Annotated in this window: 101 protein-coding genes, 1 other RNA gene and 1 pseudogene; 31 read left to right on the top strand and 72 right to left on the bottom strand. The window is 56.2% G+C overall.

Features of this window, described 5'->3' with window-relative positions:
* Window positions 1–35: 35 nt before the first annotated feature.
* The 5 genes from FHW04_RS15320 to dapA all read right to left on the bottom strand — a co-directional run bounded on the left by FHW04_RS15320 (window position 36) and on the right by dapA (window position 5,779).
* Window positions 36–2,003 carry a tRNA(Met) cytidine acetyltransferase TmcA gene (locus tag FHW04_RS15320; protein WP_089561685.1) on the bottom strand — a complete coding sequence of 656 codons (1,968 nt, stop codon included), beginning with the start codon at window positions 2,001–2,003 and terminating at the stop codon, window positions 36–38.
* A complete protein-coding gene (gene ypfJ, locus FHW04_RS15315; protein ID WP_031375391.1) occupies window positions 2,000–2,869 on the bottom strand; it encodes a KPN_02809 family neutral zinc metallopeptidase in 870 nt (289 codons plus the stop codon). Before ypfJ ends, FHW04_RS15320 begins: the two co-directional genes overlap by 4 nt.
* 126 nt (window positions 2,870–2,995) lie before the next feature.
* Complete coding sequence (gene purC / locus FHW04_RS15310) at window positions 2,996–3,709, bottom strand: phosphoribosylaminoimidazolesuccinocarboxamide synthase (RefSeq protein WP_069728720.1); 714 nt, start codon at window positions 3,707–3,709, stop codon at window positions 2,996–2,998.
* A gap of 145 nt (window positions 3,710–3,854) precedes the next feature.
* Window positions 3,855–4,886: an outer membrane protein assembly factor BamC gene (gene bamC, locus FHW04_RS15305; RefSeq protein WP_031375389.1), complete on the bottom strand. Its 1,032-nt coding sequence runs from the start codon at window positions 4,884–4,886 to the stop codon at window positions 3,855–3,857.
* A 14-nt stretch (window positions 4,887–4,900) separates the two neighbouring features.
* The gene (dapA, locus tag FHW04_RS15300; protein WP_031375388.1) at window positions 4,901–5,779 is read right to left on the bottom strand and encodes a 4-hydroxy-tetrahydrodipicolinate synthase; all 879 of its coding nucleotides are present in this window, start codon (window positions 5,777–5,779) and stop codon (window positions 4,901–4,903) included.
* 143 nt (window positions 5,780–5,922) lie between these two features.
* On the opposite strand from dapA, the gene FHW04_RS15295 reads away from it, so the two are divergent.
* On the top strand, window positions 5,923–6,504 hold the full coding sequence (locus tag FHW04_RS15295) for a glycine cleavage system transcriptional repressor (protein ID WP_089561684.1): 582 nt from the start codon (window positions 5,923–5,925) through the stop codon (window positions 6,502–6,504).
* 159 nt (window positions 6,505–6,663) lie between these two features.
* Window positions 6,664–7,131, top strand: coding sequence for a thioredoxin-dependent thiol peroxidase (gene bcp, locus FHW04_RS15290; protein WP_089561683.1), 468 nt, complete (start codon window positions 6,664–6,666; stop codon window positions 7,129–7,131).
* Between the two features lie 41 nt (window positions 7,132–7,172).
* On the opposite strand, the gene FHW04_RS15285 is transcribed toward bcp, so the two are convergent.
* From FHW04_RS15285 to FHW04_RS15260, 6 genes are all read right to left on the bottom strand, one after another.
* A complete protein-coding gene (locus FHW04_RS15285) occupies window positions 7,173–8,231 on the bottom strand; it encodes an AI-2E family transporter (RefSeq protein WP_069728719.1) in 1,059 nt (352 codons plus the stop codon).
* An 85-nt stretch (window positions 8,232–8,316) separates the two neighbouring features.
* Entirely contained in the window at window positions 8,317–9,885 is a 1,569-nt protein-coding gene (locus tag FHW04_RS15280; protein WP_031375384.1) for a sensor domain-containing diguanylate cyclase, read from the bottom strand.
* A 164-nt stretch (window positions 9,886–10,049) separates the two neighbouring features.
* Entirely contained in the window at window positions 10,050–10,301 is a 252-nt protein-coding gene (locus FHW04_RS15275) for a hypothetical protein (protein WP_371600941.1), read from the bottom strand.
* Between the two features lie 58 nt (window positions 10,302–10,359).
* Complete coding sequence (locus FHW04_RS15270; RefSeq protein WP_371600939.1) at window positions 10,360–10,485, bottom strand: hypothetical protein; 126 nt, start codon at window positions 10,483–10,485, stop codon at window positions 10,360–10,362.
* Between the two features lie 123 nt (window positions 10,486–10,608).
* A complete protein-coding gene (locus FHW04_RS15265) occupies window positions 10,609–11,217 on the bottom strand; it encodes a DsrE family protein (RefSeq protein ID WP_046288176.1) in 609 nt (202 codons plus the stop codon).
* A gap of 35 nt (window positions 11,218–11,252) precedes the next feature.
* On the bottom strand, window positions 11,253–11,858 hold the full coding sequence (locus FHW04_RS15260; protein WP_089561682.1) for a DsrE family protein: 606 nt from the start codon (window positions 11,856–11,858) through the stop codon (window positions 11,253–11,255).
* 755 nt (window positions 11,859–12,613) lie between these two features.
* Between FHW04_RS15260 and FHW04_RS15255 the strand changes: the two genes are divergently transcribed.
* Complete coding sequence (locus FHW04_RS15255; RefSeq protein WP_046288175.1) at window positions 12,614–14,077, top strand: beta-barrel assembly-enhancing protease; 1,464 nt, start codon at window positions 12,614–12,616, stop codon at window positions 14,075–14,077.
* A 30-nt stretch (window positions 14,078–14,107) separates the two neighbouring features.
* The gene (gene arsC / locus FHW04_RS15250) at window positions 14,108–14,455 is read left to right on the top strand and encodes an arsenate reductase (glutaredoxin) (RefSeq protein ID WP_031375382.1); all 348 of its coding nucleotides are present in this window, start codon (window positions 14,108–14,110) and stop codon (window positions 14,453–14,455) included.
* Here arsC and hda read toward each other — a convergent pair.
* From hda to upp, 3 genes are all read right to left on the bottom strand, one after another.
* Window positions 14,452–15,153: a DnaA inactivator Hda gene (gene hda / locus FHW04_RS15245; protein WP_180217190.1), complete on the bottom strand. Its 702-nt coding sequence runs from the start codon at window positions 15,151–15,153 to the stop codon at window positions 14,452–14,454. The genes arsC and hda overlap by 4 nt on opposite strands.
* A 106-nt stretch (window positions 15,154–15,259) precedes the next feature.
* Window positions 15,260–16,543, bottom strand: a complete 1,284-nt coding sequence (gene uraA, locus FHW04_RS15240) for a uracil permease (RefSeq protein WP_031375380.1) — start codon at window positions 16,541–16,543, stop codon at window positions 15,260–15,262.
* Window positions 16,544–16,702: 159 nt separating this feature from the next.
* On the bottom strand, window positions 16,703–17,329 hold the full coding sequence (gene upp / locus FHW04_RS15235) for a uracil phosphoribosyltransferase (RefSeq protein WP_031375379.1): 627 nt from the start codon (window positions 17,327–17,329) through the stop codon (window positions 16,703–16,705).
* A 229-nt stretch (window positions 17,330–17,558) separates the two neighbouring features.
* Between upp and purM the strand changes: the two genes are divergently transcribed.
* Together purM and purN are read left to right on the top strand one after the other, a co-directional pair.
* Complete coding sequence (gene purM, locus FHW04_RS15230; RefSeq protein ID WP_089561681.1) at window positions 17,559–18,599, top strand: phosphoribosylformylglycinamidine cyclo-ligase; 1,041 nt, start codon at window positions 17,559–17,561, stop codon at window positions 18,597–18,599.
* Window positions 18,596–19,234: a phosphoribosylglycinamide formyltransferase gene (purN, locus tag FHW04_RS15225; protein ID WP_089561680.1), complete on the top strand. Its 639-nt coding sequence runs from the start codon at window positions 18,596–18,598 to the stop codon at window positions 19,232–19,234. Before purM ends, purN begins: the two co-directional genes overlap by 4 nt.
* A gap of 284 nt (window positions 19,235–19,518) precedes the next feature.
* On the opposite strand, the gene pstB is transcribed toward purN, so the two are convergent.
* The 3 genes from pstB to FHW04_RS15210 are packed head-to-tail and all read right to left on the bottom strand — an operon-like array spanning window position 19,519 to window position 24,017.
* Window positions 19,519–20,286, bottom strand: coding sequence for a phosphate ABC transporter ATP-binding protein PstB (gene pstB, locus FHW04_RS15220; RefSeq protein WP_089561679.1), 768 nt, complete (start codon window positions 20,284–20,286; stop codon window positions 19,519–19,521).
* Window positions 20,287–20,298: 12 nt separating this feature from the next.
* Entirely contained in the window at window positions 20,299–21,933 is a 1,635-nt protein-coding gene (gene pstA, locus FHW04_RS15215; protein WP_089561678.1) for a phosphate ABC transporter permease PstA, read from the bottom strand.
* On the bottom strand, window positions 21,930–24,017 hold the full coding sequence (locus tag FHW04_RS15210; protein WP_089561677.1) for an ABC transporter permease subunit: 2,088 nt from the start codon (window positions 24,015–24,017) through the stop codon (window positions 21,930–21,932). The genes pstA and FHW04_RS15210 overlap by 4 nt, the downstream gene beginning before the upstream one ends.
* 150 nt (window positions 24,018–24,167) lie before the next feature.
* Here FHW04_RS15210 and ppk1 point away from each other — a divergent pair, with 150 nt between their 5' ends.
* The 5 genes from ppk1 (at window position 24,168) to mgtE (ending at window position 30,258) form a co-directional block, all read left to right on the top strand.
* Window positions 24,168–26,228, top strand: a complete 2,061-nt coding sequence (gene ppk1, locus FHW04_RS15205) for a polyphosphate kinase 1 (protein ID WP_031375373.1) — start codon at window positions 24,168–24,170, stop codon at window positions 26,226–26,228.
* A 5-nt stretch (window positions 26,229–26,233) separates the two neighbouring features.
* A complete protein-coding gene (gene ppx, locus FHW04_RS15200; RefSeq protein WP_031375372.1) occupies window positions 26,234–27,757 on the top strand; it encodes an exopolyphosphatase in 1,524 nt (507 codons plus the stop codon).
* A 35-nt stretch (window positions 27,758–27,792) separates the two neighbouring features.
* A complete protein-coding gene (gene tehB / locus FHW04_RS15195; protein ID WP_089561711.1) occupies window positions 27,793–28,413 on the top strand; it encodes a tellurite resistance methyltransferase TehB in 621 nt (206 codons plus the stop codon).
* Between the two features lie 101 nt (window positions 28,414–28,514).
* On the top strand, window positions 28,515–28,700 hold the full coding sequence (locus FHW04_RS15190) for a YfgG family protein (protein ID WP_031375371.1): 186 nt from the start codon (window positions 28,515–28,517) through the stop codon (window positions 28,698–28,700).
* Window positions 28,701–28,824: 124 nt separating this feature from the next.
* A complete protein-coding gene (gene mgtE, locus FHW04_RS15185; protein ID WP_031375370.1) occupies window positions 28,825–30,258 on the top strand; it encodes a magnesium transporter in 1,434 nt (477 codons plus the stop codon).
* A 3-nt stretch (window positions 30,259–30,261) separates the two neighbouring features.
* Here mgtE and FHW04_RS15180 read toward each other — a convergent pair whose 3' ends face one another.
* A complete protein-coding gene (locus FHW04_RS15180) occupies window positions 30,262–30,759 on the bottom strand; it encodes a helix-turn-helix transcriptional regulator (protein WP_069728712.1) in 498 nt (165 codons plus the stop codon).
* Between the two features lie 20 nt (window positions 30,760–30,779).
* On the bottom strand, window positions 30,780–31,025 hold the full coding sequence (locus FHW04_RS15175; protein WP_072051000.1) for a hypothetical protein: 246 nt from the start codon (window positions 31,023–31,025) through the stop codon (window positions 30,780–30,782).
* Window positions 31,026–31,218: 193 nt separating this feature from the next.
* Here FHW04_RS15175 and FHW04_RS15170 point away from each other — a divergent pair, with 193 nt between their 5' ends.
* On the top strand, window positions 31,219–31,398 hold the full coding sequence (locus FHW04_RS15170; protein ID WP_031375368.1) for a hypothetical protein: 180 nt from the start codon (window positions 31,219–31,221) through the stop codon (window positions 31,396–31,398).
* 33 nt (window positions 31,399–31,431) lie between these two features.
* On the opposite strand, the gene FHW04_RS15165 is transcribed toward FHW04_RS15170, so the two are convergent.
* The 7 genes and pseudogenes from FHW04_RS15165 to guaB all read right to left on the bottom strand — a co-directional run bounded on the left by FHW04_RS15165 (window position 31,432) and on the right by guaB (window position 41,855).
* Window positions 31,432–32,205 carry a DUF3750 domain-containing protein gene (locus tag FHW04_RS15165; protein ID WP_031375367.1) on the bottom strand — a complete coding sequence of 258 codons (774 nt, stop codon included), beginning with the start codon at window positions 32,203–32,205 and terminating at the stop codon, window positions 31,432–31,434.
* 678 nt (window positions 32,206–32,883) lie between these two features.
* Entirely contained in the window at window positions 32,884–34,263 is a 1,380-nt protein-coding gene (locus FHW04_RS15160; protein ID WP_031376470.1) for a carbohydrate porin, read from the bottom strand.
* Window positions 34,264–34,603: 340 nt separating this feature from the next.
* On the bottom strand, window positions 34,604–36,283 hold the full coding sequence (locus FHW04_RS15155; protein WP_089561675.1) for a glycoside hydrolase family 43 protein: 1,680 nt from the start codon (window positions 36,281–36,283) through the stop codon (window positions 34,604–34,606).
* 61 nt (window positions 36,284–36,344) lie between these two features.
* A complete protein-coding gene (locus FHW04_RS15150; protein WP_162287700.1) occupies window positions 36,345–37,784 on the bottom strand; it encodes an MFS transporter in 1,440 nt (479 codons plus the stop codon).
* A 445-nt stretch (window positions 37,785–38,229) separates the two neighbouring features.
* Window positions 38,230–38,453 (bottom strand): annotated as a pseudogene (locus FHW04_RS15145) (tyrosine-type recombinase/integrase); the annotation flags it as partial.
* A gap of 282 nt (window positions 38,454–38,735) precedes the next feature.
* Window positions 38,736–40,316: a glutamine-hydrolyzing GMP synthase gene (guaA, locus tag FHW04_RS15140; protein ID WP_069728709.1), complete on the bottom strand. Its 1,581-nt coding sequence runs from the start codon at window positions 40,314–40,316 to the stop codon at window positions 38,736–38,738.
* Window positions 40,317–40,388: 72 nt separating this feature from the next.
* Window positions 40,389–41,855 (bottom strand): IMP dehydrogenase, encoded by a 1,467-nt coding sequence (guaB, locus tag FHW04_RS15135; protein WP_031376474.1) that lies wholly within the window; start codon window positions 41,853–41,855, stop codon window positions 40,389–40,391.
* Window positions 41,856–42,023: 168 nt separating this feature from the next.
* Between guaB and xseA the strand changes: the two genes are divergently transcribed.
* The 3 genes from xseA to FHW04_RS15120 all read left to right on the top strand — a co-directional run bounded on the left by xseA (window position 42,024) and on the right by FHW04_RS15120 (window position 44,865).
* Window positions 42,024–43,397 (top strand): exodeoxyribonuclease VII large subunit, encoded by a 1,374-nt coding sequence (gene xseA, locus FHW04_RS15130; RefSeq protein WP_031376475.1) that lies wholly within the window; start codon window positions 42,024–42,026, stop codon window positions 43,395–43,397.
* Window positions 43,398–43,522: 125 nt separating this feature from the next.
* The gene (locus tag FHW04_RS15125) at window positions 43,523–44,536 is read left to right on the top strand and encodes a M4 family metallopeptidase (RefSeq protein ID WP_031376476.1); all 1,014 of its coding nucleotides are present in this window, start codon (window positions 43,523–43,525) and stop codon (window positions 44,534–44,536) included.
* Window positions 44,533–44,865: a protealysin inhibitor emfourin gene (locus FHW04_RS15120; protein ID WP_031376477.1), complete on the top strand. Its 333-nt coding sequence runs from the start codon at window positions 44,533–44,535 to the stop codon at window positions 44,863–44,865. Before FHW04_RS15125 ends, FHW04_RS15120 begins: the two co-directional genes overlap by 4 nt.
* Window positions 44,866–45,131: 266 nt before the next feature.
* Here the strand turns inward: FHW04_RS15120 and FHW04_RS15115 are convergent, their stop codons facing one another.
* The 13 genes from FHW04_RS15115 to FHW04_RS15055 form a co-directional block, all read right to left on the bottom strand.
* The gene (locus FHW04_RS15115; protein ID WP_089561673.1) at window positions 45,132–47,573 is read right to left on the bottom strand and encodes a glucose/quinate/shikimate family membrane-bound PQQ-dependent dehydrogenase; all 2,442 of its coding nucleotides are present in this window, start codon (window positions 47,571–47,573) and stop codon (window positions 45,132–45,134) included.
* A gap of 305 nt (window positions 47,574–47,878) precedes the next feature.
* Window positions 47,879–48,097 carry a zinc ribbon domain-containing protein gene (locus FHW04_RS15110; RefSeq protein ID WP_089561672.1) on the bottom strand — a complete coding sequence of 73 codons (219 nt, stop codon included), beginning with the start codon at window positions 48,095–48,097 and terminating at the stop codon, window positions 47,879–47,881.
* Window positions 48,098–48,155: 58 nt separating this feature from the next.
* The gene (der, locus tag FHW04_RS15105; protein ID WP_031376480.1) at window positions 48,156–49,646 is read right to left on the bottom strand and encodes a ribosome biogenesis GTPase Der; all 1,491 of its coding nucleotides are present in this window, start codon (window positions 49,644–49,646) and stop codon (window positions 48,156–48,158) included.
* A 172-nt stretch (window positions 49,647–49,818) separates the two neighbouring features.
* Window positions 49,819–51,000, bottom strand: a complete 1,182-nt coding sequence (gene bamB / locus FHW04_RS15100) for an outer membrane protein assembly factor BamB (RefSeq protein ID WP_031376481.1) — start codon at window positions 50,998–51,000, stop codon at window positions 49,819–49,821.
* A 19-nt stretch (window positions 51,001–51,019) separates the two neighbouring features.
* The gene (locus tag FHW04_RS15095) at window positions 51,020–51,637 is read right to left on the bottom strand and encodes a YfgM family protein (protein ID WP_031376482.1); all 618 of its coding nucleotides are present in this window, start codon (window positions 51,635–51,637) and stop codon (window positions 51,020–51,022) included.
* Between the two features lie 39 nt (window positions 51,638–51,676).
* Window positions 51,677–52,951, bottom strand: a complete 1,275-nt coding sequence (hisS, locus tag FHW04_RS15090; RefSeq protein WP_089561671.1) for a histidine--tRNA ligase — start codon at window positions 52,949–52,951, stop codon at window positions 51,677–51,679.
* Between the two features lie 105 nt (window positions 52,952–53,056).
* Window positions 53,057–54,178 (bottom strand): flavodoxin-dependent (E)-4-hydroxy-3-methylbut-2-enyl-diphosphate synthase, encoded by a 1,122-nt coding sequence (gene ispG, locus FHW04_RS15085; RefSeq protein WP_046288173.1) that lies wholly within the window; start codon window positions 54,176–54,178, stop codon window positions 53,057–53,059.
* A 37-nt stretch (window positions 54,179–54,215) separates the two neighbouring features.
* Window positions 54,216–55,223, bottom strand: coding sequence for a cytoskeleton protein RodZ (gene rodZ, locus FHW04_RS15080; protein ID WP_046288172.1), 1,008 nt, complete (start codon window positions 55,221–55,223; stop codon window positions 54,216–54,218).
* Complete coding sequence (gene pilW / locus FHW04_RS15075) at window positions 55,213–55,947, bottom strand: type IV pilus biogenesis/stability protein PilW (protein ID WP_031377787.1); 735 nt, start codon at window positions 55,945–55,947, stop codon at window positions 55,213–55,215. The genes rodZ and pilW overlap by 11 nt, the downstream gene beginning before the upstream one ends.
* Window positions 55,948–56,027: 80 nt before the next feature.
* Window positions 56,028–57,197, bottom strand: coding sequence for a bifunctional tRNA (adenosine(37)-C2)-methyltransferase TrmG/ribosomal RNA large subunit methyltransferase RlmN (locus FHW04_RS15070; protein WP_031377788.1), 1,170 nt, complete (start codon window positions 57,195–57,197; stop codon window positions 56,028–56,030).
* A 185-nt stretch (window positions 57,198–57,382) separates the two neighbouring features.
* The gene (gene ndk, locus FHW04_RS15065) at window positions 57,383–57,814 is read right to left on the bottom strand and encodes a nucleoside-diphosphate kinase (RefSeq protein ID WP_003848684.1); all 432 of its coding nucleotides are present in this window, start codon (window positions 57,812–57,814) and stop codon (window positions 57,383–57,385) included.
* A gap of 175 nt (window positions 57,815–57,989) precedes the next feature.
* Window positions 57,990–60,311 (bottom strand): peptidoglycan glycosyltransferase PbpC, encoded by a 2,322-nt coding sequence (gene pbpC, locus FHW04_RS15060; RefSeq protein ID WP_089561670.1) that lies wholly within the window; start codon window positions 60,309–60,311, stop codon window positions 57,990–57,992.
* A 12-nt stretch (window positions 60,312–60,323) separates the two neighbouring features.
* Window positions 60,324–65,216 carry an alpha-2-macroglobulin family protein gene (locus FHW04_RS15055; protein WP_179420092.1) on the bottom strand — a complete coding sequence of 1,631 codons (4,893 nt, stop codon included), beginning with the start codon at window positions 65,214–65,216 and terminating at the stop codon, window positions 60,324–60,326.
* A gap of 145 nt (window positions 65,217–65,361) precedes the next feature.
* Here FHW04_RS15055 and sseA point away from each other — a divergent pair, with 145 nt between their 5' ends.
* Window positions 65,362–66,204 carry a 3-mercaptopyruvate sulfurtransferase gene (gene sseA / locus FHW04_RS15050; protein WP_046288169.1) on the top strand — a complete coding sequence of 281 codons (843 nt, stop codon included), beginning with the start codon at window positions 65,362–65,364 and terminating at the stop codon, window positions 66,202–66,204.
* A 34-nt stretch (window positions 66,205–66,238) separates the two neighbouring features.
* Here the strand turns inward: sseA and sseB are convergent, their stop codons facing one another.
* From sseB to trmJ, 5 genes are all read right to left on the bottom strand, one after another.
* Entirely contained in the window at window positions 66,239–67,003 is a 765-nt protein-coding gene (gene sseB / locus FHW04_RS15045) for an enhanced serine sensitivity protein SseB (protein ID WP_089561669.1), read from the bottom strand.
* 47 nt (window positions 67,004–67,050) lie between these two features.
* On the bottom strand, window positions 67,051–68,337 hold the full coding sequence (gene pepB, locus FHW04_RS15040; RefSeq protein WP_069728703.1) for an aminopeptidase PepB: 1,287 nt from the start codon (window positions 68,335–68,337) through the stop codon (window positions 67,051–67,053).
* Between the two features lie 170 nt (window positions 68,338–68,507).
* Complete coding sequence (locus FHW04_RS15035) at window positions 68,508–69,662, bottom strand: IscS subfamily cysteine desulfurase (protein ID WP_031376255.1); 1,155 nt, start codon at window positions 69,660–69,662, stop codon at window positions 68,508–68,510.
* A gap of 88 nt (window positions 69,663–69,750) precedes the next feature.
* On the bottom strand, window positions 69,751–70,248 hold the full coding sequence (iscR, locus tag FHW04_RS15030; protein WP_031376256.1) for a Fe-S cluster assembly transcriptional regulator IscR: 498 nt from the start codon (window positions 70,246–70,248) through the stop codon (window positions 69,751–69,753).
* A gap of 130 nt (window positions 70,249–70,378) precedes the next feature.
* Window positions 70,379–71,131, bottom strand: coding sequence for a tRNA (cytosine(32)/uridine(32)-2'-O)-methyltransferase TrmJ (gene trmJ, locus FHW04_RS15025; protein ID WP_031376257.1), 753 nt, complete (start codon window positions 71,129–71,131; stop codon window positions 70,379–70,381).
* Between the two features lie 132 nt (window positions 71,132–71,263).
* On the opposite strand from trmJ, the gene suhB reads away from it, so the two are divergent.
* A complete protein-coding gene (gene suhB / locus FHW04_RS15020) occupies window positions 71,264–72,067 on the top strand; it encodes an inositol-1-monophosphatase (protein ID WP_031376258.1) in 804 nt (267 codons plus the stop codon).
* 62 nt (window positions 72,068–72,129) lie between these two features.
* Here suhB and FHW04_RS15015 read toward each other — a convergent pair whose 3' ends face one another.
* The 3 genes from FHW04_RS15015 to FHW04_RS15005 all read right to left on the bottom strand — a co-directional run bounded on the left by FHW04_RS15015 (window position 72,130) and on the right by FHW04_RS15005 (window position 74,943).
* On the bottom strand, window positions 72,130–73,143 hold the full coding sequence (locus tag FHW04_RS15015; RefSeq protein WP_031376259.1) for a TIGR04086 family membrane protein: 1,014 nt from the start codon (window positions 73,141–73,143) through the stop codon (window positions 72,130–72,132).
* A gap of 205 nt (window positions 73,144–73,348) precedes the next feature.
* Window positions 73,349–74,326 carry a nickel/cobalt transporter gene (locus FHW04_RS15010; protein WP_089561668.1) on the bottom strand — a complete coding sequence of 326 codons (978 nt, stop codon included), beginning with the start codon at window positions 74,324–74,326 and terminating at the stop codon, window positions 73,349–73,351.
* Window positions 74,317–74,943 carry a DUF1007 family protein gene (locus FHW04_RS15005; protein WP_089561667.1) on the bottom strand — a complete coding sequence of 209 codons (627 nt, stop codon included), beginning with the start codon at window positions 74,941–74,943 and terminating at the stop codon, window positions 74,317–74,319. The genes FHW04_RS15010 and FHW04_RS15005 overlap by 10 nt, the downstream gene beginning before the upstream one ends.
* Window positions 74,944–75,099: 156 nt before the next feature.
* On the opposite strand from FHW04_RS15005, the gene csiE reads away from it, so the two are divergent.
* Window positions 75,100–76,368, top strand: a complete 1,269-nt coding sequence (gene csiE / locus FHW04_RS15000) for a stationary phase inducible protein CsiE (protein ID WP_089561666.1) — start codon at window positions 75,100–75,102, stop codon at window positions 76,366–76,368.
* On the opposite strand, the gene FHW04_RS14995 is transcribed toward csiE, so the two are convergent.
* The gene (locus tag FHW04_RS14995) at window positions 76,350–77,498 is read right to left on the bottom strand and encodes a 3-phenylpropionate MFS transporter (protein WP_031376263.1); all 1,149 of its coding nucleotides are present in this window, start codon (window positions 77,496–77,498) and stop codon (window positions 76,350–76,352) included. The genes csiE and FHW04_RS14995 overlap by 19 nt on opposite strands.
* 128 nt (window positions 77,499–77,626) lie before the next feature.
* Complete coding sequence (gene glyA / locus FHW04_RS14990) at window positions 77,627–78,880, bottom strand: serine hydroxymethyltransferase (protein WP_031376264.1); 1,254 nt, start codon at window positions 78,878–78,880, stop codon at window positions 77,627–77,629.
* Window positions 78,881–79,209: 329 nt separating this feature from the next.
* On the opposite strand from glyA, the gene hmpA reads away from it, so the two are divergent.
* On the top strand, window positions 79,210–80,394 hold the full coding sequence (gene hmpA / locus FHW04_RS14985; RefSeq protein ID WP_031376265.1) for an NO-inducible flavohemoprotein: 1,185 nt from the start codon (window positions 79,210–79,212) through the stop codon (window positions 80,392–80,394).
* 52 nt (window positions 80,395–80,446) lie between these two features.
* Here the strand turns inward: hmpA and glnB are convergent, their stop codons facing one another.
* The 5 genes from glnB to purL all read right to left on the bottom strand — a co-directional run bounded on the left by glnB (window position 80,447) and on the right by purL (window position 88,808).
* Entirely contained in the window at window positions 80,447–80,785 is a 339-nt protein-coding gene (gene glnB / locus FHW04_RS14980; RefSeq protein WP_003848647.1) for a nitrogen regulatory protein P-II, read from the bottom strand.
* Between the two features lie 127 nt (window positions 80,786–80,912).
* Window positions 80,913–82,247: a two-component system response regulator GlrR gene (glrR, locus tag FHW04_RS14975; RefSeq protein ID WP_031376266.1), complete on the bottom strand. Its 1,335-nt coding sequence runs from the start codon at window positions 82,245–82,247 to the stop codon at window positions 80,913–80,915.
* Window positions 82,247–82,915, bottom strand: coding sequence for a two-component system QseEF-associated lipoprotein QseG (gene qseG / locus FHW04_RS14970; RefSeq protein ID WP_089561665.1), 669 nt, complete (start codon window positions 82,913–82,915; stop codon window positions 82,247–82,249). Before qseG ends, glrR begins: the two co-directional genes overlap by 1 nt.
* 3 nt (window positions 82,916–82,918) lie before the next feature.
* Entirely contained in the window at window positions 82,919–84,346 is a 1,428-nt protein-coding gene (locus tag FHW04_RS14965) for a sensor histidine kinase (RefSeq protein ID WP_031376268.1), read from the bottom strand.
* Window positions 84,347–84,917: 571 nt separating this feature from the next.
* Entirely contained in the window at window positions 84,918–88,808 is a 3,891-nt protein-coding gene (gene purL / locus FHW04_RS14960) for a phosphoribosylformylglycinamidine synthase (RefSeq protein WP_089561664.1), read from the bottom strand.
* A gap of 268 nt (window positions 88,809–89,076) precedes the next feature.
* Between purL and mltF the strand changes: the two genes are divergently transcribed.
* On the top strand, window positions 89,077–90,534 hold the full coding sequence (gene mltF, locus FHW04_RS14955) for a membrane-bound lytic murein transglycosylase MltF (RefSeq protein WP_031376270.1): 1,458 nt from the start codon (window positions 89,077–89,079) through the stop codon (window positions 90,532–90,534).
* Here mltF and tadA read toward each other — a convergent pair.
* The gene (tadA, locus tag FHW04_RS14950; RefSeq protein WP_031376271.1) at window positions 90,531–91,025 is read right to left on the bottom strand and encodes a tRNA adenosine(34) deaminase TadA; all 495 of its coding nucleotides are present in this window, start codon (window positions 91,023–91,025) and stop codon (window positions 90,531–90,533) included. The two genes, mltF and tadA, sit on opposite strands and share 4 nt — an antisense overlap.
* 63 nt (window positions 91,026–91,088) lie before the next feature.
* Window positions 91,089–91,727, bottom strand: a complete 639-nt coding sequence (yfhb, locus tag FHW04_RS14945) for a phosphatidylglycerophosphatase C (RefSeq protein ID WP_031376272.1) — start codon at window positions 91,725–91,727, stop codon at window positions 91,089–91,091.
* A gap of 154 nt (window positions 91,728–91,881) precedes the next feature.
* Here yfhb and FHW04_RS14940 point away from each other — a divergent pair, with 154 nt between their 5' ends.
* Together FHW04_RS14940 and FHW04_RS14935 are read left to right on the top strand one after the other, a co-directional pair.
* Window positions 91,882–92,721 (top strand): MurR/RpiR family transcriptional regulator, encoded by an 840-nt coding sequence (locus FHW04_RS14940; protein ID WP_031376273.1) that lies wholly within the window; start codon window positions 91,882–91,884, stop codon window positions 92,719–92,721.
* A 55-nt stretch (window positions 92,722–92,776) separates the two neighbouring features.
* The gene (locus tag FHW04_RS14935) at window positions 92,777–93,025 is read left to right on the top strand and encodes a YfhL family 4Fe-4S dicluster ferredoxin (RefSeq protein ID WP_031376274.1); all 249 of its coding nucleotides are present in this window, start codon (window positions 92,777–92,779) and stop codon (window positions 93,023–93,025) included.
* Here FHW04_RS14935 and acpS read toward each other — a convergent pair.
* The 11 genes from acpS to rpoE all read right to left on the bottom strand — a co-directional run bounded on the left by acpS (window position 93,022) and on the right by rpoE (window position 102,486).
* Window positions 93,022–93,402: a holo-ACP synthase gene (gene acpS, locus FHW04_RS14930; RefSeq protein ID WP_031376275.1), complete on the bottom strand. Its 381-nt coding sequence runs from the start codon at window positions 93,400–93,402 to the stop codon at window positions 93,022–93,024. The genes FHW04_RS14935 and acpS overlap by 4 nt on opposite strands.
* On the bottom strand, window positions 93,402–94,133 hold the full coding sequence (gene pdxJ, locus FHW04_RS14925; RefSeq protein WP_089561710.1) for a pyridoxine 5'-phosphate synthase: 732 nt from the start codon (window positions 94,131–94,133) through the stop codon (window positions 93,402–93,404). The genes acpS and pdxJ overlap by 1 nt, the downstream gene beginning before the upstream one ends.
* A 72-nt stretch (window positions 94,134–94,205) precedes the next feature.
* A complete protein-coding gene (gene recO / locus FHW04_RS14920; RefSeq protein WP_031376277.1) occupies window positions 94,206–94,934 on the bottom strand; it encodes a DNA repair protein RecO in 729 nt (242 codons plus the stop codon).
* Between the two features lie 4 nt (window positions 94,935–94,938).
* Window positions 94,939–95,844: a GTPase Era gene (gene era, locus FHW04_RS14915; protein ID WP_031376278.1), complete on the bottom strand. Its 906-nt coding sequence runs from the start codon at window positions 95,842–95,844 to the stop codon at window positions 94,939–94,941.
* A 150-nt stretch (window positions 95,845–95,994) separates the two neighbouring features.
* Window positions 95,995–96,675 carry a ribonuclease III gene (gene rnc / locus FHW04_RS14910; RefSeq protein ID WP_031376279.1) on the bottom strand — a complete coding sequence of 227 codons (681 nt, stop codon included), beginning with the start codon at window positions 96,673–96,675 and terminating at the stop codon, window positions 95,995–95,997.
* 131 nt (window positions 96,676–96,806) lie between these two features.
* Entirely contained in the window at window positions 96,807–97,781 is a 975-nt protein-coding gene (lepB, locus tag FHW04_RS14905; protein ID WP_031376280.1) for a signal peptidase I, read from the bottom strand.
* Window positions 97,782–97,790: 9 nt separating this feature from the next.
* A complete protein-coding gene (gene lepA, locus FHW04_RS14900) occupies window positions 97,791–99,590 on the bottom strand; it encodes a translation elongation factor 4 (RefSeq protein WP_031376281.1) in 1,800 nt (599 codons plus the stop codon).
* Between the two features lie 219 nt (window positions 99,591–99,809).
* Entirely contained in the window at window positions 99,810–100,274 is a 465-nt protein-coding gene (gene rseC / locus FHW04_RS14895; RefSeq protein WP_089561662.1) for a SoxR-reducing system protein RseC, read from the bottom strand.
* Entirely contained in the window at window positions 100,271–101,227 is a 957-nt protein-coding gene (gene rseB / locus FHW04_RS14890) for a sigma-E factor regulatory protein RseB (RefSeq protein ID WP_089561661.1), read from the bottom strand. The genes rseC and rseB overlap by 4 nt, the downstream gene beginning before the upstream one ends.
* Window positions 101,227–101,880 (bottom strand): anti-sigma-E factor RseA, encoded by a 654-nt coding sequence (gene rseA, locus FHW04_RS14885; RefSeq protein ID WP_031376284.1) that lies wholly within the window; start codon window positions 101,878–101,880, stop codon window positions 101,227–101,229. Before rseA ends, rseB begins: the two co-directional genes overlap by 1 nt.
* 27 nt (window positions 101,881–101,907) lie before the next feature.
* A complete protein-coding gene (rpoE, locus tag FHW04_RS14880; protein WP_031376285.1) occupies window positions 101,908–102,486 on the bottom strand; it encodes an RNA polymerase sigma factor RpoE in 579 nt (192 codons plus the stop codon).
* Window positions 102,487–102,898: 412 nt separating this feature from the next.
* On the opposite strand from rpoE, the gene nadB reads away from it, so the two are divergent.
* Window positions 102,899–104,521 (top strand): L-aspartate oxidase, encoded by a 1,623-nt coding sequence (gene nadB / locus FHW04_RS14875; protein ID WP_069728760.1) that lies wholly within the window; start codon window positions 102,899–102,901, stop codon window positions 104,519–104,521.
* Here nadB and trmN read toward each other — a convergent pair.
* Window positions 104,506–105,255, bottom strand: coding sequence for a tRNA(1)(Val) (adenine(37)-N(6))-methyltransferase TrmN (trmN, locus tag FHW04_RS14870; RefSeq protein ID WP_031376287.1), 750 nt, complete (start codon window positions 105,253–105,255; stop codon window positions 104,506–104,508). The genes nadB and trmN overlap by 16 nt on opposite strands.
* Before the next feature lie 155 nt (window positions 105,256–105,410).
* Between trmN and srmB the strand changes: the two genes are divergently transcribed.
* Window positions 105,411–106,739 (top strand): ATP-dependent RNA helicase SrmB, encoded by a 1,329-nt coding sequence (gene srmB, locus FHW04_RS14865; RefSeq protein WP_094106159.1) that lies wholly within the window; start codon window positions 105,411–105,413, stop codon window positions 106,737–106,739.
* A gap of 216 nt (window positions 106,740–106,955) precedes the next feature.
* Here the strand turns inward: srmB and grcA are convergent, their stop codons facing one another.
* A complete protein-coding gene (grcA, locus tag FHW04_RS14860; protein ID WP_031376289.1) occupies window positions 106,956–107,339 on the bottom strand; it encodes an autonomous glycyl radical cofactor GrcA in 384 nt (127 codons plus the stop codon).
* 243 nt (window positions 107,340–107,582) lie between these two features.
* Here grcA and ung point away from each other — a divergent pair, with 243 nt between their 5' ends.
* Window positions 107,583–108,263, top strand: a complete 681-nt coding sequence (gene ung / locus FHW04_RS14855) for a uracil-DNA glycosylase (RefSeq protein WP_089561660.1) — start codon at window positions 107,583–107,585, stop codon at window positions 108,261–108,263.
* A gap of 57 nt (window positions 108,264–108,320) precedes the next feature.
* On the opposite strand, the gene grpE is transcribed toward ung, so the two are convergent.
* Window positions 108,321–108,902, bottom strand: coding sequence for a nucleotide exchange factor GrpE (gene grpE / locus FHW04_RS14850; protein ID WP_031376291.1), 582 nt, complete (start codon window positions 108,900–108,902; stop codon window positions 108,321–108,323).
* 122 nt (window positions 108,903–109,024) lie between these two features.
* Between grpE and nadK the strand changes: the two genes are divergently transcribed.
* The 3 genes from nadK (at window position 109,025) to bamE (ending at window position 112,183) form a co-directional block, all read left to right on the top strand.
* Window positions 109,025–109,903, top strand: coding sequence for an NAD(+) kinase (gene nadK, locus FHW04_RS14845; RefSeq protein ID WP_031376292.1), 879 nt, complete (start codon window positions 109,025–109,027; stop codon window positions 109,901–109,903).
* Window positions 109,904–109,987: 84 nt separating this feature from the next.
* Complete coding sequence (recN, locus tag FHW04_RS14840) at window positions 109,988–111,649, top strand: DNA repair protein RecN (protein WP_089561659.1); 1,662 nt, start codon at window positions 109,988–109,990, stop codon at window positions 111,647–111,649.
* A gap of 186 nt (window positions 111,650–111,835) precedes the next feature.
* Window positions 111,836–112,183, top strand: a complete 348-nt coding sequence (gene bamE / locus FHW04_RS14835; protein ID WP_031376294.1) for an outer membrane protein assembly factor BamE — start codon at window positions 111,836–111,838, stop codon at window positions 112,181–112,183.
* An 87-nt stretch (window positions 112,184–112,270) separates the two neighbouring features.
* On the opposite strand, the gene FHW04_RS14830 is transcribed toward bamE, so the two are convergent.
* Both FHW04_RS14830 and FHW04_RS14825 read right to left on the bottom strand, forming a co-directional pair.
* Window positions 112,271–112,564, bottom strand: a complete 294-nt coding sequence (locus FHW04_RS14830) for an RnfH family protein (protein ID WP_031376295.1) — start codon at window positions 112,562–112,564, stop codon at window positions 112,271–112,273.
* Window positions 112,557–112,991 carry a type II toxin-antitoxin system RatA family toxin gene (locus tag FHW04_RS14825; protein WP_031376296.1) on the bottom strand — a complete coding sequence of 145 codons (435 nt, stop codon included), beginning with the start codon at window positions 112,989–112,991 and terminating at the stop codon, window positions 112,557–112,559. Before FHW04_RS14825 ends, FHW04_RS14830 begins: the two co-directional genes overlap by 8 nt.
* Window positions 112,992–113,149: 158 nt before the next feature.
* Between FHW04_RS14825 and smpB the strand changes: the two genes are divergently transcribed.
* The 3 genes from smpB (at window position 113,150) to FHW04_RS14810 (ending at window position 115,285) form a co-directional block, all read left to right on the top strand.
* Window positions 113,150–113,632 (top strand): SsrA-binding protein SmpB, encoded by a 483-nt coding sequence (smpB, locus tag FHW04_RS14820; protein WP_046288168.1) that lies wholly within the window; start codon window positions 113,150–113,152, stop codon window positions 113,630–113,632.
* A 43-nt stretch (window positions 113,633–113,675) separates the two neighbouring features.
* Window positions 113,676–114,037: a transfer-messenger RNA gene (gene ssrA, locus FHW04_RS14815) on the top strand.
* Between the two features lie 192 nt (window positions 114,038–114,229).
* Window positions 114,230–115,285 (top strand): integrase domain-containing protein, encoded by a 1,056-nt coding sequence (locus FHW04_RS14810; RefSeq protein WP_227021953.1) that lies wholly within the window; start codon window positions 114,230–114,232, stop codon window positions 115,283–115,285.
* The last annotated feature ends 58 nt before the right edge of the window (window positions 115,286–115,343 follow it).

Genomic DNA, 115,343 nt, shown 5'->3' with positions numbered 1-115,343 from the left:
AATGATATGAGGAATATTTGAAGCCGCCGGTCGAATTATTTCAACGACTGACGTAAGACGTCGGCATCAACGTCCTGCAGCGTTTCAAGTGCGATAGCGGCTTGCTGACGCAGTGCGGCAATTAACGCTTTACGGCCGCTCAGCCCCGCCTGCCGGGCCAGTGCAGTCAGCGCATCAGGAGCAGCGATGGCAGCCTCGATCAGCGGTAACGGCTGAGCAGAGACCCCAGCCAGCCGCTGCAACACCGGCAAACTGGCCTCCAGTGGCCGCTGCGCCCAGGCAAAACCGGCCGCCAGTCGGGCATCCTGCGGCGTGAAACCTGCCTCACGGCACGCAGTGATGTCCGGCTCCAGCGCGATATGCTGACGCAGCACCGGCCAGTCACGGGCCAGATGGTGTGCGGCCCGCCGCTGTAACGTCTCACCGGCATCAGAACAGGCCAGCATCGCCATTGCGGCGTAGCAGCCGCTGCTGGCTTCGCGCTGGCTGCCGATACGCACCAGGGTAAAACCACAGCTGCGCCAGAAAGCCCAAAGAGATTCAGTGTAGCCGAAGCTGACAGAAAGATAGTCGTAATCCGCGGCGGCATGACGGGCTGCCGCCACCAGCTGCTGACCGATGCCACGACGACGACTCTCCGCCGCCACGGCAATGCGGCTGATACGCAGTGAGCGTAACGTTGCCGCTTCAGCGAATCCGGCGTGCGCCGCCAGCGACTGAGCCACCAGATTGCCACGCGGCCGACGAGTACCGGCCCATACCGCCTCTGCCAGGGCAGGATCAAGCCCGCCCTCTTCCACCAGCCATAACGCGCCCTGCAACGCTAACGCGTTACCCGCCAGCCACAGCTGCATGCCGGGCGCATCCAGCAGACGGCGTAAATCAAGCGGAGAGGTGCGGTAATGGGCGCTGGTCAGCAGCCGATAGGCCGCCTGCAACGCCGTAAAATCGTTGCGCGACGCCCGATGCGGAATGGCTGAGGATGACGGTGCGACGGCAGCAGCATCGTCAAACAGCAGCGCCTGGTTGAGCCAGCGTTCCAGCGGATCGCTGCGCGACCAGCGGAGTGGTTCATCAAGGGTGAAATAGCGAACCTGCGGCAGTCCGGCGCAAAATTTCAGGATAAAACCGCGTCCGCTGCCTTCGTAACCCTGCACCGTGGTGGTGAGTAATACCCGGGGAAAACGACTGATCAGCGCCTGCAGCAACGGCGCGGGAATGGCGGCGGCTTCATCAATAATCAGCCAGGCAGCGGGCGGCGGCGGCATCAGCGCCAGTAGCGCATCCGGGGCCATAAAATGAAAATGATCGCCGGCAAACGCGGCCAGTACCCCGGTGGACGCCCTGGCCGGCGCAGTCACCAGACAGTTTCCCTGCTGGCCCGCCAGCATGCCCGCCAGTGCCGACTTTCCGCGTCCGCGGGCGGCAGTCAGCACCGCCACGCCTGACGGCAGCGCCAGCAACTGCGCCAGCATCGCCTGCTGCTGTTGCGGTGCCCGACACTGCCACTGTGGCCAGTCTGTATGCGGCGGAAGACGGCAAGGCTGATGCTGCTGCTCCAGCAGCACTTCTGCATCGTTCAGAATCTGCTGTTGCAGATGCTCAACGAAGCGTGGCGTGGCGATCGGCTCGGCGACGTCCGCCCAGCGCAGGCTATCAGCATCAGGTTGTTGCAGCCACCGGTCCCAGGGCGGGACCAGCAGCAGCAGCCAGCTACCGGCGGTTAAGGTGCCGGCCAGCGCGGCGAAGGCTTCAGCATGGAAGCCCTGCCGGGCATCGAAAATCGCATGATGAAATTCGCGTCCCAGCAGGGTGCGCACCGCCCCCGGCACGCAGTGCGGACCGGGAAACAGTGCGTTGTCGCTTAGCGTCAGCCAGTCACCCGCCAGCGCATCACGCCATGCCGTCGCCCGCATCAGGCACCACGCCGGATCGCCGCTGATCACCGCCAGCCGTCGAATCCCGGCCTGCTGCATCTGTGCGGTGAGGCGTTGCAGGGTCACTGGTTGCTGGCGAAGGTGTTGCACTGTCCCGGATTGCCACCATCAAAGCCGCGCTTGAACCAGCTGTATCGCTGCTGCGAGGTGCCGTGGGTAAAGCTGTCCGGCACTACCCGCCCCTGACTTTTTTGCTGCAGTCGATCGTCGCCAATCGCCTCAGCGGCATTCAGGGCTTCCTGCAGATCGCCAACCTCAAGGATATTTTCCTGCTGCATATAGTGTCCCCAGACGCCAGCGAAGCAGTCAGCCTGTAACTCCATTTTGACCGACAGCTGGTTTACCTGAGTCTGGCTGGCACCCTGCTGCATTTCGCGAACTTTCGGTTCGATACCCAACAGTTTCTGGACGTGATGGCCCACTTCATGCGCAATCACATAGCCCTGGGCAAAGTCACCACCGGCACCGAGTTTGGTTTTCATCTCATCATAAAACGAGAGATCGATATAAACCGTCTGATCGGCAGGACAGTAGAACGGCCCCATCACTGACTGGCCGGTACCGCAGCCGGTGCGGGTGGCACCGCGATACATCACCAGCTTCGGCGCGACATACTGTTTGTTCATCTGCTGGAACAGTTTCCCCCAGGTATCTTCGGTGGTCGCCAGCATCACTTTGGTAAATTTCGCCGCTTCATCCTCATTCGGACTGACGCTACGCTGCTGTTGCTGACTGGTCGGTGCCACTTCACCGCCGGTCAGTAAGGCGGTCAGGTCATAGCCATAATAGCCGGCCACCGCCACCACAATCAGCAGAACAATCCCGCCTTTGCCGCGCGGCAGACGAATCTGGCGGCCTCCTCCACCAAAACCGGATGATTGATCGCGACGGTCCTCTACATTGTCGCTTTCGCGACGCCCTTGCCAGCGCATGCTGTACTCCCTTAGCGGTTTACTCAGATGGCATGATTTTAGTTGTGTGCCGGGGCAATCACCAGCTTTATGCCAAAATGAAAAAAGGAGAGCCGGGGCTCTCCTTTTTCTGCGGTACGGCGCGACTTAGTCGAGCTTCACGCCCAGTCGCTGGGCAACCGCTTCATAGGCTTCAACCACGCCACCCAGGCTCTGGCGGAAACGGTCTTTGTCCATTTTATCCAGCGTCTGTTTGTCCCACAGGCGCGCGCCGTCTGGCGAGAACTCATCGCCCAGCGTCACTTCGCCGTTAAACAGACCAAACTCCAGCTTGAAATCGACCAGAATTAAGCCAGCGTCATCAAACAGCTTGCTCAGCACTTCATTGGCTTTGAAGGTCAGTTCCTGCATCCGCGCCAGGTTTTCTTTGCTGACCCAGCCAAAGGTTTCGCAGTAGGATTCGTTGACCATCGGGTCATGTTTCGCATCATCTTTCAGGAAAAGATCGAACAGCGGTGGATTCAGCACCATCCCCTCTTCCACGCCCAGACGCTTAACCAGTGAACCCGCGGCACGGTTGCGGACGACACACTCAACCGGCACCATCTCCAGCTTCTTCACCAGCGCTTCGTTATCAGACAGCAGCGCTTCCATCTGGGTCGGGATACCCGCTTCCTGCAATTTAGTCATGATGAAATGGTTAAACTTGTTGTTTACCATTCCTTTGCGATCAAACTGCTCGATTCGGGCGCCGTCACCGGCTGACGTATCGTTGCGGAATTCGAGTATCAGCAGATCCGGATTGTCGGTGCTGTATACGGTTTTCGCTTTACCGCGATACAACTCAGCTCGCTTTTGCATCTTGTTAACTCCAGACTTGAAATAACGGGTGTTCAACGGCCTGTGCCGCTGCGGCGATTGGCGGGACGCAATCGATTACTTCGCCGCGCGCTATTATGCCAAAAACAAAATAAAAATGCCGGAGAATCTCCGGCCGTTAATCACTTTATTTGTTCAGCGCGCCCTGGAACACCGCCACCAGCGCATCATTTTGCGACTGGGTCAGCACATGCCCTTTCGGATCGATGAACTGCAGGCTGGTACGGTTATCAAGATCGCCGACCTGCACTTTGTAATCACCGTTTGGCAATTCCGGATCTTTCGCGCCCACTTCATCCCAGCTGCTGCTGCCCGGTGATTTATAGGTCACCTTCATGCTGCCGGTTGAACGGGTGGTGTCCGTCACTTCCATGCCGACGCGTTTCATCGCCTCTGGCAGACGCTGCCACGCCACGTTGTAAGGCGTACGCAGGATCAGCAACGGCAAGCCGGTATCATCTGCGCCACTCTGCACATCAATCGCACCATTCACCCGACCTGAAGCGGCGTTTTCGCTGGCGGTTTCGATCTTATCCAGACCGGTGCTGATGTCGTTGAGCATCTGCGCGGTATAACGCTGGATTTGCGCCGGCGAAGTGATGGTTTTGCCATCCTGTTGCAGTTCCAGCAGACGAACCGTCAGCAGCTGCTGATAGCTCTGCGACTGTACGCTGATCTGGTAGCGGCCACGGTACTGCTGGTCTTCATCAGCCCGGTTCCACTGCACCCAGTCAGTGGTCAGCTGCTGTCCCGCGTCATTGCGTGAAGCAATCGGGAATTTGTAAGACTGCACCACATTAACCACCTGCGACCAGACGGAGCCACGGCTGTTCTCAATCATCAGCGCGCCGGTATTATTGCTGTATTGCGCGCGCGTACCGTTCAGCAGCGCCAGTGGCTGGGCCGGTGGACGGATATCGAGCTGCTTGCCGGTCGGCGCCTGACTGCTGGTGCGCGGCACGTCAAAATCACCACGCTGAACCGGCAGGATCATTCCGGCAGGGGCTTTCAGTTCATGTAATTCGCTGGCTTGCAGGTAAGATTCATCACCGCTGACCTGGCGCTTATAGCGCTGGTCGCTCGAACAGGCCGACAACAGCATCAGGGTGGAAAGCCCCACCACGGTAGCTACCGTTGACCGCTTTACTGAGTAATTCATTCAAACTCCCTAAATTATCGCAAACCCGCTTTCACCAGCGCCTGCTCCACTTTCGGCTGGCCGGCTGCAGTCAGTGGCGTCATTGGCAGACGCAGCGTGTCGTTAGCGATTAATCCTAGCTGTTTCGCAGCCCATTTTACCGGGATAGGATTGGGTTCACAGAAAAGCGTCTGGTGCAGATGCATCAGACGCTGATTCAGGCGGCGAGCCTCGACGAAATTGCCCTGCTGCGCCAGTGTGCACAGCTCGGCCATTTCGCGCGCGGCCACGTTCGCAGTCACCGAAATGACGCCTTTGCCGCCCAGTTGCATAAAGTCCAGTGCGGTAGCGTCGTCGCCACTCACCAGAATGAACTCTTCATTAACCAGCTCTTGGATCTGACTAACCCGCGATAAGTTCCCGGTTGCCTCTTTGATTCCGATAATATTTTTTATTTCAGCCAGACGGGCAACGGTTTCCGGCAGCATGTCACAACCGGTGCGCGAGGGTACGTTATACAGCATTTGCGGCAGGCTGGTGCTGTCGGCGATGGCTTTAAAGTGCTGGAACAATCCTTCCTGCGTCGGACGGTTATAATACGGCGTGACGGTCAGGCAGCCGACAACGCCGGAGTGTTCGAAACGTTTAGTCAGAGAGATGCCTTCTGCGGTGGCATTCGCCCCGGTTCCGGCGATCACCGGGATCCGGCCATCGGCCAGCTCCAGGGTCAGCATCACCACATCGCCGTGTTCTTCATGGCTCAGCGTGGCCGATTCGCCTGTGGTGCCGACGGAAACAATCGCCGCGGTGCCGCTGGCGACATGATAATCAATCAGTTTTTTCAGACTCGCACGGCAGACATTACCTTTGTCATCCATTGGCGTAACGAGTGCAACAATACTTCCCGTAAACATTGGCGATCCCCTCGACAAACAAGTGCTTCATGGTACGTTTTACACTTAGGGAAAAGCAAGCAAGCCACGCTATTCCCGCGCTTGTCAGCAGTTTTTTTTATGTTTACCTTATGGTTATTAGCGAATGCACAGGAAAAGCCATTTTGCCGCAATCTCAGCCCCATCATCTGGTGATCACCGCGCTCGGTGTTGACCGTCCGGGTATCGTCAATACTATCACCCGACACGTCAGCAGCTGCGGTTGCAATATCGAAGATAGCCGTCTCGCCATGCTTGGGGATGAGTTCACCTTTATCATGCTGCTATCCGGTAGCTGGAACGCCATTACGCTGATTGAATCCACTCTGCCGCTGAAAGGTGCCGAACTGGAACTGCTGATCGTCATGAAGCGCACCAATGCCCGTCAGCGTCCGCCGATGCCGGATACCGCGTTTATTCAGGTTGAGGTGGCGGATTCGCCGCACATCATTGAGCGCTTTACCGATCTGATCGATAAACATCAGATGAACGTTGCCGAACTGGTGTCACGAATTACGCCGGGGCAACACGATTTACCCCCAACGCTCTATATTCAAATGACGGCCCACAGTCCAACGCGTACCGAAGGCACGTCGTTTGAGCAGGCTTTTAATACGCTGTGTCAGGAGCTGAATGCCCAGGGTTCGCTGCGTCTTTACAGCGCGTCGGATGCCGACAGCAGTGAAGCCGTCAGCCCGGCACGCTAACGGCGCAGGTCACAATACCGGAGCTATTTCTCCACATTACTGTCACCGAAACGTGCCCGGCTATGTGGTGAAATACCCCCTGATGGTAATTTTCCGTTTGGCAGTTTCCGGCCGGATGGTGTATTACCGACAGCCTGAATAAAAAAATGGAGAGATGTGATGAATCCACTGAAAGCCGGTGATACCGCACCGAAATTTAGCTTGCCCGATCAGGACGGCGAACAGGTTAATTTGACCGACTTCCAGGGACAGCGCGTTCTGGTGTATTTCTATCCGAAGGCGATGACGCCTGGCTGCACCGTCCAGGCGTGTGGTCTGCGTGACAATATGGATGAGTTGAAAAAAGCGGGTGTCGAGGTGCTGGGCATCAGCACTGACAAACCGCAAAAACTGTCACGCTTTGTCGAAAAAGAGCTGCTGAATTTCACCCTGCTGTCGGATGAAGATCATGAGGTCTGTAAGGCATTTGGCGTCTGGGGTGAAAAGACCTTTATGGGTAAAACCTATGACGGCATCCATCGCATCAGCTTCCTGCTGGATGCGGATGGCAAGGTGGAAAAGGTATTCGATAACTTCAAAACCTCAAATCACCACGACATCGTGCTGGATTACGTTAAGTCCGCCTGATGTCTGTCGGGCGCGGCAGTTTACTCGCCGCGCCCGGCTTATTACGCCGTCCGGTGCTCGTCCGGCCAGGCATGCACCACCGCTTTGACCAGCGTCGCCAGTGGAATGGCAAAGAACACGCCCCAGAATCCCCATAGCCCGCCAAAAATCACCACCGATAAGATAATCACCAGTGGATGCAGATTAACCGCTTCTGAGAACAGAATCGGCACCAGAATGTTGCCATCCAGCGCCTGAATCACCAGATAGACGATAAACATGGTCCAGAATTCGCTGCCCATCCCCCACTGAAACAGTCCTACGCAGATTACCGGCACGGTAACCAGCATCGCGCCGATATAGGGAATTAACACCGAAATCCCCACCAGTACCGCCAGCAGGAGCGCATAGTTGAGGCCGAGAAACAGGAAGGCCAGCCAGCTGGCGATGCCGACCACCACCATCTCCAGCACCTTGCCGCGAATATAGTTGGTGATCTGCTGATTCATCTCCAGCCACACTACCCCAGCCAGACCGCGATTGCGTGGCAACACCCGGCGCACCGCGTTCAGCATCTGTTCTTTATCCTTTAACAGGAAGAACACCATCAGCGGCACCAGTACCAGATAGATCATCAGCGTCATCAGGCCGACCAGCGACGCCAGAGAGTAGCGGACCAGCGAATCGCCGACGCCGCTCAGCCGGCTACGCAGGTTCTCCGCAATCAGATCGATGATGCCGGCATCCATCAGCGCCGGAAAACGCTTCGGCAGCCCGGCGGAAAACAGGTAGAGCTTGTTGAGCATGTTGGGCAGGTCGCGGGTCAGATTGATGCCCTGTTGCCAGGCGACCGGCGCCACAATCAGCACCATCACCAGCAGAATACCGGCGAACAGCACCAGCACAATTGAGGTGGCCCAGCTTCGGCTGCAGCCAACGCGCTGCAGTCGCGCCGTTGGCCATTCCAGCAGATAGGCCAGCACCACGGCCAGCAGCAGCGGAGCCAGCAGATCGCTTAAGAAAAACAGGATGCAGAAGCCCGCCAGCAGGATCACCAGCAGGGCAATAGCCTGCGGATCGCTGAAGCGGCGTTTGTACCATTGAAATAATAAAGCCAGCATAACTTCCGATCCAATACAGCAAAAAAGGAGGACGATTGTACCTGATATAAGCAGCCTGAAAAGGGCGTTGCCTGCTGGCGCGCGGTTAGCTGACGGGTGCCGCAATCACACAGTTACGTCCGCTGTTTTTCGCCTGATACAGCGCGGCATCCGCCTGCTTTAAGCTGGCTTCCAGCGACACATCCTGCTGACCGTTCCATGCCGAGACGCCAATTGATAAGGTGATGCGGCCAACGTCGGTAAGCCAGGCTTCGGCAATCCCGAGCCGTACCCGCTCCGCAATGATCAACGCCTCTTCCAGCGGGGTGCCCGGCAGCAGCATCAGGAACTCCTCTCCGCCGTTGCGGCAAACCACGTCGGACTGGCGCGCGCTGGCCCGCAGGGTACTCGCCACCTGCTGGATCACCCGATCGCCGACGTCGTGTCCCCAGCTATCGTTGACGTTTTTAAAGTGATCGATATCCAGCGCCAGCACCGAAAACGGCTGGCGCAGCGTCTGGTAATAGTCCAGCACCGCGTTGAGGCCGCGACGGTTCAGCAACTGGGTCAGCGGATCGGTTTGCGCTTCCGAGTTGAGTCGGCCAATTTTGTCCTGCACCAGACCAATGCCGGTCAGTAGTGCGCGTTTGACCTGAGCGGCCTCAAAATACCAGGCGCTGATGCCGCCAATCTCCATTGACACACCCTGTGCATCCATCCGGCTGGCTTTACGGGCCAGTTGCCACAGCGGCAGCGCAATCAGCCGGGCCAGCACCACCGCCACCAGCAGCGTCAGCAGCGCAAACGGCACGGAATTTTTCAACACCTTGAGCAACAGGCCGGAGAGCGGTTTCAGCGTGACGTTAATCGGCTTGAGCGCCACCACCATCCAGCCGGTGGTCGGCACCACGGCATACCCCGCCAGCTGCTTAACCTCACCCGACTGCGAGAGCATTAGCGAGCCATTGCTTTGATCCTCACGCGGCCCGATGATGGCGGGCAGCATTTTGCCAATCAGCTGGCGATTCTGGTGATAGAGCACCTGATTATTGCTGTCGAGCACGTAGACGCTGGTGCCATCGCGATAAAACTGCTCGCCCAGCAGCGCATTCAGAATGCTCTTTTTCTTCAGATAGATGGTGCCGCCGACATAGCCCAGATAGTCGCCTTCGTGGCTCCAGATTGGCCAGGAGACAAATACCAGTAAGTTGTTCGCTGCAGAAAGAGTGGGTTTACTGATGATCGGCTGGCGCATCTCCAGCGCTTCGCGTGATGCTTCGCTGGTCAGATGCATCCCTTTCAGCGTCAGCGACTCCGGCGAGATGGCCTTTACTATCCCCTGCTCATCCACCACTGCTACCGAGTTAAAACTGGTGGTCTGCTCGCGCAGGCGGTTGACTTCGTTTTGCAGCAGCGTCTCGTTATTAAAATTATCACTGAGTTGGTTAGCGCTGTAATGCAACTGTGACTGCGCCAGCTGGAAGAAAATCTCGCTGGTGGAGGCCAGTTTAGCGGCATAAGCGCGATTAGCCTCAAGGGTACTTTCAATCAGTACCTGACGCTGTACCCGCCAGGTCGCGTAGAGCGTATTGGCAAGCGTAATAACGATGCTGACCATAACCAGCAGTGCGATTAGATTGCGTAGATCGGTTTTGGGCCGAAAACGCCTTAGCATGGCGTTGCCGCCGCAGGAGAAAAAATCATGTCTTACGTGCCCGATTATTGTTTTTAGCGTGTGCCGGTTACCCTGGTGATTCCGGGCGTAAGTCTACACCCTGGCGGAGGATTTGAGCAGGTTTAAGGCCGCCGACAGTGGACTAAATTCAAATTTACCTGGCCCTAATCGATTAATTCCTGCTGATTATAAAACGGCCACAACCCAGAAATGCGGTCAATGGCGTACTGATGCGGCACCATCCGCTGCCCCGGCTGCCAGCGCTGCAGCAGAAATCGGGGTGGTTCCAGCACGAAGTGGGCCGGGTCGTCAGGTTGCAGGTCCAGCACCACCTGATGTGATACGCCGGCCAGCTGCTCTATCGCCTGTAATTGCCGGGCAATACCGGATGAAGCAGCGAAGGCAGCAACCTCCACAACGTGGTGAGGTACTGAGTCGTAACTGACGGACAATATGATGCGGGCGTAATCCGGGTTACGCTGAGGCGGCCAGCCCCTTGTGCAGCGTGTCGGGGTTCAGCAGAGGAGGAGCAGAAAAGGCGCGTGCGGCGGTGTCGCGCGAAACGCCCGCCAGCGTGGCTACACGGCGTAAATCGGTCATCACGCCCTCGCTTACCGTCGATGAGATCGATCTCATTGAGGCGGAAGCTAACGGCATGATACGACAGAGGCAGGGTGGGAACCTGACGAAAAGAGAACAGCGGCGGTGTCGCCGCTGTCAGGATCACAGCATCAGGAAAGCGTACCCTTCATTTTGCAGCGTGGCGACGGTGGTGCCGCTGGAGATGGTGTGGGTGACCATCGGGTCAATCCATTCGCGCTCTAGCTGATGGAACGCCACCGACTGATCGCAAATCGACACTTCAACACCGGCTTTTTTCAGTTCACTGATCAATTTAAGGTTCGGATTGTCGACGCCATAGGCTTTATGAAACTGCGCATTGTTTAAGGCAGCCGGGACCGCATCGCTGTTAATCGATACCACGAATTTCAACTGGTCGAGCGGGACGCCCGCCGCATAATAGAGGTTAGTGACGCGAGCAACCCGCTCCAGACCCAGGTTCGGCTGGCGAATATCGCCTTCACTGCGGTTGATCTGGAAAACAATTTTATTACTCAGGCCTGGCGTTGTGCCCGGTTTAAAGGCTGGCGTATCGACATAATGTATTTTTCCGTAGCCTTCAATGGCTGGGGTACTCCAGAAATCAGCCGGCTGGGTTTTATTATCCGCCACTTTGCCACTGACCTTATCGAATAATTCCGGCAACTGTAAAACATTACCACCAATAAACCCCGCCACGGCGGCGACCACAATAAAGGCTGCTGGACGCATCACTTATTCTCCTGATGTTTTAGACAAGGTATTAATTACATTGCCAGCCACGCGTAACCCTGATTTTGCAGGGTCGATACCGTGGTCGGACTGGAAAGCGCATGCACGACCGATTTATCAATCCAGTTATTGGGATAGTGATGGAAGGCCACCGACTGATCGCAGACCGATACTTTTACGCCCGTTTTATTTAGCTCATCGATCAATTTCAGGTTCGGATTATCAATGCCATAGAACTGCCTGAAATGGGCGTTATCCAGCATCGCCGGGGTGGCGTCACCGGTCACTGAGACCACAAATTTCAGCTGGTCAGCCGGAACGCCTGAGGCAATATAGAGATTAACCACCCGCGCGACCCGCTCCAGCCCCAGATTGGGCGCAGTCATCGCTCCGTCGCTACGGGTAATCTGGAAAACGATTTTATTGCTCAACCCCGCCACCGGTTTAAAAGCGGCGTCGGCCTCATAATGAATTTTGCCATAACCTTCAATCGCTGGCGTACTCCAGAAACCTTCAGGCTCCTGCGGCTCAGACGAAAAATGCTGCGCGACTTTGTCATAAAGAGTGCCGCTTTGTGTGACAACCGCGCCGACCACACCACCCATAATGGCAATTAACACGTAAGAAACCGCTGAACGCATAACACTCCTCTCCGGCAAATAACGCGCTACAGATCCATATTCTGAATCGGGGCAATATCTATATCACAGCGCATCGATATTCAGCGCCTGCGTAAATGTGTGTCAGCTCAGATTTGGTTACGACAGAAATAATGATCGTGCTTTACCAATCGAAAATTTTCATCAACATCTGACTTAAAGCAAATAATCAATGGCCTTTAATATTTTTATTAATTGCCCGTATCAATGATCACTTCAGGTTAATTTAATGCCACTATTTTCTGGAGCTTGCAATGACTATCCGATGAGGAGGAATTATTTATTTAATCGTGACGACGGACATAAAACGCGCGAAATGGCCTTTTTTTCGGAGTAAACCTGGAAAAATTCATGCCATATTCAATTTTTTTGAGTGAATTTACATAACTTTAAACTAAGCGCGTAAAGCGTTTTATTTCAACCTCAGCATAATCTGCTTTATTTCCCGCGACCACACCGGGAAAACCTGAATAAGCCAGTTTCTCCTCGCCCATTACCCTCAGCTCAGGCGGCTGGCGTTTTTTCGTTTAACTCCGGTTTAGGTTTTTAACATATTCAATTTTTTTCGCCAGAAAAGGCGATCTTGCACAAAACAGACGCCATCCGGCGTAGATAACCCCATTCCTTTCTTATCATGCTGTGGTTAAGATAGTTGCGAACCGTTGTTAGCTGCGAAAAAACGGAAGCTTACCGCTGCGCACCTGGCCAGTTTCAGGGCCTCTCTACAGGATTAAGGCATGTTGAACCGGTTAAAAAAAACGCTGATCGCCGCACTGCTCCCAACGCTGATGTTCACCAGTCTGGCACCTGCCTGGGCCGACGTCAGTGATTCACTGCCCGATATGGGGACCACAGCGGGCTCAACGCTGTCGATTAATCAGGAATTACAGATGGGCGACTTCTACGTTCGCCAGTTGCGCGCCAGTGCTCCCCTGATCAATGACCCGTTGCTTAACCAGTACATCAATCAGCTCGGCCAGCGGCTGGTGTCACACGCCGATTCGGTTAAGACGCCGTTCCACTTCTTTCTGATTCAGAACGATGAACTCAACGCCTTTGCCTTCTTTGGCGGCAATGTGGTGCTGCACTCTGCGCTGTTCCGGTTCACCGAAAATGAAAGCCAGCTGGCCTCGGTAATGGCGCATGAAATTTCGCACGTGACGCAGCGCCATCTGGCACGCGCCATGGAAGATCAAAAGCGCAATGCCCCGCTCACCTGGGTCGGCGCGCTGGGCTCAATTCTGCTGGCGATGGCCAATCCGCAGGCCGGTATGGCGGCGCTGACCGGTACGCTGGCGGGAACCCAGCAAGGCATTATCAGCTTCACCCAGGGTAACGAGCAGGAGGCGGATCGCATCGGGATTCAGGTGCTGCAACGTGCCGGTTTCGATCCCCAGGCGATGCCAAATTTTTTACAGAAGCTGGCCGATCAGAGCCGCTTCTCGTCTAAGCCACCAGAAATTCTGCTGACGCACCCGCTGCCGGACAGCCGTCTGGCAGATGCGCGCAACCGCGCCAACCAGATGCGACCGGTGGTGGTGCAGTCCAGTCAGGATTTCTATCTGGCGAAGGTGCGTGCGCTGGGGATGTACGCCACCGGCCGCAATCAGCTGACCGATGAACTGTTGAACCAGTACGCCAGCGGTAACACCCGCGAACAGCTGGCGTCGCAGTACGGTAAGGCAGTGCAGTTTTTACAGGCGAAAAGCTATGCCGATGCGAAGCGGATCATCACTCCGCTGCTGGCGAAGCAGCCGGATAACGTCTGGTTCCTCGATATCATGTCGGATATCGACATCGGACTGAACCAGCCGCAACAGGCGATCGCCCTGCTTACCGGCGCGACCGGCGCGAAGAACAGCCCGGTAGTGCAGCTCAACCTGGCAAACGCCTACGTTGAAGCGAAACAGCCGGCCAACGCCAGCCGCATTCTGAATCGCTACACCTGGACCAACAAAGATGATCCTAACGGCTGGGACTTACTGGCACAGGCATCAGCACAGCAGGGACTGAACGATGAAGAGCTGTCGGCGCGCGCTGAAAGCCTGGCGCTCAACGGCCAGCTTGACCAGGCGATCACTACCCTTAGCAGCGCCAGCGCCCAGGTGCCGCTCGGCAGCCTGAAGCAGGCGCGTTACGATGCCCGTATCGATCAGCTGCGGCAGTTGCAGCAGCGTTTTAAACAATATCAGAAAGGCTAACCGGCCCGTTATCAGAGGAGATCGCCTGAAATGGTGACGATTTATCACAATCCGCGCTGTAGCAAGAGTCGCGAAACGCTGGCGCTGTTACAGGAACGCGGCATTGAACCCGAGGTGGTGCTCTATCTGCAAACCCCACCAACCCGCGACACGCTGCAAATCCTGCTGCAAAAGCTGGGGATGCAGAGTATACGCCAGCTGATGCGGACCAAAGAGCCGCTTTATCATGAGCTGGGGCTGGCGGAGGAAACGAAGAGTGAGGCTGAACTGATCGCCGCGTTGGTTGACCATCCCAGCCTGATTGAGCGACCGATTGTGATTAATGGCGACCAGGCGCGTATCGGCCGCCCACCGGAGGCGGTACTCGGGATTATTTAAAGGCCGAGCGTCTCTTTAACAAAGGGGATGGTCAGTTTGCGCTGGGCACTGATCGATGCACGATCGAGGCGATCCAGCGTATCAAACAGCGTGCGCATTTCGCGATCGAGTCGCTTCAGCAGGAAGCGGCCAACGTCTTCCGGCAGCTCAAAGCCGCGCAATCCGGCGCGCAGCTGCAACGCCTGTAGCTTATCTTCATCAGAGAGCGGCTGCAGACGGTAGATCTGGCCCCAGTCGAGACGCGAAGCCAGATCGGGCAACTGCAGATTAAGCTGACGTGGCGGACGATCGCCGGTGATAAACAGGCGGGTATTGCCGGTTTCCAGAATGCGGTTGTAGAGATCGAAGATCGCCATTTCCCACTCCGGCTCGCCGGCAATGCACTCGATATTATCGATGCATACCAGTGACAGTTGCTCCATCCCTTCCAGCACTTCCGGCACAAACCAGGTGCGCTTATCCAGCGGCACATAGCCGACCGCCGCACCGCGCGCTGACATTTCTGCGCAGGCTGCGTGCAGCAAATGGCTCCGGCCTCCGCCTTCGCGCGACCAGAAGTAGAGATAGCTGCCATGTTGTTGGTTGAGAGCACCTTTCAGCGCGGCAATCAGCGACGGGTTCTCCCCCGGCCAGAAGCTGGCGAAGGTTTCGTCGTCAGGCAAATAGAGTGGCAATGACAATTGTGCCGGCGTGTTCAGAAGCACCTCAGCAAGAGAACAAGCAAAAAACCGGGGAAGTCTACCACAGTTTTCAGAAAGAGATGAATGGAGCGTCCCTGCCCCGTTCTCAGGAAGCGGCTAACGATCAGCTATCCTGGCGTTCGTCAGCTTCCAGCACTACCTCTTCCGGGCGCAGCAGTGAAATCACGCGGAAGATCAGCGCTAATCCCACGCCAACGAGAGTGGCCAGCGCCATGCCTTTCAGTTCCGCCGCGCCGATATGCACCTTCGCGCCGCTGACGCCGATGATCAGGATTACCGAGGTCAGGATCAGATTCTGCGCTTTGTTGTAATCCACTTTGGATTCGATCAGCACCCGGATACCGGACGCGCCAATTACCCCGTACAGCAGCAGCGAGACGCCGCCCATCACCGGCACCGGGATCGCCTGAATCGCCGCCGCCAGTTTACCGACGCAGGACAGCAGAATGGCGAGGATCGCCGCGCCGCCAATTACCCAGGTGCTGTAGACGCGGGTAATCGCCATCACGCCGATATTCTCACCGTAGGTGGTGTTGGGGGTCGAGCCAAAGAAACCAGAAATCACCGTTGATAAGCCATTGGCGAACATCGAGCGGTGCAGGCCAGGGTCGCGGATCAGATCTTTCTTCACGATATTGGCCGTGACCACCAGATGGCCGATGTGTTCGGCAATCACCACCAGCGCCGCCGGCAGAATAGTCAGCATTGCCACCCACTCGAAGCGTGGCGTATAGAAGGTTGGCAGCGCGAACCACGGCGCGTTCTCTACCCCGCTCCAGTCGACGATGCCCATAAACCACGAGAGCGTATAGCCGACCAGCACCCCGATCAGAATCGGGATGATCGCCAGAAAGCCGCGAAACAGCACCGAACCAAACACCGTCACCGCCAGCGTCACCAGCGAGATAATCACCGTGGTGCTGTCGGGCGAACTGCCCTCAGCCGGCAGCAGACCGGCCATATTCGCCGCCACGCCAGCCAGTTCCAGGCCGATGACTGCGACAATCGCGCCCATCGCCGCCGGCGGGAACATCACATCCAGCCAGCCGGTACCGGCCCGTTTCACAATCAGCGCCACAATACAGAACAGCACGCCGCATAGAATAAATCCGCCGAGCGCCACCTCGTAGCCCAGTGGCAACAGCAGCAGCACCGGCGAGATAAAAGCAAAGCTTGAGCCAAGATAGGCAGGAATTTTACCCTTACAGATAAACAGATAAATCAGCGTGCCGACACCGTTGAATAACAGTACGGTAGCCGGGTTGATGTGGAACAGAATCGGCACCAGCACCGTGGCGCCAAACATGGCGAACAGATGTTGCAGGCTGAGTGGAATGGTTTGCAGTAACGGCGGTCGTTCACTGACGCCAATGGCGCGACGAGTCATCATTTATCCCCTTGCGTTAGTTTTCCCCGTTGGTGACACCCGCGCCGACGCAGCGTCACGCAGAGTGCGGGAAGCTGATGCCAGACGGCGGGTGTTATCCGATTGGGGATGATGCTTTTTTTGCCAAAAAAAAGCCGACTCTCCGGCCGGCTATGCGATTTATTTGGTTCCGAAAATCTTATCCCCGGCGTCACCGAGCCCAGGAATGATGTAACCTTTGTCGTTCAGTCCCTGATCGACCGACGCGGTATAGAGCTCTACGTCAGGATGCGCTTTTTCCAGAGCGGCAATCCCTTCTGGCGCGGCCACCAGCACCAGCACTTTAATGCTGCTGCAACCGGCTTTTTTCAGCAGGTCGATGGTGGCGATCATTGAACCACCGGTCGCCAGCATCGGGTCTACCACCAGCGCCAGGCGCTCTTCAATGTTCGAGACCAGCTTCTGGAAATAGGGAACAGGTTCCAGGGTTTCTTCATCACGGTAGACGCCCACCACGCTGATGCGTGCGCTGGGAACATGCTCCAGCACGCCTTCCATCATGCCGAGACCGGCACGCAGAATCGGGACCACCGTGATTTTTTTACCTTTGATTTGATCGATCTGCACCGGGCCGTTCCAGCCCTCAATAGTCACTTTTTCGGTTTCCAGATCGGCGGTGGCTTCGTAGGTCAGCAGGCTGCCCACTTCTGATGCCAGCTCGCGGAAACGCTTGGTACTGATATCATGCTCACGCATCAAGCCCAGTTTATGTTTGACCAGCGGGTGTCTGACTTCCACGATCTTCATTGGTGTTCTCCCGGAATGAGTTGAGCTAAAAAAAAATCGCGGGATTATACCGCCTTTTCGCCTTCGCGCCACTTATCCTTGCGCAAGGCGGCAGCATTTACCGGGACAAAATAAGGATTGATGAAAATCGCCTGGTGCGCAATCCCGGACTCGCAAACGTTTGCCTGCGCTGGTAGAATTGCCGCGCTTTATTTAAACCACCAACCGCAACTCGCGTGGGGACCTCGCAGTGACCGACAAGACCTCTCTCAGTTACAAAGACGCCGGTGTTGATATTGATGCTGGTAACGCCCTGGTTGACCGTATTAAAGGCGTAGTGAAAAAGACGCGTCGCCCGGAAGTAATGGGTGGACTGGGCGGCTTCGGTGCGCTTTGCGCGCTGCCGCAAAAATACCGTGAACCGGTGCTGGTCTCCGGCACCGATGGCGTCGGCACCAAGCTGCGTCTGGCGATGGACCTTAAGCGCCACGATGCGATTGGCATTGACCTGGTCGCGATGTGCGTCAACGACCTGGTGGTTCAGGGTGCAGAGCCGCTGTTCTTCCTCGACTATTACGCCACCGGCAAACTGGACGTTGATACCGCTTCTGCGGTGATCACCGGCATCGCCGAAGGCTGTCTGCAGTCAGGTTGTGCGCTGGTTGGCGGCGAAACCGCTGAAATGCCAGGCATGTACCACGGTGAAGATTACGACGTAGCCGGTTTCTGTGTCGGCGTGGTTGAAAAATCAGAAATCATCGACGGCAGTAAAGTGCAGGACGGCGACGTGCTGATCGCGCTCGGTTCAAGCGGTCCTCACTCTAACGGCTACTCGCTGGTGCGTAAGATTCTGGAAGTCAGCAATACCGATCCGCTGGTTGAACAGCTGGAAGGCAAACCGCTGGCTGACCACCTGCTGGAACCAACCCGCATCTACGTAAAAAATATCCTCAGCCTGATTGAGCAGGTCGATGTGCATGCGATTGCGCACCTGACCGGCGGCGGCTTCTGGGAAAACATTCCGCGCGTCCTGCCCGACAACACCCAGGCGGTGATTGACGAGAAGAGCTGGCAGTGGCCTGCGGTATTCAGCTGGATGCAGCAGGCGGGCAACGTCAGCCGCTTTGAGATGTACCGCACCTTTAACTGCGGCGTCGGGATGATCATTGCCCTGAGCCCGGATGAGGCGGATAAAGCCGTCGCGCTGATGCAGGCTGCCGGTGAAAAAGCGTGGAAGCTGGGCGTGATCAAGTCTTCCGATGCGGAAGAGCGTGTGGTCATCAACGGATGAAAAAGCTGGTTGTACTGATTTCCGGCAACGGAACCAACCTTCAGTCCATCCTTGACGCCTGCGCCAGCGGGCGGATTAACGGCAGCGTCGCTGCCGTTATCAGCAACCGTGCTGCGGCCTATGGCCTGACCCGGGCGCAGGAAGCGGGCGTTCCTGCCAAAGCGCTGGCCGCCAGCGACTTCGCTGACCGTGACGCCTTCGACCGTCAGCTGATCGCTGAAATCGAGGCCTGGTCACCGGATCTGGTGGTACTGGCAGGCTATATGCGGATTCTCAGCAGTGCGTTTGTCGCCCATTTCCATGACCGCCTGCTGAATATTCACCCTTCTCTGCTGCCGAAATACCCCGGCCTGCATACACACCGTCAGGCACTGGAGAACGGCGATAGCGAACACGGGACCTCAGTGCATTTTGTCACCGATGAACTGGATGGCGGCCCGGTGATCCTGCAGGCCAAAGTGCCGGTATTCCCGGATGACAGTGAGGCGGAGATTACTGAGCGGGTGCAGCATCAGGAACATGCGATCTATCCGCTGGTGATTAGCTGGTTTATCGACGGACGGCTCAGGATGCGTGACGGGAAAGCCTGGCTGGACGGTGAACCCTTGCCGCCGCAGGGCTATGCAAACGACTGACATGGAAGGTGAAGCCATCATTTCTTCTGAAGTGATGGCCGAGTAAAGGCTCAGAGAGCCTGTGCCCTCCGTAAAGACGCAAAAAACGCCATCCCTGGCCGCTCAGCGCGGGCGATTACGCACCTCATCCCTGAGGTGCGCCCGTAGCCGGGCCAACGCTTTGCGTTGTTCAAAAACGCTCCCGACGTTTTTGTCGATGGCCCGCGATGCTTTACTCCGGGCATCGGCTCCCATCGCTTTAAGTTTATCAGTCGTCTGACTAAACCCCGCTCTTATCCCTTTCCTTAACCGTAGCGGCCGGTAATGTAATCTTCGGTGCGTCGTTGTTTCGGCGCAGTAAAGATGCGATCGGTATCGTCAAACTCCACCAGCGCGCCCTGATGCATAAAAGCGGTATAGTCCGATACGCGTGACGCCTGCTGCATATTGTGGGTGACCAGCACCAGCGTAAAGTGCTGCTTCAGCGTGGTCATCAGCTCTTCAATCACCAGGGTAGAGATGGGGTCCAGCGCCGAGGTCGGTTCATCCAGCAGCAGAACCTCCGGTTCGATAGCAATCGCCCGCGCAATCACCAGCCGCTGCTGCTGTCCGGTCGAGAGCGTCAGCGCATTCTGCCCCAGTTGATCCTTCACCTCACTCCATAACGCCGCCGCCCGCAGCGCACGTTCGCAGGCTTCGTTCAGCACCCGCCGATCGCGCACGCCCTGTAATCGCAGGCCGTAAACCACGTTTTCATAGATCGACTTCGGAAACGGATTGGGCCGCTGAAACACCATCCCGACCCGCCGACGCAGCGCAGAAAGATCCTGATCCGGCCGCATGATCGGCACCGCGCCCAGCAGCACCTCACCGTCGATCCGACAGTGATCGATCACATCGTTCATCCGATTGAAGCAGCGCAGCAGGGTCGATTTACCGCAGCCGGACGGGCCGATCAGCGCGGTAATGCGGTTTTTTGGCACCCGCAGCGAAATGTCCTGCAGCGCCTGGCGCTCGCCGTACCACAGAGAGAGATGGTTAACGGTGAGCGCAATGTCAGTGTCGGGCGTCATAGTCATAGCCTGTTATTGAGTCATAAGGCGATAGCGTTCACGCAGGCGGTGACGCAGGCTCATCGCCAGCAAATTGAGCGACAGAATAATCAGCACCAGCAGCAGCGCGGTGGCGAACACCAGCGGCCGGTCAGCTTCAATATTCGGACTCTGAAACGCCAGATCGTAAATCTGGAAGCCAAGATGCATAAATTTGCGGTCGAGGTGCAGATAAGGGAACACCGCATCGATCGGTAATTCCGGCACCATTTTCACCACCCCGACCAGCATCAGCGGTGCGGTTTCGCCCGCTGCGCGTGCCACGGCGAGGATCAATCCGGTCAGCATTGCCGGCACCGCCAGCGGCAGCACCACATGCCACAGGGTTTCCGCCTGCGTGGCACCAAGCGCCAGCGATCCCTGACGCAAACTATCTGGAATGCGGGAAAGTCCCTCCTCCGTCGCCACGATCACCACCGGCAGCGTCAGTAACGCCAGCGTTAACGCCGCCCACAGCAGGCCCGGCGTGCCGAAGGTCGGATTGGGCAATGCGCTGGCGAAGAACAGCTGATCGATCGTGCCGCCGACCAGCCAGACAAAAAAGCCAAGGCCAAAGACGCCATACACGATTGAAGGCACCCCGGCCAGATTAACCACCGCAATCCGCACCAGCCGGGTCAGTACGTTGCGCCCGGCATATTCGTGCAGCCAGATTGCGGCGATCACCCCAAGCGGCATCACCACAATCGACATCAGCAACACCATCAGCACAGTGCCAAAGATCGCCGGGAAAGCACCGGATTCGCTTCCACCGTCGGCCGGCGAGTCGCTGACAAAGCGCCACAGCTGATGCAGGAAATGGAGACTCTTTTCGCCCAGCGTCATTGCGTTGGGTTTCCAGCTATCGACAATTTCCGTTAGCGGAATCGCGTGGTCGATGCCGTGCACATCCCGCAGGATCAGCACGTCGCGCTGGCTCTGCTGTTGCAGGCTGGCCAGCGTCTCGCTGAGATGATCGAACCGACGCTGCAAGGCCGCCTGATTCGCCTGATATTCCGACTGGGTCTGTAGATCAAAGCGACCGGCGGCGCGCTGCTGCGTGGCCTGTTCATCCAGCTGCTCACGCTGGCTGTTGACGCGTGCCATCTCTACCCGGCGAATCTGATTGGCCTGCCGCACCAGCAGTTGTACCTGCGCCAGCCGCTGATGCAGCAGCGCATCGGGATTGCGGGCGGTTAAGACCTCATTATCTTCGCGCAGGCCGATAAACCAGCCGTAAGCCTGGCCGTGACTGCGACGCTGCAACACCATGATCGCTTTCGGCTGGCTGACGCTGGCCGCTTGCCGGCTGTAGACCACGCGGAAATCGGGCGCGTCCCAGTCGCGGTTGCCGGTTTTAATCAGGTAGCGATGAACCTGTCCGCCGCTGTTGCCCTGCTCGTCAGCCGGGGCGGGAAAGCGCGGCTGATGCTCAAGAGTTTCGCCCAGCAGGCGCACCTCACGCCCGTCGGGCTGGCTGAAACTGTAGAGGTCAACCCGCTGCGGCCAGAAAGCCCGGACGCCCTGCCAGGCCAGCAGGCCAATCAACAGCGTAAAGGCTAACAGGCAGACCGCCACGGCACCGGCGGTTAACCAGCGCCAGCGATCGTTTTGTCGCATCACCTTCATACCTGCTCCTCATGCTGGCTGTAGCGCTGGCGCAAACGCTGACGGATCAGCTCCGCCACGGTATTGATCACCAGAGTGAACAGCAGCAGCATCAGGGCGCTGAGAAACAGGATGCGATAATGGGCGCTGCCAGCGGCGGCTTCCGGCATCTCGATGGCGATATTGGCTGACAGGGCGCGCAGTCCGCTGAACAATCCGCCCTGACTTTGCGGTGTGTTGCCGGTCGCCATCAGCAGAATCATCGTTTCCCCCACCGCGCGGCCCAGGCCGATCATCAGGGCGGCAAAGATCCCGGCTGAGGCGCCAGGCAACACCACTCGGGTCAGGGTTTGCCACGGCGTAGCACCCAGCGCCAGCGAGCCCTGCCCCAGCGATGCGGGCACGCTGAACAGCGCATCTTCAGAGAGCGTAAATATCAGCGGCACCAGCGCAAAGCCCATCGCCAGCGCCGCCACCAGCAGGTTGCGCTGTTCATAATGTGGCAGCCAGTCGCCTGCATCAGGGATAAACAGCGTTGGCAGCCACAGCGTCAGTAAGGTGACCAGCAGCAGCAGCGGCAGCAGAATCAGCACCTCGCGGCCCGGCTGTCGCCAGCGCGCCGGTAACCGCGCGCTGAGCACGCCGCACAGCAGCAAACTGGCGGCCAGCGTCAGCGGCAGCAACAGCACTCCAATCAACGCCTGACTAATGTGCGGTGCCAGCCAGACACCGGCAATCAGCCCCACCACCACGCTCGGCAGCGCGCCCATCATTTCGATAGCCGGTTTAACCCAGCGACGCAGGCCCGGTGCCATAAAAAACGCGGTATACATGGCTGCCGCCAGCGCCAGCGGCGTGGCAAACAGCAGCGCTAAGCTGGCGGCTTTCAGCGTGCCGACCACCATCGGTACCAGGCTGAACTTGCCCTGATAGCTGTCGCCCGCCGCGGTCGATTGCCAGATCCAGTCCGGTGCCGGGTAATTTTCGTACCAGATTTTTTGCCAGAAATTACGCCAGGTGACGTCAGGCCACGGGTTATCCAGCCGCAGGGTTTGCCAGCTGCCTGCTCGCTCAACCAGCAGACTGTCGCCACGCGGTGAGAACTGCGCGTCAAGAATGCCTGGCGCCAGCTGGCGCTGCAGAATCGGGCCATCCTGTTTGCTGGCGAACAGCCGCAGCAGGCCATTTTCACTGAGGGTGGCGAACACCCGACGTTGCGGCTCGGTGACCACTTTCGCCACTCCCGCGCTGTGCGCGAACGTCCGGATGCGTTGAAGACGCGGTCCCTGTGGGCTGGCGATCGCAAACCACTGGGTAATGCCGCTCTGATCCTGAATCAGCAGGCTCTTACCGCCCACCAGCAGATGCAGACTTTGCGGGCGCTGCGGCAGCGTCTGGGTTTCACGCAACCGCGCCTGATCCTCGTCGAGTTGCCAGACCCGCAGCACGTTGCCTTCGGTGGTATAGAGCAGATCGCCTGCCGGGGAAAGTGCCAGCAGGTCCAGCTGTTGCTGTGGCAGATCGACAGTGGCGGCCTGCTGATCGGTGCCGAGCGTCAGCACCGTCAGGCCGCGGTCGGTCAGCGCCGCGATACGCCACTGGCCTGGATGGCGGCTCGCCAGAGCCATTTTTGTCACCGCGCCGTGCGGCAGGTGAAACGGTTTGTCGCCCAGCGGAAAGCGCCACTGCTGTTCCGCTGTCGGTTGCATCAGCATCAGCGCACCCTGCATATTCAGCAGCAGCGTCTGGCCGTCGGCACTGCGCACCACCTGTTGCGGTGGCGGCGATAACGCCAGCGCCGGTTCCGCCGGTTGTCCATCCAGCGGAATAAACCGCGCCGCGCCGTGCGCGCTGATACGCCAGCCGATACGACCATCATTGCCGAGGGCTAACGCCGGCGCGCGATCCCATAGCTGCTGATTACTGGCAATCTGCAGACCCGGTGCACTGAACAGCGGCAATACCACGCCAATCAGCCAGCAAAACAGCAGCAACATCAGCAGCAGAATCGCAATGCCACAGGACGTGACCAGCCGCCGCGTCAGGCGGTCAACGGCACGACGCTTACGGTCGCTGAACTGGACTGGGATGTGGTTTACGCTCATGCGGTTCCGGTAGCAGGCAAAAACAAGCCGCTATGTTGCCCGTAGCCGGTTGATAAGACAACTATTGACGTTGGACAACGCTGCCATACTCTCGCCATAATGATCAGGGACACTGGATCTTCAGTCCTGCAACCGCTATATGGAGTGAGAATGGGTCAGGTAAAGCTTTATATTGAAAAAGAATTAAGCTGGTTATCCTTTAACGAACGGGTTTTGCAGGAAGCGGCGGACAAAAGTAATCCGCTGATTGAGCGGATGCGTTTTCTCGGTATCTACTCCAATAACCTCGACGAATTCTACAAGGTGCGTTTCGCCGACCTGAAACGCCGCATTCTGATTGGTGAAGAGCAGGGTTCCGCCAGTACGCCACGTCATTTATTCAAGAAGATCCAGCAGCGAGTCCTGAAGTCTGACCAGGAGTTCGACGCCCTGTATAACGATCTGCTGCTGGAGATGGCGCGTAATCAGATCTTCCTGATCAACGAGCGCCAGCTCTCGCCGAATCAGCAGGCGTGGCTGCGCCACTATTTCAAACATGAACTGCGCCAGCATATCTCGCCGATTCTGATCACCCATGAAACTGACCTGACCGAATTTTTGAAAGACGATTACACCTATCTGGCGGTGGAAATTATCCGCGGCGATACCATTCGTTATGCGCTGCTGGAGATCCCGTCCGATAAAGTGCCGCGTTTCATTAATCTGCCGGCTGAGCCGCCGCGTCGTCGTAAGCCGATGATCCTGCTGGATAACATTTTACGTTACTGCCTGGACGATATTTTCAAAGGCTTTTACGACTACGACGCACTGAACGCCTACTCAATGAAGATGACGCGTGACGCCGAGTACGATCTGGTGACGGAGATGGAATCGAGTCTGCTGGAGCTGATGTCGTCCAGCCTGAAGCAACGCCTGACCGCCGAGCCGGTCCGCTTTGTCTACCAGCGCGACATGCCCGATTCGATGGTGGAACTGTTGTGTCACAAGCTCTCCATTTCTAACTTCGATTCCATATTGCCCGGCGGACGCTACCACAACTTTAAAGACTTCATTGGCTTCCCGAACGTCGGCAAAAACAACCTGGTGAACCGGCCGCTGCCGCAGATTCGCCATATCGGATTTGATGGCTTCCGCAATGGCTTTGATGCCATTCGCGATCGCGATGTGCTGCTCTATTATCCTTACCATACCTTTGAGCACGTGCTGGAACTGCTGCGTCAGGCGTCGTTTGACCCCAGCGTGCTGGCGATAAAAATCAATATTTATCGCGTCGCCAAACACTCACGCATCATGGATGCGATGATTCATGCGGCCTATAACGGTAAAAAAGTGACGGTGGTGGTTGAACTGCAGGCGCGCTTTGATGAAGAGGCGAACATCTACTGGGCTAAGCGCCTGACCGAAGCGGGCGTGCACGTAATTTTCTCTGCGCCGGGGCTGAAGATCCACGCCAAGCTGTTCCTGATTTCCCGCCGTGAAGGTGAAGAGATTGTGCGGTACGCGCATATCGGTACCGGCAACTTCAACGAAAAAACCGCCCGCCTCTATACCGACTACTCGTTGCTGACCGCCGATGCGCGTATCACCAACGAAGTGCGCCGGGTGTTTAACTTTATCGAGAACCCTTACCGGCCGGTCACCTTCGATCATCTGATGGTGTCACCGCAGAACTCACGCCGGATGCTGTATGAGTTGATCGATAACGAAATCGCCAATGCGCAGCAGAAAAAGCCGTCCGGCATTACTCTGAAAATCAATAATCTGGTGGACAAAGGACTGGTTGACCGGCTTTATACAGCCTCCAGCGTGGGGGTTAAGGTCAATCTGCTGGTGCGCGGCATGTGCTCATTAATTCCCGATTTGCCGGGGATCAGTGAAAATATTCGCGTCATCAGTATCGTTGACCGTTATCTGGAGCACGATCGCGTCTATATTTTTGACAATGGCGGCGATAAAAAAGTGTTCCTCTCCTCGGCTGACTGGATGACGCGTAACATTGATTACCGCATCGAAGTGGCGGTGGCGATTCTCGATCCACGTATTAAGCAGCGCATACTCGACATTATTGCTATTCAGTTAAGTGATACGGTAAAAGCCCGCATCGTCGATAAAGAGTTGAGTAACCATTACGTCCAGCGCGGCAATCGTCGCAAAGTGCGATCGCAGCTGGCCATTTATGATTACATCAAGAACCTGGAACAACCTGAATAAATCCTATGCCAATTTCCCATAAAAGTACGCCAAAACCCCAGGAGTTTGCGGCGATCGACCTCGGATCGAACAGCTTCCATATGGTCATCGCCCGGGTGGTAGATGGCGCGATGCAGGTATTGGGTCGCCTGAAGCAGCGCGTCCATCTGGCTGACGGGCTGGATGCCAGTAATCGCCTGAGCGAAGAGGCGATGGAGCGGGGATTAACCTGCCTGGCGCTGTTCGCGGAACGCCTGCAGGGATTCAGCCCGAGCAATGTCACCATTGTCGGCACCCATACGCTGCGCCAGGCGGTCAACGCCGAAACCTTTTTGCAACGGGCCGCCGAGGTGATCCCCTATCCGATTGAGGTGATTTCAGGCCATGAAGAGGCCCGTCTGATCTTTATGGGCGTGGAGCATACTCAGCCGGAGAAAGGTCGTAAGCTGGTGATCGACATCGGTGGCGGGTCAACCGAACTGGTGATTGGCGAGGATTTTGAGCCGCAGCTGGTGGAAAGCCGCCGCATGGGTTGCGTCAGTTTCGCGCAGCTCTATTTCCCCAACGGTGAAATCAGCCGCGAGAATTTCCGTCGCGCCCGCTTAGCGGCCGCACAGAAGCTGGAAACGCTGGCGTGGCAGTATCGTCTGCATGGCTGGCAATATGCGCTGGGTGCGTCCGGCACCATCAAAGCCGCCTGTGAAGTGCTGCAGGCGATGGATGAGAAAGAGAAGCTGATTACGCCTGAGCGTCTCGACAAACTGTATGACGAAGTGATCAAACATAAATCGTTTGCCGCGCTGAGTCTGCCAGGCCTGTCGGAAGAGCGTAAAGGGGTGTTTGTACCGGGACTGGCGATTCTGTGCGGCGTGTTCGACGCGCTGGCAATTCGCGAGCTGCGCCTCTCCGATGGTGCGCTACGTGAAGGCGTGCTGTACGAAATGGAAGGCCGCTTCCGTCATCAGGATATCCGCAGCCGCACCGCGCAGAGTCTGGCGAACCATTACGCCATCGACAGCGATCAGGCGCGACGCGTGCTCGACACTACCGAACAGCTCTATCTGCAGTGGCGCGATCAGAATCCCAAACTGGCGAATCCGCAACTGGCGGCGCTGCTGAAGTGGGCGGCAATGCTGCATGAAGTCGGACTGACCATCAATCATAGCGGTCTGCAGCGCCATTCAGCCTACATCCTGCAAAACACCAATATGCCTGGCTTTAATCAGGATCAGCAAATGCTGCTGGCGGCGCTGGTAAGATTCCACCGGAAAGCGGTGAAACTCGATGAGTTGCCGCGGGTGACGCTGTTTAAGAAGAAGCAGTTCGTGCCGCTGATTTTCCTGTTGCGTCTGGGTACCCTGCTGAATAATCAGCGCCAGGCCACCACACGGCCGGATACTCTGGTGCTGAAGTGCGACGACGGCCACTGGACGCTGATTTTCCCCGCGGGCTATTTCAGTCAGAACACCCTGGTACAGCTCGATCTCGAGCGCGAGCAGGGTTACTGGAATGATGTCACCGGATGGAAACTGATCCTCGAAGAGGCCTGATAACGTGGGTGCCTGGCACCCATTTAACTGAACTGATGACCATGACACAACATACCGAACGTCTGCGTGACGAACACTATTTTGCCGAAACCTACGGCCTGACGCCGCCTCACTCTGAAGTCGTGGCGGCGCTACCACAGCTCAACGTCGGGAAAGCACTCGATCTCGGCTGTGGCGGTGGGCGTAACACGCTGTATCTTAATCAGCACGGTTTCGACGTCACCGCATGGGATCATAATCCGCAAAGCCTGGCGCGCCTGCACGATATCATCGAGCGGGAAGGTCTGAGCGGCATCCATACCGAACAACGGGATCTGAACCAGACGCGCTTTAACGGTGGCTACGATTTTGTGCTGTCGACAGTGGTGATGATGTTTCTGCAACCGCAGAGCATTCCGCAGTTGATTGCTGATATGCAGGCCTGCACGGTGAAAAACGGCTACAACCTGATTGTGGCAGCGATGAACACCGACGATATGCCCTGCCCGAGCGATTTTACCTTTGCGTTTAAATCGGGCGAGCTGAGCAATTATTACCGTAACTGGCATATCGTGAAGTACAACGAAAATCCTGGCCAGCTGCACCGTAAAGATGAACACGGCAATCGCATTAACTGCCGCTTCGCCACGCTGCTGGCGCAGAAAGCCAGTTACTGATCTTTGTCTGCTGTTTTTTTCAACCGCGATTGATTTCGTCTGGCGACTGTGACTAAATGTTGCGGTCGCCCAGCTTTGGGTCATTACAGGAACCACCCCGCGTGAACAGCGCTATTTCTCCCCGAAGACGTCAAAAAACCGGCACCATGACCCGTATCGTGTTGCTGATCAGTTTTATCATTTTGTTTAGCCGCCTGATTTTTATCCTGCCTGCTGCCTTCGAACATCATCAGCAACAAAAATCGCTGCCTGAACCGGTTGCCGTCAGTTCTGGCGATACGCGTTAGCGAACACGACTTTTTCGCCTGAAAAACTGCCCCGCCGTCCGGTTGACTGCGCCATTTTTTGCATCCCTTTTTCAGGCGAAACGCTACACTTCGTGCTGGTGCTTTCAGACTAAAGGGATTCAATGTGTCTGCCTCACACTCTCAACGTTTAAGTGAAATACGTCATCGCATTCTGACGCTGCTGCTCAACGAGCACGATCTGGTTGATGCTTTGCTGGATAAATCCAGCGACCTCAGTCCTGAACAGCAACGTGAAAATGCGGCCCAGCGTGACGCGCTGGAGCAGGATATTCGTCAGCTGCACGCTGCCGACCTTGCCGACATCCTCGAAGCCTTACCGGAAGAAGAACGTCAGGCGCTGTGGCGACTGGTGCCAAACGAACGGCGCGGTCTGGTGCTGGTGGAAGCCTCGGAAACCGTCTGGGCCAGCCTGACCGAAGAGATGAGCGATCGCGATATTCTGCGCGCCATCGAACCGCTGGATATTGATGATCAGGTGTGGCTGGCACGATATCTGCCTCGTGACCTGACGGGCCGCCTGCTGGCGACCGTGGAACCGGGCCTGCGCGCCCGCATGCTGAGCATGGTGGAGTTTGATCGCGATCGCGTCGGTCGGGTGATGGATTTCAATATCCTGACGGTACGCGACGACGTGACGCTGGCCACGGTGCAGCGATATCTGCGTAAGCACAAAAGCATGCCAGGCGGCACCGATAAAATCTTTATCACCAATGACGATAATCTGCTGCTTGGCGAACTGCTGCTGACCGATATTCTGCTGAACAAGCCGAAAACGCTGGTCAGTGAGGTAATGAATGCCCGCCCCACCACCTTCCAGCTTAACGATAAGGCGGAAGATGCCGCCAGCGCCTTCGAACGTTATAACCTGATCTCCGCGGCCGTTACTGATGCAAAGGGCCGCCTGATAGGCCGTATCACTATTGAAGACATTATCGATTTGGTGAATGCCGAAAACGAAAGCAATATCCGTAAAATGGGCGGTATCAGTCAGGAAGAGGACGTGTTTGCGCCGGTGCGGAAGTCAGTGCGTAAACGCTGGGCATGGCTGGCGATTAATCTCTGCACCGCCTTTGTCGCCTCGCGAGTGATTGGGCTGTTTGAAGGCACTATCTCGCAAATCGTGGCGCTCGCCACTCTGATGCCGATCGTCGCTGGCATCGGCGGCAATACCGGTAATCAAACCATCACCATGATTGTGCGTGCTCTGGCGCTACATCAGGTTGAGCCGGGAAACTTCTCGTTCCTGATTGTCCGTGAACTCGGCGTGGCGCTGATCAACGGCCTGTTCTGGGGCGGGATTATGGGCGGCATCACCTGGCTGATGTATGACAACCTCGCGCTGGGCGGCGTGATGATGCTGGCGATGGCGCTGAATCTGCTGCTGGCAGCGCTGATGGGCGTGCTGGTACCGCTGGTGATGACCAAAATGAAGCGCGATCCCGCCGTCGGCTCCAGCGTATTGATCACCGCCATCACCGACACCGGCGGTTTCTTTATCTTCCTGGGACTGGCTACCCTGTTCCTGCTGCCGCACTGAGCCTCAGGCGCGGCCCGGGTTGCATTGTAATGCTCGCTTGAGATTACGCTGGCGCGTCACCTGCGCCAGTTCACCGATGGCGGCTGGCAGCGCATAGGTGCCGCGCTGGCTTAACCACTTCAGCACATCGTCCAGATGCCAGATGGCGGTTTTGCCGTCATGCACCGGCAACGGAAACGGCGGGCGGTGGCTGAGCATCAGTTTGCGCATATTCTGCCGCGACATGCCGGTTAATTCCGCCACATCCGTCAGTCCGACAAAATCGGGCGCGGCTTCCGCCAGCATGGCACCGGGTATGGCGCCGATGACCTCCGCTTCGGCGCGCATCAACGCCTCACTGGCAGAAGAGGCTTCACGGCTAAACTCCAGCGCAATTCTGCCAGGTACGCCGAGCCCGACCAGCGCATCATCACAGCCCGCCAGTGCCAGATTCTCCAGCATCTCATCCTGCGTGGCGTGCTCCGCTGGCAGGCTAAATCGTAAAGTAAAACGGTATTCCATGAGCCGCTCCTTTTGCTGTGTCAGGCCGTAAGAAAGTGACAATGATCAACCACGCGGCGCAGGGCATTGGCATGGTTTTGCGCACTCTTCGGCGTACTCCAGATGCAGGTCAGACAAAACTCGCCGCACCGACAGGTCATCAGGTTTTTCGGACAGTACATCTTGCCCCACGCATGATGGCCGCCCGGTACTACCCGCCATCCATGGGATTCGGCGTAACATAAAGCCGATTCAATCTCTTTACTGTGATGTCGCTTTCTGACCATTTGAGCCTCTAGCGTGACGTGAAACCAGTGGGTTGTCAACTGACAACTTGTTAAAGTGGAGATTATGCGGCTCAGCATGGGCAGACTTTTTCTCGCGGTAAAACAGTCAGGGTATAAACTGGAAAACGGCACGCAAAAAATCATCAACAGTGGATTTATGCGACCAGAATGAACAACAAACTATGGAGGCAACATGTTTAAACCGGATGATTTTGTCCAGTCAAAGACCGGCGGTCCAAAAATGCAGGTGCTGCGGGCAGAAGGCGATACTCTGTGGTGCGCACGCACAGACGATGCGACCAAAAAAGAGATTGAAGTGAAGGCTGATAGCGTGAATCTGTATCACGAAGAAGGCGACTTCGGCGTCTGCTGATGAAAACTGGCCCCGACGAACGGGGCCGGACTGTTACGGGTTATTCTGTTGAAGGTTGTCGTGGCCGAGGCCGCCGATAAACGGCAGACGTAACCGGAAAGGGGTGAAATCCAGCCCCATGTTTAATCCCAGCAGGTTCACTTCAAAGCCCTCTTCTGCGCCGAGCGTCACGCCCGCCACGCCCAGAATCGACACCTGTAATCCACGTCCCGATGGCGGCAACCCAATCGGACGCCACAGCGGTCGGTAATCTTTGCCCAGCGCATTAGCGGGCAGATCAAGCTTCAGTGCCGGTACTTCACGGCCAATGTGTGCCAGAAAGGTATTACTGTTGGGTCCCGGCCAGGCATGATAGGTGGTTGGCCACGGGTAAGATTTAATTGCTGCCTCAATCTGCGGAATCATCGCTTCCGCCGCCGGGCCGCGATGCTCCACCAGCAGCCGTGGTTTCGCGCCGTACCAGTACCCGTCAGGAATATTGGTGTTGCGGCGGACTTTATCGCCGCTGCCCCAGCTAATCACCTCATAACGGTTATAACGGCTTTCGCCAGCGCGTTTGAAAATGATCCACGGATGAACCGCTACCGCACCTTTCCAGCCATAGGTCGGTGCGGCATAGACCTGAACAATAGCCAGGTTGGCTATGGCGCGCGGATCGGGCGCGATACCGGCCGAATCACGACGGGCCGACCACCAGCCGCCCTTTTCGCTGTTATCGCTGTGGCGAGTGGCCTGCGCAATACTGGCCCCCAGCGATAACAGTAAGACGGCAACAAAAAACAGGCTGAACACTTTAAGTGAAAGCATGACAACATTCCTGAAGACAATAAATGGCAACGTCTGCTGAGCAGTCGGATTTACACGGGGCGGCTTTGGGATATTGAGCAAAAGCGGCGGGTAAAGGCTGGCGACAAGTGTGGCGCGCGTCTCTCTACTGCAGAGCAGAATAGCGCAATTCTCGTCAAAGTGAACAATAAAACGCCAGCGGCGGCCGGGGATGCGCTGAAAGGTTAAAACCGCGGGCAGAATGGCACGGTTTGTTTCGTCCAGTCTTCATCTGTCTGCCTTGCCGTAAAAATTGCGGAACAGCGGCGCTTACTCTGGTTACTGGCTTGATGGCGGCTGTCAATCGCTCCATTTCGCCAGACGGCTCCCAGCAAAAACCCAACACCACGCCGAACCGGACTTGACCATTCGGCCTTACAGAAACGCCAAAACAGCGAGCTGCGATCGTAGGCTTCTTAGCCTGAGCCTGAGCCTGAGCCTGAGCCTGAGCCTGAGCCTGAGCCTGAGCCTGAGCCTGAGCCTGAGCCTTCAGGCTGATGCCTGACACCCCATTTAACAACATTGCTGCTATATAAAAATCCGCCATCTCTCTTTGGGATGACGGATTTGTTATCCTTGCCAGCCAGGTATCCGGGCACCGGTCTGCTCCGGGCCCGGACTCTCCTTCCTTACGAGTGACGAGGAGGTTTATAAGCTAACTCAGAACCACGCCTCAAACATGCCGCCGACATTCAGCGAATCCAGTTGCTCGTTGCTGGTGGCATCGGCTCTGGCGATATGCGCGTTGTCCACCTGACCGCCGGTCACATAGAAGCGCAACATCGGACGGAACTCAGGCCCCATGCCAATGGCGATGTTCTGCGATAACGTTAGTTTCCAGCCTTTGTTATCTCCGCCCTGATCGTAATCCACACGCTGGTAGCCGGCTTCCAGCCAGGTTGAGTGCACGTCGTTCCAGAAATACATCGGTCGCACAATCGCAGCATAGTTTTTACGGTTGTCGGTGTTGTCCTTACCGTCATCGTAGTCATGGAAGGCCAGCAAATAATCGAGCTGCGCCTGCTGGGTAAACTTATGACTGCCCTCGAAGCTGGCGTAGACCGTGGTCAGATCGTCCGTTTTGTTGTAGACGCTGTTATCCGAGTTGTCGGAATAGCGCAGAATGACTTTGTTCACCCCGCTGTCGTTGGTGTGGCTCAGTACCAGACCGCCCTGCCAGGCATCGAGCTGCTCATCGTTGTCTATCGCTTTCGAGTCAAAGCCGTAGTTGGCGTACACTTCGACATCAATCGGCCCGGCCTTGATGCCGTGGGTTTTGGTGGTCAGCGCATAATGGCCATCATCACCGGTGTCGGAGCTACCGGTACAGGTGATACGTGATGGATTAGTCTCATCGGCCGACACTTCCGGGCTACAGGATTTCACCTGCGACACCGTTGCCACGTCAAACTGAATGCCGCCAATAGCCAAGTTTTTCACCCCGGCCCCCTGGCCGTCATGGTTCATCCAGAAGTAGTCGTTGATCCCCTGCTGCGGACGTTGATGGAAATCGCGGCCAGCCCAGATATAGGCATTTGGGTTTGATTCGAAGACGTTAGTGACGCCTGCATAGGCCTTTTTCAGGTTCACTTCATCGCTCCAGTGGTCAAACATGACGTTAATGTCCCAGATGGCCCCTCTGTCGCTTTTGAAGGCTTTGCTCAACTGGAATTCACCGCCGTTACTTTCGTTACCCAGACGACCGATCGCCGAGGCACCGTTATAGGATCCCTCGACGCCAACATATTTCTGATCGCCCGCCTGGAAGTGGCTGCCGTAGCGGGCGTAGCCACTGAATTTAAGACCAAATGGAATGGCTAAATCCGGAGAGGCAGCAGTGGTTTGCGGGTCGGTAATAACGTCGACTTTTTTATCGGCAGCAGCAGTGATTTTCGCCTGCCTTTCGGCCAGGGCTTTATCAACCGCTTTAGCGACAATGGCGTCAATCTGTTCCTGAGTGAATTCCTGTGCCAGAACGGAAACAGAGCACAGTGCGGTAATTATCGCCATTGCTAAAGGGATTGTTTTTACAGTTTTCATGGCTATCTCAAATTAATTAATTATATCTTTAGAAAATAACCATCCTGTTTCGGTGTGAATAGAAACAACGTCACCAAAACAAGTTGATTTTATTTTTATTTCGTAGAGGTACAGTTAAATAATTAGCGTAATGAGTGTCTCCGTAGTCAGGGTGAGTAAATATTACTGGGGTCAAAAGTGAATAATCCATTCCACTAATTCAAATTGCAGCAAGGATTGCATCCGATAATTCGGTGCTAAGACTCCTTCACGGTCAGAGGCTGGTGCGCTTATCCGGCGCAACGCCATCCTTAGCATTAAGGCTGGCGTTGCACTTATTACCTGAATTGACACTTAGTATTTAATTAAATCGTGATTCACTGGCATCCCAGCTATAAGTGTTATTTTCAATTAGAAAATCACCCAACTCCTGATAACTGAAGTGATAAAACTCTGCGCTGGCAGCATAACCAGAATAGTCAACGACCGCGAGGCCAACAAATGCTCCGGTAAAGAATCCTCCATAGCTTTGCAGTACATAATCATCTGAAAGGATGGCTGAATCTAATTTGACAGGGATTTCAGTGAAATTGATTCCGTCAAAACTATATTCATAACTATAGGTTTCCTTCCGAACTTTGGTGCGAAACCAGACATATTGCGTTTCCTCCGGAATCTTAATGGCCTCATCTTTCAGATAGGAGGTGTATTTCCCACGATTATTCTCACCAATTTCGATAACGGCTCCATTAATTTCATTCCAGGTAATGAAAACAAAACTCCAATGGCGGTCGTTGTAATAATGGGTTAACCCTGCCATTTGCTGGTAATTAAATGGCTCAAATTTAACTTTAACCTGCGCATCAAAATAAAAGGCTTGCCAGCGTCGGGCAATCAGCGAGAGGTCATGGGTATTCGCTAGCGATCCCTGCCCTGTCAGGGTTAACTTTCCATCACCCGTCGTTCCCATTTTTTCGGTGAACGGGACCCGGAGCGTATTCCAGTTGAGATTAAGTGTCGCCGTTATAAAATCATCGTGCTGGCTATGATCTTTTGCGCTTTCGGTATAAATCGCATCTGCTGGCCCTTCGACAAACGTTCGTCCACCGTGGCCTCCTGCAATACGTGGCCAGCCATCTTTATCCCAATACACTTTCTGGATAGAGGTTTCTCTCCCCAGGGTAGACCAACCACGAGGGTCGTAGGCGGACTCACCGGCACGGTTCCACGGACGCGCGCAAAGCGAAGCATAATACCATTCCCCTGTCGGGGTTGAGACCAACGAGCCGTGCCCCTGCTTTTGAATATAGCTGTCTGGCGTATCCATATTGGTTAAGAACACTTCCCCTGGCTGTGTTTCAAAACTATTGGCATTCAATGTTTTTGAACGCGCCACGACTTCCTGGTGAGTGAAAACGGTTCCGCCTTGAGCGGCAAAAAGATAATAATAGCCGTTCAGTTTGTAGAGATGTGGCCCCTCGACCAGGGCGACGGCAGTACCGCGATAAATCGTTCGCGCAGTTTCTGGTTTTAATTTCAGCGTCTGTGTATCAAGCTCAGTTAACGTAATGCCATCAAAAGGATGATGATACTCGCGATGATCCCAGGTTTGTTGAATGAGGTATTTACGACCATCGTCATCATGGAAAAGTGAAGCGTCAAAACCGACACCATTAAGTTTAATCGGATCTGTCCATGGGCCACGAATGTCAGTGGCTGTAGTCAGATAATTCGTCATGTCTTTAAAGGCACCTTCGGTGACTTTCACATCGGTATAAACTAACCAGAATTTACCATCAGCATACGAAAGCGCTGGTGCCCAAATCCCGCCGGATGAAGGATTTCCTTTCATATCTAAAAGTGCGGTTGTTGATAATGGGGCCGGGAGAAGATTCCAGTGTTCCAGGTCTTTTGACTCATGTAAACGAACACCCGGGAACCACTCAAAAGTAGAGTTTGCAATATAGTAGGTGTCTTCTACACGGATAATGCTCGGATCGGCATTAAATCCAGGTAAGATAGGGTTTTGAATCAGAGACATATAATCATACCTTTTAAGTTTAAGCTGGCTATTTTTTGAGTTTTATCGCTAATTTTTCAAACTACACACGTACCTCATCAAGCTGACGATTGATGTCGGTGACATGTTTGTCTGAGATGGGATAGACCTGAATGATGATCATCGAAATGGCGGCTAACATTATTGGAGCCCAAATCGCTGTAATAATTATTCCGTCGATAGCATTTGCACTTTGCTGAACCCCTTTTTCGTTAAAGCCATAGGCAGCCAGTAACCAAAGTGGAATCGCGCCACCCAGCGTGAAACCGATTTTGAAAAACAGTCCCATAATGGCATTAATAATGGCGGCGTTTCGTTTTCCTGTTTTTAATTCGCCATAAGCGACAACTTCAGGGACAAGTGCCCACATGAAGCCGGTTGCAGAGCTTAAGCCCCACTGTTTGATGAATGTTGAGATATAAGCCAGCCAAAGGGCATCGTGCATTGCTTCACGTGACCATACGTAGGTCAGTAGTTCACCGACAATAAACATGCCAAGGAACAGATGGAAGAAGCCTTTTTTGCCAAAAATTTTCTTCAGTCTGGGCCAAAAAACAGGGAAGACAATACCGGGAATTGAGGCGACCAGGCCGATAGCGCCCATCCACTCTGAGTGGCCAACGACGTACTGATTGAAAAAGCCATTTACGGTATTCATGAAAAACATGAAGGTGAAGGCCAGCATGAAAAACAATCCGAGAATGACAAGCGGCCGGTTATGTCTGAGTTCATGGAACAGATCTGTCGCTTTTACGTTGGCTGTTTGTTCTGCCGTCGCAACGACACGTTCTTTAGTAAATTTATAACAGATGAAAAGTGCAACTGCGCCGATCAGCATATAGATTGAGTAAACACCAAACCACGCGTAGTTAGCTGAGGGATCGGTGTAGTTACCCATATTGAGTTCAAGGCCAAAAAAACCCGTATCTTTCAGGCTTCGATCTTTTGGAGAAGCCATTTGTACAAACATTGGAAAGAGCGTATAGACAAGAAGATTCGCACTATTAGCCAGCATCATACGTGTGCTGGTCAGTTTATCAATAGATTCAGGATCTCTTGTCAGTGAAGCATTCAGTGAACCATACGGGATATTCACTACTGAATAAATCAAATCCAGGGCTAAATAAACCACAAATGCAAAAGGAACAGAACCCTGGATACCCGGGATAGGAGCAAACAGTAAAGCAGAAAGGATAACAAGAGGAACACCTGCTCTTAAAAGCCAGGGACGGTATTTTCCGGCAGGAGAGCTTCTTTTATCAACATACGTTCCCACCATCGGGTCCCATAACACGTTAATAATGCGGACAAAAAGAAATATAAATCCGGCTGTTGCTGTACTGATTGTATTTACAGTCAACATGTGAAGCGCCAGAAAACCGCCAATGGTACCGAATACCAGGTTTTGCGCAAAGTCGCCCATCCCATAACCAATACGCTCTCCACGGGTTAATTTATGATATTCATCATGCCGGCTTTGCATTATGTTATTGCTCATTCTAGTCAGATCTCCGGTTCTTTTGTCTGGGAGGAACACTTTCTGACACAAGTAACCCATGAGAATCTATTATGTTTTTAAATTAATTAATTATGTTTTTTTATTTATGTGATCATTGAGACAAAAGCCATTTAAAGGCCCGGAAGGGTTGATTAACCGCGCACAGACGATATTCTCAGCAAATGAACTACCATACTAAACAGGCTTTTAATTTAGACCCTTGCCTGCTGTCGGTGACAAAGCAAACTCAATATATAAGCGTAATTTTGCGGGATGGCTCACACTTGATAATTATCTCAATACGAGAGTGAAATAACGTAATTGAGCAACCGGCGATGAAAAGAGAGGATAGGTAACAGTGATTTATTTTGCGCCGCCTAAATTATGGAGTTCTTTATGCAAGTTCAGGCCACGGCTCGCCTTCTTTCTATGCCAAACGAGATGTCAGCATCAAAAGCAGGTTTTGACTAGCGCTACTCACTGGCGCATCGGAATCGTAGGCGAAGGAAGGATATAATCAGAGCTACCGGCAAAGATTTTGAGAGCAATAATAATATTCATTGCCAGTCTGGAAAGAAAAAACCAATCTGGTCTACGTTGTTTCATCCTCTCCTTTAGTTTCGTCCATAATGCTTCGCTAAATTTCAGCTCGTCGCGCTTGCGCAAGCGTAATCCCACCGACGCCCTAACGGTCAAAGCTAATGGTCTCTTGTGTTCGATTTATTGAATAGTGGTAGCGAAATGAGATTGAACCCGCCGGAGTTACCACAACATAAAGGTCATCACGGTCATTAACGTTATAGCGTTTCTCGTGAGTTCCATTGAAAAAACTGTGCTTCCCGTTGCCAGAAAGTGCCAGATACAAAAAAGCCCGCAGTGATGCGGGCTTAGAGGGATTTTACTGCTTAACCGTGCAGGCTGTTGCCAGACGTTAAATCATTCCCATTCAATGGTCGCCGGTGGCTTGCCGCTGATGTCATACACCACGCGGGAGATGCCGTTGACTTCATTGATGATGCGGTTAGAGACCCGGCCGAGGAATTCATACGGCAGGTGCGCCCAGTGCGCGGTCATGAAGTCGATGGTTTCCACTGCACGCAGTGAAACCACCCAGTCATATTTACGGCCATCGCCCATCACACCGACCGAACGTACCGGCAGGAAGACGGTGAAGGCCTGGCTGACCTTGTTGTAGAGATCGGCTTTGTGCAGCTCTTCAATGAAGATCGCATCGGCACGGCGCAGCAGGTCGCAATACTCTTTCTTCACTTCGCCCAGCACGCGCACGCCCAGACCCGGACCCGGGAACGGATGGCGATAAAGCATATCGTACGGCAGGCCCAGCTCCAGACCGATCTTACGCACTTCATCTTTGAACAGCTCTTTCAGCGGTTCAACCAGCCCCATCTTCATCTCTTTCGGCAGGCCACCCACGTTATGGTGCGATTTGATGACGTGCGCTTTACCGGTGGCAGAGGCGGCTGATTCAATCACGTCCGGATAGATGGTGCCCTGCGCCAGCCACTTAACGTCCTGCAGTTTCAGCGCTTCTTCGTCAAATACTTCCACAAAGACGCGACCGATGGTTTTACGCTTAGCTTCAGGTTCATCAATACCCGCCAGTGCATCCAGGAAGCGCATCTCAGCCGGCACATGGATGATGTTGAGACCAAAGTGGTCGCCAAACATATCCATCACCTGTTGCGCTTCGTTCAGGCGCAGCAGACCGTTATCCACGAATACGCAGGTCAGACGATCGCCGATGGCGCGGTGCAGCAGCATCGCGGTCACAGAGGAGTCAACGCCGCCTGAAAGGCCAAGGATTACCTTGTCATTGCCGACCTGCTCACGCAGGCGCTCAACTGCATCTTCAATGATCTTAGCCGGGGTCCACAGCGCTTCACATTCACAGATATCGATAATGAAACGCTCAAGCATCCGCAGCCCCTGACGGGTGTGGGTCACTTCCGGGTGGAACTGCACGCCGTAGAAACGCTTCTCTTCGTTGGCCATGATGGCGAACGGACAGGTTTCGGTGCTGGCAACGGTGACGAAGTCAGCCGGAATGGCAGTCACTTTGTCGCCGTGGCTCATCCAGACATCCAGCAGCGGTTTACCGGCGGCGCTAATCGCGTCTTCAATACCGCGTACCAGCGCGCTTGGGGTGGTCACTTCAACCTGCGCATAACCGAACTCACGCTCGCTGGAACCGGAGACTTTACCGCCCAACTGCATCGCCATGGTCTGCATGCCGTAGCAGACGCCCAGCACCGGCACACCGGCGCTGAAGACATATTCAGGCGCACGCGGGCTGTTCAGCTCGGTGGTGCTTTCCGGCCCACCGGAGAGGATGATGCCGCTCGGATTGAACTGGCGAATCTGCTCTTCGGTCACGTCCCATGCCCAGAGTTCACAGTAGACACCCAGTTCGCGCACGCGACGTGCCACCAGCTGAGTATATTGAGAGCCGAAATCGAGAATCAGAATGCGATGCTTATGGATATTTTCCGTCGTCATTGAGGGGTTTCCAGAACGGTGACTTGATAAATAAAAGCGCCCGGCTGAAGCCGGGCGGGAAATCTTACGGGATTACGATCCCATGCGGTAGTTCGGTGACTCTTTGGTAATGGTCACATCGTGGACATGGCTTTCGTTGATGCCGGCACCGCTGATGCGGACAAATTCCGCTTTGGTGCGCAGGTCATCAATGGTCGGGCAGCCGGTCAGGCCCATACAGGAGCGCAGTCCACCCATCTGCTGGTGTACGATCTCTTTCAGGCGGCCTTTATAGGCAACGCGGCCTTCAATGCCTTCCGGCACCAGTTTGTCGGCGGCGTTATCGGTCTGGAAGTAACGGTCAGATGAGCCTTTCGACATCGCGCCCAGTGAACCCATGCCGCGATAGGATTTGAACGAACGCCCCTGATAGAGTTCGATTTCGCCCGGGGATTCTTCGGTGCCGGCCAGCATAGAACCGACCATCACGCAGGATGCGCCCGCAGCAATTGCTTTGGCGATGTCGCCAGAGAAGCGGATACCACCATCGGCGATTACCGGAATACCGGTGCCTTCCAGTGCAGCCACCGCATCAGAAACGGCGGTAATCTGTGGCACGCCAACGCCGGTGACGATACGGGTAGTACAGATGGAGCCCGGGCCGATACCGACTTTAACTGCACTAACGCCGGCGTCTACCAGCGCCAGTGCGCCAGCACCGGTCGCCACGTTGCCGCCGACGATTTCAAGATCAGGATATTTGGCGCGGGTTTCACGAATACGTGACAGCACGCCTTCGGAATGGCCATGCGAGGAGTCAATCAGCAGCACGTCAACGCCGGCCGCAACCAGCGCATCGATACGCTCTTCGTTACCGGCGCCCGCACCAACGGCGGCACCGACACGCAGACGACCCTGCGCATCTTTACAGGCGTTTGGTTTACGTTCGGCTTTCTGGAAATCTTTTACGGTAATCATGCCAAGCAGATGGAAGCTGTCATCCACCACCAGCGCTTTTTCAACGCGCTTTTCGTGCATTTTGTGCAGCACTACGTCGCGCGCTTCACCCTCTTTCACCGTCACCAGACGATCTTTCGGGGTCATCACAGCGGATACCGGCTGGGAGAGGTCAGTGACAAAGCGAACGTCACGACCGGTAATGATACCGACCAGTTCGTTGTCGCGGTTCACTACCGGGTAACCGGCAAAACCGTTACGCTCGGTCAGCGCTTTCACTTCGGCCAGCGGTGTAGTTGGCAGCACGGTTTGTGGCTCAGTCACCACGCCGCTTTCATGTTTCTTCACCTTGCGCACTTCGTCCGCCTGGCGCTCAATTGACATGTTTTTGTGAATGAAGCCAAGACCGCCTTCCTGCGCCAGCGCAATCGCCAGACCCGCTTCGGTCACGGTGTCCATTGCAGCGGAAAGCATCGGAATATTTAAACGGATATTTTTGGTCAGCTGAGTGCTGAGATCGGCCGTATTCGGCAGGACGGTGGAGTGTGCAGGAACGAGTAAAACGTCGTCGAAAGTGAGTGCTTCTTTAGCGATTCTTAACATGGCAATACTCCACCTCGGGTGAATGAGAATAGATAAAATATTGCCGCGGCATTATACAGGCCGTAACCGATTGCCTCCAGCATTATTTCAGAAAAACTCTTGATCCGCGCTATCAGCCCTGTAGTATCGGTGAATTAACCTGCTGATTTGGAATTTGATCTTCGTCACATGTCGCTGCCACCCGTCGCCAATATTTTTACCGTCAGCCGTCTCAATACCACAGTGCGTCAGCTGCTGGAAAAAGAGATGGGCCTGGTCTGGCTGAGCGCCGAGATCTCCAACTTCACCCAACCCGCTTCCGGTCACTGGTACTTCACCCTGAAGGATGACGGCGCCCAGGTGCGCTGTGCCATGTTCCGCAACAGCAACCGTCGCGTCACCTTTCGTCCGCAGCATGGTCAGCAGGTGCTGGTTCGCGCCAACATCACGCTGTATGAGCCGCGCGGCGACTATCAGCTGATTATCGAAAGTATGCACCCGGCCGGTGAAGGTCTGCTGCAGCAGCAGTTTGAACTGCTGAAAGCGCGGCTGGCGACCGAAGGTTTGTTCGAACCACAGCATAAGCAACCGCTGCCCGATCCGGCGCGCCAGGTCGGTGTGATCACCTCTTCAACCGGCGCGGCGCTGCACGATGTGCTGCGGGTGCTGCATCGCCGCGATCCCTCCTTGCCGGTAGTGATCTATCCCACTCCGGTTCAGGGCGTTGATGCGCCTGCCGCTATCGTCCGGGCGATTGAGATCGCTAACCAGCGTAATGAGTGCGACGTGTTAATTGTCGGCCGTGGCGGCGGCTCACTGGAAGATTTGTGGAGCTTTAACGACGAACGCGTCGCGCGGGCGATTTTTGCCAGCCGTATTCCGATCGTCAGCGCTGTCGGCCATGAAACTGACGTCACGATTGCCGATTTTGTGGCAGATTTGCGCGCGCCAACGCCTTCTGCCGCCGCCGAGATCGTCAGCCGTAATCAGCTTGAGCTGCTGCGTCAGCTGCAGTCGCAGCAACAGCGGCTTGAGATGGCGATGGACTACTATCTGGCGCGCCAGCAGCGGCTCTACAGCCGGCTGGAGCATCGTCTGCAACAGCAGCATCCTCAGTTACGTCTCGCCCGCCAGCAGACCGCCCTGTTCCGCCTGCAGCAACGGCTGACTGACGCGATGGAAACCGGCTTGCGCCACGCCAGCCGGCAACAGGATCGCCTGACGCATCGGCTGACCGCGCAGCAGCCACAGCAGCGTCTGTTTGAAGCGCAGAAGCAGCTGCAAAGCTGGCACTATCGTCTGCAGCAGAGTATGCAGAAACAGCTGAACGCGGATAAACAGCAGTTCGGCCAACTGGTAGCGCAGCTGGAAGGCGTCAGTCCGTTAGCGACCCTGGCGCGCGGCTTCAGCGTCACTACCGATACTGCAGGTCAGGTTGTGAAAAAGACCCAGCAGCTGCAGAACGGCGATCTGCTGCGCACCCGTCTGGATGATGGCTGGGTCGAGAGTCAGGTAACCCAGCTGTTGCCGGAGAAAAAGCGCCGCCGCAAAGCCGCTTCCTGATCGCCCTGCTGGTGTCAGACCGTCAGTACACCGGTTATCGTATCGCTTGTTATGGCATCAACGAGGTGTATCTTTACTGACCGGTCTATACTTTTTGGCACATCCCTGTTGCCAAGGAGTTTCACATGGCCTTTAGCGTTATTCCTCCCTATATCCTCCGCAAAATTATCGCGCACGGCTCCGGTCACCAGCAGGAACAGGCGCGCCGCACCCTGACCCATGTACAGCATCTGATGGCTGAACACTGGCAAAAGCCGGCCGTGGCGAAAACGGCAGCAGGCGGCCATGTGGATCGCGAAATTTATGATGCGCAAAACCAGCAAACCCTGCCCGGTAAGCTGATTCGTCAGGAAGGCCAGCCCGAAAACGGTGATGTCGCAGCCGGTGAAGCCTGGGATTATCTCGGCACCACCTATGACTTTTTCTGGCAGGCCTACCAGCGCAACTCGCTGGATAATCAGGGGCTGAAACTGCTCGGAACGGTCCATTACGGCGATAAATACCAGAACGCCTTCTGGAACGGTCAGCAAATGGTATTTGGTGATGGTGACGGCGAGATTTTTAATCGTTTTACCATCGCAATCGACGTGGTGGCGCACGAACTGACGCATGGCGTGACCGAGAATGAAGCCGGTCTGATCTACTTTGAGCAGGCGGGTGCGCTGAACGAGTCACTCTCCGATGTATTTGGCTCGCTGGTCAAACAGTTCAGTAAAAAACAGAGTGCCGATCAGGCTGACTGGATCATCGGTGAAGGCCTGCTGGCCAGCGGTATCAATGGCAAGGGGCTGCGGTCGATGTCTGCGCCCGGCACCGCGTATGACGACCCGATGCTGGGCAAAGATCCGCAGCCGGCGCACATGGATCATTACGTTCAGACCCGCGAAGATAACGGCGGCGTGCACCTCAACTCCGGTATTCCTAACCGCGCCTTCTATCTGGCGGCGAAAGCGCTGGGCGGCTATGCGTGGGAGCTGGCGGGTCACGCCTGGTATGACACAATGTGCGACGATGAACTGCCGCAGGATGCCGATTTTAAAACCTTTGCCCGCTTTACCCTTCAGCATGGCGAAAAGCGCTTTAACCGTTCCGTTGCCAGCGCAATTGAGCAGGCGTGGAAAGAGGTCGGTGTGCTATGAGTGATCTGCCCGAACTCACCGATGACGCCACTATCATCGTGGCGCGTGAAGGAGGCCTCGCCTTTATGCCTGGCCTGCGCGCCGAACGCCGTTTTTCGCTGGGTGAACTGCCGCCGCCGGAAAAGCAGCGCGTCTGTCGTGCGCTTGAGCAGGCTATGCCGCTGGGCGAGCCGGAAGAGAAAGCGCCTGAGGTGGGACGTGGCGATCAACGCTATTTTCGCATTCAGATTCAGTATGCGACCCACCGCGAGGTCGGCACCATCGTGCTGTTGATTCCGGAACAGGTAGCGCCGCCAGAATTGCAGGCGCTGTGGCGTGATGGTGAATAAGCAAAAAAGGGCCGACAGTGTCGGCCCTGAGACAGCTGAATAATCTGATGTGAATCTGGCAGCAACCCATGAGCTTAAGATGCAGGGAACACAGTCAGAGGAGGAAAGCGTCCCGCGCCATGGACGTCGCGCGCCGGGCAGTCATGGATGTCGGTTTTGCGACTTTCCGATCTGACCGTGTTACCTGAGCTAAGCGGCCTTACAGCGAACCGGGCAACACTCTGCCAAAAAAAGGCCGACAATGTCGGCCCTTTTCACAGCTGAACTTACTTGCTGTCTGGCAGCGCGTAAGCAATCACGTAATCACCACGATCCGGCGACTGGCGTGCACCACCGGCAGAGATGAGGATGTACTGTTTGCCGGTTTTCGGCGAAACGTAGCTCATCGGGCCGCCCTGGCTGCCAACCGGCAGACGTGCTTTCCATACTTCTTTACCGGTTGAAGCATCAAAGGCGCGCAGGTAGTAATCCTGGGTACCGGCGATGAACACCAGCCCACCCTGAGTTGCCAGCGTACCGCCCAGCGTTGGCATACCAACCGGCATTTTCATGCGCATTTTGATGCCGAAAGGTCCGGTATCCTGCACGGTACCGACCGGCACCTGCCAGACGATTTTCTGGGTTTTCATGTCAATGGCCGACAGCGTACCAAACGGTGGCTTCTGGCAAGGAATGCCCAGCGGCGACATAAAGCGGTTTTTGTTCACCGCATACGGTGTGCCTTTCAGCGGCACCGCGCCCATACCGGTGTTGATCGCTTCACCACCGTTGCTGCCACGAGAAATCTTATTGGTGTCAGCCGGGATCATCTGTACCCACAGGCCGAGACGCATGTCATTGACGAACAGCAGATGGTTGTTCGGATCGGTCGACATGCTACCCCAGTTCATTCCGCCCAGCGAACCCGGGAAGCTCAGCGACTTATCGGTGTCCGGTACGGTGAACAGGCCATCATAACGCATCGATTTGAAGCCAATACGGCAGGCCAGCTGATCAAACGGCGTAGCACCCCACATGTCAGACTCTTTCAGCGTCTGGTTGCCAATCTGTGGCATACCGGTCGAATGAGGCTGGGTTTTGGTGTACTGCTCGTTCGGGATATGTCCCTGCGGCATCGGCAGCTCTTCGACTTTGGTCAGTGGCTTGCCGGTCATGCGATCGAGCACGAAGATCATGCCGGTTTTACCGCCAATCACCACCGCAGGTTTAGTTGTGCCATCCTTCAGCGGGAAATCGATCAGGCTTGGCTGCATCGGCAGGTCGAAGTCCCACAGATCGTTATGTACGGTCTGATAAACCCACTTCTCTTTACCGGTGGTAGCGTCCAGCGCCAGCACGGATGCGCCATATTTGTGATCCAGTTCGGTACGGTTCGCACCCCACAGATCGACAGATGAACTGCCCATCGGGATAAATACGGTGTTCATCGCCGGATCGTAAGACATCGGTGCCCACGAGTTCGGCGTACTGCGGGCGTACTCTTTGCCCGGCATTAACACCGCATTCGGATCGACATTACCCGGGTCAAACGCCCAGCGCATCTGACCGGTGATGACGTCAAAACCACGCAATACGCCACCCGGCATATCGGTCTGGACGTTGTCAGCGACGCGGCCGCCCACCACTACGGTGGTGCCTGCCAGCGTCGGTGCCGACGTCAGCTGATACTGCGGATCGGGCGCCTGGCCGAGACCGGCTTTCAGGTCAACGATACCGTGATTACCAAAGCTCTCACAGAACTCACCGTTGTCAGCGTTGATGGCGATCAGACGTGCATCGATGGTGTTCATCAGGATGCGGCGCTGACAGCTATCACCGGCTGGCAGCGTGACGGCCGGAACCGGCGTCGAGCCTGGCTGAGTTGGCTGCTGCAGCGGTTTAGTGGCATCGAAATAAGCCAGACCACGGCAGCGCGGCCAGACTTCCGCCTGGGCATTGATTTCGAGTTTCCAGATCTGCTTACCGCTGTCTGCTTCGACGGCAATAACATTGTTGTGCGGGGTGCAGAGATAGAGGGTATTACCCACCTGTAACGGGGTTTGCTGATCTTCCGCGCCGTTGCCGGTTGGGCTGTCCGGGATATCGCCGGTCCGGAAGGTCCAGGCGACCTGCAGATCTTTCACATTATCGCGGGTGATTTGGTCCAGCGCCACAAAGCGGCTGCCCTGTGGCGTGTTGCCATAGTTATCCCAGTCTTTCTGCTGTTTCGCTTTATCCACCGGAATCAGCGGCAGCTCTTCGCCTGAGAACGCGACGGTAGGATGTGGCTGAAACATCTGCACGAAAGTTACCAACATGCCGACTGCCAGCAGCGCAGAAAGCCCATAAGCGGGCTTTGCCAGCGAGCTTTTGCCTTCACGCTTACGCAGCGCAGGCCAGAGCAGGAAGGCGACGATCATCAGGCCGGTTGGCACCATCAGGCGCGAAACCAGCGGCCAGAACTCGATGCCAGCATCAAACAGCGACCAGATCAGGGTGCCGACAAACATCAGCAGAAACAGTACCACCGCCGATGATTTGCGACGGAAAAACTGAATTGCTGACAGAACGGTAACGATACCGGCAATCAGGAAGTACCAACTGCCGCCGAGGGCAACCAGTTTGCCGCCGCCTATCGCGAAGAACAGGCCGGTAGCCAGCAGCACCAGCCCGAGCAGCACGGATACTATTCCCAGCCCCTTAGCGGAGCGGGACGATGTTTCAGCCATAACACTAACTCTCCTGAATAAACAGAGCGTCCACGCCGGTTGCCGCCTGAACTGCGCAACCTTGTCAAAGGGACATGCGGAGTGCCGCACTGTTTCAAATCGAATATAAACAGACCCGCGTCCATGGAGAAAGCTGGACCGGAAAGACCTGGTGTGGCTGGCCCATCCCCACGACGCGGCAGGATTGTACCACCTGGTACATTACAGAGTGAACATCTATAACCCAGTTGTTACGCTGCAATAGCATTTTTGCTACAACAATTGTAGTGAATGCCGACGGCTTACGCCGGATCGCTGCCGCTTACTTAACGCTGTGGCTGAAACTCCACCCGCTTTTTCGAGATCAGGCCGTGTCCATGGTGACAAAAGTAGTCCACTGCGCCACAGGCAGAAAGCCGTTCCAGCGGCTGATGGCAATCCGGGCAGCATGCCTGCACCGGCGTGTGTGCGCCACAACCGCTACAGATAAATTCGCCGTCGCTGAGCTGTAGCGGCTGCTGACAGTTTTCACAATTGATGGTCATGATTAGCCTCTTACTTAATATCAGGACAAAAAAAGAGGGCCTTCCGGCCCTCTTTCACTTAACGCTTATTTTTCTTCATATGCGCCATCAGACGCTTACGCTTACGCTGCTGCGTTGGCGTCAGCAGGTTGCGCTTACCTTCGTACGGGTTCTCACCCTCTTTGAACTGGATGCGAATCGGCGTTCCCATTACGTTCAATGATTTACGGAAGTAGTTCATCAGGTAGCGTTTGTATGAGTCCGGCAGGTCTTTAACCTGGTTACCGTGGATCACCACAATCGGCGGATTATAACCACCAGCATGTGCATACTTCAGCTTAACGCGACGACCGCGAACCAATGGTGGCTGATGATCTTCGGCCGCCATGTTCATGATACGGGTCAGCATTGAAGTGTTCACACGTTTGGTTGAACAGTCATAGGCTTCGGTGACCGATTCAAACAGGTTGCCGACACCACTGCCGTGCAGCGCAGAGATGAAGTGGATACGGGCGAAATCGATAAAGCCCAGACGATAGTCCAGCGTCTCTTTCACTTCATCACGGATTTCCTGCGACAGGCCATCCCACTTGTTGACCACAATCACCAGCGAGCGGCCACTGTTGAGGATGAAGCCCAGCAGCGACAGATCCTGATCGGAAATACCGGCACGCGCATCGATCACCAACATAACTACGTTGGCATCTTCAATCGCCTGCAGCGTTTTGATCACCGAGAATTTCTCTACGGTATCAGAGATTTTGGCACGCTTGCGCACGCCTGCGGTGTCGATCAGCACATACTCGCGTCCATCACGTTCCATCGGAATATAGATGCTGTCGCGAGTGGTGCCCGGCATGTCGTAGACCACCACGCGATCTTCGCCGAGAATACGGTTAGTGAGCGTTGACTTACCTACGTTAGGACGACCGACAATCGCCAGCTTGATCGGCAAACCGGTCGGGTCGAAGTTTTCTTCTTCCTCTGCGGCTTCCAGTTCAGCAGTCTGTTCGGCGTCGAGCGCACTCCAGTAAGCCTGGTTCTCTTCTTCTTCAGTGAGTTCGACCGGCTCAACTTTGTCCATCCACGGCAGCAGTGCCGTTTCGATCAGGCTGGTAACACCACGACCATGCGACGCCGCAATGGCATGGATCTCACCGAGGCCCAGTGAATAGAAATCCACCACCGCCTGATCGGGATCGAGTCCGTCGGTTTTATTCGCCACCAGGAAAGTGGCTTTCTGACGTGAACGCAGGTGCTTAGCAATTTGCTGATCGGCGGCCATCATTCCGGCACGCGCATCGACCATAAACAGCACCACATCCGCTTCTTCAATCGCCAGCAGTGACTGCTCGGCCATCCGCGTTTCGACACCCTCTTCGGTGCCGTCGATACCGCCGGTATCGATAACAATAAATTCGCGCCCTTCCACTTCGGCGCGACCATATTTGCGATCGCGAGTCAGTCCAGGAAAATCCGCTACCAGCGCATCACGAGTGCGGGTTAAACGGTTAAATAGCGTAGATTTTCCCACATTGGGACGCCCAACCAGCGCGACCACAGGTACCATAACAATGCCTCAATAAATAATTAATCGCCCGAATGGCGTGATTATAACGGCTCTGGCCGTTAAGTTCAGGCTGAAGGCGCAAAGAATACCATGCCTGACTAAAAACGAAACGGCCCCTGATTAAATCAGGAGCCGTCAGAACGGAGGATTTCACCTGCCAGACGTTTACCCGTTAGCGGGTAATCGCATAAACCTCTCCATCTTTCGACTGGATCAGCAGCTTATCGCTGGCGACCACCGGCTCAGTCTGGAAGCCGGAGCTGTCCAGTTTCTGCTGCGCGACGAAACGACCATCGGTGGTGTTCAGCCAGTGCAGATAACCTTCGCTATCGCCGACCACCAGGTAGCCGTTGTAGAGCACCGGTGAGGTCAGATTACGGTGCAGCAGATCGCTCTGGCGCCAGATTGCCACGCCGCCATCGGCGTTAAGCGCAATCACCCGATCGTCCTGATCGACCAGATAGATGCGGCCCGCATCAACAATCAGATCTTTTACGCCGCCGATTTCGCGTTTCCACAAAATCTGACCGGAACGCAGGTCCAGCGCCGTGAGATCGCCGTTATAGGCCAGTGCGTAAACCACACCATTGACGATAACCGGCGTAGTATCGACATCATTCAGACGATCGATCTCAGTCGCGCCGCTGACCTGGGAAATACGCTGCTGCCAGATCAGTTGTCCCTGATTCAGGATAACCGCACTGACGCGGCCATTGTCGCCACCGACGATGGCGCCGCCAAAAGCGACCGCAGGCGCAGATTCACCACGCAGTGACAACGCTGGCATATCCAGGTTGACGCTCCACTTGATAGCGCCGCTGCTCTGATCCAGTCCCTGCAACATCCCGTTGCTGGTGTGTACCAGTACCAGGCCGTCGCTGACCACCGGACGAGAAAGTGCTTCACCCGCCACTTTGGTCTGCCAGGCCAGGCTGCCATCGCTGCTGTTCAGCGCATAAATCTGACCGCGCTCACTGCCGACATAGAGACGATCGCCGTCCGCCGTCAGGCCGCCCGATAACAGGGCTGAGCGATTTTTCGAGAAGAAGCCGGTTTTCTCAGAGAGATCGACTTTCCATTTTTCTTTACCGTCGGCGGCGTCCAGCGCTTTTACGATACCGAAACGATCGGCCGCAAATACGGTGGTGTCCTGCCAGGCGGGATGCAGGTTGGAGTAGAAATCACCGACGCCATCTCCCACCGAGGTGCTCCACACTTCCTGTGGCGTGAACTGATTTTCCACCTGAGGCAATGGGGCCATTTTTACTACATCTTCTTCGCCGCTAAACAGCGAACAACCGCTGAGCAAAGTGACTGAAATCAGCCCCGGCAGCAGGTATTTACGTAATTCCATGCGCTCTCTCTTGACTGGCTTAGCTTAAGTTATTCATCTTCATCTGCATCATTTGCTTCAATGCCGGAGAGGCGTCAGATTCAACCCCTTTGCTCCATGCATCGCGCGCGCCCTGCTTGTCGCCTTTGCTCAGCAGCGCTTCACCACGGATATCGGCCACAATGGCTGTCCAGCCATCACCCTTCACAGCGTCAAGGGTTTTAAGTGCCGCATCAGCATGATTCTGTTGCAGTTGAATGCGTGCCAGGCGCAGGTTAATCACCGCCTGCAGGTTGGCATCTTTGGTATCTTTCAGGCCGTTTTGCAGCAGCGTCGCGGCTTTGTCCAGCTGGTTGGTATCAACATACTGTTTTGCCAGATCCATCGCGGCCAGCGCACCGTAGGTGTTGCTGTTTTCATTGGCAAAGGTGTTAACCGCTTCCAGCGTTTCTGGCTTGCCCGCCTGCATGGCGCTGGTGAGCTGCTGATACTGCGCCGATACTGATTTCGCCGCATCTTCCTGATGACTGGCCCAGTAACGCCAGCCGCCAAGCGCAGCAATGCCGATCACTACGCCAACCGCTAACGCTTTGCCGTTATTGGCAAAAAAGCGACGCAGCGCATCGGTCTGCTCGTTCTCATTGCTATACACTTCCACGCAATCCCTCTCCTTTCTATGGTTGGTGCTGCGCCACGCTTACTGCAACAGCGTGCGCAAAACAGCAGCAGCCTCTGCCTGAGCCAGCGTTTGCTGCTCGCCACGGCGTAGATCTTTAATCACGACCTGTCCGGCCTTCACTTCATCCTCGCCTAACACCAGCGCGACGCGAGCGCCCCACTTGTCAGCACGGGCAAACTGCTTTTTGAAGTTGCCGCCGCCGAAGTTAGTCATCAACCGCAGTTCTGGCGCTTCATCACGCAGTTTCTCCGCCAGTTGCATGGCTGCAGACTGCACGCCCTGACCCGAAGCGATTACATAGACATCCACATTGCTCGTCGGTTCAAAATCGGGATTCACCGCCTGAACCAGCAGCACCAGACGTTCCATGCCCATAGCAAAACCTACGGCTGGGGTTGCGCGTCCGCCGAGCTGTTCAACCAGGCCATCATAGCGTCCGCCACCGCACACCGTGCCCTGTGAACCGAGGCTGTCGGTCACCCACTCAATCACCGTGCGATTGTAGTAATCAAGCCCGCGCACCAGGCGCTGGTTGATGGTGTAGGCGATACCGGCGTCATCCAGCAGTGCGCACAGGCCGTTGAAATGCTCGCGTGATTCGTCATCAAGATAGTCGCCGAGTTGCGGCGCATCGTTCAGCAGTTGCTGAATATCAGGATTTTTACTGTCCAGCACTCGCATCGGGTTACTGTACATGCGGCGTTTGCAATCCTCATCCAGCACCTCTTTATGCTGCTCAAGGAAAGCCACCAGCGCCTCGCGGTAGCGAGCACGGGCTTCAAGGGAGCCAATGGAGTTCAGTTCAAGGCGAACGTGATCGGCGATGCCCAACGCTTTCCACCAGCGCGCGTTCAGCATGATCAATTCAGCATCGATATCCGGGCCCTGCAGGCCAAACACTTCGACGCCCATCTGGTAAAACTGACGGTAGCGGCCCTTCTGTGGACGCTCATAGCGGAACATCGGACCCATGTACCACAGCCGCTGTTCCTGGTTGTAGAGTAAACCGTGTTCGATACCGGCTCGCACACAGCCTGCGGTTCCTTCCGGACGCAGCGTCAGGCTTTCGCCGTTGCGGTCCTCAAAGGTGTACATCTCTTTTTCAACCACATCGGTGACTTCACCGATGGCGCGTTTAAACAGCGGGGTCTGCTCCACCAGCGGTAAGCGAATTTCGCTGTAACCGTAGCTCGCCAGCGTCTGCTTGAGAACGCCTTCAATCCGTTGCCAGATGGCGGTATCCGCAGGCAGGTAATCGTTCATCCCGCGAATCGCCTGAATATTCTTCGCCACGTTAGAATCTCTTAATGCAAAAAAACCTGTCCGGCATCATACCTTATGAGGATGAAACCGCACAGGTTCAGTCAAAAAAGTCACGCACGCAGGCCGCGCACGCCATTATTTTTCCAGATGCTGCACATCAATACGGCGCGTGGCATCAAGCATCGATGCTTTGGCACGAATACGCGCTTCCAGCTGATCGATCATATCGTTGTTGTCGAGACGATCGCGCTGACGCACGCCATCTTCGTAGAAGCCACTTTTCTTGTTGCCGCCGGTGACGCCCAGCGTAGAGATGGTCGCTTCGCCCGGTCCGTTAACCACACAGCCGATAATGGAGACATCCATCGGCGTGATGATATCTTCCAGACGCTGTTCCAGCGCATTAACAGTGCCGATTACGTCAAACTCCTGACGTGAACAGGTAGGACAGGCGATGAAGTTGATGCCACGCGAACGAATGCGCAGTGACTTCAGAATATCAAAACCGACCTTCACTTCTTCGATCGGATCGGCCGCCAGCGAGATACGCAGCGTGTCACCAATCCCTTCGGACAGCAGTAAACCGAGCCCAATGGCGGATTTTACCGCACCGGCTCGCGCCCCGCCCGCTTCGGTAATACCGAGGTGCAGCGGCTGCTCAATCTGCTTCGCCAGCAGACGATACGATTCGACCGCCAGGAAGACGTCCGACGCTTTTACGCTGACTTTGAACTGATCAAAGTTAAGGCGATCGAGGTGATCGACATGGCGCATCGCCGACTCAAGCAGTGCCTGTGGCGTCGGCTCGCCATATTTTTCCTGCAGATCTTTTTCCAGCGAACCGGCGTTTACGCCAATCCGGATCGGAATATTATTGTCGCGTGCGCAGTCGACCACCATGCGGATACGCTCGTTATTGCCGATGTTGCCGGGATTAATCCGCAGGCAATCAACGCCATATTCGGCCACTTTCAACGCGATGCGGTAGTCAAAATGGATATCGGCCACCAGCGGGACGTTCACCTGCTGTTTAATCAGTCTGAATGCTTCTGCTGCATCCATCGTCGGCACCGAGATGCGGACGATATCGACACCGACGCGCTCAAGGGCTTTGATCTGATTTACCGTCGCCGCCACGTCTGTGGTGCGGGTGTTCGTCATCGACTGAACAGCGATTGGCGCGCCGTCACCGACTGGCACCTTGCCGACGTAAATGCGTTTGGATTTACGGCGGATAATGGGTGCTTCGTTATGCATATTTCTTCTCCACAATTGCCCGGTACGCGATACGCTGTTATTGCGCACCCAACGTCAGGCGAGCAACCTGGTTATTACGGATAAAACGACTTAAATCAACGGGCTGATTCTGATATTGCACCTGAACCGCGGAAGGAGCGCCAATTTTCAGACGATACGGAGCGGTTCCTGCGAGACTGAGTTTACCACCGCTGCGCTGCAAGCCGCTGAACAGTTTTTTACCGGTTGCATCGCTAACTTCCAGCCAGCAGTCGGCATTAAAGGTCATCACCACCGCGTTTGGATCGCCAGCGGGTTCACTGACCGCTGCTGCGCCGACCGGCATCTGCGGTGCGGTGCTGGCCGCCGGAGCGGCCGCGCTGGTGTCTACCGGTGCCTGGCTGGGCGATACCACCGCATTACTGGTGTTGTCTGACTGAGCAGCAGGCGCGGTATTGCTGGCACTGGCGGCCGGGGCCGTCGTGGCTGGCGTGCTGGTGCCGGCAGCGCTGTTATCTGCTGCTGGCGGGGTGTTGCTTTCATCCGGCGCAGCCGGGGCGGTGCTGTCACCGCTCGACTCCCCCAGCGGAATAGACTGACCGTCACCGCTGCTGCCATTCTGATCGGCCATCGACACCAGATCGTCCTGCGAGGCTTTGTGATTCTGCCACCACCAGGCACCCGTCAGACCGACCACCACAAACAGCACCAGCCAGGTGAAAATCATCAACCAGCCGTCACGCTTTTTGCGGCGCTTACCCAGCGAGAAACTTTGCATCGGTTCGATTTTTGCAGCACGAACCGGCGTCTGTTTCGCCATCATTGGCAGCAATTCCTCTTCAGGAATATGCACCAGTCGAGCGTAGGAGCGAATGTAGCCGCGCAGGAAAGTAGAGGCCAAATCAGCAGGCGATTTGTCTTCTTCAATGTCACGCACGGTAGAAAGTTTCAGACACAGGCGTTCAGCGACGTTCTGCTGCGTCAGTCCCAGCTGCTCACGGGCCAGACGCAGGCGTTCACCTGTTGAATGTACTGCAGAATTCTCTTGAGTGGCTTCAGTATTCATTAGCTAAATAACGCTGGTACTGTATCGATTGCGGAAAACGTCGCGCTAACCGGTCGCCATAACGTGAAACGTCAGCGGCATTTCCCTGTAGCGCGGCGAAACGTAAGTGTAACGCCAGACTGCGTGCCGTTTCGGGCCGCTGTTGCTGGTATATATCGAGCAAAATCTGCGCGTTAGCCAGTTGATTATCGGCCATCAGCTTTTCAGCTTCAGCCAGCACTGCCCCGGCTTTGCGATCGTCCGTCTCAATGGCCTGCCGCAATTCACGGCGCGCGGCGGCAAAATCGCCTGCCTGCAGATAACAAAATCCCGCCAGTTCAAGCGCATCGATCCGGGCGTCAATCTGCTGCGCATCACCTGCCCGACTAAACTGTTGATGCGCTTCGCCATACTGCCTTAAAGCGCAAAGAAACGCACCGTAATTGTTAGCGACAAAACCATTCAACGGCGCCTGCTGCTGCGCCAGTTGATAGTGGGCCCGCGCTGCCGCGCGGTTACCCCGCTTCTGTGCCAGTCGGGCCAGTGCCAGCGAGACCCGATAATCATCCGGTGCCGCCGCCTGCGCCCGCAGGAAATTGCGCTCTGCTGCCGCCTCATCGCCGCCCGCCAGATAGTGCATCCCTAACTGTAGACGCAGTTCCGACGCGCCGGGTGACTGCGTCTGGCTGACACACCCGCTTACAACAAACAGGGCCAGTAAAATCCCCGGTAATCCCTTACTCATCATCGTTTCCATCCGGTTGACGTTAGCAGCGTACAGCCTGCCACGCGCGTCACCCTCAGGAAACGTTAACGGTCAGCCTTTCAGAGCGCTTTCACAGATATCGCTTCACCGGCCATCTTTTTGCGCAGGGTACGTTTGGTACGGTCGATAACTTCACCTGCCAGCTGACCGCAGGCGGCATCAATATCGTCGCCACGGGTTTTACGCACGATAGTGGTGAAACCGTAGTCCATCAGCACTTTAGAGAAGCGATCGATGCGGCTGTTAGAGCTGCGGCCGTACGGTGCGCCCGGGAAGGGGTTCCACGGAATCAGGTTGATTTTGCACGGCGTATCTTTCAGTAATGCGGCAAGCTCATGCGCATCGTCAGTGCTGTCATTGACATGATCCAGCAACACGTACTCGATAGTGACGCGACCCTGGTTGGCATTCGACTTACCAATGTAGCGTTTCACCGCCGCCAGGAAGGTTTCGATATTGTATTTTTTGTTGATCGGGACGATGTCGTCACGCAACTTGTCGTTCGGCGCGTGCAGCGAGATCGCCAGCGCGACGTCAATCATATCGCCCAGTTTGTCGAGCGCAGGCACGACGCCAGAGGTCGAAAGGGTCACACGACGCTTCGATAAACCGAAACCGAAGTCATCCAGCATGATCTCCATGGCGGGCACCACGTTATTGAGGTTGAGCAGTGGCTCACCCATGCCCATCATCACCACGTTGGTGATGGGACGCTGGCCGGTGATTTTGGCCGCGCCGACAATTTTCGCCGCGCGCCATACCTGACCAATAATTTCTGAAACCCGCAGGTTACGGTTAAAGCCCTGCTGAGCGGTCGAACAGAATTTACACTCCAGCGCACAGCCCACCTGTGAAGAGACGCACAGCGTGGCGCGGTCGCCTTCCGGGATGTAGACGGTTTCCACCAGCTGATCGCCAACGCGGATCGCCCATTTAATGGTGCCATCGGTGGAGCGCATCTCTTCCGCCACTTCCGGGGCGCGGATTTCCGTCAGCTCCATCAGCCGGGTACGCAGCTTTTTGTTGATGTCGGTCATCTGCTCGAAGTCATCGCAGCAGTAGTGATAGATCCACTTCATGACCTGGTCAGCGCGGAACGGCTTTTCGCCGAGCGACAGGAAGAATTCGCGCATCTGCTGACGGTTGAGATCCAGCAGGTTAATTTTTTGGCTCTTGGGGGAAACAACAATCGGGGATGCGGACGCGGACGTCACAATCTGTTCGGACATAATGTTCTCTGGCCTCGTTGTTACACGTTATGGCGCTGTTCATGAATAGGTAAAAAAATGCGCCTTCATCAAGCGGAGTTAATGAAGGCGCAATATTGTACAACATCTGCGGCCTGATAACAGGCGGGAGTCGCCTCCCTCAGGCAGATTTTTGTAAAGCCAGCCGGTGGTTTATCGCCAGGCGATTAACGGGTACGCGGGCAGATTTCGTTTTCGCCGAAGAAGTAGGCGATTTCACGGGCAGCAGATTCTGCAGAATCTGAACCGTGGGTCGCGTTCTCGGTGAAGCTGTCAGCGTAGTCAGCACGCAGGGTGCCGGCCAGTGCGTTTGCCGGGTTAGTCGCACCCATCAGGTCACGGTGACGCTGAACGGCGTTTTCGCCTTCCAGTACAGAAACCACTACCGGACCAGAGGTCATGAATTCAACCAGACCGTCGAAGAATGGCTTGCCCTGATGTTCAGCGTAGAAACCTTCAGCCTGCTCTTTGCTCAGCTGCAGCATTTTTGCGCCAACGATTTTGAAGCCTGCGCTTTCAAAACGGTTGTAGATGGCACCGATCACGTTTTTAGCGACGGCGTTTGGCTTGATGATAGAAAAAGTACGTTCGATTGCCATGATGACCTCTGTCTTGACGTCCTGAAGAAACCGGGGGCGCACGCCCCGGCTAAGAAACGGCGCCGATTATAGGGGCAGAGCCTGGCGTTGCCTATCAGAGATCCGCAATTTATTGAAAAATCTTGATCTGAATCGAAGCAAAGCGGGCGCAACTCTGATTTAGCGTAAAAAAGCATCACAGGCGGCTGAAGGTGACGGTGGCCAGTTGACCCGCTTCATCCATCACCACCAGCTGATAGTCGCCCGGACGATCGAGATGCAGCGACAGCGTGCCGTTCTGGCCTGGCTGTGGCTGACCGTTGAGAAACCACCAGCGCGCGGTGCCTTGTCCACCCTGCACCGCCACCGGCAGTACCAGGACCGGATTGCCCGGCAGCGGCTGCACCCGCTGTCCGTCAATCACGCCGGTAACGATCAGCGGTGCGCTGCTGCCCTGCTCCAACGGAGGACAGTGCGGATCGATTGGCGGTAAGCGCTGCGCCCGGCGTTCCTGGGGTGGCAGCCAGGCCTCCAGCGGCAGCGGCCACATCAGGCGTTCACGGCTGCTGGCCTGTGGGCAATCCGCCGCCACCCGCAATCCCCGGTCGTTTTGCCAGTAGCGTAACCGCAAGCCGCTGAGGCTCTCCTGCCCGGCGGCCAGCAGCGTGGGCGGCAGCGTGTCGTTGAGCACCCAGCTCTGCCGCCGCTGCCGGCAATTCTGATCGCCCACCGGCAGTGGCTGGCCGCCAGGCCAGCAGATAGCGGCAACCGTTACCGAGGCTGGACACGGATCGGCAGGCCATTCCTGCCCGGCTAAGCGGCTCATCAGGATGCTGTTAATCTGATTCATCACCGGTACCGCCGAGGCCACGCCTGACTGACCGGCCACCGGCGTCGCATCCGGTCGTCCGACCCAGACGCCAATCAGGTAGCGCGGATTCACTGCAACCGCCCAGGCATCGCGGTAGCCGTAGCTGGTGCCGGTTTTCCACGCCAGCGGAACCACCGCCGGTTCGCTGCCGTTAGCCGCTGGCTGCGCCTCACCTGCCAGAATGCGGCGGATAATCCATGCCGCGCCAGGCGACAGTAGCGGTCGCTGCTGCAACGGCTGATCGGGCATCCAGCGCAGCTGACCGGCGTTGCCGTGACGGGCAAAGGCACTGTAAGCCGCTACCACTTCGTCCATTCTCGCCCCCGTGCCCCCGAGGATCAGCGACAGATTAGGCCCCGAACCGGCTGGAAAACGTAAATTGAGCCCGACATTACGCAGACGGGCCGCCACATTTTTGGGTCCCAGCGCCTCCAGTAGCTGAACGGCAGGCAGGTTAAGTGAGCGCACTAACGCCTCGCTGGCGCTGACCGGGCCATGAAAACCGCTGTCGAAATTACCCGGCCGGTAGTCGCCGACGCGACGCGGTACATCCTGCAACAGTGATTCTGCATGGATCAGGCCATCATCGAGCGCCATGCCATAGACAAAGGGTTTTAACACCGAGCCGGGCGACCGCACGCTGGCGATCATATCCACCTGACCAAAGCGGCTGTCATCGCCAAAGTCGGCGGAACCGACATATCCCTGTACCGCCATGGTGGTGTGATCGACTACCAGCACCGCCAGCGAGGTGCGCGGTGGAAGCTGGCTTTTAATGTTCAGCGCCATGCTTTCCAGCTGACGCTGCAACGACGGATCGAGGGTCGAGACAATCTTTTCACGGTCGCTGATCGACAGCAGACGCCGGGCCAGTAAGGGCGCCATCTGTGGCATCTGTCTCGGCGGAAGCCAGACCGGCTCCTGTCGGATTTCAGCCACCTGCTGAGGCGACCAGACGCGGTACTGCGCCAGCCGATCCAGCACTTTGTTGCGGGCGGCTTCGGCCCGCGCCGGCCAGCGATCCGGCCGTAACCGGCTGGGAGCCTGTGGCAACACCGCCAGCAAGGCGGCCTCGCCGCGGGTCAGCTCAGCGGGCGATTTGCCCAGCCAGCTCCAGCTTGCGGCGCCGACGCCTTCCAGCGTGCCGCCAAACGGTGCCCGGTTGAGGTAGAGAGTCAGGATATCGCGTTTGGAAAGGTGCCACTCCAGCTGCAGCGCACGCCAGGCCTGAATCAGCTTGCCCTTTAGCGTCCGCGGCTGGGGGTCAATAAGCCGTGCCACCTGCATAGTTAAGGTGCTGCCACCGGAAATCACGCTACGGTGCCGCAGATCCTGCCAGGCGGCGCGCAGCAGGGCCAGCGGATTGACGCCAGGGTGATACCAGAACCAGCGATCTTCGTAAGTCAGTAATGCCTGCAGGTAAGCGGGCGAAACCTCTTCTGGCGTGACCGGATAGCGCCAGATCCCCTGACGATCGGCGAAGCGCCACAGCGGCGTACCGTCGGCGGCCACCACCACGCGCGCTGGCTGTGGTTGCTTAAGCGGTAACGGAGAGAGCCGATCCAGCCCCCACAGAGCCAGCAGCAACATCAGTAAAAAAAGCGGCAGCGCCAGCCACCGCTTTTTAGCCGTTCGGATGTTCAACACCCTGCCATCCGCTTACCGGACATTCATCGGCGGCGGCGTACTGCCGATGGCGTGCCACTCAGGAACATACATCGATTCCACCTGCGGCGGTGGCATCCGGTAAGTGCCTGGCGTGACGGCCCGCGCCAGATAGATCAGCGTCGCAGGACGATAGCTATCAACAGCCAGCGCGGCGACAAAGCGATCGTCACGGAACTCAATATGCCGGAGGTTAACCTGCTGCATATCCATCATGCTCTCTTTTAACGCATCCGTGCTGTCACCCAGGCTGGCGCTGCTGTCGGCCAGATTCTGATTTTCCAGCTCCAGTCCGGCAGGCAGTAAATCCACCACCAGCGCATCGCTGATGTCGCGTCTGGCTGAAACGGTCAGACGTACCACCAGCAGCTCACCGCTGCGCAGTTGGCTGAGATCGGCAGCTTTGCCGTCGAGGGTGAAGTACTCCCGTTTGATCGCCAGCTGCTGGCTGACCGGCGCTGGCGGGCTCAGCGGATACCCCACCACGTTCAGGTTGCCATACAGGGCCGCCGGGCCCGGATTGCTTATCGTCACGCCCTGCGTCAGCTGCTGAGCATCCAGTCCGCTGTTTAACGGCGCATGGCCGGTTACCGGTTGCGGCTTGCCCACGATGTTCGCCTGCCAGCTCTGACCCTGAGCCGTTTGCAAGGTGCGCGCAGCCAGATAGAGCGCGTTATTCTCCTGCGTCGAGAACCCGCGTTTACCATTAAGCTCTTTCGACAGCGACAGCAGCAGGCTGTTTTGCAGATCCGGCTGTAGCTGGTTTTCCGCTAACAGCGCAATCATCATGCCCTGATCGCGTACCGTGCTGCCGTAGTCTCCGATCCAGCTATCGTCAGGGCGCGTCAGGCTGGCAGCCTGCGCGACCGCCAGCTGCGACCGCTGGGCATCCCCCATCAGCTTCAGCGCCACCCCGAGCTGCATCAGCGCCAGCCCCGATCGGCTCTGATCACGCTTTTCATACAGCGCTCGCAGAGCACCCAGCGGCGCGCGCTGCTGCCGCGCCAGTACCAGGCCGGCGTAGGCCTGCACGCTGAAGCGCAATGCGTCAGGCTGGTTACTGCCGCTGGCAGTGATCTGCGCCGGGTCCTGTAAGTAGCGCAGCAGCCGGGCATTGGCACGGGCGATCAGGTCGTCAGGCAACGCATAACCCGCCTCGCTGGCACGCAGCAGAAAATCGGTCACGTAAGCGGTTAACCAGAACTCCTCTTCGCTCTGTTTACCCCATAAACCGAAGCTGCCGTCCGCGCGCTGCATGCCTGCCAGCCGGGCGATGCCGGTATCCACCGCCGCCCGCCGCGCCTCATCAGTGCTGGTTTTAATTCCCATCGCACTGAGCTGCGCCTGGCTGGTGTAGAGCGAAGGCCACAGGCCGCTGGCGGTCTGCTCCAGACAACCGTAAGGATAGGCATACAGCGCGCTGATATAGCTGGCGAGATTTAACGGCGGCCGATTACTCAGCGTCAGTTGCCCGGTCAGCGTCTGGCTGTCGAGACCGGTAAACGCCGCAGCCGCCACCTGCCACGGCCGATCGGGGGTAATCACCGCATCAAAATTGAGGGTCTGGGCAGGATAAGGCGGCCTGACGCCGATCTTCCACTGCTGTTTGCTGGGCCGTAGCTGCTCGCCAGGCAGATTCAGTCCGCTGATCTGCACCGCGACCTCACCGTCGCCAAAACCGTTTTTCGCCGTCACCGGTATCTGCAGGGTAGTGCGAGCGCCTTTTGCCAGACTGATAGTCTGACTGGCGGCCCCCGTCAGTCCGATCAGGCCACTGGCTGCCACATCCACTTTCAGAGTCTGTGGCAGATCGGTCAGGTTGGTAACGTCCAGCGCCAGGGAGGCCTGGTCGCCGCTGGCAAGAAAGCGCGGTGTCGCCAGTTCACTGACCAGCGGCGCTGCCACCACCACTTTGCGCTCTGCAACGCCGAAGCTGTCGTCACTCCAGGCCTGCGCCATCAGTCGCAGCTCACCGTTAAACGCCGGGATCGGCAGCGTAAGGGTACCTTTGCCCTCTTTATCCAGCGTCACAACCTGTAATTGCTGCGCCACAATATTGACGTGGGTAAGCGGCTTTTTACCACCGCGCGTATTGGAAGGATCTTCGCCATCACCGCCAAAGCGCAGCGTCGCCAGTCGCCCCCCGCCCTCAATCAGCTGGCCGAACACGTCATACTGATCGACGTTATAGCGTTTACGACCGAAAAACGCCTGCCACGGGTCGGGCGTCTGGTAATCGGTCACGCTCAGCACGCCACTGTCGACCGCCGACAGCAGCACCTGCACCTTCTCAGGCAGGGGGCCGCCATCGCGGCTGGCCTGCACTTTCACCGTCAGGTTCTGCTCAGGCCGGAGGGTGGCGGGCGTATCCAGCGTCAGATTGAGTCGCCGCGCCTCGGTCGCCATTGGCAGATGCAGCAGTCCGACCGCGCGTTTTGGCGTCGCCCCGCTGACCTTATCGCCGTCGCGCACCACGATGGCACTAAAGTAGAGATCGTGACGCTGCCAGCTGTCGGCAATCGGCACGTCAACCTGGGTGCCACCCTGTGGCACGGTTAACGGCTGCCACCACAGCGTACCGCTGCTCGACTCCACCATCAGATAGCCTTTACCGGCTGTCGGAGACTCCACCTGCAGATGCACCGTTTCGCCAGGCTGATACGCCGCTTTATCCAGCTTCAGTTTTACCTGATCCGGGCGCAGTGCCCCGGTGCCATTGGTATTATCCTGCCAGTCATAACCCGCCTGAAAACGTACGCTGCTGACGATCTTTTCGCCCGCCTGCACCTCAAGCCGGTAACTGCCCCACTCGACCGGGAAGCCCACCTTGCTGCCGCCGCCCGCCGGCAGAGTGATCACGCGTTCATCTTCCTGCAGGTCTTTGGCATCGTAACGCGACTGCCAGCCTTCGCTGTCAGAAAAGCTCCAGTAGTAATCGCGCCGTTCGCGGATTAATCGCACCACCAGTTTGTCAGCCGCCAGCTTTACGCCCTGGCTGTTGGCATAAACGAGGTCAAACTCTGCCAGGCTGTTTTCCGGCACGGTAGGCTCGTCGTGATAGCTGTCACTGCGGTAGTCATACACCGCTTTACTGGCAAACAGCGGACGAATACCGGGCAGTGCCTCGGCTGGCCAGATGGCGGTCGTGGCACGGCGGGTAACCGGCCGCCCACCGGTTTCCAGCAGGCTGGCCTGCAGAATCAGATTGAGCGGTGAATGCAATTGATCCCACTGATTATCGACCGTGAGCCGGGCCTTGCCGTTGGCATCCAGCTTCAGATCGACTTCATCCAGCGTGCGCCTGAGGCCCTGCTCGGTGATATCACCAAACTGGTAACCCGGCAGAGCAGCGACCGCCTCCCGCGCCGGGCGCAGATAAAGCTCACCCTGCAACGCGTTACCGGCTGCCGGGGCGCCATACAGGTAACGGCCCTCAATATCGAAGGCGATATCAGCATCGGCAGGTTGCGGCTGAGGATCGGTTTTCAGGGTCAACGCCATGCGTTCCGGCAGAAAATCCTCGACGTGGAACGTCCATTGCCGCTTCAGGTTGTCACCGGTATTCAGCCGCAGCTGCCAGTCACCGGTCATCGACGCGTCGGGCAGCGTGAACCGCTGCTGATAAAAACCGTCCTGCGGCTGCCAGACAAAGGTACGCATCACCTGACCATCGGGCTGGACCAGCTCGGCTTTCACCGGCTGGGCCGGCAGCGGTTTGCCGTCGGCATCCCGTAATAGCGCAGTGACGATCACCGTTTCGCCCGGGCGATAGATATTCCGTGGACCAAACACAAACAGCTGTTTGTCATAGCCCTGCGGCCCGGTCACCGGAAACTCGGCCAGATCCAGTGCCGGACGCGCCAGATCGATCAGCGAGGTCTGCTCGCCCTGCATCGCCAGCAGTAACCGGCCCTTCTCATCCGCCTTCAGACGCAGATGCCCGTTGCTGTCGCTGGTGCCGCTTTGCAGTACCTGGCCTTTTTCGTTCAGCAGCCTGACGCTGACGTCAGCAAGCGGCTTGCCGTTTTCCAGGCTCTGGGCGAACAGTTCAAGCTGCGTGGGAAAGCGATGCAGTGACAGTCCAATATCGCTCAGGGTAAACAGCGTGGCAGGCATGCTGTAGTGATAGGTGCCCGCCTGTTTCATCACCGCCAGATAGACGCCCGGCTGCTGCAGCGGGGTAATATCCTGTAGTGGCAACTGCAGCTTTTCACGGGTATTACGTGCCGGGTTGAGTTCAAAACGTCCGCTATAAACCAGCTGACTGCTTTTCAGTAACGACTGAGATTGCCAGCTTGAGAGGTTATTGCCGTCATTCCATTCGGCAAGAAACGCCGCCAGACCGGCATTTTTTATCCGGAAAAAATCCACATCCACCTGGTCGATATTCAGCGCCAGCACCGGTAATCCCTGAGTGAGACGCAGCGGCAGCAGCGAGCCACGGCTGGCAAAACCGACCATCGGTTCGATATCACGGGTAGTGATTTTTTTGCTGAAGCCGGCCGCCAGCGTCTCTCCGCTGGCCGCACGCAATCCCGCTTCTACCGTAACGGTAAACTGACGCGACGGCTGGGGATGGCGAAAGCGCAGCGCTTTGCGGTAGTCAGACAGCTCCCAGCCACCGTCAACCTGACCCAGTTTATCGTCGGTCAGCCTGACTTTTTGCGTAAGATCCTGTTTATCATCCAGCGGCTGATTAAAGGTTAAGACCAGCGCGGCGGCGCCATCAAGCTGAAGCTCAGAGAGGTCGAGGAGAGTCAGCGGTTTGCTGACCTGCGTGGCAGTCGTTTCCGCTGCGCTGACAGTGAAAACCGGCACGGCTGCCGTCGCCAGCAGCGAGCCGCCGATCAGCAGGCCGATCAGCAGTCGGTTAATGCGTTTTTTCATGGTAAATCCTTCACCGGGCCCCAGGGGAGTTGTTTTATAACGCTGCGCAATTTCATCTCAATGCTCGCATTTAATCAACGCTTCTCTTGAGATGGCGCCCGCATTGCCCGACACTGACAGCACAGATAACTGAGATGAGGTTGTTATGACGACGCCACTGTTTGTGTCCGCCGACTGGTTACAGGAACACTATCATGATGAGAACCTGCAGGTGCTGGATAGCCGGATGCTGCCGCCTGGTCAGGAAGCGGTCCGGGATGTGAATGCCGAATATCTGGCTGGCCATCTGCCTGATGCACCGTTTTTCAATATTGAAGAACTGTCGGATCACACCAGCCCTTACCCGCACATGCTGTCGCGCCCCGAGCGTTTTGCCGTGGCGATGCGTGAACTGGGTATCAGCAGCGACAAACATCTGGTGGTCTATGACGAGGGGAATCTGTTCTCGGCCCCACGCGCCTGGTGGATGCTGCGCCTGTATGGCGCTGCCCAGGTGTCGATTCTGGCTGGCGGCCTGCAGGGCTGGAAAGCGGCCGGTTTTGCCCTTGAGAGCGGCCCGGTGTCACTGGCGGAAGGTGAGTTTGAGGCCAGCTATGATGAAAGCCAGGTCCGTCGGCTCAATGACGTGCTGCTGATCAGTCATGAAGGCGGCGCACAGCTGGTGGATGCGCGCGCGGCAAACCGTTTTAACGCCGAAGTGGATGAACCGCGTCCCGGTCTGCTGCGCGGCCACGTTCCAAATAGCCTGAACGTGCCATGGAATAGCCTGGTGGTGAATGGCGAACTGAAACCGCTGGCTGAACTGCGCGATCTGTTTGCCCGTGCCGGGGTTGAACTGGACAAACCGGTGGTGGCCAGCTGTGGTTCGGGCGTTACGGCAGCCGTGGTGATTCTGGCGCTGACCGCGCTGGGCGCACGTCAGACCGCCATCTACGACGGTTCGTGGAGCGAATGGGGTAGCCGCGACGATCTGCCGATTGCGAAATAAAAAAAAGAGCGGCCACTGCGCCGCTCTTTTTTCATCAGATGATGCGTTCGCTGCCTTTGAAGTCGCGCAGGAAACTGCCCCAGCGACGTTCATAGAACGGGGTAATATGTGCGGTGAAGAAATGGCTGATGCCACGATCCTCCACCGTCACTTCGCATAAGTCGACCGGCGCATCGTCCGGCAGCGTATCCATCGCCACGCTGCCCGCCGCCTGAATAATCGCTTCAATATCGCTGTCCGCTTCAATACCAATCAGCAGATTCGGCGCTTCATCGGCCCGTTCACGGATGCTGGCGATAAACGCGCGGCGCACCTGTTTATATTTGCTGAATAGCTGGGTCAGCGAATCAACCATCTGCGCTGGCGGTTCCGCCACTTCAGATAACAGCAGCGACTGCCCGCCGTCCAGCACCGTTTGCTGACTCAGGGCGCTGCCCTCTTCCGCCAGCAGATGAGTGATTTCGGCAGGCGAGAACTCTTTGCCGGTCGGTAATTTAGGATTGAGAAACAGCGTTTCGCCGCGGGTCATTTCAAACAGCGTGCGCACCGGCAGACGCAGATAAGCCTGCTCGCTGCTGACCGCGTCGCTCATCGCCTGTTCTGAACTGAAAAACGGAATGATGCTGCTGCCATCCTCTTTTTCCCAGTGCTGCAGATCCACCGGCGTACTGGCATCGAGTTGCTGTGCCGTGCTTTCGCCCGGCACCCAGACGTCTGATTCCAGCAGCAGTTGAAAAAATTCGGGCCGGTGAGCGGGCTCGGTAGCGGCCAGCTTCAGCACCTCTTCAAGACGGTTCATATTCACTCTCTAAATACGCGGCAGCACCCGCCACCGCTGAATAGCACTTATTTCAGTAACAGGTTAGCCAGCGTCCGCACGCCGAGGCCGGTAGCACCGGCAGCCCACTGATCGACCGCGCTTTTGCGGTAGGTCGCAGAACAGTCGATATGCAGCCAGCCCTGCTGGTAGTTGCTGACGAAATAAGAGAGGAACGCCGCCGCGCTGCTGGCACCGGCCGCATGCGCCGGGCTGGCAATGTTATTGAGATCGGCAAAGTTAGACGGCAGATGGCTGCGATGGAACTCGGCCAGCGGCAGACGCCAGAACGGCTCGTTCTCGCTGACTGCGCTGCCCATCAGCGACTGCGCCAGTACCTCATCAAAGGTGAACAGTGCGTGGTAATCATTGCCCAGCGCGGTTTTGGCTGCGCCGGTCAGGGTGGCAGCATCGATCAGCAGCGTCGGTTGCTGCTCGCTGGCGTCGATTAAGCCATCAGCCAGCACCAGTCGACCTTCGGCGTCGGTGTTCATCACTTCCACCGATTTGCCATTGCGATAGCGAATGATATCGCCCAGTTTAAAGGCGTTGCTGCTGACCATATTGTCGGCGCAGCAGAGGTAAAGCTTCACGCGTTTGTTGAGACCGCGGGCAATCGCCATCGCCAGCGCGCCCGTCACGGTGGCCGCGCCGCCCATGTCAGACTTCATTGAGTCCATGAAGCTGCTCTGCTTCATGCTGTAGCCGCCGGTGTCGAAGGTAATGCCTTTGCCGACCAGACAGGCGTACACCGGCGCGTTGTCGTCACCGGTCGGATTGAAGTCGAGCGCCAGCAGCACCGGCGGACGGCTGGAGCCGCGTCCTACCGTATGCAGGCCCATGTAGCCCTGCACCCGCAGATCGTCACCTTTGGTGATGCGATAGCTGACAGCACTGCCGCCCACTTCACTGATCAGATCGATGGCGGTGTGCGCCAGCTGCTCCGGTCCCAGCTCTTCGGCTGGCAGGTTGATGGTGTTGCGTACCCAGTCGATAATTTTCAGCCGGCGATCAAATTCTGCCTGCTCGTGCTCGCCCAGCGTCGGCCAGTCAACCTGACGCTGCCCTTTCGGACCGCGGTAGCCCTGCCAGAACGCCCAGCATTGTTCAAGGTGCCAGCCTTCGCCGGTCAGCGCCACATGGCGGATCCCCTGGCTATCCAGTTTGCGACCGGCACGCTGAATGGTCATCAGCGCATCCGCGCCGGTCAGGTGCAGCGTCATGCCGCTGTCGTTGCTGCTCAGAATGGCTTTTTCGCCCCAGCGCGCATCGGCGGGCTGGCTGCTAAGAGTGATGTTCATCGGTTGTGTGGTCATCGCGAAGCTCCATAGACGTTATTCGTTTCATCCAGCCTGATTGTTAAAGTGGCTTTAATAATATGTTAAATACAATGCGTGGACAGACCTGATAACAGATTCTTTCAGAGGATGCCAGCCTTGCGCATATTATGGCGCGGTTTCCAGAATCTGGCCGGGTATCCGGCCGATTACATTAAGGCACGCAGACGCGTCACTGATTTCTGCACCAGCGCGATGGCGTAATCGATCTCTTCTTCGGTGGTAAAGCGACCAAGCGAAAATCGCAGCGAACTGTGCGCCAGCTCTTCGCCGACACCCAAAGCCCGCAGGACATAGGAGGGCTCCAGACTGGCAGAGGTACAGGCAGAACCGGAGGAGAGCGCCAGGTCTTTTAGCGCCATGATCAGCGATTCGCCCTCAACGTTGGCAAAACTGAGGTTAAGAATGTTAGCGGCGCTGTGTTGCAGGTCACCGTTCAGCGTGACGTCCGGCAGCGTACTGATGCCGTGCCACAGCCGGTCGCGCAGGCGTTGCAGGCGCGCCATCTCGGTCTCACGCTCTTCCGCCGCAATGCGATAGGCCTCGCCCATCCCGACAATCTGGTGAACCGGCAGCGTGCCGGAACGCATGCCACGCTCGTGTCCACCGCCATGGATCTGGGCAGCGATCAGCACCCGTGGTTTACGACGGACATAGAGTGCGCCGATCCCTTTCGGGCCATAGAGTTTGTGGGCGGAAAATGACATCAAATCGACCGGCAACACGCTGAGATCGATCGGCAGTTTGCCAACGCTCTGGGTCGCATCAACGTGAAACAGAATGTCGCGTTCACGGCACAGCTCACCAAACGCAGCAATATTCTGAATCACGCCGATTTCATTATTGACGTGCATGATCGAGACTAAAATGGTGTCGTCGCGCAGGGCGTCACGCAGCATTTCAGGGCTGATAATGCCGTTGGCGGCCGGTTTCAGGTAGGTGACATCAAAGCCTTCACGCTCCAGCTGCTGGCAACTGTCGAGTACCGCTTTGTGTTCAGTCTGGCTGGTAATGATATGTTTGCCGCGCGCCTGATGGGCGTGGGCTGCGCCTTTAATCGCAAGATTGTCAGATTCGGTGGCGCCAGAGGTAAACACGATTTCACGCGGATCGGCATTAACCAGTTCGGCCACCTGATTGCGCGCCACATCGACCGCTTCTTCAGATTGCCAGCCAAAACGGTGAGAACGGGAGGCCGGATTACCGAACGTGCCATCCAGCGTCAGAAACTGCATCATTTTGCTGGCTACACGCGGATCGGCCGGCGTGGTGGCGGCATAATCCAGGTAAATCGGTAATTTCATTGCGCTACAGCTCCGTATAAAAAATCATACGTCTTTATAGCAGATTCGGCCCTGCCCGCGTTAGCAGTTAGGGCCGCAACAGTGGGGATTACGAGGCGCGCAGATTGACGTTGATTTCCTGAGCGCGTGGGCTCTGGAAGCGACGATTGTCATTGGCGTTCTGACGATCGGCCACGTCGAGGATCTCCTGATTATTCACCAGCTCAGCCAGCGTAATATTGTTCAGGAAGTCACTGATGCGCACGCTCAGATCGCGCCACAGAACGTGAGTCAGGCAGCGCTCGCCGCCCTGGCAGCCTTCTTTACCCTGGCATTTGGTGGCGTCAACTGACTCATCGACTGCGGTGATTACTTCACCGACCGCGATAGCATTCGACTCTTTACCCAACAGATAACCGCCGCCCGGCCCGCGTACGCTGGCAACTAAGCCATTTTTACGCAGGCGGGAGAACAACTGCTCGAGATACGACAGCGAGATGCCCTGACGCTCGGAAATGTCAGCCAGCGGAACCGGGCCTTCATGGGAGTGAAGGGCAACGTCCAGCATAGCAGTTACGGCATAACGTCCTTTGGATGTCAGTCTCATAGCGTACGACCTCAATAGCGTCCGGTTATCGGAGGATTAGCAAAAGATGTCGGCAAGTCTGACATTCCCGAGTAATTTGGTCAACTATTTAACCAGGTAAAACACTCAAGTATTTAACCTGGTAATTTACTCAACTATTATCGTCTTCTTTCTTCTCGTTTTTTCGCTTTTCAAACGATGAAAGCATGCCGCGCAGAATGTTGAGTTCATCACGTTCCGGCCGGGCACGGGTATAAAGACGACGCAGTTTACTCATCACCTGGCCCGGGTTAGCTTCTCGGATAAAGCCGCTGTTCAGCATCATCTGTTCCATGTGCTGATAGAAGCGCTCAAGGTCATCCACCAGCGGATAAGGCGACTCGGCATACTGCGGCTGCGGGCTGGCTTGTTCCTGCGCCTGCAGCCAGGCCATCCGCACTTCATAGGCGATGATCTGCACCGCCATCGCCAGGTTCAGCGAGCTGTATTCCGGGTTAGCCTGAATCGCGACGTGATAATGACACTTCTGCAATTCTTCATTGGTCAGGCCGACGCGCTCACGACCAAACACCAGCGCCACCGGTGCCTGCTGCCCCTCTTCCACGCTTTTCACGCCACATTCGCGGGCATCAAGCATCGGCCACGGCAGTGAACGGGAACGTGCGCTGGTGCCAACCACTAAACTGCAGCCGGCGATAGCTTCGTCCAGCGAGTCGACGATTTTAGCGTCGCCAATCACATCACTGGCCCCGGCGGCGAGAGAAATCGCCTGTGAATCGGGTTTGACCAGCGGGTTAACCAGATAAAGGTTGGTCAGGCCCATGGTTTTCATGGCGCGGGCGACGGAGCCCATGTTGCCGGTGTGAGAGGTTTCAACCAGCACGATACGGATATTTTGCAGCATTATTGAGGAGTCTCAGCAGCGGGTCAGTAAAATCAGTAGCGCGAATGCTAACATAAAGCAGGACATTTACCGAACACGCTGCTATACTCCGCGCCGTTTTCCCCGTTCTTTAACATCCAGCGAGAGATACCGATGCATCCAATGCTCAACATTGCCGTGCGCGCAGCGCGCAAGGCCGGAAATTTAATTGCCAAGAATTATGAAACCCCGGACGCCGTCGAAGCCAGCCAGAAAGGCAGCAACGACTTCGTAACCAATGTTGATCGCGAAGCAGAACGCCTGATTATCGAAGTGATTCGTAAATCTTACCCGAAACATACCATCATCACCGAAGAAAGCGGTGAACTGGCGGGTGAGGATCAGGACATTCAATGGGTTATCGATCCGCTGGATGGCACCACCAACTTCATCAAACGTCTGCCCCACTTTGCTGTTTCCATCGCCGTGCGCATTAAAGGCCGCACTGAAGTCGCGGTGGTCTACGACCCAATGCGTAATGAACTGTTCAGCGCCGTACGCGGCCAGGGCGCCCAGCTTAATGGATACCGCCTGCGCGGCAGCATCGCTCGCGACCTGGATGGCACCATTCTGGCAACCGGCTTCCCGTTCAAGCTGAAACAGCACGCCCCCGCCTATATGAACATCCTGACCAAACTGTTTACCCAGTGCGCCGACTTCCGCCGCACCGGCTCAGCGGCGCTGGATCTGGCTTATGTCGCAGCCGGTCGCGTTGATGGTTATTTTGAGATTGGCCTGAAGCCATGGGATTTTGCGGCGGGTGAACTGCTGGTACGTGAAGCGGGTGGCCTGGTCACTGACTTCACCGGTAACCACGGTTATCTGCACTCCGGTAATATCGTTGCCGGTAACCCACGCGTGGTGAAAGCCATGCTGTCAAACATGCGTGAAGAGCTGAGCGAAGCGTTAAAACGCTAAGTAACAGCACAGAAAAAGGCGGCTTCTCAGCCGCCTTTTTTATTGCCTGTTTTTCGCGTCGATTAACGACGTTCGTGTGACAGTACCTGACGAGGCTGAGTACGACGACCCACCATCCCCATCACACCGGCCAGCACCGCTTCGATAATCAACAGAATCAGCGCATACCAGCTGGCTTTCGCCGTAGCTGCTGCTGCTTTATCTGCGGCTTCACGTGCCTTCTGCTCGGCCTGCTGTTTCAGTTCCTGATATTTCTGCATCGCCTGCTGATAGCTCTGCTCTGCTTTAGCGACGATCTGATCGACTTCCTGATCGCTTTTACCGGTACGCGCTTTGATAATATTTTTCAGCGCATCACGATCGGCGGCCTGTAATGTATCTGAATGACGATTCATCACGCCTTTTAACCAGTTAGACAGATCGGTATCCGCCGTCTGTGGATGGCTGGCGGTGTTGTTAGCCTGATTCTCCGCATTCTGCGCTTCGTTATTTGCATCCTGCTTTAAATTCTCCGGCTGTAATTCCGGCTTACCGGTCTGGCGCAGCGTAGTTTCCAGTTCGTTCTGCAGGTCATCTAAATTAATATTATTTTCCTGCAGCTTATCTTTCGCCATTTGAGTGACCGATGGCGCAGCGGCGGAAATACCGCTACCTAATGCCTGGAAACCGGAACCGACAATATTCATTGCCCCGCCCAATACACTGCTCGCCAGCGCAATCGCCAGGTAAATAGTGAAAATTGTGCTAAGGCCAAACATCAGTAAACCGTGCAGCGCGCCTTCGCGCTGTGCCAGACGGCCCGCCACGTAGCTACCGGCCGCCATCGCCACCAGCATTTCAATTGCGGTCCAGACCAGTGCGCCGGTACCCAGACCGTCTAATGGGTTCTGTTCCTTCATCGGATCAACGCTGGTCGCGCCAATTGCCGTTCCCAGCAGCGTCAATATGATGTGAACAATCAGCGCGCAAATTACCCCGGCAAAGACGGCGCTCCAGGAAATACGCTTTAGCGGCAATCCCGCTGGCCCGGTCGCCAGCGTTTCGGTATAGCCATTATTAATACGGGTATCAGCCATGAAATATTCTCCTCGCAACAAACAGAAAGGTGCTTTGGTTTTAATCATCCCGGCAGAGAATGCCGTTTTGGTAATAACAGCGTAGACAGTGAATAGTCATTTCACCACCATCGCCAGGCGAGAAAAAAATAAAGATGTGAATTTACATAAATTAGCGAGATACGCTACGCAGCGGAAATTTAATTCCCGCTGCGCTTGTTGAGATTCAGAAAGGTCGAATTCCGCCGCTGAAGGCGGGTTGTGCTGACTGCCATAAAGCGATGCCGGCCACGATTAATATCAGGCTGCCGATTAAGGTGAGCATCGGAACCAATAGCTGCGCCAGTTGATTGTGTCGCGGCTGGGCCAGTCGCTGCGCCACTACACGGGCGCGCTGGACCAGCAAACCAATCAGCGAGATGGTGAGTGCGGTGCCAAGCGCCATCGCCGCCGCTGACAGCACGCCCCAGGCATAAACGCCAATCACTTTGGCAAACAGCAGCATCATGATCGCCCCGGAGCAGGGCCGCAGCCCCATCGATACCACCACCAGCAGTTGGGTTTTCACACTCACCGCCTCGCGTATCTGTTGCGGCGACGGCAGGTGCGCATGTCCGCAACCACAGTGTGCGTGATGCTGGTGATCGGGACGCAGCGTGCGGAAAGCGAGCGCCGGGCGCGGACGTCGCATCTGCCACAGCGTTCGCAGCGCGCGATAACCGATCCAGGCCCCCAGTCCGCTCACCAGCAGATAGCTGCCCTTTTCCAGCCAGAAGCTGCTGAGATGCAGCTGGCGTGAAGAGGTTTGCAGCAGCACCAGCATCACCGTGACCAGCACGATCGCTACTGAACCCTGCAATAGCGAGGCCAGCAGCGTCAGCTTAATACTGGTTTTAACTCTGGCCGGATGGGTTGCCAGAAAAGTGGTAATCACCACTTTGCCATGGCCCGGTCCCAGCGCATGCAAAATGCCGTACAGCAGGCTGAACAGCACCAGTGACAGCCCGGCCTGCTGCGGCTGCTCAGCCACCAGCTGTAACAGCTGAGTCATCTGCCGGTGCAAATCTTTCTGCCAGAGTACGCTTTGCAACAGAATCTGCGACCAGTTGAGCCAGAGTAGCGTGCCGCCGGTCAGCAACAGCGCCGCCAGCAGCCAGAGCGGCCAGAGTCGCGAAGCGCCTGCCGGAGTAGAAATTACTGACATGTGAGAATCACCGTCTGCGCGAACTGCCGACCTAAATCAAGCTCTTCTGCTGGTGCATCAGCCTTATCCAGCGACAGCGCATACTGTTTCAACGAGTCGTTGGGCTTTGGCGTGTTCAGCGTAAACTTACAGCGTTGCTGCAGTGCCGGCGGCAGCGTCAGGGCGCTGGCGTTGTCATAAAACATGTCGACAAAATAGCTGGGATCAAAGGTCAGGATGTCAAACCGCTGCCCGGTCAGTACCGGCGGCTCCGCCAGCGGCAGAATAAACTCCAGCACCGCCTTATGACCGTTACGCGAGAGATGATATTCGTCAGGCAGATTCAAAAATTTCACCCGCTGTTGGTTATGCCAGATTTCTGAGAAGTAGTGCTGGCCCAGCACGTTAGCCATCACACCGGCCGCCAGCTTTTTCCACACCACGCTGCCTGGCTTCGCCTCGCCAGCGTCATACAGCAGATCGGCAGAGGTGATCTCATCCATGGTCCAGGTCATTTTTAAGCCGGTGAAGGTATCCCCCTTCGCCACCAGTTCGGTTTTCATGTCGATGAAACTGTGTGGATGCGCCAGTGCCGCCGGACTTAAGACCATCAGTAATACAAAGCGTGTGCGTTTCATAATGTTATAAAGTAACGTTCCCGATGAAAAGAATCCATAAGTAACAAAATTTTGTGACCCGCCTTAAACCTCTGACTAAAAAAACCGCCTGACAGCTACCGGGACTGACGGGGTTGGCTATTCTTAGCTCAAATTAGCCTGCTGGAAATCTGATTGATGAGTTCTGCTACCCCTTTGGCACCACTCTTCACCCGTTCACAGCGACAGTGCCATCTTTTATTACTGTTATTTCTGCCGACTCCCGCGCTTACGCTTGAAAAAGTCTGCCAGTTAAATGGTGTTGATCCTGCGGTTGCCCGACAGGATATCGCGGAAGTGGGTGACGAGATACAGCGATATCACCGGCTGGAACTGCACCAGATGGTGGATGGCAGCTTTCGTCTTCATGGTACAGAGTTGGATCGGCGCCTCTGTTTGCTGCACAACCTGCGACGCAGTTTGCGTTTGTCACAGACCTTTGTCTGTGAGCATTTTGCCGCCCCACTGCGTCAGCGTCTGAAGGTCATGAAGATTGAGAAAGCGCTCTACGATGAGACTAACCTGCAGGCGTTAATTCAGCACTGCGGGCTGCGACTGGGTCGCGAGTTTAGCGAACGGGATCGGCTGTTTTTGCAGATTTTTATGAAGTATGGGCTGTGCCAGCGACAACCCGCGCTGTTTAGCGATCCGCAGCGCGTCTGGCTGCAACATAAGGCAGAACGCCAGGCGGCTGAGGATGTCATTCATCACTGGCGCAAACGCTGCCATCTGGCACCGCACATCAGCGAAACGGATTTCTGGACGCTGCTGTTCAGCCTGATCCACACCCCGCAGGCCGATCGGGCAAAGCATCCCTGCGAGCAGCGATTAATGGCGGCGACGGTACAGCTGATTGCCGATTTTGAGCAGTGTGCTGCGGTGACCTTTGCTGACCGCGCCGATCTGCTGCAGCAGCTCTATACCCATCTGGCGCAGGCGCTGGATCGCACTCACTTTACCATCGGCATCGACAACAGCGTGGCGCTGGATGTCAGCCGACTCTATCCGCGCCTGTTACGCACCACCCAGCTGGCGCTGCGCGCTTTTGAATATGAATACCAGATCGCTTTTACCCCGGAAGAGGTGAGCCTGATTACGGTGATTTTTGGTGCCTGGCTGATGCAGGAAAATGCGTTGCAGGAGAAGCAGGTGCTGATATTAACCGGCGAAGATCCGCAGCTGGAGCAGGATGTCGAGCAGCAGATCCGTGAAATCACCCTGCTGCCGATCAATATTACCTACCAGCAGGTGAGCAGTTTCCAGCGCGATGGCGCGCCGCGCGAAGTTGACCTGATTATTTCACCGTACGCCACCTCGCTGCCGCTCTACTCACCGCCGCTGATACATGCAGAACTGCCGCTGACGGCGCACCATCAGCAGCGTATCCGTTATTTGCTCGAGTCGTAACGCGGGCGCAGGAACAGCGCAGGCAGCGCAACTAACGCCATCACCCAAAACAGATGCCCCTGCAGATGGGTAAACAGCACGCCGCAAATCATGGTCATCACTGCGATTCCGCCGCCCATTGCCAGCGCGGAATAGAGCGATTGCAACCGGATCACCTCAGCGCCCTGACGGGCAGCAATAAAGCGCATCGCCGCCAGATGGCAGACGGTGAAGCTGCCGCAGTGCAGAATCTGCGCCACAATCAGCAGCGGCAGCGCGGTGCTGGCACCCAGCAGGCTCCAGCGGATCAGTGCGCAGATGCCCGATAGCAGCAGCAAATCGCGCGCGCTCCAGCGACGAAACAGGCGATTGCTGAGCGCAAAAATAATAATCTCCGCCACCACGCCCAGCGACCAGAGATAGCCCACCGTTGAGGCCGAATAGCCGCTCTCCTGCCACCAGATAGCACTGAAGCCGTAATAGGCGGCATGCGCCCCCTGCAGCAGCGTCACGCACAGCATAAAACGCCAGACCGCATTCTCACGCAGCAGGTCACGCCAGACCGGCCAGCCACCGCCTGTTGCGCCCTGCCGCTCATTCCCCTGCGGATGGGTGGCTGGGGTGAGCATCATCCCGGCCAGCATGCTGAGCGCCCCCACCGACAGTAACAATAATATTGCCTGCGAAGAGTAAGCGCTGACCAGCACCCCGGTCAGCGCCGAACTGATCACAAATGCCAGCGATCCCCACAGCCGTACCGGACCGTAAGCCAGGCCAATCTGCTGCGTCCAGGTGGCGGCAAGCGCATCACTGAGCGGCACCAGCGGCGAGAAAAACAGGTTAAAGCCAATCATCACCGCCAGCAGCCACATCCACTGCTGCCCGACCCAGTAGCCAATGGCGAACAGGCAGGTCATCAGCGCCAGCAGGCGAAGTGCGGTAATTAACTGTGCCGGATTTTTTACCTGCGAGGCGATAAGCAGGCTGCCGACAAAGCGCGCCACCATGCCACACCCCAGCAGCAGACCGATTTTTTCCGCATCAAGGCCGGTGCCTTTGAGCCATACGCCCCAGAAAGGCAGGTAGATGCCGTAACAGAAGAAGTAAGTGAAGTAGCCCAATCCGAGCCATCTGGCGGAGCCGATTGCCATATTCCCTCCAGCAAGTGTGCTGCCTGGCAGCAAGAGTCGGCGCTACTCTGGCAGAGCGCCACACCTCAGGCAATAAAAAAGGATGGCTGATGCCATCCTTTTTATGCGATTACACAAGAAGTTAACGCTTAAGCATAGACCGGCAGACGGCTGCAGATTTCCAGCACTTTCTGTTTGGTGCGCTCAATGGTCGCTTCGTCGTTGATGTTATCCAGCACGTCAGCAATCCAGCCCGCCAGTTCACGTACGTCCGCTTCGTTGAAGCCACGACGCGTAACGGCTGGCGTACCGATACGAATACCCGAGGTGACAAACGGGCTCTTCGGATCGTTCGGGACGCTGTTTTTATTTACCGTGATGTTAGCACGGCCCAGCGCCGCATCGGCTTCTTTACCGGTCAGGTTTTTGCTCACCAGATCGATCAGGAACAGATGGTTATGGGTGCCGCCAGAGACGATGTTGTAGCCGCGTGCGATCAGCACCTCGACCATCGCTTTGGCATTTTTCGCGACCTGCTGCTGATAGGTTTTGAATTCCGGCTCCATCGCCTCTTTGAACGCCACCGCTTTACCGGCGATCACGTGCATCAGAGGACCGCCCTGTCCACCCGGGAACACCGCAGAGTTCAGTTTTTTATACAGCTCTTCGTCACCGTTTTTCGCCAGGATGATCCCGCCGCGCGGACCCGCCAGCGTTTTGTGGGTGGTCGAGGTCACGATGTGCGCATGCGGCACCGGGCTTGGGTAGACGTCAGCGGCAATCAGACCGGCAACGTGCGCCATATCAACGAACAGCCATGCGCCCACGCTATCGGCGATTTCACGCATTTTTGCCCAGTCACATACGCCGGAATAGGCAGAGAAACCGCCGACAATCATTTTTGGCTTATGCGTTTTGGCCAGTTCAGCCAGCTCGTCGTAGTCGATCTTGCCGGTTTCATCGATGCCGTAAGCGACTACGTTGTAGAGTTTGCCAGAAAGGTTAACCGGTGAGCCGTGGGTCAGGTGTCCGCCGTGGGCCAGGTTCATGCCAAGGATGGTATCGCCCGGCTGCAGCAGCGCGGTATAAACCGCGAAGTTCGCCTGAGAACCTGAATGTGGCTGCACGTTAGCGTAATCAGCGCCAAACAGCTGTTTAGCGCGGTCAATCGCTAATTGCTCAACGATATCAACATATTCACAACCGCCGTAGTAGCGTTTGCCTGGATAGCCTTCGGCGTATTTGTTGGTGAGCTGCGAACCTTGCGCCTGCATAACGCGCGGGCTGGTGTAGTTTTCAGAAGCAATCAGTTCGATGTGCTCTTCCTGACGCACTTTCTCTTGCTCCATCGCCTGCCACAACTCGGCATCATAATCGGCAATGTTCATATCACGCTTTAACATCCGCATCTCCTGACTCAGCTAACTTTTTTAACGGCAGTTTAAGCCCCACCGGGGCGAAGGCCCACAGTGTAAACCGTTTTATCAGGTGAAGGTAGGGTGAATCCCCTCTTTTTACGCAAACGATTGGCTATGCAGCGGCACGGGATTTTTACGCTTTTTTCTGGTCAGACTGCGCCACGATTTTTCTTCAGGATGTGACGGAGATTTCCTCATCCAGCGGCCATACGCGGCTTGCCAGGCGATCAGAAAGTTAAAGCGGTTATTTACAGCGCAGCCGGCATAGCTATAAGATGCATTTAAAATGCAACTTTACATGTGAGGTTCCTCCTATGCTTGATGCGCAAACCATCGCGACCGTTAAATCGACCCTGCCCGCCATTGCGGCCTGCGGTCCGAAACTCACCGCCCACTTCTATGACCGCATGTTGTCGCACCATCCCGAACTAAAAAACGTCTTCAACATGAATAACCAGCGCAATGGCGATCAGCGTGAAGCGCTGTTTAATGCAATTTGCGCCTACGGTGCCAACTTGGAAAATCTGGCGGTGCTGCTGCCGGCGGTGGAAAAAATTGCCCAGAAGCATACCAGCCTGAATATTCAGCCTGATCAGTACGCCATCGTCGGCGAAAATTTACTGGCAACTATCAAAGAGCTGCTGGATCCGGGTGAAGAGGTGCTGGCGGCCTGGGGCCGGGCTTACGGCGTGCTGGCAGAGGTGTTTATCCAGCGTGAAGAGCAGATTTATCAGGCCTCGGAACAGCAAACGGGCGGCTGGCGGGGGACCCGCGCCTTCCGCATCAGCGCGATTGAGCAACAGAGCGCGGTAATCAAAAGCTTCACTTTTACGCCGGTCGATGGCGGACCGGTGGCCGCGTTTGAGCCGGGCCAGTACCTGACGGTGCACCTGCAGCCCGCCAGTTTCGAACATCATCAGATTCGCCAGTATTCCCTGACCAACCTGAGTAACGGTAAAGATTACCGCATTGCGGTGAAGCGTGAGGACAAAGGCACGGTTTCTGGCTGGCTGCATCAGTATGGTCAGGTGGGCGATGAAGTGCAGCTGGCTGCGCCGCACGGTGACTTCTTCCTGCAGACTGAGGCTGAAACGCCGGTAGCGCTGATCTCGGCTGGCGTCGGTCAGACCCCGATGCTGGCCATGCTGCATGCGCTGGCCGCGCAGCAGCATCCTGCTGCGGTAAGCTGGCTGCACGCCGCGGAAAATGGCGAGCAGCACGCCTTTGCTGATGAAGTAAAAGCGACCGGCGCACAGCTCAGCGATTTCGTTTCGCAAGTCTGGTATCGTCAGCCTGCCCCGCAGGATGCCGGCGCCTATGATGCGCAGGGCCTGATGGACGTGACGGCGATGGCGGCACGTTTACAGTCACCGCAGACACAGTTCTACCTGTGTGGTCCACTGGGCTTTATGCAGCATGTGGTGGCGCAGCTGCGTGATGCTGGCGTTGAGGACGCGCGCATCCATTACGAACTGTTCGGTCCGCATAAAGGCATGTGATTGCACCATAAAAAAAGCCCGCATCGCAGCGGGCTTTTTTAATCCGGCGAACTCAGATCGCCTCTTCATCCTCTTCGCCCGTACGAATGCGCACCACACGCGCCACGTCAAAGACAAAGATTTTACCGTCACCGATTTTACCGGTCTGCGCAGTGCGCATGATGGTTTCAACACAGGTATCAACGATATCGTCGCCGACCACCATCTCAATTTTTACTTTCGGCAGAAAGTCGACCATATACTCTGCGCCACGATAGAGTTCGGTATGGCCTTTCTGGCGGCCGAACCCTTTCACTTCACTCACGGTCATGCCGGTGATGCCGACTTCAGCTAAGGCTTCACGTACATCATCGAGTTTGAATGGTTTGATAATCGCATCAATCTTTTTCATGTCAGACCCTTTTCTCTCTCCCTCCGTGGTCGGAAGGGTTTATCAAGTATAAATGTTGCTGGCGCGGCCGGGCAGCGAATATCCGCCATGCGGATCACGCTTTGCCCTGGCGGGATTGCGGCGCACGCTACTCTTTAAAATCGCTGGCGTCCAGTTCGTGACGAGACAGCAGCTTATAGAACTCAGTACGGTTGCGTCCAGCCAGACGCGCAGCATGGGTCACATTGCCTTTAGTCATCTGCAGTAACTTACGCAGATAGTTCAGCTCGAACTGATTGCGCGCCTCGACAAAGGTCGGCAACGCACTGTTTTCACCGCTCAGCGCCTGCGCCACCAGCGCATCACTGATCACCGGTGACGCGCTGAGCGCCACACACTGCTCAACCACGTTGACCAGCTGACGCACGTTACCCGGCCAGCTGGCGGCCATCAGGCGTTTCATCGCATCGACAGAAAAACTGCGGATTTGCGGTTTGTGCCGTTCCGCCGCCTGACGCAGCAGATGATTCGCCAGCAGCGGGATATCCTCCGTCCGCTGATGCAGCGCCGGAATTTTCAGGTTAACCACGTTGAGGCGATAGAACAGATCCTCGCGAAACTCTTTTTTCTCCATCGCCTTAGGCAGATCGCGGTGGGTGGCGGAAATGATACGCACGTCGATATCCATGTCGTGATCGCTGCCGACCGGCCGTACTTTGCGCTCCTGCAGTACCCGCAGCAGCTTAACCTGCAGCGCCTGTGGCATGTCGCCGATCTCATCAAGAAACAGCGTGCCGCCACCGGCCGCTTTGAACAGCCCATCACGGGCGCTCACCGCGCCGGTAAATGCCCCTTTGGCGTGACCAAACAGCTCAGACTCCAGCAGTTGTTCCGGCAGCGCACCGCAGTTGATGGCGATAAACGGCTTGCCGTGACGTGGACTGGCGGCATGGATGGCCTGTGCCAGCATCTCTTTACCGGTACCGCTCTGCCCGTTAATCAGCACGCTGACATCAGACTGCGCCACCATATGCGCCTGCTCCAGCAGCCGCAGCATCAACGGGCTGCGGGTAACAATCGCTTCGCGCCAGCGGTCATCGCTGATCGGCGCCTGCTGCGCCAGCGCTTCATCAATCGCTTTGTAGAGCGCATCACGATCCACCGGCTTGGTCAGAAAGCTGAACACGCCCTGTTGGGTGGCGGAGACCGCATCCGGAATCGAGCCGTGCGCGGTCAGGATAATCACCGGCAGCCCCATATGGCGTTTCTGGATTTCGCCAAACAGCGCCAGCCCGTCCATTTCATCCATCCGCAAATCGCTGATAACCAGCTCAATTTTTTCTTTCTGCAGCAGGCGCAACGCTTCCGGGCCGCTGGCGGCCGTGGTGACCTGGTAACCTTCGCTGCTGAGACGCATGCCCAATAGCTTCAGCAGGCTGGGATCGTCATCGACCAGCAGCAGTCGGGCGGCTTGTTTAACCATTATTGCTCCTCGTCCTGCGGCAGTGCAGTGCCGTGACTGCTGTCAGAGACATCCGGCGCTTTGCGGGATGATAGCTGGCGCTCAATGTCGGTCAATCGCTCCAGCTTACGCTGTGTATCACTCAGCTGCTGTTGCTGCCTGATCATCTGCTGCCGGAGTGTCTCCTGCTGGGCATCACTGCTTTGTTGCAGGTGCGCGTAACGGGTTCGCGCTTCGCTGAGGTCAAGTTGCGCCGCCTGATTGCTGCGCCACAGCTGAATGAGCGGACGAACCGGAGCAGGAAAATCACTGCTGTAGCTGTCCAGGGTGGCGACATACTGGCGCCGCTCGACCGGCGTGACGTTGCCGTTAGCCATTAACACGCCCTGCTTAAAGGCGCGTGACCAGCCGTCTGCCGGCCAGCGGTGCGCTTCAGCCCGGGCTTCGGCTGGCGACAACCGTTCTGCACAGTCGATGGTGCGCATCCAGTAGAGCGGATTAGCCAGCGCCGCGTGGTTTTCAATCTGCCACACATCACTGCAGCGGGTCGCCAGATAATCAGCTATTTTGACCTCCGGTTCCGTCACCGGATGGCCCGACGGCAGCGATGAGGTGGCCGGAGAGGCAGTACATCCGCTGAGCAGCAGCGTGGTCAGCGTGCTCAACAGCAAAGCGGGTAAATATTTCATCAGTCAGACATTCCCGGCTGTGGTGTTCAGTTCAATGCGAAAACAGACGCCGGTGCGATCGCTGGAGACCAGCGACAGGTCGCCCTGCATCCGGCGCAGACAATCTTTGGCAATACTCAGGCCCAGCCCGCTGCCTTTCACCGGCCCTTTACGCTGCTGGCTTCCCTGAAAGAACGGCTCGAATATCATCTTCTGCTCGTCCGGCGGAATCGGGATGCCGCTGTTGGCAACCTCGATCCAGATCCGATCGCCCTGCTGCTGACTGCGCAGCCAGATGGTACCGGATTCGCTGCCGTAGTTCACGGCGTTCGAATAGAGGTTGTCGATCACCCGCATCAATAACGTCGGCTCGGCCAGACAGCGGGTCGCGTTGAGATCCAGCACCGTCTGCATCAGTTTGGTCCGCGCCGAAAGCGCATGCGCGCTGACCACCCGTGCCACAATTTCATCCAGCCTGACCGTTTCCAGTTGGGTCGGGCCATCGGCCAGTTTACGGTTGTAATCCAGCAGTTGCTCAATCAACCGCTGCAGATGGCGGCTGCTGCTGTCCAGAATCGACACCACCTCTTTCTGCTCGCTATTAAGCGATCCGGCCACTTCATCCGCCAGCAGTTCGGTGCCTTCGCGCAGGCTGGCTAACGGCGTTTTCAATTCGTGGGAGAGATGACGCAGGAATTCATGACGCTGGGTTTCCAGCCAGGCCAGTCGCTCACTCAGCCAGAGGATACGCTGGCCGAGTGACCGCAGCTCACGCGGGCCGCGAAGCTCTATGCTGCTGCCCAGTTCGCGTCCTTCACCCAGCCGGTTGATCATCCGTTCAATGCGCTTAACCGGCCCGATGATCATGCCGGTGAAGAGCATCATTAACGCCAGGCTGATGATAAACAGAATCAGCGCCTGCCAGCCAAAGAACTGGCCGCGATCGGCAATCTCACGCTGTAGCTGTAAGCCACGTGAAAACACCACTTCGCGCGTATCCTGCACCATCCGGATATTAGTGGCCGAGAAGCGATCCAGCGCCTCGGCGGCGCGCGGCACCGGATTGCCATTGTCGCACTGCGGTTGGGTCAGCAGGGGCAGCGTGGCTTGCAGTGTCTGGAAAGCCGGCAGTTCCGGCAGGCTGGCGCTGTGGGCGCTCAGCATCTGGCTGTAACGAGTACGCTGCGTTTGATAGAGCCGCGCCAGCGAGGCATCATCCAGCACGCAGTACTGGCGATAGCTGCGCTCCAGTTCAACCGCGGTGCGGGCCATCGCCTCGCTGCGGCGCACGTCGGTGAAGGTGTTGCGGTTGGTATCCGCCGCCTGTTCGCTGAGGGCTGAAAGGCTTTCCCACGCCTGCCAGGCCAGCACCAGCAGCGGTAACAGCACCAGCACAAACGCCATCAGCACCAGCTGGCGCAGAGAACGGGGAAATAAACGCCATCTTTTCACGCGGCCGCTTCCTTAGAAAAATGCTGTCTGGATGCTAGCGGACTCTGATGCAGGAAGAAAGAGGCAGAAAAGAAAACGGCAGGCGCGCTGGCCTGCCGTTGACGCGACGCCAGCGGCATCGCGGAACAATGGGTGGAGCCTTACTCAACGTTACGTCCGGCGTTTGATAACGTTGCATAGCAAACGATTATCGATGAGGTGGACGGCAGGCTCCGTTTGGTGCGTCATTCGGGTTTTATGAGCTCTTTTCCGCAGTGCGGGGCAATCATAAACAGGTGAATGAGCAGCGCACGGAGTATAGCAAGTTTCATGCCAATTAATAAATAACTATATTTTTCAGTTAATTGTCAGATTCACCGGACTATCGGCAGCGTTAGCGAACCGCAAAAGCCGGTAAAAGTGTCGCCTGAAAGCAACACTCAGCACAAGAGGAAAACTAGCTGATATAAATCAGCAGGATAAATGTCGCCAGACGGCGACACCGTTAAGCCACGGCTGTCGCCATTTGCCAACAGCCGCCTGAAAATAAAACAGGAGGCGCTGTGGCCTCCTGTTGTTATCAGCGGATTATTTAACCCAGCTGTTTACGTGCGTTGCGGAAAATACGCATCCACGGGCTGTCTTCGCCCCACTCTGCCGGATGCCAGGAGTGGCTGACGGTGCGGAACACCCGCTCCGGATGCGGCATCATGATGGTGACGCGGCCGCTTTCGTTGGTGACCGCAGTGATACCGTTTGGCGAGCCGTTCGGGTTAGCCGGATAGGTTTCTGTCACTTTGCCGAAGTTATCGATAAAGCGCAGCGCCACCAGTCCTTTCGCTTCCAGTGCGGCCAGATGAGCCGGGTCGCGCACTTCTACAAACCCTTCCCCATGGGAAACCGCGATAGGCATATGCGATCCGGCCATTCCGTCCAGTAACAGCGACGGGCTGGCTGCCACTTCGACCAGGCTGAAACGGGCTTCAAACCGCTCAGACTGGTTACGCACAAAGCGTGGCCACAGGTCACTGCCGGGAATCAGTTCACGCAGGTTGGACATCATCTGACAACCGTTACAGACGCCGAGCGCCAGCGTCTGCGGACGGTGGAAGAAGGTTTCAAACTCATCGCGTACCCGAGCGTTGAACAGGATTGATTTTGCCCAGCCTTCGCCCGCGCCCAGCACGTCGCCGTAAGAGAAGCCACCACAGGCAACCAGCGCCTGGAACTCTTCCAGACCGCGCCGTCCGGCCAGCAGGTCGCTCATGTGCACATCAACCGCGGTAAAGCCGGCCCGGTCAAAAGCCGCTGCCATTTCAACGTGCGAATTGACGCCCTGCTCACGCAGCACCGCAACCCGTGGACGCGCGCCAGTGGCGATCATCGGGGCTGCGACATCTTCCTGCGGATTGAAGGTCAGCGTAACGTTGAGGCCCGGATCGCTGTCGTTCTTTTTCGCCTGGTGTTCCTGATCGGCGCAGGCCGGGTTATCACGCAGGCGCTGCATCTGCCAGGTGGTTTCTGCCCACCAGGTGCGCAGCGTAGTCCGGCTTTCGCTGTAAACCGCGCTGTCGCCCGAACGAATCACAAAGCGGTCGCCTGGCTGAGCATGACCCAGCAGATGACTACAGTCTGCCAGACCGTGATCGGCCAGAATTTGCTCTACCGCCGCGCGATCGGCAGCGTTAATCTGAATCACCGCGCCCAGCTCTTCGGTAAATAAGGCGGCCAGTGGGTCATTGCCCAGCGCCGCGATATCAACTTCAACACCGCAGTGGCCGGCAAAGGCCATTTCTGCCAGCGTCACTAACAGGCCACCGTCGGAACGATCGTGGTAGGCCAGCAGTTTCTGCTGCGCCACCAGCGCCTGCATCGCATTGAAGAAGCCCGCCAGCTGGCTGGCATCACGCACATCGGCTGGCTTGTCGCCCAGTTGACGATAAACCTGTGACAGCGCCGTAGCGCCGAGGGTATTGACCCCGTTACCGAGGTCGATCAGCAGCAGCAGGTTTTCCCGATCGGGCTGCAGCTGCGGCGTGACGGTGCGACGCACATCTTCAACTCGCGCAAACGCGGTGATCACCAGCGACAGTGGCGACGTCATTTCACGCTGTTGGTTGCCTTCCTGCCAGCGGGTTTTCATCGACATCGAATCTTTACCGACCGGGATGGTGATGCCCAGCGCCGGACAAAGCTCTTCGCCGACCGCTTTTACCGCGGCGTACAGACCGGCGTCTTCGCCCGGATGACCGGCAGCCGACATCCAGTTAGCCGACAGTTTGACGCGTTTCAGCGAGCCGATAGAGGTGGCCGCGAGGTTAGTCAGCGCTTCACCCACCGCCAGACGGCCGGAGGCGGCGAAATCGAGCAGCGCAACCGGCGCACGTTCGCCCAGCGCAAAGGCTTCACCGTGATAGCTGTCGAGGCTGGCGGTGGTCACGGCGCAGTTGGCGACCGGGATCTGCCACGGCCCGACCATCTGGTCGCGCGCAACCATGCCGGTCACGCTGCGGTCACCAATGGTGATCAGGAAGGTTTTCTCCGCCACGGCGGGCAGATGCAGCACGCGATTGACCGCATCCACCAGGGTGATGCCATCACGCTGCAGTTCATTGCCCTGCGCCTGCTGCGTCACCACGTCACGCGTCATCTTCGGCGTTTTGCCCAGCAGCACGTCAAGCGGCATGTCGATCGGTTTATTGTCGAAATGGCTGTCGCTCAGGCTCAGATGCAGCTCTTCGGTGGCTTCACCGATTACCGCAAACGGTGCGCGCTCACGCTGGCAAATCGCTTCGAACTCTGCCAGCTTCTCGGGTGCCACCGCCATCACATAACGTTCCTGTGATTCGTTGCACCACACTTCCAGCGGACTCATGCCCGGCTCATCGTTGAGGATATCGCGCAGGTTAAACTGACCACCGCGGCCGCCATCGCTGACCAGCTCAGGCATCGCATTCGACAGACCGCCCGCGCCCACGTCATGAATGAACAGAATCGGGTTGTCATCGCCCAGCTGCCAGCAGCGATCGATCACTTCCTGGCAACGACGTTCCATTTCCGGGTTGTCACGCTGTACCGAGGCGAAGTCGAGATCGGCATCAGACTGGCCCGACGCCATTGAGGAGGCGGCACCGCCGCCCAGACCGATGTTCATCGCCGGACCGCCCAGCACCACCAGCTTAGCGCCGACGGTGATTTCCCCTTTCTGCACGTGGTCAGCACGGATATTGCCAATGCCGCCCGCCAGCATGATCGGCTTGTGGTAGCCGCGCAGCTCGGTGCCATTGTGGCTGGTAACCTGCTCTTCATAGGTACGGAAGTAACCGTTCAGTGCCGGACGACCAAATTCATTGTTAAATGCCGCGCCGCCCAGTGGGCCATCGGTCATGATCTCCAGCGCGCTGACGATGCGGCCCGGCTTGCCGAAATCCTCTTCCCACGGCTGCTCGAAGCCAGGAATACGCAGGTTCGACACCGAGAACCCGACCAGGCCAGCTTTCGGCTTGGCGCCGCGTCCGGTTGCCCCTTCGTCACGGATTTCGCCACCGGAGCCGGTTGCCGCGCCAGGCCACGGTGAAATCGCCGTGGGGTGGTTGTGAGTCTCAACTTTCATCAGGATATGTGCCGCTTCCTGATGCCAGCGGTATTCGCTTTCTGCCGCATCAGCGAAGAAACGGCCGACATCGGACCCTTCCATCACCGCAGCGTTATCTTTGTAAGCAGACAGCACGTAATCCGGCGTCTGCTCCATGGTATTTTTGATCATCTTAAACAGCGATTTCGGCTGCTTCTCGCCATCAATAATCCAGTCGGCGTTGAAGATCTTGTGGCGACAGTGCTCAGAGTTAGCCTGAGCGAACATATAGAGTTCGATGTCGTTCGGATTGCGGCCCAGGCGGGTGAACGCCGCCAGCAGGTAATCAATTTCATCGTCTGCCAGCGCCAGACCCAGCGAGAGGTTAGCCTGGACCAGCGCCTGACGGCCCTCACCCAGCACATCGACACTTTTTACCGGCTGCGGTGAGTGGTGAGCGAACAGCTGCTCAGCTTGCGCCAGATCACTGTAGACCGTCTCCATCATGCGATCATGCAGCAGCGCGCCAAGCGATTGCCACTGCGCCTCGGTTAACTGAGGGGCCTGCACGTAAAATGCCAGACCGCGCTCCAGGCGACGGACCTGCGGCAGATCGCAGTTGTGAGCAATGTCGGTGGCTTTCGATGACCATGGCGAAATGGTGCCAGGACGCGGTGTCACCAGCAGCAGACGCCCTTGTGGCGCATGTTCAGCGAGAGAAGGACCATATTTCAGCAGACGCTGTAAACGGGTCTGTTGGTCGGCGCTCAGTGGCGCGCTGACATCGGCAAAATGGACGTACTCAGCGTAAATATCACTCACCGGCAGGTGAGCGTCCTGAAAGCGGGTCAGCAGTTTGTTTACACGAAATGCCGACAGGGCGGGCGAACCACGCAGAATTTCCATCATAAGATCTCTCGTCTTCGAAACGCCGGGCGACGCTTCATTGGGCGCAACAGGGGAAAACGGGGCGTATTATAGAGAAAGCGCCCTCGCGACGAAACCGTTTGCGCAAAATTTATGGCCCACCGGATTTGCCTGAAATTTGCGCAAAACCTGCTATATGAGTTGCTCAGCTTCGCTTTGTTGCGCAAAATGCCCCTCGCTCTGGGAGTTCAAAGAAGACAAATACTGCCTTTAAAAGACAGAGGCCTTAGAGCCAGCGAGAGATAACTATTTGAAACGCCTAAAATTTAATTATCTGTTTATCGGTCTGGTCGCCGTGCTGTTAGCGATGGCATTGTGGCCGTCCATCCCGTGGTACGGCGGTGGGCAGGATACGATTTCACAGATTAAATCACGGGGAGTATTGCGTGTCAGTACCATCAATTCCCCGCTGACTTACTACACCATAAATCAGGCCCCGGCCGGTATGGACTACGAGCTGGCAAAACGCTTCGCCGATTATCTGGGCGTTAAACTGAAGGTGACGGTCCGCCCGAACCTGAGTGACCTGTTTGACGATCTTGATGAAGGGAAAGCGGATGTGCTGGCGGCGGGCCTGAATTATAACAGCGAACGCCTGGCGCGGTATCGGACCGGGCCCGGCTACTACAACGTTTCGCAACAGCTGGTGTATCGCGTGGATAAGCCACGCCCGAAAAACCTCGGTGATCTCAAGGGGCGGCTGACGGTCGCCTCGGGATCGGCGTACCTCTCCAGCCTGAAAAGCGCCCGCTCTAATCAGTTCCCCGATCTGGACTGGGCGATCTCCACCGATCAAAGCCCGAAAGCGCTGCTGGAAGCAGTGGCGGATGGCAAACTCGACTATACCATCGGCGACTCGGTGACGATCGCCCTGCTGCAACGCATCTATCCGCAGCTGGCAGTGGCGTTTGACGTCACCGATGAAGAGCCGGTGACCTGGTACATGAAGCACAGCGACGATGACAGCCTGAATGCGGCGATGCTCGACTTCTTTAACGGCATGGGTGAAGAAGGCGCAATGGCGCGACTGGAGGAGAAATATCTCGGTCACGTAGGTACCTTTGACTATGTCGATACCCGCACTTTCCTGCGCGCCATCGACAGCACCCTGCCCGACATCAAGCCGCTGTTTGAGAAGTATGCCTCCGGCATCGACTGGCGCCTGCTGGCAGCCATCTCTTATCAGGAGTCGCACTGGAATCCGCAGGCCACCTCGCCGACTGGCGTGCGCGGCATGATGATGCTGACCCGCAATACCGCTGAGAGCCTTGATGTGGGCGACCGCACCGATCCTGAGCAGAGTATTCGCGGCGGCAGTCAGTATCTGCAGAATATGATGGAGAAAGTGCCGCAAACTATCCCGGAAGATGAGCGCATCTGGTTTGCACTGGCGGCCTACAACATGGGCTATGCCCACATGCTCGACGTGCGCAAACTGACGGCGCGTCAGGGCGGCAATCCGGATAGCTGGGCGGACGTTAAGCTGCGGCTACCCATGCTGAGCCAGAAGCGTTACTACACCCAGACCACCTATGGTTACGCGCGCGGGCACGAGGCGTATAACTACGTGGAGAACATCCGTAAGTATCAGATCAGTCTGGTGGGGTATCTGCAGGAGCAGGAAAAACGCCTGGCACAGCAGATGGCTGCGCAAGCGGAACTGGCAAAAGGCTATCCGGCAGTTGAACCGAACATCGCCATGAATTAACTCTGGCGTTGCGCCTGACGCAGCGCTTTTTTCTGCTCGCGCCGCATGCGGAAGAAATCACTCAGCATGGCGGCACACTCTTCTGCCAGCACGCCGCTGTGCAATTCAATCTGATGATTCATGCCGGGATGCCCCAGCACATCCAGCAGCGAGCCTGCCGCCCCGGTTTTGACATCATGCGCACCATACACCAGCCGGGTAATGCGACTGTGGACCATCGCGCCCGCGCACATCACGCACGGCTCCAGCGTCACGTAAAGCGTGGTGTTCAGCAGCCGATAGTTTTCCAGTACCTTACCGCCCTGTCGCAGCGCCATCATTTCGGCGTGGGCGGTCGGATCGTGCTGACCAATCGGGCGATTCCAGCCTTCGCCAATCACCCGCTCATCCTGTACCAGCACCGCGCCGACCGGCACTTCGCCCTGCTCCCAGGCTAATCGCGCCAGGCCGAGGGCGTGGCGCATCCAGTATTCATCGCGTTGTTGATTCATGCAGGCCACTCCCGGCAACAGAAAAGCGGCGCATTATAGCGGTCTCGCGGTCGCGGGTGAAACTTATTCCAGCTGTTGCAGTTCGCCCGCCGGCGTGACACGCCAGCGATGCTGGCAGAAAAACAGCAGCGGGTTATCCTGCTTGCTGTCGCTGTACCCGCTGTAAAGCTGCAGCGGCGTGCCGATTTTCTCCTCCAGCTGCGCCACTTTTTCATGGCCGAGACAGCGCATCGCCAGCACCCGACCGCCCCAGCCGCGCTGCATCTGGCTGGCAATCATTTTCACCCGCGGCAGAAAAGCCGAGTCGTAATAGACCTGTTCGACCAGCGACTGTGGTGAGCCGGTAATCAGCCAGACATCGGCGTCATCGCTGCCGAGATAGTCAGTCAGGCGCTGTTGCACCACCGGGAACGCTTTCACCCGCAGGCGAAACCATTGCGCGAATTCAGCTTCAAGACGCAGCAAGGTTCGCTCTGAATGACCAAAGGTGATCGACCACAGCAACAGGCTCATCGGCCAGCGTGCCGCCCGGCCTTTGAACAGCAATCCGAGCCCCACCACCGGCAGCAACGGGACCACCAGCAGCAGATTCAGCGGCCGGCGTCGCAGCAGATAACGCATAAAGGTGCCAAACATATCCTGCTGATGCAGCGTGCCGTCCAGGTCGAAAAATACGATGCGACGTTGTGTACCCTTGGTCAAACAACTCTCCTTTTCGCTGATTTTGCGCCAATAGACTCTATTGTAGCCATCATCAGGCGGCACGGCGATGGCTGTCATTTTTAATTCCGATGACTACAATGCCAGATGAATAGTTTATTCTTCGCAAATTACTCCTGAATCATGAGGATTGGGCATGAGTTCATTGCTGCGCATTCGCCAGCTTTATCCCCGTCTGGCGCTAAACGAACGCCGGCTGGCTGATTTTCTGCTGTCACAACCCGATCGGGCCCGTCATCTGAGTTCGCAAAAGCTGGCGGAGGAGTCAGGCGTCAGTCAGTCGAGCGTGGTCAAGTTCGCCCAGAAGCTGGGCTATAAAGGGTTTCCGGCGCTGAAACTGGCCCTGAGTGAGTCACTGGCCGACAAGGATGCGATTACCGTGCATAACCATATTCTCAGCGATGACCCTCTCAAAATGGTGGGAGAAAAGTTGCTGGCTGAAAAGCTGTCGGCGATTCGCGCCACGCTGGATATCAACAGCGAAGAGAAGCTCAACGAGGTGTTGCAGCTGCTGAAGAATGCCCGGCGCATCCTGCTGGTGGGAATTGGTGCTTCCGGGCTGGTGGCAAAAGATTTTTCATGGAAGCTGATGAAAATCGGGATTAATGCGGTCGCCGAGCAGGATATGCACGCCCTGCTGGCCAGCGTACAGGCGATGGGGCCGGGCGATGTGCTGCTCGCCATCTCTTATACCGGTGAGCGGCGTGAGATCAATCTGGCCGCGCAGGAAGCCGCCCAGGTAGGTGCCGACGTGGTGGCCTTTACCGGCTTCACCCCGAATACCCTGCAACAGAGCGCCAGCCAGTGTCTCTATACCGTAGCGGAAGAGCAAAGCACCCGCAGCGCAGCGATCTCCTCGACCACCGCCCAGCTGGCGCTGACTGACCTGCTGTTTATGGCGCTGGTGCAAAACGATCCGGAACGCGCCTCCAGCCATATCCGGCACAGCGAAGCGCTGGTGAAAAAGCTGGTCTGATCAGCCGGAGGGCGTATAATAGCCGCGCTTTTTCTGTTGTAACCAGGTGGGGAAAATGGCGCTGTTGATCACGGCCAAATGCATTAACTGCGATATGTGCGAACCGGAATGCCCGAACCAGGCCATCTCGCTGGGTGATGCGATTTATGAAATTGACGTCAGCCGCTGCACCGAGTGCATCGGGCATTATGATGAGCCAACCTGTCAGCGGGTTTGCCCGATCGATAACACCATTATTACTGATCCACAGCACACCGAATCACGCGATGCGCTGTGGGATAAGTTTGTGGTGCTGCACGGTTAGCTTTCGATAATCACCGTGGCGCAGGCGTAATGACGTTCGTCAGCCAGCGTCACGTGAACGCTTTTCACGCCCAGTCGCTGTGCCAGTTCATCCGCATGCTGGAAAAAACGTAACCCCGGTTTTCCCAGCGCATCGTTATAAACCTCAAACTGATTAAAGGCCAGACCGCCACGAATGCCGGTGCCAAATGCCTTGGCCGCCGCCTCTTTGACGGCAAAACGCTTGGCGAGAAAGCGCACCGGCTGCTGGTGCGCCTGATATTGCTGCCATTCCGCTTCGCTCAATACCCGCCGCGCCAGTCGATCGCCGGAGCGCTCAATCACCCCGGCGATACGCTCGATTTCAACGATGTCGGTACCCAGCCCGAGAATTGCCATCAGCGACGCGCTTCACGCAGCAGCTGCTTCATCTCCCGGACTGCGTCAGGCAATCCGCTCATCACCGCACGGCCAATAATCGCATGACCGATGTTCAGCTCATGCATTTCCGGCAGCGCGGCAATCGGCAGCACGTTGTGATAGGTCAGACCGTGGCCGGCGTTGACCTTCAGACCAAGGCTGGCCGCGAAGGTAGCCGCCTGACGGATGCGTGCCAGTTCTGCATCGCGTGCCAGGCCTTCCGGGGCTTCAGCGTAGGCACCGGTATGAATTTCGATATACGGCGCTCCGCTGGCCACCGCCGCTTCAATCTGGCGTTGATCGGCATCAATGAACAGTGAGACCAGAATTCCCGCTTCACTCAGCAGCTTGACCGCCGCATTCAGCTTGTCCTGCTGGCCCGCCACGTCCAGTCCGCCTTCGGTGGTCACTTCCTGACGCTTTTCCGGAACCAGACAGCAGAAATGCGGTTTGATATCGCAGGCGATGCCAATCATCTCATCGGTAACCGCCATCTCCAGATTCATCCGCGTCTGGATGGTGTCACGCAGAATACGCACATCACGATCGGTGATATGACGGCGATCCTCGCGCAGATGCACGGTAATGCCATCCGCGCCCGCCTGCTCAGCGATAAACGCCGCCTGCACCGGATCGGGATAGTTTGTCCCGCGCGCGTTACGTACCGTGGCAATGTGATCGATATTGACGCCTAACAGCAACTCAGACATGACCATCCTCACTTCTTGTTTGTCGTAATGTTGAGTGTACCGCGTTGCATCCGGCAAGCGGTACGACCAGCGCTATTCAGCGGCTTCGTCGGTTTTTTTCTTCGGGATAAACTGACGAAACAGTTCCTGACTCTTGAGCGGCTTACCGCCAAGGTAAGGTTTCAGGGCGATACGGGTGAACCGCTTAGCGGCTCGCAGGCTGTCGGCATCAGGGAATTCGCGCTCACACAGGGCGCGCAGCTGGCGACCGGTGAAGCTGCGTTGATTCAGCACCAGGCTGGCGATAAAGCCGCGCTCTTCGCGGTAGCTGTAGGTCATCTCGTCGCTGACCGGCTCGCCACTGCCGGCACAGTGCAGGAAATCGACGCCGTAGCCAAGATGGCCGAGCAGCGCCAGTTCAAAGCGGCGCAGGGCCGGTTCTGGCGAGCCCTGAGATGAGGCTAAGCTTTGCAGACAGTTAAGATAATCGAAGAACAGATCGGAGAACGGGAATTCCTGCTCCAGTACGCGGGATATCAGCTCGTTGACGTACAGGCCGCAGTAAAGCGTGATACCGCTGAGCGGTAACGCCAGCGATACCGCTTCGGCATTGCGCAGGGTTTTGACCTCGCCCCGCCCGCTCCAGCGAACCAGCAGTGGGGTAAAAGGCTGTAACGCCCCTTTCAGCTGGGAGCGCCGTGAACGCGCCCCTTTCGCCAGTACCCGCACCCGCCCTTCACTTTCGCTGAACAGGTCGAGCAGCAGACTGGTCTCACTGAAGGGACGACTATGCAGCACAAAGGCGCGTTGCCAGCCTTCCATCGAATCAGAGATCGTCTGTGTAACCCAGGCTGCGCAGCGCACGTTCGTCGTCCGCCCAGCCCGATTTCACTTTAACCCACAGTTCGAGATGCACTTTCGCTTCGAACATATCTTCCATGTCTTTACGCGCTTCAATGCCGATAGTTTTGATCTTGCTGCCTTTGTTACCAATCACCATCTTCTTCTGACCTTCACGCTCAACCAGAATCAGGCCATTGATGTCGTAGCCGCCGCGTTCGTTAGAGACGAAGCGTTCAATTTCTACCGTCACCGAGTAAGGCAGTTCAGCACCGAGGAAACGCATCAGCTTCTCACGGATGATCTCCGACGCCATAAAGCGCTGTGAACGGTCAGTGATGTAATCTTCCGGGAAGTGGTGATCGGCCTGGCGCAGATGTTTACGGGTAATCGCCGCAATGGTATCGACGTTCTTTCCGCTTTCCGCCGAGATCGGTACGATATCGAGGAAGTTCATCTGCTGGCTCAGGAACTGCAGGTGCGGCAGCAGAATACTCTTGTCCTGGATGTTATCGACTTTGTTGATCGCCAGCACCACCGGCACTTTGCCGTCGCGCAGTTTGCCTAACACCATTTCATCATCCGGCGTCCAGCGGGTGCCTTCAACCACGAAGATCACCAGTTCCACGTCGCCAATTGAGCTGCTGGCGGCGCGGTTCATCAGACGGTTAATCGCGCGTTTCTCTTCCATGTGCAGGCCGGGCGTATCGACGTAGATCGCCTGATAGGCGCCTTCGGTATGGATGCCCATGATGCGGTGGCGCGTGGTTTGCGGCTTACGCGAGGTGATCGACACCTTCTGTCCCAGCAACTGGTTCAGTAAAGTGGATTTGCCGACGTTAGGTCGGCCGACAATCGCGACAAAGCCGCAATAAGTTACGTTTTCGCTCATTCGAGTCCTGAGTTATTCAGCGCCTGTTCAGGCGCCGGGATAGTGCATATTCGGGTCATGATTGATTCAGCGTCGGTTCAGACGCCAGGGCCAGCAGGCAGTCAGGTCATGATACATCGGGCACCGTTGCCGGTGCCCGGGTCAGGGGAATTATTCGAGACCCAGTTTAATCAGCGCCTGTTCGGCGGCTGCCTGTTCTGCTTTACGGCGGCTGGAGCCTACGCCCACCACCGGATCGGCCATGCCACTCACCTGACAGTGAATGGTGAATTCCTGATCGTGAGCTTCGCCACGCACCTGTACCACCAGATAGCTTGGCAGCGGCAGGTGACGCCCCTGCAGATACTCCTGCAGACGCGTTTTCGGATCTTTTTGTTTGTCGCCAGGACTGATTTCGTCGAGGCGGCTCTGATACCAGTCGAGGATCAGTTTTTCTACCGTCTGGATACTGCTATCGAGGAAGATACCGCCAATCAGCGCTTCCACTGTATCCGCCAGGATCGATTCGCGACGGAAACCGCCGCTTTTCAGCTCACCAGGCCCTAAACGCAGGCATTCGCCGAGATCAAATTCACGCGCCATTTCCGCCAGCGTATTACCGCGCACCAGCGTGGCGCGCATGCGGCTCATGTCACCTTCATCAACCCGCGGAAAGCGGTGATAAAGCGCGTTCGCAATCACATAGCTGAGAATGGAATCGCCGAGAAATTCAAGACGCTCGTTGTGCTTACTGCTGGCGCTGCGGTGAGTCAGGGCCTGCTGTAACAGTTCCGAATGAGTAAAAGTGTAGCCCAGTTTGCGCTGAAGCTTGTTAATCAGGATGGGGTTCATGCGATTCCAGTTCTTTGTTGCGTCTGTGACTCTGCATACCAAACAGGGCTGAGAATCCAACACATTCCGTTTGGTGTGCAGTGGCCTCCCGCAGGAGGCCACCCGATTTGCCTGTTAATCAGACAATACTTTTAGTGGATGCCGCCGATACGACTGAATCGCACGCCGGTAGGCCACTGTCCTTCTTGTTTCTCAAAGCTCATCCAGATAGCGACCGCTTTACCGACCAGATTACGCTCCGGGACAAAGCCCCAGTAGCGGCTGTCGGCGCTGTTATCACGGTTATCGCCCATCATGAAATATTGCCCTTTCGGCACTACCCAGCTCGCCTGTGGCTGACCCGGCTGCTGGTAATACATGCCCGCCTGACTCTGCGCTTCGTTCACCAGCAGGATGTCATGGGTCACGTTGCCAATCGTCTCTTTACGGGTGCCGAGGCGTAAGCCACCGCGCATCGTATCGCCCTGTGGCACCTGATAAAAACCGTTGCCAGTTTCGTTACCATCAAAGCCGCTGAAGGTCTGAATAAAGTTGCTCGGCTCAACGTCGGTATAAGTCACCGCTAACGCGGTGTCACAGGCTTTACCGTCGGTACAGGCTGGCTTGACCGTCAGGGTTTTGCTGTAAGGATCATAGATCACTTTATCGCCAGGTAAACCAATCACGCGTTTAATGTAGTCGAGGCTCGGATCTTTCGGGTATTTAAATACCGCGATGTCACCGCGCTTTGGCTGACCGGTCGGGATCAGCGTGGTCTGAGTGATTGGATCTTTAATTCCATAGGCAAACTTCTCCACCAGGATAAAATCGCCAATCAGCAGCGTCGGCATCATCGATCCCGAAGGGATCTGGAACGGTTCGTAAATAAACGAACGCACGATGAACACCACGGCCAGTACCGGGAACACCGAGGCGGTAGTTTCAACCCAGCCCGGCTGCGACGATACTTTCGCCAGCGTTTTGCTGTCGAGCGTATTACCGGTTTGCGCCTGAGCCGCCGCCTGTTTAGCCCGACGTTGCGGTGCCCATTTAAAACGATCAATAACCCAGACGATGCCAGTAATCAGCGTCGCTATCGCCAGTATCAGGGCGAACATATTAGCCATTGGAAATCCTTATTTGCTGTCCTTACCGACATGCAGAATCGCGAGGAAGGCTTCCTGCGGCAGCTCAACGTTACCGACCTGCTTCATTCGCTTCTTACCGTCTTTCTGCTTCTGCAACAGTTTCTTCTTACGGCTGACGTCGCCGCCATAACACTTGGCGAGTACGTTTTTACGCAGCTGTTTAACCGTTGAACGCGCGATAATGTGGTTGCCGATTGCCGCCTGAATCGCAATATCAAACTGCTGACGCGGGATGAGCTCTTTCATCTTCTCAACCAGATCGCGTCCACGATACGGTGCGTTTTCACGGTGGGTAATCAGCGCCAGCGCATCGACACGTTCGGAGTTAATCAGAACGTCGACGCGCACCATGTCAGAGGCCTGGAAACGTTTAAAGTTGTAATCCAGCGAAGCATAGCCGCGTGAGGTGGATTTCAGACGGTCGAAGAAGTCGAGCACCACTTCTGCCATCGGAATCTCGTAAGTCAGCGCGACCTGATTGCCGTGGTAAACCATATTGGTCTGAACGCCACGTTTCTCAATGCACAGTGTAATGACGTTGCCCAGATATTCCTGCGGCAGCAGCATATGACACTCGGCGATCGGTTCGCGCAGCTCTTCAATATTATTCAGCGCTGGCAACTTAGACGGGCTGTCTACGTAGACCACGTCGCCGCTGGTGGTAACCACTTCATACACCACGGTCGGTGCCGTGGTAATTAAATCGAGATCGTATTCACGCTCCAGACGCTCCTGGATGATCTCCATGTGCAGCAGACCGAGGAAGCCGCAGCGGAAACCAAAGCCCAGCGCCGTCGAGCTTTCTGGCTCATAGAACAGCGAGGCGTCATTCAGGCTCAGTTTGCCGAGCGCATCACGGAACGCTTCATAGTCGTCAGAGCTGATCGGGAACAGACCGGCATAAACCTGCGGCTTCACTTTTTTAAAGCCTGGCAGCGCTTTGTCTGCCGGGTTACGCGCGGTGGTCAGGGTGTCCCCTACCGGCGCGCCGAGGATGTCTTTAATCGCACAGACCAGCCAGCCAACTTCACCGCAGTTAAGCTCGGTACGGTCAACCTGCTTCGGGGTGAAGATGCCGAGACGGTCAGCGTTATACACCTGGCCAGTACTCAGAACCTTAATTTTATCGCCCTTGCGCATGGTGCCGTTTTTAACCCGCACCAGCGACACCACACCGAGGTAGTTATCGAACCAGGAGTCGATAATCAGCGCCTGCAGCGGTGCTTCCGGATCGCCTTCTGGCGGCGGGATGTCACGCACTAAACGTTCCAGCACTTCCGGTACGCCAACGCCGGTTTTTGCCGAGCAGCGCACCGCGTCAGTAGCATCAATGCCGACGATATCTTCAATTTCCTGCGCCGCACGATCGGGATCGGCCGCTGGCAGGTCAATTTTGTTCAGAACCGGCACTACTTCCAGATCCATCTCAATCGCGGTGTAGCAGTTCGCCAGGGTCTGCGCTTCTACGCCCTGCCCGGCATCCACCACCAGCAGTGCGCCTTCACAGGCCGCCAGTGAGCGGGAAACTTCATAGGAGAAGTCAACGTGACCCGGAGTGTCGATGAAATTGAGCTGGTAAGTTTCGCCGTCTTTCGCGTGGTAATCGAGCGTTACGCTCTGTGCTTTGATGGTAATACCGCGCTCGCGTTCCAGATCCATAGAGTCAAGAACCTGGGCAGCCATCTCACGGGCGGTGAGGCCACCACAAATCTGAATCAGGCGGTCAGAGAGCGTAGATTTACCATGGTCGATGTGGGCGATGATGGAGAAATTTCTTATGTGCTTCATTTATATGAATATCTTCGCATAGAGAATCAGTTGAAAACCTGAGCACAGACACATTCAGGAAGATCGCTCTTTACCCACAATCCTGTCAGCCTCATTAATGACGACGCATATTACACTGTTAACGCCGCGCATAAAAGAATGGAACGTTGTGGAAGCGAAACAGAGTTTTGCGTAAGGGAGAACAGACAAAGGCCGCGGAGTGCGCGGCCTGGAGATGCGTTACGCTTCGCTTTCAACGCGCAGCGCATCAGGAGGTAATGCGATGTTCAGGATCACCGGTTGAAAGGCGTCGCGATCGCCCAGTTTCATCGAGACGCCTTTGGCGATAATAAAGCCGCCAATCCCGCCCAGCAGCGCACCGCTGGCGGCCGCCAGATCGCTGCTGAACAGCGCCTGAAACAGCCCTGCCACCACAAACAAACCCAACAGCGGCGTCATATAGACCAGCAACGCCGAGCCCAGCAGGCTGCTCTCGCGGATACCCAGTTCGATACGCTGACCCGGCTGCAGCGGTTTGCTGCTGGCGATCTGCATTACGTGGGCATTTTTCGGGCCGAGTTTGTTCAGCATGTGGCTGCCGCAACCTTTACGCGCCTGGCAGCTGTTGCAGGAGGTTTTCGCTTCAGTATGCAGAGTGGCGATGCCATCCTGCCATGCCACCACGGTGGCCCATTCTCTCATCATTTTTGTGACCCCAGGTCGATGCTGTCCGCAATGCGTTTTGCTGTCGAAGGCGGTAATTCGCCGACCACCGCAATCTCGCTATTATTGCGCACAACCGTTTGTACCGTACGACGTCCAGTGCGCAATGTCTGGGTGGTACTGCTTTTATCGGCCGGAGTGATATTAATGGCGAAGCTGAACAGGCCGTCGCTGTAGAGACGCGACTCCATGTTTTTGTTCAGCGCGGGCAACGTACGACGATTCTGAGAGACCAGCGTCATGCCGGCGGGTATCCAGCCTGGCTGCCAGTTGAGCATCACCGCATCCCCTTTCGGGACGGAGAGCGATGGCGGCAGGTTGGCCTTCTCCAGCCCCTGCATCAGGTTACGCACCCCTTCATCCACCGCGAAGCTGATGACACGGAACTGCTCCAGCGTTTCACCGTCGCGGTCCAGCAGGTCAATCCGCAGAGGCAGCCTGGTATCCACATCCAGCCAGACGACATAGCTGTAGCGGGTGCCATCGCGTGACACGATGCGCAATACGTCGCACATCTGATCGGCAATACGCGAGCGGCCAACGGTAATGAAGTCGTACGCACTGCCCAGCTTGGTGAAGTCTGCAAAAATCACCGACGGCAGCGCATCGATAATGTGGTTACCGGGCAGCGAAAACGGCTCAAGGCCAGGTTCGAAGTAGCTGATATCGTTGCCACGCTGGATCACTTCACGTCGCGGGCCGTCCATCTGCAACAGCTGAGCAAAAATACGCTCATCAATCACAGCATGACGATAACGCAATGATTCAATGCCGAGGCGGGAGACGTTGATATAGGCGAATTCGTAGTTGAGGTTTTGACTTGCCTGCTCCATCTGCTGCAATAACGCCCCGGACGCAGAAGGTTGCGCCGGGGCGGCAGATGACCACAACAGGCTGCCTGTCAGCAGGCTAACAGCATACCAAAGCGGCTTCATTACTGCTGCTGGAGTCCTAAGGATTGGTTTCCGGGAACATCAGCCTGTGCTTGTTTCGGTGCATCGGTTTCAAACTGCAGCTGATCGGCATGTAAACGGCGTTGCAGTTCATAATCCTGCAGCATCGCATTGACGCGACGACGCTGATCCTGAACCTGCTGATTAGCGCTGTTGGTATCAAACGCATCAGAAGGCACGCCGAGGCTGACCGGTGAGGCTTTGCCCATCATCGGCAGCGTGTTAAACACCGGAGAATCGGACGATTCAGCCGTGCCGCCGTTTGGCTGGTTGTAGTGCTGGACGCCAACGATAACTGCCAGAGAAACACAGGCAGCCACGCCGACCTGGGTTAACTGTGCTGCCCATGGACGCACTTTCTGCCAGAACGGCATTTTTTCCCAGCGGGAAGGTTCTGGCTGCGCTTCAGGGATCAGCGGTGTAACAGTACGCAGCGGTTCTTTTTCGATGGCAGCGGCAACGCGCGCAGAGATATCGAAATGCAGGAACTCGCCAACATCGCCGCGCATGGTATCGCGAATCAGATGGTAGCTTTCCCAGCTTTTCTGTAGATCTGCATCCTTCGATAAGGCTGAGAACAGCTCGTTATCTAAGGTCTCACCATCCATTAAAGCGGAAAGTTTTTCTTTCTGCATGCCTATGTACCCTTCCAGTAGCCGTTATCACTGACGTTGGATAAGCGGTTGAACTTTATTATCAATGGCCTCTCGCGCACGGAAGATACGTGACCGAACAGTGCCTACCGGGCAATCCATAATGACGGCGATCTCTTCATAGCTCAGGCCGTCCAGTTCCCTGAGGGTGATTGCCATACGCAAGTCCTCGGGTAGCGCCTCGATGGTACGAAAGACAATTTGTTTCAATTCGTCAGACAACATTAAGTTCTCAGGGTTCGAAATTTCTTTTAATGCACCCGCACTTTCGAAATTTTCTGCGTCAATCGCATCCACATCGCTGGATGGCGGACGTCGCCCCTGAGCAACCAGGTAATTTTTCGCTGTATTAACCGCAATGCGGTACAGCCAGGTATAAAACGCGCTATCGCCCCGGAAAGAGTCCAGTGCGCGATACGCTTTAATAAACGATTCCTGTACTACATCAGGCACATCGCCCGACGGAACATAGCGTGAAACCAGGCTCGCCACTTTATGCTGGTAACGAATTACCAGTAAGTTGAAAGCTTTTTGATCTCCCTTCTGTACCCGTTCAACGAGGATCTGATCCGTTAACTGCTCGCTCATCCGAGGTAATGTCTCCCCAAATTTTTTATACGCGTAAAGTAACTGCCAGCACATCTCAATGGTTCTGAGCAAGCATGCGCTTAGAGTTGTGATGTGGTGCGAAGTTCACTTATCGCCCTAATATTTACCGCTCCGCTGGTGATTATCCGGCTTGTTCATTTTCGTTCAGTACAGGGAGCGTAAATCGCAGGCAGAGTAACCTATGACAACGGCTTTTTCATCTTTAAATCCCTGCGCTTAATTAAGTTTGGTATAAAAAACACTTTTTAAACCGTCCCGAATTTAACCTGCTGATTGTTAGCGACATTTAGCCTGACGCTGCCTGGCGCGTGGAAAATTTGTTCAAAATACTTCACAGCAACCGGCTTAACGCTTATGCTCAGGCCTATTCTTGTTTAGTAAATTAAACACCATGACAAATGCAAATCCGGATTATCAGTGTGATGTATTGATTGTGGGCAGCGGTGCCGCCGGCCTGTCGCTGGCGTTACGGCTGGCCAGACATTATCAGGTGCTGGTGCTCAGCAAAGCGCAGGTCAATGAGGGCTCCACCCTGTATGCGCAGGGCGGTATCGCGGCGGTGTTCGATGAAACCGACAGCATTGAGTCGCACGTGGAGGATACGCTGATTGCCGGTGCCGGCCTGTGCGATCGCGACGCCGTTTCGTTTATTGCCAGCAATGCCCGTCACTGCGTGCAGTGGCTGATTGATAACGGGGTCGCCTTTGATATCGATCCGCAGGCGGCAGGCGAGATGCGCTATCACCTGACCCGTGAAGGCGGCCACAGTCATCGCCGCATTCTGCACAGTGCCGATGCCACCGGCCGCGCGGTAGAAACCACGCTGGTCAGTCAGGCGCTGAGCCATCCCAACATCCGGATTCTGGAACGCACTAACGCGGTCGATCTCATTCTTTCAGACAAACTGGGCCTGCCCGGACCACGCCGTGCTGTGGGTGCGTGGATCTGGAACCGCAATCGCGAGCAGGTGGAAACCTGTAGCGCCCGCGCCGTCGTGGTCGCAACCGGCGGCGCAGCCAAAGTCTATCAATACACCACCAATCCCGATATTGCCTCTGGCGATGGAATTGCGATGGCGTGGCGTGCCGGCTGCCGGGTCGCCAATCTGGAGTTTAACCAGTTTCACCCGACTTGCCTGTTTCATCCGCAGGCGCAGAATTTCCTGCTAACCGAAGCATTACGTGGCGAAGGTGCCTGGCTGCTGCGTCCTGACGGCAGCCGTTTCATGCCCGATTTTGATCAACGGGCTGAACTGGCGCCGCGTGACATCGTCGCCCGGGCGATAGACCACGAAATGAAACGGCTGGGCGTGGACTGCATGTATCTCGATATCAGTCATCAGCCGGAAGCATTTGTCCGCGCTCACTTCCCGATGATTTACGACAAGCTGCTGACCTTTGGCTTTGATCTGACCAAACAGCCGATTCCAATTGTGCCTGCCGCGCACTATACCTGCGGCGGCGTGATGGTCGATCAGCAGGGGCGTACCGATCTCAATGGCCTGTATGCGATTGGTGAAGTGAGTTATACCGGCCTGCACGGCGCTAACCGGATGGCGTCCAACTCACTGCTGGAGTGTCTGGTTTATGGCTGGTCAGCCGCGGAGGATTTGATTCGCACCCTGCCCGACGTCGAAGCGGTGACTACCCTGCCCGGCTGGGATGAAAGCCAGGTCGATGATGCGGATGAGCGGGTGATCATCCAGCATAACTGGCACGAGCTGCGGCTGTTTATGTGGGATTACGTTGGCATTGTGCGAACCACCAAGCGCCTTGAGCGGGCGTTGCGCCGCATCACGCTGCTGCAGCAGGAAATTGATGAGTATTACCATCACTTCCGCCTCTCTAACAATCTGCTGGAGCTGAGGAATCTGGTGCAGGTCGCCGATCTCATGGTGCGCTGCGCGCTGGAGCGAAAAGAGAGCCGCGGACTGCACTACATCCGCGACTATCCCGACCTGTTACCCGAAGCGCTGCCGACCATCCTGACGCCGCCCGGTTACAGGAACAGGTAGAATGCCCGCGTCAGGCAACACCAGTCTTCGGAATAGTGGGTGTCGGGCGCGCGAATGGCAAGACGCTCCAGCAGCGTTTCGCCGGCCTGCGGAGAGAAAGCCAGCAGCACGCGATGCGGCGGGCGATGAGCATATTCCGCCACGTCCAGCCGAAAACGTAAATGCCAGCCATCGGCCAGCGCCTGGCTGATAAACGTTTCGCCGGTCGCGGTGGGCAGTACCACGCAGAACATCCCCTCTTCTTCAATCAGCAACGCTGCGCTGCGTAACAGGGTCTGATGATCGAGGGTGCGGGTCGCACGGGCGCTGTCCCGCGCCGCAGTGGAACAGGCTACGCCAGGCGCAAAGTACGGAGGATTGCTGACAATCAGCGAATAACGCTGCTCGCAGTCTTCGGCCCAGCGGGCGATATCCTGCTGATGGATGTGAATACGCTGCGGCCACGGCGACTGCTGTACATTCTCGCGTGCCTGCTGCGCCGCCTCACCGTCTAACTCGACCGCATCAATCTCAACCGGCGACGACGTGCGCTGCGCCAGCATCAGCGCGATCAGTCCGCTGCCGCTGCCAATGTCCAGAATCCGTCTGACGCCAGCCACCGGTGCCCAGGCACCGAGCAGAATGGCATCGGTACCGACTTTCATCGCACAGCGATCGTGCGCGACAAAAAATTGTTTAAAGGTAAATCCGTTCTTGTTTAACTGGGGCCGCTCACGCGGCTTATCGTGCATCATGGGTCGCTACCATTCACTTTTTTTCTGCCGTGCGGCAGCGCATAAGTGTAACGTGACAGGTAAGGGAATTCACGCAGCAGACCATACCTGGCGGATTAACAGATGAAGATTATGTCTGATCTGTCTATAATCAGCGCCCCAAACTGAGGTAGACCATGACAGTAACCACATTTTCCGAACTCGAACTCGACGAAAGCCTGCTGCAAGCGCTGCAGGAAAAAGGCTTTACGCGCCCAACAGTGATTCAGGCTGCTGCAATTCCGCCCGCGCTTGAGGGCCGCGACGTTCTGGGTTCGGCACCTACCGGGACCGGGAAAACTGCCGCCTATCTGCTACCGGCGCTGCAGCACCTGCTTGATTTCCCCCGTAAGAAATCTGGCCCGCCCCGCATTCTGATCGTCACACCAACCCGCGAACTGGCGATGCAGGTCGCCGACCAGGCGCGTGAACTGGCGAAACATACCCATCTGGATATCGCTACCATCACCGGCGGCGTGGCCTATATGAACCACGCTGAAGTGTTCAGCGAAAACCAGGACATTGTGGTGGCGACCACCGGTCGTCTGCTGCAATACATCAAAGAAGAGAACTTTGACTGCCGCGCAGTTGAAACGCTGGTGCTCGATGAAGCGGACCGCATGCTGGACATGGGTTTCGCACAGGATATCGAAACCATCGCGGCAGAAACCCGCTGGCGCAAGCAAACGCTGCTGTTTTCCGCCACGCTGGAAGGCGAAAACATCAAAGACTTCGCCGAGCGTCTGCTGAACGATCCGGTTGAACTGGAAGCCGATCCCAGCCGCCGTGAACGTAAAAAGATCCAGCAGTGGTACTATCGCGCTGACGATCTGGAGCATAAAACCAAATTACTGGTTCATTTGCTGAAACAGCCGGAAGTGACGCGCTGCATCGTGTTTGTGCGTAAACGTGAGCGTCTGCATGAGCTGGTCAGCTGGCTGCACGAAGCGGGGATTCGTAGCAGCTATCTGGAAGGCGAGATGGTGCAGGCCAAGCGTAACGAAGCGATTAAACGTCTGAGTGAAGGCCGGGTCAACGTGCTGGTCGCCACCGATATCGCGGCGCGTGGTATTGATGTTGAGGAAGTCAGTCACGTCTTTAACTTCGATATGCCGCGCACCGCTGATACCTATCTGCACCGTATAGGCCGTACCGGCCGTGCCGGCCGCAAAGGAATCGCGATCTCGCTGGTCGAAGCGCATGACTACGTACTGCTGGGTAAAATCAGCCGCTACGTCAATGAGCCGCTGAAAGCCCGCGTGGTGGATGAATTGCGTCCTGAGACGCGCGCGCCGCACGCCAAAACCACCGGGAAACCGTCGAAAAAGGCGCTGGCTAAGCGAGCTGAGAAGAAATCCAGCGAAGCTGAAAAACCGCGGGTGAAAAAACGTCACCGCGATGCCAAAAATATCGGTAAACGCCGCAAGCCGAGCGGCAGCGCGCCGGCTAATGAGAATGCGGAATAAATCATCGCAGCCATAAAAAAATCGCCTCATCAGAGGCGATTTTTTTGATTTAATCATCAGTAACAGGCAGTTGGTGCCATTTTCAGTGTCTGATGGCGATCCGGCGATAACTGCCACCACACCGCCAGCCAATCTGGCTGCTATCTTATTAATATTCTGATAAAAATTGCTGTGTGCGCTTTGCGTTATTTTTCAGCGCCGGTTAACTGATGTCACTCAGAGACTTTCGGTGAAAGTACGGGCAATCACGTCGCGTTGCTGTTCTGGCGTCAGTGAGTTAAAACGCACCGCATAACCGGAAACGCGAATGGTCAGCTGCGGATAATTTTCAGGATGCTTAACGGCATCTTCCAGTGTTTCACGACGCAGAACGTTGACGTTCAGATGCTGACCGCCTTCTACCCGCACCTGCGGTTTAATTTCTACCGGCACTTCACGGTAGGTGAATTCACCCAGTTCGCTAAGCGCAACCACCTGATCTTCTTCATAGTCGCCTTTGGCACACAGGCAGCGAGCCTGAGCTTTCTCTTCGTCTAACAGCCAGAAAGAATTAAGGAGTTGGGGTTTATTAGTTTGTGTGATCTGGATACCAGTAATCATGTCAGCGCCTCCAGGGCAATGCGTGAATGAATCAAATTTGAGGCTCCGGTATAGCACTCTCCCACGCCGTCAGCCTTGACCTGGGTCAATTTTAACCGGTCATAAAGTCTCCTTTTTCGCTAACTGACTGATCTCAAACCGCTGCTGATATTAACTTTTTTTGCATTATTAAAAATATTTTTGCCCTTCAGCTCAGGGGCAGGAACGGCTAAGCTTACGGCACAAACCTTAAGGGAGTGGATTATGGCTGAAAAGCTGACCTGGCACGACGTGCTGGCTGAAGAGAAACAGAAACCCTATTTTACCGAGACGCTGAAACTCGTGGCGGATGAGCGTGCTGCAGGCGTGACGGTTTACCCACCGCAAAAGGATGTGTTCAATGCCTTTCGCCTGACTGAGTTAGGCGACGTCAAAGTGGTGATTCTGGGTCAGGACCCGTACCACGGCCCTAAACAGGCGCACGGACTGGCCTTTTCGGTGCTGCCCGGCGTGCAGGTACCGCCGTCGCTGCAAAACATCTACAAAGAGCTATTGCAGGACATTCCGGGCTTTCAGAAGCCGGACCATGGTTTTCTCGAAAGCTGGGCGAAACAGGGCGTGATGTTGCTGAATACGGTGTTAACAGTGGAAGCGGGCAAGGCCCATTCCCATGCGCGCTTTGGCTGGGAAACCTTTACCGATAATGTGATTGCCGCGATTAACCAGCATCGTGAAGGGGTGGTGTTCCTGCTGTGGGGCTCCCACGCACAGAAGAAAGGCAGCATTATTGACCGTCAGCGCCATCACGTATTGCAGGCGCCGCACCCTTCGCCGCTCTCGGCGCATCGGGGCTTTTTTGGCTGTCAGCACTTCTCGAAAACTAACGCCATACTGCGTGAAGCCGGTCAGGAACCGATTGACTGGACGCCGGTACTGCCTGAATAAGCAGCAAGGCACACGGCCGCGACACTGCGCGGCCGTGGAACGGATTCAGGCGTGAAATCAGCCTTTCGCTTTGGCAACCGCCACCATCGCCGGACGCAGTAAGCGGCCATTCAGCGTGTAGCCACGTTGCATCACCAGCATCACCTGGTTCGGTTCAAACTCTTCAGACTCCATCATCGACATCGCCTGATGCACTTCGGGATTGAATGGCACGCCAGTTTCGCCCACCACTTCTACACCGAATTTGCGGACTGCGCCGAGCAGACCTTTCAGGGTCAGTTCAATCCCTTCGATCATCGGAGCCAGTTGCGCGTCTTCTTTGTTCGCCACTTCCAGCGCACGCTCAAGACTGTCGATCACCGGCAGCAATTCGTTGGCAAATTTCTCCAGGGCGAATTTATGCGCCTTCTCAACGTCCATTTCGGCACGGCGACGAATGTTCTCAATTTCAGCCTGCGCACGCAGTTGTGCATCACGCACGCCGGTTTGCGACTGCGCTAATTCAGCTTCGAGCTGAGCAATACGCTCATCACGCGGATCCACCTCAGCCGCTGTCTCCGCTTCCTGAGGTTGTTGCTGATCCTGCTGAATTTCGTCTGAGACTTGCTCGTTTGGGGTGTTCTGTTCTTTACTACTCATGAATTTCTCCGCGTTTTGCACATTCATTTCGCTGGTTGGCTTATTATGGGGATCGGTTTGACGGTTTCAAGGGAACCTATCACATTGCCTTGCCGTTTTGGCTTATAAGGAACACCCACTCGATGAACAAACACTTTAACTGCATTGGTATTGTGGGTCATCCACGCCATCCCACCGCGTTAACCACGCATGAGATGCTCTGGCGCTGGCTGACCGCCAAAGGTTATCAAGTGATCGTGGAGAAGCAAATCGCGCAGGAGCTGGCGCTACACGACGTCCAGACCGGGACGCTGGCTGAGATTGGTCAACAGGCAGATCTGGCGGTGGTGGTCGGCGGTGACGGCAATATGCTGGGCGCGGCCCGGGTGCTGGCGCGCTATGACATCAAGGTTATTGGCATTAACCGCGGCAACCTCGGCTTTCTGACCGATCTCGACCCGGATAATGCGCAGCAGCAACTGGATGAAGTATTGCAGGGCAACTACTTCGTTGAGAGCCGCTTTTTACTGGAAGCCCAGGTATGTAAATCAGACTGTTCGCCACGCATTGGCTCGGCGATCAATGAAGTGGTGCTGCATCCCGGAAAAGTGGCGCACATGATCGAGTTTGAAGTCTATATCGATGAAGTGTTTGCCTTTTCCCAGCGCTCAGACGGCCTGATTATCTCCACGCCGACCGGTTCCACCGCCTACTCGCTTTCTGCCGGCGGCCCGATACTCACGCCTTCGCTGGAGGCAATTGTGCTGGTGCCGATGTTCCCGCATACGCTGTCGGCCCGTCCGCTGGTGATTAACAGCAGCAGTACCATCCGGTTGCGCTTTTCTTCACGCCGGAGCGACCTAGAGATCAGCTGCGACAGCCAGATTGCGCTGCCGATCCAGGAAGGTGAGGATGTGCTGATCCGACGCAGTGCCAGTCACCTGAATCTGATTCACCCTAAAAACTACAGCTATTTCAATACGCTGAGTTCGAAACTGGGCTGGTCAAAAAAATTGTTCTGAAAAGCCGTGCCGCCTCTTTACTGGATAAAATTCCAGTTTATACTGTATGAAAAACCATATGTGTTTATTCATACAGGTGAACCTATGCTGGCCCAACTGACCATCAGTAATTTCGCTATCGTTCGTGAGCTCGACATTGATTTCCAACGCGGTATGACAGCAATCACTGGTGAGACCGGTGCCGGTAAATCTATCGCGATTGATGCCCTGGGATTATGCCTGGGCGGTCGCGCAGATGCCGACATGGTGCGTCAGGGCGCCAGCCGGGCCGATCTTTGCGCCCGCTTCCAGCTTAAGTCCTCCCCTTCTGCTCAGCGCTGGCTGATGGATAACCATCTGGATGATGGCAATGAGTGTCTGCTGCGTCGGGTGATTAGCGCGGACGGACGCTCACGCGGGTTCATCAACGGCACGGCGGTTCCGCTGTCGCAGCTGCGCGACCTCGGCCAGTTACTGATTCAGATTCACGGCCAGCACGCGCACCAGTTGCTGCTCAAACCTGAGCACCAGAAACATCTGCTGGATGCCTACGCCGGTCATGACGATCTGCTGCAGCGCATGCGTACTCATTATCAGGCCTGGCATCAGAGCTGCCGCACCCTGGCACTGCATCAGCAGCAGGCTCAGGAGCGTGAAGCACGTCGCGAACTGCTGCAATATCAGCTGAAAGAGCTGAACGAGTTTGCACCGCAGGCTGGTGAATATGAGCAGATTGACGAAGAGTACAAGCGGCTGGCAAACAGCGGACAGCTGCTGTCGACCAGTCAGCAGGCGCTGCAACTGCTTGCGGATAGCGACGATAACAATCTCTGCAGCCTGCTCTACAGCGCTCGTGAGATGCTGTCTGAGCTGACCTCGCTGGATGAGAAACTGAACGGGGTTTATAACCTGCTGGAAGAAGCGGCCATTCAGCTGAGTGAAGCCAGCGACGAGCTGCGTCATTACTGCGACAGCCTCGATCTCGATCCGAATCGTCTGTATGAACTGGAGCTGCGTATTTCACGCCAGATCGCTCTGGCGCGTAAGCATCACGTTACGCCGGAAAATCTGCCTGAACTGCATCAGCAGTTACTGGCGGAAGCGGAGTTGCTGTCACAGCATGAAAGCGATCAGGAGAGCCTGCAGTCGCTGGTTGGCGAGCACTATCAGGCAGCCCTGTTAAGCGCGGAGCAGCTTCATCAGCACCGCACTCAGTACGCTGAGGAGCTGCAGCAGCTGATTACCCAGAGCATGCATCTGCTCTCTATGCCGCACGGCCAGTTTAAGATTGCCCTGACCTTTAACCCGGATCAGCTGACTGCTGAAGGTGCCAGCCGCATCGACTTCCAGGTGACGACTAACCCTGGTCAACCGCTGCAGCCGCTTGGCAAAGTCGCCTCCGGCGGTGAGCTGTCCCGTATCGCGCTGGCGATTCAGGTCATCACTGCGAAGAAAATGGAAACGCCAGCGATGATTTTCGATGAAGTCGATGTCGGGATCAGCGGTCCGACCGCCGCCGTAGTAGGCAAACTGCTGCGCCAGCTGGGCGAATCGACTCAGGTGATGTGTGTGACTCACCTGCCGCAGGTAGCAGGCTGTGGTCATCAGCACTTCTTTGTCAGCAAAGAGACCGATGGCGCCATGACCGAAACCCATATGCAGCCGCTGGACAAGCGCGCGCGGCTGCAGGAACTGGCGCGACTGCTGGGCGGTAGCGAGGTTACACGCAACACCCTGGCTAACGCCAAAGAACTTTTAGCCGCCTGATAGCGCACTTTTTTAACCTGCCGTGGTCATATGCATGCTCTGTAGAGGTTCCCAATAGCGAAAAGGTTTATTATCATCGGCACTTATGTCGCCAAAGTAATAAAGCCTGCCGCAGGCAGAGTTCAGATTTTGTTGGCAAAAAAACAGCCTGTAAAAGGCGTTTGGCCCCGGAAAAGGAATGTATAGATGCGCTGTAAAACGCTGACTGCCGCGGCAGTGGTAATGTTGATGATGACCGCCGGATGTTCCACCTTAGAGCGCGTGGTATATCGTCCTGATATCAACCAGGGTAACTATCTGGTTGCCAATGATGTGGCCAAGATTCACACCGGTATGACCCAGCAGCAGGTGGCTTACACGCTCGGTACGCCAATGATGAAAGATCCGTTCGGCAGCAACGTCTGGTATTACGTTTTCCGTCAGGAACCAGGCCATGAGCGCGTTCAGCAGCAGACGCTGACGCTCAATTTTGATGGTAACGGCGTCCTGACCAATATCGACAACAAGCCGAATCTGGCGCAAAAAAGCGACTAACTAAACGGCAGACAGCAAAAAAGGCGCACTGAGCGCCTTTTTTTATGCTGCGGATTAACAGGTCATTGCTGCCCTGCCGTCTGCTGCTTACTTTTTACCGGATGCAGAGCGCTCTGCGCGTTGACGACGCAGCTCTTTAGGATCGGCAATCAGCGGTCGATAGATTTCAATCCGATCGCCTTCATCCACCACATCACTGAGCTTCACGGCCCGGCTGTAGATACCTACTTTATTACTGCTGAGGTCGATTTCACGGCGCAGTTCCAGAATTCCGGATTGCTGTATCGCCTGCTCTACCGTGCTGCCCTGCTCCACTTTGACGTAGAGCTGGTATTGCTTTTCAGGCAGCGCGTAGACCACCTCAACCGAAATATCAGGCACTGTAAACCTCTTTGGCACGCTGGGTGAAGGCCTGCACCATACTGTTGGCCAGCTCTTTGAAGATCCGACCAAAGGCCATCTCTACCAGCATGTTGGTGAATTCAAACTCCAGGCTTAACTCAACCTTGCAGGCGTCATCGCCCAGCGAGATGAATTTCCAGCCGCCGGTCAGCTTACGGAACGGCCCGTCAACCAGCTGCATATGAATGCTCTGGTTATCCGTCAGGGTATTGCGGGTGGTAAATGTTTTGCTGATGCCTGCTTTCGACACATCCACGGACGCGGTCATTTGATTCTCTGACGCATCCAGCACGCGGCTTCCGGTGCAACCCGGCAGAAATTGCGGGTAAGCATCCACATCATTTACAAGTTTGTACATCTGCCCGGCACTAAACGGGACCAGCGCCGAACGACTAATCTGAGCCATAATGGTTCCTGTTCATCACGAAACCGCTGAATAATAGCATTTTCAGCGATTAAACAAAAATGCCCCCGAGTAAGGGTGTGCTAGAATATCCCGTTTCCTGCTGCCCCGCTGGACTGGGGATGCGATAACCGACTAAGTGATGTAAAATACGCCGCACTATGACAAAGAAAAAATCACACAAACCCGGTTCTGCCACTGTTGCCATGAACAAACGCGCCCGCCACGAATACTTCATCGAAGAGGAGTATGAAGCGGGATTATCGTTGCAAGGATGGGAAGTTAAATCACTTCGTGCCGGCAAAGCCAACATCAGCGACAGCTATATTCTGCTGCGCGATGGCGAAGCGTTCCTGTTTGGTTCAACCTTTCAACCCTTAGCCGTTGCCTCCACCCATGTGGTGTGCGATCCCACGCGTAGCCGCAAGCTGCTGCTGAAGCAACGTGAGCTGGATTCACTGTATGGCCGCGTCAATCGCGAAGGTTATACCATCGTAGCGCTCTCGCTCTACTGGAAGAACGCCTGGTGTAAACTGAAGATTGGTGTTGCACGCGGTAAGAAAGAGCATGATAAACGTGACGATATCAAAGACCGCGAATGGCAACTGGATAAAGCACGTATCATGAAGAATTCAAAGCGTTAAGCGCTGGATTCTGACCTGCTTTTTTGCTAGTATTTGAAGTTCTGGGGCTGATTCTGGATTCGACGGGATTGTGAAGCCTTAGGAGCATGCCGAGGGGCGGTTTGCCTCGTAAAAAGCCGCAAAAAAATAGTCGCAAACGACGAAAACTACGCACTAGCAGCTTAATAACCTGCTTAGAGCCTTCTCTCCCTAGCTTCCGCTCTTAAGACGGGGATCAAGAGAAGTCAAACCCAAAAGAGATCGCGTGGATGCCTTGCCTGGGGTTGAAGCGTTAAATCCAATCAGGCTAGTCTGTTAGTGGCGTGTCTGTTCGCAGCTAACCGGCGAATGTAAAAACTGACTAAGCATGTAGTGCCGACGGTGTAGTAATTTCGGACGCGGGTTCAACTCCCGCCAGCTCCACCAAAATTCTTCAAAGATGGTTCCAGTGCCATCCGCAGAAGTCCTGAAAGCCCGCACGGCACAAGCCCTGCGGGCTTTTTTGTGTCTGTAACCTTCCGAGGCGATCCGCCTGAATCCAGAGATAATTGGTACACGAATTGGTACACGTTATAATGTGTACCAAAAACGTGTACCAATTATGGACGGAAACCAGTCATGGCGCGGATGACACGCCCACTCACCAATAACGAAATCCTCAAAGCTAAGCCTCAAGAGAAAGACTTCACACTGCATGATGGCGATGGACTTTTCCTGCTCGTCAAAACATCAGGTAAGAAGCTGTGGCGTTTTCGCTACCAGCGACCAAATAGTAGTAGCCGCACAAATCTGAGCCTAGGCTCTTACCCTGCCCTGACGCTCGCTGTAGCACGCCAGATGCGTGACCAGTATCTATCGCTACTTGCGCAAGGGATTGACCCGCAAAAACAGCAAGAGGAAGTATCAGAGCAACGACAAATTGAGCTGGATAGCATTTTTTCAGTTGTGGCCGGAAGGTGGTTCCAGCTCAAAAGCAAAAGCGTCACTGAGGATTACGCGAAGGATATTTGGCGATCGCTGGAAAAGGATGTTTTTCCCGCTATTGGTGAAATTCCTGTCCAACTACTTAAAGCTAGAACGATAGTAGAATCGCTTGAGCCTATCAAAGCGCGCGGAGCGCTTGAGACAGTTCGCCGTCTTGTTCAGCGTATTAACGAGATCATGATATATGCGGTCAACACCGGGTTGATTGATGCTAACCCTGCTTCAGGTGTTGGGATGGCTTTTGAAAAACCCAAAAAGCAAAACATGCCGACATTACGACCGGAAGAACTGCCAAAGCTAATGCGTTCATTAGTGATGTCCAATCTCTCAATAGCCACCCGATGTTTAATAGAGTGGCAACTACTCACCCTGGTAAGACCTTCAGAAGCCTCGGGAACAGAGTGGGCAGAAATCGACTTAGATTCGAAACTTTGGGTTATTCCAGCAGAGCGCATGAAGGCCAAGCGTGAACATGTCGTTCCTTTATCGAAACAAGCTTTGGAAATTCTCGAGGTTATGCGGCCTCTAAGCTCTAACAGGCAACATGTTTTTCCAAGCCGTAACGATCCCAAACAACCAATGAATAGCCAGACTGCGAATGCCGCGTTAAAGCGCATGGGTTATGGCGGTAAGTTGGTTGCTCATGGTCTTCGTGACCTGCCCCCAGGATTAGATACAACGCTCACTTAGTAATGTCGGAACCTTCATTTTCAGAATTACCCTTTCTCCAGCCCGCCGCAAATTCAGA

The sequence above is a fragment of the Pantoea sp. AN62 genome, assembly GCF_050432985.1.
GTDB classification, from domain to species: Bacteria; Pseudomonadota; Gammaproteobacteria; order Enterobacterales; family Enterobacteriaceae; genus Pantoea; species Pantoea brenneri.
Note: the sequence above shows the minus strand (reverse complement) of the source record. Positions and strands in the feature narration are given on the sequence as shown.

Bases quoted from the DNA above. Each gene is read 5' to 3' on its own strand.
- FHW04_RS14935 (WP_031376274.1), top strand. From the start codon at position 92,777: ATGGCGCTGTTGATCACGGCCAAATGCATTAACTGCGATATGTGCGAA.
- ppk1 (WP_031375373.1), top strand. From the start codon at position 24,168: ATGGGTCAGGTAAAGCTTTATATTGAAAAAGAATTAAGCTGGTTATCC.
- rseA (WP_031376284.1), bottom strand. From the start codon at position 101,880: ATGCAGAAAGAAAAACTTTCCGCTTTAATGGATGGTGAGACCTTAGAT.
- xseA (WP_031376475.1), top strand. From the start codon at position 42,024: ATGTCGCTGCCACCCGTCGCCAATATTTTTACCGTCAGCCGTCTCAAT.
- FHW04_RS15070 (WP_031377788.1), bottom strand. From the start codon at position 57,197: ATGTCCGAACAGATTGTGACGTCCGCGTCCGCATCCCCGATTGTTGTT.
- FHW04_RS15160 (WP_031376470.1), bottom strand. From the start codon at position 34,263: ATGAAAACTGTAAAAACAATCCCTTTAGCAATGGCGATAATTACCGCA.
- acpS (WP_031376275.1), bottom strand. From the start codon at position 93,402: ATGGCAATTCTCGGGCTGGGTACCGACATCGTTGAAATCGAGCGTATC.
- FHW04_RS15260 (WP_089561682.1), bottom strand. From the start codon at position 11,858: ATGCGTTCAGCGGTTTCTTACGTGTTAATTGCCATTATGGGTGGTGTG.
- FHW04_RS15170 (WP_031375368.1), top strand. From the start codon at position 31,219: ATGTTTAAACCGGATGATTTTGTCCAGTCAAAGACCGGCGGTCCAAAA.
- der (WP_031376480.1), bottom strand. From the start codon at position 49,646: ATGGTACCTGTGGTCGCGCTGGTTGGGCGTCCCAATGTGGGAAAATCT.
- rpoE (WP_031376285.1), bottom strand. From the start codon at position 102,486: ATGAGCGAGCAGTTAACGGATCAGATCCTCGTTGAACGGGTACAGAAG.
- FHW04_RS15155 (WP_089561675.1), bottom strand. From the start codon at position 36,283: ATGTCTCTGATTCAAAACCCTATCTTACCTGGATTTAATGCCGATCCG.
- ispG (WP_046288173.1), bottom strand. From the start codon at position 54,178: ATGCATAACGAAGCACCCATTATCCGCCGTAAATCCAAACGCATTTAC.
- FHW04_RS15005 (WP_089561667.1), bottom strand. From the start codon at position 74,943: ATGAAACGCACACGCTTTGTATTACTGATGGTCTTAAGTCCGGCGGCA.
- ndk (WP_003848684.1), bottom strand. From the start codon at position 57,814: ATGGCAATCGAACGTACTTTTTCTATCATCAAGCCAAACGCCGTCGCT.
- era (WP_031376278.1), bottom strand. From the start codon at position 95,844: ATGAGCGAAAACGTAACTTATTGCGGCTTTGTCGCGATTGTCGGCCGA.
- lepB (WP_031376280.1), bottom strand. From the start codon at position 97,781: ATGGCTAATATGTTCGCCCTGATACTGGCGATAGCGACGCTGATTACT.
- ppx (WP_031375372.1), top strand. From the start codon at position 26,234: ATGCCAATTTCCCATAAAAGTACGCCAAAACCCCAGGAGTTTGCGGCG.
- guaB (WP_031376474.1), bottom strand. From the start codon at position 41,855: ATGTTAAGAATCGCTAAAGAAGCACTCACTTTCGACGACGTTTTACTC.
- glnB (WP_003848647.1), bottom strand. From the start codon at position 80,785: ATGAAAAAGATTGATGCGATTATCAAACCATTCAAACTCGATGATGTA.
- guaA (WP_069728709.1), bottom strand. From the start codon at position 40,316: ATGACGACGGAAAATATCCATAAGCATCGCATTCTGATTCTCGATTTC.
- FHW04_RS15280 (WP_031375384.1), bottom strand. From the start codon at position 9,885: ATGCTAAGGCGTTTTCGGCCCAAAACCGATCTACGCAATCTAATCGCA.
- recO (WP_031376277.1), bottom strand. From the start codon at position 94,934: ATGGAAGGCTGGCAACGCGCCTTTGTGCTGCATAGTCGTCCCTTCAGT.
- rseB (WP_089561661.1), bottom strand. From the start codon at position 101,227: ATGAAGCCGCTTTGGTATGCTGTTAGCCTGCTGACAGGCAGCCTGTTG.
- FHW04_RS15015 (WP_031376259.1), bottom strand. From the start codon at position 73,143: ATGGCTGATACCCGTATTAATAATGGCTATACCGAAACGCTGGCGACC.
- uraA (WP_031375380.1), bottom strand. From the start codon at position 16,543: ATGACTCGTCGCGCCATTGGCGTCAGTGAACGACCGCCGTTACTGCAA.
- bcp (WP_089561683.1), top strand. From the start codon at position 6,664: ATGAATCCACTGAAAGCCGGTGATACCGCACCGAAATTTAGCTTGCCC.
- recN (WP_089561659.1), top strand. From the start codon at position 109,988: ATGCTGGCCCAACTGACCATCAGTAATTTCGCTATCGTTCGTGAGCTC.
- FHW04_RS15125 (WP_031376476.1), top strand. From the start codon at position 43,523: ATGGCCTTTAGCGTTATTCCTCCCTATATCCTCCGCAAAATTATCGCG.
- upp (WP_031375379.1), bottom strand. From the start codon at position 17,329: ATGAAGATCGTGGAAGTCAGACACCCGCTGGTCAAACATAAACTGGGC.
- FHW04_RS15055 (WP_179420092.1), bottom strand. From the start codon at position 65,216: ATGAAAAAACGCATTAACCGACTGCTGATCGGCCTGCTGATCGGCGGC.
- smpB (WP_046288168.1), top strand. From the start codon at position 113,150: ATGACAAAGAAAAAATCACACAAACCCGGTTCTGCCACTGTTGCCATG.
- pstA (WP_089561678.1), bottom strand. From the start codon at position 21,933: ATGAAGGTGATGCGACAAAACGATCGCTGGCGCTGGTTAACCGCCGGT.
- trmN (WP_031376287.1), bottom strand. From the start codon at position 105,255: ATGATGCACGATAAGCCGCGTGAGCGGCCCCAGTTAAACAAGAACGGA.
- hmpA (WP_031376265.1), top strand. From the start codon at position 79,210: ATGCTTGATGCGCAAACCATCGCGACCGTTAAATCGACCCTGCCCGCC.
- srmB (WP_094106159.1), top strand. From the start codon at position 105,411: ATGACAGTAACCACATTTTCCGAACTCGAACTCGACGAAAGCCTGCTG.
- arsC (WP_031375382.1), top strand. From the start codon at position 14,108: ATGGTGACGATTTATCACAATCCGCGCTGTAGCAAGAGTCGCGAAACG.
- FHW04_RS14825 (WP_031376296.1), bottom strand. From the start codon at position 112,991: ATGGCTCAGATTAGTCGTTCGGCGCTGGTCCCGTTTAGTGCCGGGCAG.
- rodZ (WP_046288172.1), bottom strand. From the start codon at position 55,223: ATGAATACTGAAGCCACTCAAGAGAATTCTGCAGTACATTCAACAGGT.
- pstB (WP_089561679.1), bottom strand. From the start codon at position 20,286: ATGACGCCCGACACTGACATTGCGCTCACCGTTAACCATCTCTCTCTG.
- bamC (WP_031375389.1), bottom strand. From the start codon at position 4,886: ATGAATTACTCAGTAAAGCGGTCAACGGTAGCTACCGTGGTGGGGCTT.
- tehB (WP_089561711.1), top strand. From the start codon at position 27,793: ATGACCATGACACAACATACCGAACGTCTGCGTGACGAACACTATTTT.
- tadA (WP_031376271.1), bottom strand. From the start codon at position 91,025: ATGAATCAACAACGCGATGAATACTGGATGCGCCACGCCCTCGGCCTG.
- pdxJ (WP_089561710.1), bottom strand. From the start codon at position 94,133: ATGTCTGAGTTGCTGTTAGGCGTCAATATCGATCACATTGCCACGGTA.
- FHW04_RS15175 (WP_072051000.1), bottom strand. From the start codon at position 31,025: ATGGTCAGAAAGCGACATCACAGTAAAGAGATTGAATCGGCTTTATGT.
- grpE (WP_031376291.1), bottom strand. From the start codon at position 108,902: ATGAGTAGTAAAGAACAGAACACCCCAAACGAGCAAGTCTCAGACGAA.
- FHW04_RS15255 (WP_046288175.1), top strand. From the start codon at position 12,614: ATGTTGAACCGGTTAAAAAAAACGCTGATCGCCGCACTGCTCCCAACG.
- dapA (WP_031375388.1), bottom strand. From the start codon at position 5,779: ATGTTTACGGGAAGTATTGTTGCACTCGTTACGCCAATGGATGACAAA.
- FHW04_RS15285 (WP_069728719.1), bottom strand. From the start codon at position 8,231: ATGCTGGCTTTATTATTTCAATGGTACAAACGCCGCTTCAGCGATCCG.
- pilW (WP_031377787.1), bottom strand. From the start codon at position 55,947: ATGAGTAAGGGATTACCGGGGATTTTACTGGCCCTGTTTGTTGTAAGC.
- nadB (WP_069728760.1), top strand. From the start codon at position 102,899: ATGACAAATGCAAATCCGGATTATCAGTGTGATGTATTGATTGTGGGC.
- lepA (WP_031376281.1), bottom strand. From the start codon at position 99,590: ATGAAGCACATAAGAAATTTCTCCATCATCGCCCACATCGACCATGGT.
- ung (WP_089561660.1), top strand. From the start codon at position 107,583: ATGGCTGAAAAGCTGACCTGGCACGACGTGCTGGCTGAAGAGAAACAG.
- FHW04_RS14810 (WP_227021953.1), top strand. From the start codon at position 114,230: ATGGCGCGGATGACACGCCCACTCACCAATAACGAAATCCTCAAAGCT.
- FHW04_RS15270 (WP_371600939.1), bottom strand. From the start codon at position 10,485: ATGACCGATTTACGCCGTGTAGCCACGCTGGCGGGCGTTTCGCGCGAC.
- pepB (WP_069728703.1), bottom strand. From the start codon at position 68,337: ATGACCACACAACCGATGAACATCACTCTTAGCAGCCAGCCCGCCGAT.
- FHW04_RS15265 (WP_046288176.1), bottom strand. From the start codon at position 11,217: ATGCGTCCAGCAGCCTTTATTGTGGTCGCCGCCGTGGCGGGGTTTATT.
- bamE (WP_031376294.1), top strand. From the start codon at position 111,836: ATGCGCTGTAAAACGCTGACTGCCGCGGCAGTGGTAATGTTGATGATG.
- ypfJ (WP_031375391.1), bottom strand. From the start codon at position 2,869: ATGCGCTGGCAAGGGCGTCGCGAAAGCGACAATGTAGAGGACCGTCGC.
- trmJ (WP_031376257.1), bottom strand. From the start codon at position 71,131: ATGCTGCAAAATATCCGTATCGTGCTGGTTGAAACCTCTCACACCGGC.
- rnc (WP_031376279.1), bottom strand. From the start codon at position 96,675: ATGAACCCCATCCTGATTAACAAGCTTCAGCGCAAACTGGGCTACACT.
- FHW04_RS15035 (WP_031376255.1), bottom strand. From the start codon at position 69,662: ATGAAATTACCGATTTACCTGGATTATGCCGCCACCACGCCGGCCGAT.
- FHW04_RS14940 (WP_031376273.1), top strand. From the start codon at position 91,882: ATGAGTTCATTGCTGCGCATTCGCCAGCTTTATCCCCGTCTGGCGCTA.
- purC (WP_069728720.1), bottom strand. From the start codon at position 3,709: ATGCAAAAGCGAGCTGAGTTGTATCGCGGTAAAGCGAAAACCGTATAC.
- purN (WP_089561680.1), top strand. From the start codon at position 18,596: ATGAAAAAGCTGGTTGTACTGATTTCCGGCAACGGAACCAACCTTCAG.
- glyA (WP_031376264.1), bottom strand. From the start codon at position 78,880: ATGTTAAAGCGTGATATGAACATTGCCGATTATGATGCCGAGTTGTGG.
- nadK (WP_031376292.1), top strand. From the start codon at position 109,025: ATGAACAAACACTTTAACTGCATTGGTATTGTGGGTCATCCACGCCAT.
- FHW04_RS15115 (WP_089561673.1), bottom strand. From the start codon at position 47,573: ATGGCTGAAACATCGTCCCGCTCCGCTAAGGGGCTGGGAATAGTATCC.
- FHW04_RS15150 (WP_162287700.1), bottom strand. From the start codon at position 37,784: ATGCAAAGCCGGCATGATGAATATCATAAATTAACCCGTGGAGAGCGT.
- glrR (WP_031376266.1), bottom strand. From the start codon at position 82,247: ATGGTTAAACAAGCCGCCCGACTGCTGCTGGTCGATGACGATCCCAGC.
- sseA (WP_046288169.1), top strand. From the start codon at position 65,362: ATGACGACGCCACTGTTTGTGTCCGCCGACTGGTTACAGGAACACTAT.
- FHW04_RS15165 (WP_031375367.1), bottom strand. From the start codon at position 32,205: ATGCTTTCACTTAAAGTGTTCAGCCTGTTTTTTGTTGCCGTCTTACTG.
- FHW04_RS15210 (WP_089561677.1), bottom strand. From the start codon at position 24,017: ATGAGCGTAAACCACATCCCAGTCCAGTTCAGCGACCGTAAGCGTCGT.
- sseB (WP_089561669.1), bottom strand. From the start codon at position 67,003: ATGAACCGTCTTGAAGAGGTGCTGAAGCTGGCCGCTACCGAGCCCGCT.
- grcA (WP_031376289.1), bottom strand. From the start codon at position 107,339: ATGATTACTGGTATCCAGATCACACAAACTAATAAACCCCAACTCCTT.
- purL (WP_089561664.1), bottom strand. From the start codon at position 88,808: ATGATGGAAATTCTGCGTGGTTCGCCCGCCCTGTCGGCATTTCGTGTA.
- suhB (WP_031376258.1), top strand. From the start codon at position 71,264: ATGCATCCAATGCTCAACATTGCCGTGCGCGCAGCGCGCAAGGCCGGA.
- FHW04_RS15110 (WP_089561672.1), bottom strand. From the start codon at position 48,097: ATGACCATCAATTGTGAAAACTGTCAGCAGCCGCTACAGCTCAGCGAC.
- FHW04_RS14995 (WP_031376263.1), bottom strand. From the start codon at position 77,498: ATGGCAATCGGCTCCGCCAGATGGCTCGGATTGGGCTACTTCACTTAC.
- qseG (WP_089561665.1), bottom strand. From the start codon at position 82,915: ATGAAATATTTACCCGCTTTGCTGTTGAGCACGCTGACCACGCTGCTG.
- bamB (WP_031376481.1), bottom strand. From the start codon at position 51,000: ATGGAATTACGTAAATACCTGCTGCCGGGGCTGATTTCAGTCACTTTG.
- rseC (WP_089561662.1), bottom strand. From the start codon at position 100,274: ATGATGAGAGAATGGGCCACCGTGGTGGCATGGCAGGATGGCATCGCC.
- FHW04_RS15120 (WP_031376477.1), top strand. From the start codon at position 44,533: ATGAGTGATCTGCCCGAACTCACCGATGACGCCACTATCATCGTGGCG.
- csiE (WP_089561666.1), top strand. From the start codon at position 75,100: ATGAGTTCTGCTACCCCTTTGGCACCACTCTTCACCCGTTCACAGCGA.
- FHW04_RS15180 (WP_069728712.1), bottom strand. From the start codon at position 30,759: ATGGAATACCGTTTTACTTTACGATTTAGCCTGCCAGCGGAGCACGCC.
- iscR (WP_031376256.1), bottom strand. From the start codon at position 70,248: ATGAGACTGACATCCAAAGGACGTTATGCCGTAACTGCTATGCTGGAC.
- FHW04_RS15010 (WP_089561668.1), bottom strand. From the start codon at position 74,326: ATGTCAGTAATTTCTACTCCGGCAGGCGCTTCGCGACTCTGGCCGCTC.